At 52.7% G+C, this 91,740-nt stretch carries 91 protein-coding genes and 1 riboswitch; of the genes, 18 read left to right on the top strand and 73 right to left on the bottom strand.

Features of this window, described 5'->3' with window-relative positions; genetic code table 11:
* Positions 1–353: 353 nt before the first annotated feature.
* From FE784_RS23675 to FE784_RS23665, 3 genes are all read right to left on the bottom strand, one after another.
* Positions 354–1,130: an MBL fold metallo-hydrolase gene (locus FE784_RS23675; protein WP_139604730.1), complete on the bottom strand. Its 777-nt coding sequence runs from the start codon at positions 1,128–1,130 to the stop codon at positions 354–356.
* Positions 1,131–1,279: 149 nt separating this feature from the next.
* The gene (locus FE784_RS23670) at positions 1,280–1,876 is read right to left on the bottom strand and encodes an AAA family ATPase (protein ID WP_139604729.1); all 597 of its coding nucleotides are present in this window, start codon (positions 1,874–1,876) and stop codon (positions 1,280–1,282) included.
* Positions 1,877–1,887: 11 nt separating this feature from the next.
* Complete coding sequence (locus tag FE784_RS23665) at positions 1,888–2,253, bottom strand: VOC family protein (protein WP_139604728.1); 366 nt, start codon at positions 2,251–2,253, stop codon at positions 1,888–1,890.
* A 204-nt stretch (positions 2,254–2,457) separates the two neighbouring features.
* Between FE784_RS23665 and FE784_RS23660 the strand changes: the two genes are divergently transcribed.
* A complete protein-coding gene (locus tag FE784_RS23660) occupies positions 2,458–2,868 on the top strand; it encodes a peptidase inhibitor family I36 protein (protein WP_139604727.1) in 411 nt (136 codons plus the stop codon).
* Positions 2,869–3,027: 159 nt separating this feature from the next.
* On the opposite strand, the gene FE784_RS23655 is transcribed toward FE784_RS23660, so the two are convergent.
* The 5 genes from FE784_RS23655 to FE784_RS23635 form a co-directional block, all read right to left on the bottom strand.
* A complete protein-coding gene (locus FE784_RS23655; protein WP_139604726.1) occupies positions 3,028–4,329 on the bottom strand; it encodes an ABC transporter substrate-binding protein in 1,302 nt (433 codons plus the stop codon).
* Positions 4,330–4,655: 326 nt separating this feature from the next.
* Positions 4,656–5,636 (bottom strand): ABC transporter permease subunit, encoded by a 981-nt coding sequence (locus FE784_RS23650; protein ID WP_139604725.1) that lies wholly within the window; start codon positions 5,634–5,636, stop codon positions 4,656–4,658.
* The gene (locus FE784_RS23645; protein WP_139604724.1) at positions 5,629–6,540 is read right to left on the bottom strand and encodes an ABC transporter ATP-binding protein; all 912 of its coding nucleotides are present in this window, start codon (positions 6,538–6,540) and stop codon (positions 5,629–5,631) included. Before FE784_RS23645 ends, FE784_RS23650 begins: the two co-directional genes overlap by 8 nt.
* 12 nt (positions 6,541–6,552) lie before the next feature.
* The gene (locus tag FE784_RS23640) at positions 6,553–7,347 is read right to left on the bottom strand and encodes a GDSL-type esterase/lipase family protein (protein ID WP_139604723.1); all 795 of its coding nucleotides are present in this window, start codon (positions 7,345–7,347) and stop codon (positions 6,553–6,555) included.
* A 417-nt stretch (positions 7,348–7,764) separates the two neighbouring features.
* Positions 7,765–9,081: a D-alanyl-D-alanine carboxypeptidase family protein gene (locus tag FE784_RS23635; protein ID WP_176706463.1), complete on the bottom strand. Its 1,317-nt coding sequence runs from the start codon at positions 9,079–9,081 to the stop codon at positions 7,765–7,767.
* A 130-nt stretch (positions 9,082–9,211) separates the two neighbouring features.
* On the opposite strand from FE784_RS23635, the gene FE784_RS23630 reads away from it, so the two are divergent.
* Complete coding sequence (locus tag FE784_RS23630) at positions 9,212–9,523, top strand: hypothetical protein (protein ID WP_139604722.1); 312 nt, start codon at positions 9,212–9,214, stop codon at positions 9,521–9,523.
* A 255-nt stretch (positions 9,524–9,778) separates the two neighbouring features.
* Here the strand turns inward: FE784_RS23630 and FE784_RS23625 are convergent, their stop codons facing one another.
* From FE784_RS23625 to pdaA, 3 genes are all read right to left on the bottom strand, one after another.
* The gene (locus FE784_RS23625; RefSeq protein ID WP_139604721.1) at positions 9,779–10,279 is read right to left on the bottom strand and encodes a hypothetical protein; all 501 of its coding nucleotides are present in this window, start codon (positions 10,277–10,279) and stop codon (positions 9,779–9,781) included.
* Between the two features lie 117 nt (positions 10,280–10,396).
* On the bottom strand, positions 10,397–11,197 hold the full coding sequence (locus FE784_RS23620) for an undecaprenyl-diphosphate phosphatase (RefSeq protein WP_139604720.1): 801 nt from the start codon (positions 11,195–11,197) through the stop codon (positions 10,397–10,399).
* Positions 11,198–11,383: 186 nt separating this feature from the next.
* Entirely contained in the window at positions 11,384–12,163 is a 780-nt protein-coding gene (gene pdaA / locus FE784_RS23615) for a delta-lactam-biosynthetic de-N-acetylase (protein WP_425465562.1), read from the bottom strand.
* A gap of 154 nt (positions 12,164–12,317) precedes the next feature.
* On the opposite strand from pdaA, the gene FE784_RS23610 reads away from it, so the two are divergent.
* Complete coding sequence (locus FE784_RS23610; protein ID WP_425465561.1) at positions 12,318–13,082, top strand: divergent polysaccharide deacetylase family protein; 765 nt, start codon at positions 12,318–12,320, stop codon at positions 13,080–13,082.
* A gap of 108 nt (positions 13,083–13,190) precedes the next feature.
* On the opposite strand, the gene hisA is transcribed toward FE784_RS23610, so the two are convergent.
* The 7 genes from hisA to FE784_RS23575 all read right to left on the bottom strand — a co-directional run bounded on the left by hisA (position 13,191) and on the right by FE784_RS23575 (position 17,818).
* Positions 13,191–13,946, bottom strand: coding sequence for a phosphoribosylformimino-5-aminoimidazole carboxamide ribotide isomerase (gene hisA, locus FE784_RS23605; RefSeq protein ID WP_139604719.1), 756 nt, complete (start codon positions 13,944–13,946; stop codon positions 13,191–13,193).
* A gap of 45 nt (positions 13,947–13,991) precedes the next feature.
* Complete coding sequence (locus FE784_RS23600) at positions 13,992–14,342, bottom strand: hypothetical protein (RefSeq protein ID WP_139604718.1); 351 nt, start codon at positions 14,340–14,342, stop codon at positions 13,992–13,994.
* Positions 14,343–14,474: 132 nt separating this feature from the next.
* The gene (trxA, locus tag FE784_RS23595) at positions 14,475–14,792 is read right to left on the bottom strand and encodes a thioredoxin (protein WP_139604717.1); all 318 of its coding nucleotides are present in this window, start codon (positions 14,790–14,792) and stop codon (positions 14,475–14,477) included.
* Positions 14,793–14,845: 53 nt separating this feature from the next.
* Positions 14,846–15,238 (bottom strand): group-specific protein, encoded by a 393-nt coding sequence (locus FE784_RS23590; RefSeq protein WP_139604716.1) that lies wholly within the window; start codon positions 15,236–15,238, stop codon positions 14,846–14,848.
* A gap of 67 nt (positions 15,239–15,305) precedes the next feature.
* Positions 15,306–15,740 (bottom strand): RrF2 family transcriptional regulator, encoded by a 435-nt coding sequence (locus FE784_RS23585; protein ID WP_139604715.1) that lies wholly within the window; start codon positions 15,738–15,740, stop codon positions 15,306–15,308.
* Between the two features lie 72 nt (positions 15,741–15,812).
* Positions 15,813–16,103 (bottom strand): hypothetical protein, encoded by a 291-nt coding sequence (locus FE784_RS23580; RefSeq protein WP_139604714.1) that lies wholly within the window; start codon positions 16,101–16,103, stop codon positions 15,813–15,815.
* A 56-nt stretch (positions 16,104–16,159) separates the two neighbouring features.
* Positions 16,160–17,818, bottom strand: a complete 1,659-nt coding sequence (locus FE784_RS23575; protein ID WP_176706462.1) for an ankyrin repeat domain-containing protein — start codon at positions 17,816–17,818, stop codon at positions 16,160–16,162.
* A 261-nt stretch (positions 17,819–18,079) separates the two neighbouring features.
* Between FE784_RS23575 and FE784_RS23570 the strand changes: the two genes are divergently transcribed.
* Positions 18,080–18,310: a hypothetical protein gene (locus FE784_RS23570; protein WP_139604712.1), complete on the top strand. Its 231-nt coding sequence runs from the start codon at positions 18,080–18,082 to the stop codon at positions 18,308–18,310.
* Positions 18,311–18,418: 108 nt separating this feature from the next.
* On the opposite strand, the gene FE784_RS23565 is transcribed toward FE784_RS23570, so the two are convergent.
* The 3 genes from FE784_RS23565 to FE784_RS23555 form a co-directional block, all read right to left on the bottom strand.
* Positions 18,419–19,357, bottom strand: coding sequence for a GNAT family N-acetyltransferase (locus FE784_RS23565; protein ID WP_176706461.1), 939 nt, complete (start codon positions 19,355–19,357; stop codon positions 18,419–18,421).
* A gap of 269 nt (positions 19,358–19,626) precedes the next feature.
* Complete coding sequence (gene rpiA, locus FE784_RS23560) at positions 19,627–20,307, bottom strand: ribose-5-phosphate isomerase RpiA (RefSeq protein WP_139604710.1); 681 nt, start codon at positions 20,305–20,307, stop codon at positions 19,627–19,629.
* A gap of 130 nt (positions 20,308–20,437) precedes the next feature.
* The gene (locus tag FE784_RS23555; RefSeq protein WP_139604709.1) at positions 20,438–23,455 is read right to left on the bottom strand and encodes a heparinase II/III domain-containing protein; all 3,018 of its coding nucleotides are present in this window, start codon (positions 23,453–23,455) and stop codon (positions 20,438–20,440) included.
* Between the two features lie 748 nt (positions 23,456–24,203).
* On the opposite strand from FE784_RS23555, the gene FE784_RS23550 reads away from it, so the two are divergent.
* Positions 24,204–25,514 (top strand): ABC transporter substrate-binding protein, encoded by a 1,311-nt coding sequence (locus FE784_RS23550; RefSeq protein WP_176706460.1) that lies wholly within the window; start codon positions 24,204–24,206, stop codon positions 25,512–25,514.
* 85 nt (positions 25,515–25,599) lie between these two features.
* Here FE784_RS23550 and FE784_RS23545 read toward each other — a convergent pair whose 3' ends face one another.
* Positions 25,600–31,581, bottom strand: a complete 5,982-nt coding sequence (locus FE784_RS23545) for an OmpL47-type beta-barrel domain-containing protein (RefSeq protein ID WP_139604707.1) — start codon at positions 31,579–31,581, stop codon at positions 25,600–25,602.
* 452 nt (positions 31,582–32,033) lie between these two features.
* Between FE784_RS23545 and FE784_RS23540 the strand changes: the two genes are divergently transcribed.
* The gene (locus FE784_RS23540) at positions 32,034–33,299 is read left to right on the top strand and encodes an ATP-binding protein (protein ID WP_176706459.1); all 1,266 of its coding nucleotides are present in this window, start codon (positions 32,034–32,036) and stop codon (positions 33,297–33,299) included.
* A gap of 72 nt (positions 33,300–33,371) precedes the next feature.
* Here FE784_RS23540 and FE784_RS23535 read toward each other — a convergent pair whose 3' ends face one another.
* A complete protein-coding gene (locus FE784_RS23535) occupies positions 33,372–34,292 on the bottom strand; it encodes a DUF6612 family protein (RefSeq protein WP_139604705.1) in 921 nt (306 codons plus the stop codon).
* 251 nt (positions 34,293–34,543) lie between these two features.
* Here FE784_RS23535 and FE784_RS23530 point away from each other — a divergent pair, with 251 nt between their 5' ends.
* Positions 34,544–34,738 (top strand): hypothetical protein, encoded by a 195-nt coding sequence (locus tag FE784_RS23530; RefSeq protein ID WP_139604704.1) that lies wholly within the window; start codon positions 34,544–34,546, stop codon positions 34,736–34,738.
* Positions 34,739–34,743: 5 nt separating this feature from the next.
* Here the strand turns inward: FE784_RS23530 and FE784_RS23525 are convergent, their stop codons facing one another.
* Both FE784_RS23525 and FE784_RS23520 read right to left on the bottom strand, forming a co-directional pair.
* Positions 34,744–35,730, bottom strand: a complete 987-nt coding sequence (locus FE784_RS23525) for a ribose-phosphate diphosphokinase (protein ID WP_139604703.1) — start codon at positions 35,728–35,730, stop codon at positions 34,744–34,746.
* A gap of 112 nt (positions 35,731–35,842) precedes the next feature.
* Entirely contained in the window at positions 35,843–36,640 is a 798-nt protein-coding gene (locus FE784_RS23520; protein ID WP_176706458.1) for a YdcF family protein, read from the bottom strand.
* Between the two features lie 178 nt (positions 36,641–36,818).
* Between FE784_RS23520 and FE784_RS23515 the strand changes: the two genes are divergently transcribed.
* Positions 36,819–40,154: a DEAD/DEAH box helicase gene (locus FE784_RS23515; RefSeq protein ID WP_139604701.1), complete on the top strand. Its 3,336-nt coding sequence runs from the start codon at positions 36,819–36,821 to the stop codon at positions 40,152–40,154.
* Positions 40,155–40,205: 51 nt separating this feature from the next.
* On the opposite strand, the gene FE784_RS23510 is transcribed toward FE784_RS23515, so the two are convergent.
* Genes FE784_RS23510 through modA form a run of 4 tightly spaced genes read right to left on the bottom strand, consistent with a single transcriptional unit; the run spans position 40,206 to position 43,254 of the window.
* Positions 40,206–40,874 carry an NAD-dependent epimerase/dehydratase family protein gene (locus FE784_RS23510; RefSeq protein ID WP_139604700.1) on the bottom strand — a complete coding sequence of 223 codons (669 nt, stop codon included), beginning with the start codon at positions 40,872–40,874 and terminating at the stop codon, positions 40,206–40,208.
* Positions 40,875–40,932: 58 nt separating this feature from the next.
* Positions 40,933–41,781 carry an aldo/keto reductase gene (locus FE784_RS23505; protein ID WP_139604699.1) on the bottom strand — a complete coding sequence of 283 codons (849 nt, stop codon included), beginning with the start codon at positions 41,779–41,781 and terminating at the stop codon, positions 40,933–40,935.
* Between the two features lie 4 nt (positions 41,782–41,785).
* The gene (gene modB, locus FE784_RS23500) at positions 41,786–42,460 is read right to left on the bottom strand and encodes a molybdate ABC transporter permease subunit (protein ID WP_139604698.1); all 675 of its coding nucleotides are present in this window, start codon (positions 42,458–42,460) and stop codon (positions 41,786–41,788) included.
* The gene (gene modA / locus FE784_RS23495; protein ID WP_246132143.1) at positions 42,460–43,254 is read right to left on the bottom strand and encodes a molybdate ABC transporter substrate-binding protein; all 795 of its coding nucleotides are present in this window, start codon (positions 43,252–43,254) and stop codon (positions 42,460–42,462) included. The genes modB and modA overlap by 1 nt, the downstream gene beginning before the upstream one ends.
* A 200-nt stretch (positions 43,255–43,454) precedes the next feature.
* Here modA and FE784_RS23490 point away from each other — a divergent pair, with 200 nt between their 5' ends.
* Complete coding sequence (locus FE784_RS23490; protein ID WP_139604697.1) at positions 43,455–44,408, top strand: helix-turn-helix transcriptional regulator; 954 nt, start codon at positions 43,455–43,457, stop codon at positions 44,406–44,408.
* A gap of 186 nt (positions 44,409–44,594) precedes the next feature.
* Here FE784_RS23490 and FE784_RS23485 read toward each other — a convergent pair whose 3' ends face one another.
* The gene (locus FE784_RS23485; RefSeq protein WP_139604733.1) at positions 44,595–45,509 is read right to left on the bottom strand and encodes an NADP-dependent oxidoreductase; all 915 of its coding nucleotides are present in this window, start codon (positions 45,507–45,509) and stop codon (positions 44,595–44,597) included.
* A 135-nt stretch (positions 45,510–45,644) separates the two neighbouring features.
* Here FE784_RS23485 and FE784_RS23480 point away from each other — a divergent pair, with 135 nt between their 5' ends.
* Positions 45,645–46,529 carry a LysR family transcriptional regulator gene (locus FE784_RS23480; RefSeq protein WP_139604696.1) on the top strand — a complete coding sequence of 295 codons (885 nt, stop codon included), beginning with the start codon at positions 45,645–45,647 and terminating at the stop codon, positions 46,527–46,529.
* An 8-nt stretch (positions 46,530–46,537) separates the two neighbouring features.
* On the opposite strand, the gene FE784_RS23475 is transcribed toward FE784_RS23480, so the two are convergent.
* On the bottom strand, positions 46,538–46,831 hold the full coding sequence (locus FE784_RS23475; RefSeq protein WP_139604695.1) for a hypothetical protein: 294 nt from the start codon (positions 46,829–46,831) through the stop codon (positions 46,538–46,540).
* A gap of 28 nt (positions 46,832–46,859) precedes the next feature.
* Positions 46,860–48,092 (bottom strand): peptidase T, encoded by a 1,233-nt coding sequence (pepT, locus tag FE784_RS23470; protein WP_139604694.1) that lies wholly within the window; start codon positions 48,090–48,092, stop codon positions 46,860–46,862.
* A 163-nt stretch (positions 48,093–48,255) separates the two neighbouring features.
* On the opposite strand from pepT, the gene FE784_RS23465 reads away from it, so the two are divergent.
* Together FE784_RS23465 and FE784_RS23460 are read left to right on the top strand one after the other, a co-directional pair.
* Positions 48,256–49,020, top strand: coding sequence for a transporter substrate-binding domain-containing protein (locus tag FE784_RS23465; protein ID WP_139604693.1), 765 nt, complete (start codon positions 48,256–48,258; stop codon positions 49,018–49,020).
* Positions 49,021–49,133: 113 nt separating this feature from the next.
* Positions 49,134–49,808 carry a sensor domain-containing protein gene (locus tag FE784_RS23460; RefSeq protein ID WP_176706457.1) on the top strand — a complete coding sequence of 225 codons (675 nt, stop codon included), beginning with the start codon at positions 49,134–49,136 and terminating at the stop codon, positions 49,806–49,808.
* A gap of 55 nt (positions 49,809–49,863) precedes the next feature.
* On the opposite strand, the gene FE784_RS23455 is transcribed toward FE784_RS23460, so the two are convergent.
* The 4 genes from FE784_RS23455 to FE784_RS23440 all read right to left on the bottom strand — a co-directional run bounded on the left by FE784_RS23455 (position 49,864) and on the right by FE784_RS23440 (position 52,633).
* Positions 49,864–50,733 (bottom strand): VOC family protein, encoded by an 870-nt coding sequence (locus FE784_RS23455; protein ID WP_139604691.1) that lies wholly within the window; start codon positions 50,731–50,733, stop codon positions 49,864–49,866.
* Between the two features lie 157 nt (positions 50,734–50,890).
* On the bottom strand, positions 50,891–51,826 hold the full coding sequence (locus tag FE784_RS23450; RefSeq protein ID WP_139604690.1) for a methylenetetrahydrofolate reductase: 936 nt from the start codon (positions 51,824–51,826) through the stop codon (positions 50,891–50,893).
* Positions 51,827–51,933: 107 nt separating this feature from the next.
* Complete coding sequence (locus tag FE784_RS23445; RefSeq protein ID WP_139604689.1) at positions 51,934–52,188, bottom strand: hypothetical protein; 255 nt, start codon at positions 52,186–52,188, stop codon at positions 51,934–51,936.
* 142 nt (positions 52,189–52,330) lie between these two features.
* On the bottom strand, positions 52,331–52,633 hold the full coding sequence (locus FE784_RS23440; RefSeq protein WP_139604688.1) for a DUF6509 family protein: 303 nt from the start codon (positions 52,631–52,633) through the stop codon (positions 52,331–52,333).
* A gap of 591 nt (positions 52,634–53,224) precedes the next feature.
* Here FE784_RS23440 and FE784_RS23435 point away from each other — a divergent pair.
* Both FE784_RS23435 and FE784_RS23430 read left to right on the top strand, forming a co-directional pair.
* Positions 53,225–53,581, top strand: coding sequence for a hypothetical protein (locus FE784_RS23435; RefSeq protein ID WP_139604687.1), 357 nt, complete (start codon positions 53,225–53,227; stop codon positions 53,579–53,581).
* The gene (locus FE784_RS23430) at positions 53,568–54,035 is read left to right on the top strand and encodes a type II toxin-antitoxin system VapC family toxin (protein WP_139604686.1); all 468 of its coding nucleotides are present in this window, start codon (positions 53,568–53,570) and stop codon (positions 54,033–54,035) included. Before FE784_RS23435 ends, FE784_RS23430 begins: the two co-directional genes overlap by 14 nt.
* Positions 54,036–54,192: 157 nt before the next feature.
* On the opposite strand, the gene FE784_RS41075 is transcribed toward FE784_RS23430, so the two are convergent.
* From FE784_RS41075 to FE784_RS41070, 10 genes are all read right to left on the bottom strand, one after another.
* Positions 54,193–54,366, bottom strand: coding sequence for a hypothetical protein (locus FE784_RS41075; protein WP_176706456.1), 174 nt, complete (start codon positions 54,364–54,366; stop codon positions 54,193–54,195).
* 377 nt (positions 54,367–54,743) lie between these two features.
* Entirely contained in the window at positions 54,744–55,907 is a 1,164-nt protein-coding gene (locus FE784_RS23425) for an FAD-dependent monooxygenase (protein ID WP_139604685.1), read from the bottom strand.
* Positions 55,900–56,511, bottom strand: coding sequence for a TetR/AcrR family transcriptional regulator (locus FE784_RS23420; RefSeq protein WP_139604684.1), 612 nt, complete (start codon positions 56,509–56,511; stop codon positions 55,900–55,902). The genes FE784_RS23425 and FE784_RS23420 overlap by 8 nt, the downstream gene beginning before the upstream one ends.
* Before the next feature lie 155 nt (positions 56,512–56,666).
* The gene (locus FE784_RS23415; protein ID WP_139604683.1) at positions 56,667–57,305 is read right to left on the bottom strand and encodes a TVP38/TMEM64 family protein; all 639 of its coding nucleotides are present in this window, start codon (positions 57,303–57,305) and stop codon (positions 56,667–56,669) included.
* A 96-nt stretch (positions 57,306–57,401) separates the two neighbouring features.
* Positions 57,402–57,776 (bottom strand): DoxX family protein, encoded by a 375-nt coding sequence (locus FE784_RS23410; RefSeq protein WP_139604682.1) that lies wholly within the window; start codon positions 57,774–57,776, stop codon positions 57,402–57,404.
* A 198-nt stretch (positions 57,777–57,974) separates the two neighbouring features.
* Positions 57,975–58,850: a sugar phosphate isomerase/epimerase family protein gene (locus FE784_RS23405; protein ID WP_139604681.1), complete on the bottom strand. Its 876-nt coding sequence runs from the start codon at positions 58,848–58,850 to the stop codon at positions 57,975–57,977.
* A gap of 33 nt (positions 58,851–58,883) precedes the next feature.
* Positions 58,884–59,867, bottom strand: coding sequence for a Gfo/Idh/MocA family protein (locus FE784_RS23400; RefSeq protein WP_139604680.1), 984 nt, complete (start codon positions 59,865–59,867; stop codon positions 58,884–58,886).
* A gap of 221 nt (positions 59,868–60,088) precedes the next feature.
* Positions 60,089–60,730: a TraX family protein gene (locus tag FE784_RS23395; RefSeq protein ID WP_139604679.1), complete on the bottom strand. Its 642-nt coding sequence runs from the start codon at positions 60,728–60,730 to the stop codon at positions 60,089–60,091.
* A 23-nt stretch (positions 60,731–60,753) separates the two neighbouring features.
* The gene (locus tag FE784_RS23390; RefSeq protein WP_139604678.1) at positions 60,754–61,311 is read right to left on the bottom strand and encodes an SLOG family protein; all 558 of its coding nucleotides are present in this window, start codon (positions 61,309–61,311) and stop codon (positions 60,754–60,756) included.
* Between the two features lie 210 nt (positions 61,312–61,521).
* On the bottom strand, positions 61,522–61,689 hold the full coding sequence (locus FE784_RS41070) for a hypothetical protein (RefSeq protein WP_176706455.1): 168 nt from the start codon (positions 61,687–61,689) through the stop codon (positions 61,522–61,524).
* A 104-nt stretch (positions 61,690–61,793) separates the two neighbouring features.
* Positions 61,794–61,946, bottom strand: a riboswitch (cyclic di-AMP (ydaO/yuaA leader).
* Between the two features lie 370 nt (positions 61,947–62,316).
* On the opposite strand from FE784_RS41070, the gene FE784_RS23385 reads away from it, so the two are divergent.
* Complete coding sequence (locus tag FE784_RS23385; protein ID WP_176706454.1) at positions 62,317–63,477, top strand: serine hydrolase domain-containing protein; 1,161 nt, start codon at positions 62,317–62,319, stop codon at positions 63,475–63,477.
* A 326-nt stretch (positions 63,478–63,803) separates the two neighbouring features.
* Positions 63,804–64,022 carry a hypothetical protein gene (locus FE784_RS23375; protein WP_139604675.1) on the top strand — a complete coding sequence of 73 codons (219 nt, stop codon included), beginning with the start codon at positions 63,804–63,806 and terminating at the stop codon, positions 64,020–64,022.
* 62 nt (positions 64,023–64,084) lie between these two features.
* On the opposite strand, the gene FE784_RS23370 is transcribed toward FE784_RS23375, so the two are convergent.
* From FE784_RS23370 to FE784_RS23290, 17 genes are all read right to left on the bottom strand, one after another.
* On the bottom strand, positions 64,085–64,396 hold the full coding sequence (locus FE784_RS23370) for an ArsR/SmtB family transcription factor (protein ID WP_139604674.1): 312 nt from the start codon (positions 64,394–64,396) through the stop codon (positions 64,085–64,087).
* Between the two features lie 112 nt (positions 64,397–64,508).
* Positions 64,509–65,567: a hypothetical protein gene (locus tag FE784_RS23365; protein WP_139604673.1), complete on the bottom strand. Its 1,059-nt coding sequence runs from the start codon at positions 65,565–65,567 to the stop codon at positions 64,509–64,511.
* Positions 65,568–65,617: 50 nt separating this feature from the next.
* Positions 65,618–66,370 (bottom strand): GNAT family N-acetyltransferase, encoded by a 753-nt coding sequence (locus FE784_RS23360; RefSeq protein ID WP_176706453.1) that lies wholly within the window; start codon positions 66,368–66,370, stop codon positions 65,618–65,620.
* Between the two features lie 94 nt (positions 66,371–66,464).
* A complete protein-coding gene (locus FE784_RS23355; RefSeq protein ID WP_139604671.1) occupies positions 66,465–66,773 on the bottom strand; it encodes a Dabb family protein in 309 nt (102 codons plus the stop codon).
* Between the two features lie 35 nt (positions 66,774–66,808).
* Positions 66,809–67,744, bottom strand: a complete 936-nt coding sequence (locus tag FE784_RS23350; RefSeq protein WP_139604670.1) for an MBL fold metallo-hydrolase — start codon at positions 67,742–67,744, stop codon at positions 66,809–66,811.
* Between the two features lie 23 nt (positions 67,745–67,767).
* Positions 67,768–68,196 carry a VOC family protein gene (locus tag FE784_RS23345; protein ID WP_139604669.1) on the bottom strand — a complete coding sequence of 143 codons (429 nt, stop codon included), beginning with the start codon at positions 68,194–68,196 and terminating at the stop codon, positions 67,768–67,770.
* 71 nt (positions 68,197–68,267) lie between these two features.
* Complete coding sequence (locus tag FE784_RS23340; RefSeq protein ID WP_139604668.1) at positions 68,268–69,056, bottom strand: carbon-nitrogen hydrolase family protein; 789 nt, start codon at positions 69,054–69,056, stop codon at positions 68,268–68,270.
* 100 nt (positions 69,057–69,156) lie between these two features.
* Positions 69,157–70,155 carry a serine hydrolase domain-containing protein gene (locus FE784_RS23335; protein ID WP_139604667.1) on the bottom strand — a complete coding sequence of 333 codons (999 nt, stop codon included), beginning with the start codon at positions 70,153–70,155 and terminating at the stop codon, positions 69,157–69,159.
* 229 nt (positions 70,156–70,384) lie between these two features.
* Positions 70,385–71,287: a response regulator gene (locus tag FE784_RS23330; RefSeq protein ID WP_139604732.1), complete on the bottom strand. Its 903-nt coding sequence runs from the start codon at positions 71,285–71,287 to the stop codon at positions 70,385–70,387.
* Complete coding sequence (locus FE784_RS23325) at positions 71,268–72,554, bottom strand: ATP-binding protein (RefSeq protein ID WP_139604666.1); 1,287 nt, start codon at positions 72,552–72,554, stop codon at positions 71,268–71,270. Before FE784_RS23325 ends, FE784_RS23330 begins: the two co-directional genes overlap by 20 nt.
* 130 nt (positions 72,555–72,684) lie before the next feature.
* Entirely contained in the window at positions 72,685–73,335 is a 651-nt protein-coding gene (locus tag FE784_RS23320) for an amino acid ABC transporter permease (protein ID WP_139604665.1), read from the bottom strand.
* Between the two features lie 13 nt (positions 73,336–73,348).
* On the bottom strand, positions 73,349–74,002 hold the full coding sequence (locus tag FE784_RS23315) for an amino acid ABC transporter permease (protein WP_139604664.1): 654 nt from the start codon (positions 74,000–74,002) through the stop codon (positions 73,349–73,351).
* 65 nt (positions 74,003–74,067) lie between these two features.
* A complete protein-coding gene (locus FE784_RS23310; RefSeq protein ID WP_139604663.1) occupies positions 74,068–74,907 on the bottom strand; it encodes a glutamate ABC transporter substrate-binding protein in 840 nt (279 codons plus the stop codon).
* A gap of 37 nt (positions 74,908–74,944) precedes the next feature.
* Positions 74,945–75,673 (bottom strand): amino acid ABC transporter ATP-binding protein, encoded by a 729-nt coding sequence (locus tag FE784_RS23305; RefSeq protein ID WP_139604662.1) that lies wholly within the window; start codon positions 75,671–75,673, stop codon positions 74,945–74,947.
* A 330-nt stretch (positions 75,674–76,003) separates the two neighbouring features.
* A complete protein-coding gene (locus FE784_RS23300) occupies positions 76,004–76,480 on the bottom strand; it encodes a hypothetical protein (protein WP_139604661.1) in 477 nt (158 codons plus the stop codon).
* 220 nt (positions 76,481–76,700) lie between these two features.
* Positions 76,701–77,594 carry a hypothetical protein gene (locus FE784_RS23295; RefSeq protein WP_139604660.1) on the bottom strand — a complete coding sequence of 298 codons (894 nt, stop codon included), beginning with the start codon at positions 77,592–77,594 and terminating at the stop codon, positions 76,701–76,703.
* A gap of 131 nt (positions 77,595–77,725) precedes the next feature.
* Positions 77,726–78,019, bottom strand: a complete 294-nt coding sequence (locus FE784_RS23290; RefSeq protein WP_139604659.1) for a Dabb family protein — start codon at positions 78,017–78,019, stop codon at positions 77,726–77,728.
* A 73-nt stretch (positions 78,020–78,092) separates the two neighbouring features.
* On the opposite strand from FE784_RS23290, the gene FE784_RS23285 reads away from it, so the two are divergent.
* On the top strand, positions 78,093–78,359 hold the full coding sequence (locus tag FE784_RS23285) for a hypothetical protein (RefSeq protein ID WP_139604658.1): 267 nt from the start codon (positions 78,093–78,095) through the stop codon (positions 78,357–78,359).
* A gap of 212 nt (positions 78,360–78,571) precedes the next feature.
* Here the strand turns inward: FE784_RS23285 and FE784_RS23280 are convergent, their stop codons facing one another.
* The 3 genes from FE784_RS23280 to FE784_RS23270 are packed head-to-tail and all read right to left on the bottom strand — an operon-like array spanning position 78,572 to position 82,548.
* Positions 78,572–79,879: a neutral/alkaline non-lysosomal ceramidase N-terminal domain-containing protein gene (locus FE784_RS23280; protein ID WP_139604657.1), complete on the bottom strand. Its 1,308-nt coding sequence runs from the start codon at positions 79,877–79,879 to the stop codon at positions 78,572–78,574.
* A gap of 28 nt (positions 79,880–79,907) precedes the next feature.
* Positions 79,908–81,194, bottom strand: a complete 1,287-nt coding sequence (locus FE784_RS23275; protein ID WP_246132144.1) for a CapA family protein — start codon at positions 81,192–81,194, stop codon at positions 79,908–79,910.
* A 25-nt stretch (positions 81,195–81,219) separates the two neighbouring features.
* The gene (locus FE784_RS23270) at positions 81,220–82,548 is read right to left on the bottom strand and encodes an amidohydrolase (protein WP_139604655.1); all 1,329 of its coding nucleotides are present in this window, start codon (positions 82,546–82,548) and stop codon (positions 81,220–81,222) included.
* A 329-nt stretch (positions 82,549–82,877) separates the two neighbouring features.
* On the opposite strand from FE784_RS23270, the gene FE784_RS23265 reads away from it, so the two are divergent.
* The gene (locus FE784_RS23265) at positions 82,878–84,197 is read left to right on the top strand and encodes a hypothetical protein (RefSeq protein ID WP_139604654.1); all 1,320 of its coding nucleotides are present in this window, start codon (positions 82,878–82,880) and stop codon (positions 84,195–84,197) included.
* Positions 84,198–84,245: 48 nt separating this feature from the next.
* Here the strand turns inward: FE784_RS23265 and FE784_RS23260 are convergent, their stop codons facing one another.
* From FE784_RS23260 to FE784_RS23230, 7 genes are all read right to left on the bottom strand, one after another.
* Positions 84,246–85,436, bottom strand: a complete 1,191-nt coding sequence (locus FE784_RS23260) for a zinc metalloprotease (RefSeq protein WP_139604653.1) — start codon at positions 85,434–85,436, stop codon at positions 84,246–84,248.
* Positions 85,433–86,392 (bottom strand): ATP-grasp domain-containing protein, encoded by a 960-nt coding sequence (locus tag FE784_RS23255; protein ID WP_139604652.1) that lies wholly within the window; start codon positions 86,390–86,392, stop codon positions 85,433–85,435. Before FE784_RS23255 ends, FE784_RS23260 begins: the two co-directional genes overlap by 4 nt.
* Positions 86,393–86,560: 168 nt before the next feature.
* A complete protein-coding gene (locus FE784_RS23250; RefSeq protein WP_139604651.1) occupies positions 86,561–86,809 on the bottom strand; it encodes a hypothetical protein in 249 nt (82 codons plus the stop codon).
* Between the two features lie 288 nt (positions 86,810–87,097).
* Positions 87,098–88,210 carry an N-acetylglucosamine-6-phosphate deacetylase gene (nagA, locus tag FE784_RS23245; RefSeq protein WP_139604731.1) on the bottom strand — a complete coding sequence of 371 codons (1,113 nt, stop codon included), beginning with the start codon at positions 88,208–88,210 and terminating at the stop codon, positions 87,098–87,100.
* Between the two features lie 61 nt (positions 88,211–88,271).
* Positions 88,272–89,144: a metal-dependent hydrolase gene (locus FE784_RS23240; RefSeq protein ID WP_139604650.1), complete on the bottom strand. Its 873-nt coding sequence runs from the start codon at positions 89,142–89,144 to the stop codon at positions 88,272–88,274.
* Between the two features lie 210 nt (positions 89,145–89,354).
* The gene (locus FE784_RS23235; protein WP_139604649.1) at positions 89,355–89,993 is read right to left on the bottom strand and encodes an ABC transporter ATP-binding protein; all 639 of its coding nucleotides are present in this window, start codon (positions 89,991–89,993) and stop codon (positions 89,355–89,357) included.
* Positions 89,990–91,642, bottom strand: a complete 1,653-nt coding sequence (locus FE784_RS23230; RefSeq protein WP_139604648.1) for an ABC transporter permease — start codon at positions 91,640–91,642, stop codon at positions 89,990–89,992. Before FE784_RS23230 ends, FE784_RS23235 begins: the two co-directional genes overlap by 4 nt.
* Between the last annotated feature and the right edge of the window lie 98 nt (positions 91,643–91,740).

Raw genomic sequence — 91,740 nt, 5'->3', positions numbered from 1 at the left:
CCTCACTTGCACGCTCGTTGTTCAGTTTTCAAGGAGCAATTAAGCTCGAAGTTTTGTTCGAGCTCGTCCGCTTGTTCAGCGGCCGGAATTACAATATATCACGTTCTTGCCCAACATTGCAAGCGGAAGTTTTCCCCGCTGCATCCCTACAACATGATTGCATACTATCTACCACGTTGGCGGATTAATAATATAACATGTTGTGGATTTGAATGCAACTGGACGATTCCTCCATCTACTATTAAACGAAAAATCTTGTCGTGAAACAAAAAAATACTTTTTATTAACGTAATTTTAATTTACTGTAGGGTTAGGGGGTTAAAGACCACTAACGGCGGTTACCGTACAACCCATCAGCGATCTATATATTTCCCATGCTCGGGGATAGCAAGACGATCGAAGTCCTGAGCCAGAATGCGAAGTCCCTCTATCAGCTCCACTCCGTACATAGGTACGCCGTGACCGGTGACGGCAACAAGCGGATCGAGCGCTTCCAGCCGTTTGACCGATGCCCATGCTTCATACCATTTTACCGTAAAATACGTTGGAGGACCGTGAATTTCTTCTTTTTGCGTAATAACGGCAAGAGCGGACTCCTGTTTCACGGTAATAAATGCGTCACCGGCGATCAGCATCCGATCGGACTCTCTGAAGAAGGAAACATGACCGTCCGTATGCCCTGGAGTATGGATCCACCGCCAACCGGCCATATGCGGAACCGTCCCGTCGACTGGCAATGCTTGAACCCGATTTCCAAGATTAATTCCTTTATGAGGGTATAAAGGCGAGATTCTCGCCATGAGTCCGCCGCCGACAGTCGGGTCGGGCTCCGGGTAATCTGCTGCGCCCGTTACATAAGGCAGTTCTTTTTCATGAGCATACACGGGCACGTCCCACAGCTCCAATAAATCTTGAAGCGACCCGACATGATCGAAATGGCCGTGGGTTAGCACGATCGCCCGCGGCTTGCCGGAGCGGAAACGCTTCTTGGCGGTTTCCGCAATCGTATCGGCAAACATTCGAACTCCCGCATCCACCAATACCCAATCATCGGTATCCGGATTTCCTACAAAAACTACATTCGCGATCAATGTTCTTGCATACAAAATATCGTGTGGCAATTTGTGCATCTCGCATCCCTCCGTTTCATCGATAGGTTGTACGAAGTAGTTGGAACTATGCGACAAAGCCGACCGGAGTTTGTTCTTGATAATGCTCTCCGACACGTCGTCCCGTAAGTATTCCGCCCATACCGTCCGGCTTCTGGTTTCAAATCGGATCAGATAAAATAGCGGATATGCTTCAGTTGGGTAACGACCCGCTTTATTTTTTTGGCCAATTTGCCGCTGTTGTCCGGTGCCAGTTCAAGGCCGCACATTTGCGCAATTTGTTCGGCGACTTGTTCGACAGACAAAGTATCGGTATCCAGGCGAGGCAGGAATGCAGCGTCCGATAGCCCCTCCATGCATCGATCTATATGCTGCGCTCCCCAGGAGTTTTTAAAATCCCCCCTGCTTTTCAAACGCTTCAGCAACGTTTCCCGCGATGCCCATAGAACAAAATGACGGACCGGCAAGCCGTCATCCCTCAGCCTGCCGACAATCTCGTCAAACACACGGGGAATCACGACGGTCATGGGAACGATAATAACTCCATTGTATTCGGCAGCAATCTGCTTCAATAGAGAATAGTTGATTTGCCTCCATAAAGGGTAATCTTGAAAGTCATATTTCCGAATCTGCTTCGGAATGTTTTTGTTTAAGAAAAAACCGATACGTTCGGGATCATATACGTAGGAATCGGCAATTCTTCCGTGCAATTCGTAGGCGGCTTGCGTTTTGCCGGAGCCGAATGCTCCATTGATCCAAATGATCATTGCACGTCTCCTTACGACTTGCTTGCTTCCGAAATATGCCAACAAACGCCGGCCGGATCGATAAGATTGATTTCCCTTTTGCCCCACGGATATACGGTCGGTTCTTTCAGCTTGATCGGGTACTTCCGTTCCAGATCGAGGGATTGAAGATGCTCCCACCATTGATCCAAATCTTCAACGGCCAAATCGAGCATATAGTTGTCCTGCACCTCTCGATTATGAAAATTTTGCAGAAAAAACTCCAGCTCTCCTACCCGAAAAATGGTTAATCCGTCATCGGAATACAGCTTCGTAAAACCCAACTCCTCGAAAAACCGTTGAGCCAGCGTATAATCTTGTCCGGACGGGACGAATGGGCGAAGTTTGACGGCTTTCATGGGCGTTCCCTCCCTGTTTCGATTTAGATTTATTAGTAGTTCTCCATCTTATTACCCGTTTCCTTCCCGTCAAAGCTGCGATACTAGCAACCTGTCATATGGCGAAAGCCTTTTTTGCATTTTTAATAGGTATATCGTCTTTGCGTACAAACCATTGGATCACGAATCTCATAACATATATCAATCTCACAGGGAGGTGTTCCTATGAATAAACCGATAAGAAAACCGGCTGTCAAAAAAACGGCCGTAACGCAGCTGCTGCCGCGTTTGACGCTTTGGAGCGATGCCAATTTCTCAGGCCGGCGCTTGAGCTTTCGCGGCAATCTGGGCGTCCGCAGTCTGGTAGATTTCAATTTCAACGACGTATTGTCCAGCTTCACTATTGTCGGAGGCGCCAACATTACGCTTGTGCTTTTCTCGGACATTAACTATCAAGGCAATCGCCGCGTGTTCCGGGGACCGACCGACGTTTCATTCCTAAACGGCTTCAACGATGTGACATCTTCGTTCGTCATGTCCCGCCGCCGGTTGTCGAATGCAGAAATCAACCGGATTCAGAACCGCAACTCGGCTCCGAACAACTTTGCCGAAGTTTTGAGAAGACGGCGCAAATAGGACCGGGAATTTCCGGAAACAAAAAAAGGCAAGGAGAAAGCAAAGCCAGTTCTGCATGCAGACGGGCTTTGCTTTTTTCTACGAAAGTTCGCTTGGATATAAACAGTCCGCAAAATTCCGAATCGGGAAAAACTGCGCTTAGTCGCGCTTTAATATGCCTTATTTCAGTTCGGACAGCTTCTGAGTCGCCTGTTCCTGGATCGTCCGAATAATGGAATTGACGTCTTTGCCGGCCGCAATATCTTTCCTTGCCGCTTCCGTATAGAAGCTTACGGTACCGTCGAATTTCGTAATGACAGGCAGTCCCGGCTTCGTTTTGAACAGCGCCTGTACGTTTTTGCCTTGGAATTCGGGCAGCTTGGAGCCGTAAACTTTCTTGATCTCTTCATTTTTCAATACGCTCGGCGTGCCGAATTCGCTCATCATTTTCTGAACCTCGTCCGAGGTGATGATCTTCAGTACTTCCAACGCCGCATCTTTGTTTTTGCTGACATTGGAGACGGCCAGCAAATGGATATCCACCGAGCGGCCGCGCCCCAAGCTTTCTCTAAAGTTCGGCAAAGATACCATATCCCAGTCCATTTTGGACAGCTCCGCCTTGGAATTCACTACTTGCAGCGCCCATACCGGCAGCATCGCGACATTTTTATCCTTGAAGAAGCCGTTGGCGTTGTAGTCGTATTTGCCGTTGTTGACATATCCGGGAACTTCATACGCCGCTTTGAACATGGAGAAAATGGTGCGCCAGTTGTCGGTATCTATCAACGGCTTTACCGTTTTCACGTCCGCATAAGGCAATGACAAGCCCGATGCGACGTCGGCCACTCTGCCAGGATCGAAACCGATGTAATTGACTCCGCCGTCCGTTCGGGTCAACCGTCGTCCGAGCTCGATAACTTCCTCCCACGTCATTCCATCCTTCGGATACGGCACGGCAAATTTATCGAATATCGTCTTGTTATAAAGCATCACGCCTACGTTGGCGGAGAAGGGTACCCCGTATACCTCCCCTTTCTCGCCGAACATTTTGATCGCGTCCATGAAGATGGGGTCGATCCGGCTCAAATCCAGTCCGTGCTGCTTGATCAAGCCGTTCATGTCGTGCTGGAGCTGCAAATTCATATAAGTCGGGAAGCCGACATTGCTGCCGTAATAAAAGTCGGTAAAGTTTTTGGCGCCGACAAGATCGTCGATCGTAGAGCCTTTGTCATGTTTCACGACCTCGAACGTCACGTGCGGCAGCTTCTGCTTGAGCGGTCCGATGATGAATTGCTGCAGCCGTTCGTCCGAAATGTTGTTAAAGTGATTGTACATCGTGACCGTCACCGGCTCCGGCGGTTTCACTGCAGCTCCCTTTGCCTCCGGAACGGTTTCATTCGGTGCGGTTCCCTGACTGCCGCAACCTGCAAGAACGCCTGCCGCCATGACGGACGGCAGCAAATATTTTATGGCTGACTTCATCAAAAATGCCTCCCCTATTTTTTCGAAATGCCCATTCGGCCCTAGAAACCGTTTTCAGTGATATCATAACTTGACAGGAGGGGGAAAGCTTTATTCAAATGATCGTTTTTTTTGTTATCCGGTTTGTTAAGTTGTTCGTTTCATTTATACTTTCGTACGGATGTCTCTTCACCTCTACACGGATACAAATGACTGCGGACGTTGCTGCCGCTAGGTGAAACGGGACATAGAGCCGCTTTTTTATTTATACTTTTGCGTTTTACGGGAGTAAAAAGAAAAGAAGCACTGCCGTGGCAATGCTTCTCATCAAATATTGCATATGCGGTCTAATATACATCCCGTCTTGTAAACGAGACGAAAGAAATAACCAATGCCGCCGCACCCCAAGCCAGCAGCACCGACAGCGAGAAGCCGAACGACATCCCTTCGATAGGCGGCGCCGCATCCACCAAGTAGTCAATAAGCTTCATATTGACCATGAACAAATATTTAGCCGATTCCCATGATTCGACCATCGAGTTAAGAATCGTTCCGGCTATAAGACAGGAAAGCATAATCCCCATGACCGCCGCTGTACTGCGCACGAGGACCGACAGCATAAAAGTGATCGTGGCGACAACGGTCGATACGAACCAGGCCAAGCCTAGCCCCATCAAAATAAACTGCCATTGAGGAACCTGCCGCACGCCCGATGAGTCAAATAGCCCCTCATTGACCGAGAACCCCATCAGGACCGGCGCGGTCCACCCCCGGAAGCCGAACACCAGTCCGGAAATAACGGCCGACAGCAACCCGAACAGCGTAATGATCAACGAAACCGAAAGAAGCAGCGCCAAATATTTGCTTAGCAGTATTTTCCACCTTCTGACGGAGCGCGTCAGCAGCGCTTTCATCGTCCCGCCGCTATGCTCGGACGACACGAGATCGGCGGCAATAACCATCATCATCAAGGGCAGCAGCAGATTGATGCTGTTTTCCACAAAGCCTCTTACGAACGTCGGGGCCCCCGGCTCGGATGGATTAATGTCATAGTCCAAGTAGTATTTTTGCTGGGCAACCCGTATTTCCAGCTCTTTCCGCGATTCCTCTGTCGTTCGGCTGCTGTTGATCCGGTTCTCCCAACTTGCGATCCGCTGCTCCAGGGCAACTCGCCAATTCACGTCTCCGAACCGTTTGCGGTTTTCTTCGGCTTGCCGATACTGCGCGTAAGTAAACACGGAAATCAGGACACCGATGATGAGCGTGACGACCAGCAGTTTTCGCTTGCCGGTCAGCTTCACCATTTCGTTATAGACGAGATTAATCAATTCGGTGTCCTCCCGTCAGCTCGATGAACAGATCCTCCAGAGAGGGAAGCTTGCGACTCATCTCCGATACGGTCACTCCCGATTCCACCAACACCCGATTCCATTTGCCCATCTCTTGCTCGATATAGGGAGTCGTTACGATCTCCCCTTCCGCCTTGACCGATCCGGCAAGCCGCTGCAAAATTTGAATGCCTAACGGCTGCGGAGACAGCCGCCAGCTTACCTTCTCCTGCTCGGCCAACAGATTTTGCACGGTGCCTACTTGAACGATACGGCCTTTGGAAATAATGGCGACCCGGTCGCACATCAGCTGAATTTCGCTGAGCAGATGGCTGGACACCAGTACGCTCAAGCCTTCCTTCTCGGCCAAATACCGGATGAATTCCCGCATTTCCCGAATGCCGGACGGATCCAGTCCGTTGGTCGGTTCATCCAGAATCAGCACCTTCGGACGGCCTAGCAACGCTTGTGCGATCCCCAGCCGCTGTCGCATCCCTAGCGAATAGGTTTTGACCTTATCGTGTATCCTCGCGCTCAGTCCGACCAATTGAACGACTTCCTTAATGCGCTCCTCGTCAATTCCATCCGCCATCCGGGCAAAATATTGCAAATTGCTCCATCCGCTCAAATATTTGTACAGTTCCGGATTTTCCACGATGCAGCCCATATTCACCATCGCCTCGGGAAACTGCTTATCGATGTCGTAGCCGCAAATGCGAATTGTCCCGGCCGTAGGCTTGATCAATCCGACCAGCATTCGAATCGTGGTCGTTTTCCCCGCTCCGTTCGGGCCGAGAAAACCGAATACTTCGCCGCGTCTTAGCTCGAAGTCGATGCTTTCGATAATTTCCCGTTTTCCGATCACCTTTTTCAAGCCTTGTACCGACAACGTGATGTCACTCATGGACCTCACCTCCTACCAAGCGATTAATGAAGCAACTCTGTCTCCGATCAAACGATACCCGGCGGCATTAGGGTGGAATAAATCCCTCGCCAAATAATCCTGCACCTTCAATTGAAACAAATCGAATGTGGGAACTACGACAGTTTGCGGATATCGACCCGCCACCTCTGCCGCTTCATAGTTCCAGTCTCTGACGATTTTGCTCGTAGCCTCGCTATCCTTCAAAGCGATGAACGGGTTGTATAATCCGATCAGAAAAATTGTCGCTTCCGCATTATCTTTGCGAAGCTGCTGGAAAATCGTATCCAGCTGACGCAAATACTCGTCCCGAATGCCTTGAATATTTTTCGGATCCAGATTGTCCAACGTTTCGCCGCCCCGAAACAAATCATTCCCGCCGATACTTACGAGGATGGCGGACGCCGCTTGAACTTGACTCTTCATCTCGATTTGCTGAAGCTGCGCGGCCAATTGAGCGGATGTTTGTCCGTTGATGCCGTAATTGTCCGCGACGACCGGCTGCTTCGACTTCGTCTTCAACTGATCCGATACATAGCCGACATAGCCTTTCCCTTCCGGATCTCCGGTCCCTCTGGTCAAGGAATCCCCCAGCGCAAGCAGCCGGAAGCTTGCTTCCTCCGCCTCCGTCTGTTTGGGCGGCTCCGCCTTGGCCGTGACAGCGATTGCAGGCGGAGCCTCTGCGGCATCGCTGAAGTAATAACCCAGTGTCAAACCAAGTCCGCCTATCCAGAGCAATCCGAATACGGACGATACGATCATGAGCCACCGAATCGATCTCTCTTTCATCGCGCTCCTCCTGACTCCCTATTTCCTTATCCCCATAGCCTAGCATACGAAGCTGAAAAAAATATTAAATCATGAATAAAAGATGATTCAATCCGACCGTGGAGGGGTAATCATAAACAAGTGGGAAGTGGTGATTATACAAATCAAACAGCGGTATAGATCCTGCAAGGATCCATGATCCGAAAGGTTGATGGTAATCATGAAATCCATGATAAGGAAGAAACGCTTGAAATGGTTTCGTTTCCTGTCCGGTAAAATTCCCTAGTAATTGGAAAGCGGCATAATTGAATAAGTCCGATATAATCACGTGTTCCCACATCGAGAGCCCTGCGTTTACAACGCAGGGCTCTCACCATGATCGTATACGAAAAACCCCCGGCCATAGAGGATTGAGGTCGGGGGTCCCTCATCAGACTTTCAGCGAAAAAAATGGATGATTCCATGGAATAAATCGGCGTGGAAGTTCATAATAGCGCGGAACATCAGCCTGATCCAGCTCCCCCGGTTAACATCTTCGGCCGCTACCAGTCGGATCTGATGATCTTTCCCATTATAGGTCACCGTTAACGTTCCGAGAACGGCCCCTTGCTTGATCGGGGCAAGCCGTTTGTCCGGCTCGCTTTGCTCCGCTTTTTGCACGAATTGATCATCCGCGGTACCCTTCTTGACGACTAGGGCCAACTCCTTCTCCGTCACTACCGGTACGGTCGGCTTGACTCCTTTTCTCAAATTCGCCGTCTGCATCGCGGCAATCTCGGTCTTGCCGGCCACTACCGTCTTCAGCTCGAAATTGGCGAAGCCGTAATCCAACAGCTTTCGAGTCTCGTCGAAGCGCTCCGCTTCCGTTCGCGTTCCCATTACGACGCTAATCAGCCTCATGCCGTTACGGACCGCCGTTCCGGTGAAGCAATAACCGGCTTCGTCCGTATAACCCGTCTTCAATCCGTCCAATCCGGGGTAAGCATATTTTTTGAAATTCGCGACCGAGCTGTTCCCCTCCAGCATCCAGTTCCAGTTGATCATCGGACTTTTGTCTCTCTCCCGCAGCTTCAAGGAAGTGGTTTTGGCGAATTCGAGCACCTCGGGGTGATCGTTCACGATCCGGTAAGCCAGTGTCGCCGCGTCTCTGGCCGACATGACGGTATTTTCCGTCCCGTCATAGAAAGGAGCTCCCTCGACGTCCTTCAGATCGGTTCTGCTCAGCCCGGTTGCGGTGGCGAAATGAGCCGTCGCCATGCCCAGCTGCTTCGCCTTCTCGTTCATCAGCCTGGCGAAATCCGCCTCTGTCCCTGCCACATGTTCCGCCAACGCGACAGTCGCGTCATTGCCCGAATAAATGGACATCGCCTGAAACATTTGCCTGACTGTCAGCTTCTCGCCATTCGCCAGCAGATCGCCCGAACCGGGCACTTCGGAGGCATACTTGCTCGTCGTAACCGGATCCTCCCATTTGATTTTCCCGGATTTTATCTGCTCCATTACGATATATTCGGTCATCATTTTCGTCATGCTTGCAGGCGGCAGTGCCTGATCGGCGTTCCGCTCGAACAATATTTGACCGGATTGCGCATCCATCAGTACGGCCGATTTGACATTGAGCGTTAAATCCGCCGCTTCCTCCGCTAACGCCCGATCGGGGCTATTGATATACAGTTGAAGCAACATGACGGCGGACATCATAATGGATACGTACCGTTTTACCCGACTGAACCGTTTCAACTTCCACACTCCCATGCCTCTTGTTTTCCTGATAGATTCAACATTAAAATAATATAGTGGTTCGCACTGCTCAAAGTCAACTTTTTGCCGATGAAATAACCTTTGCAGACGAAGCGATGGTTCGAATAAATCAGGAGGTGCAAGCATGGTCGAAAAGGTCGAGGAGACGTTACGAACGGCGCTGAACAACTGGAACGCCATGTCGGGAGCGGCAGGCGATGAAGCCGAGTCGACCGCCGAAGCGTTCGAAGCTTCGTTCTACAAATTCATCGACGCCTTGCGCGAATGGGTGGAAGGGCTGCAGGATCGGCCGCAAACATTGGAGCAATACATGGAGCTGCCTCTCGTCAAAACGATTGTAGACCTCCTTCCGGCTCCGCTCTATTTGAATTTCGAGACTGAGTCCGAGCTCATACTGGATAACATAACGAGGATCGACGAGGATAAAGTCGAATAGGACGGGACGTACGGTTTCGTTACGGTCACGTTCTATACACCTCCTACATCCTCCATTTATTGAATCGGCGCTTTCATCGATATCACTTCCGTTTCACGGGTTGATTTCCGAATGAACTATGTCATATACCGCCAGCGACGTACGAAACTACGAAGATCTCACCGCATCGGGCCAATTCCGACGAGTACAGGCATAACGTATTCAGGCAACAAAAAAAGCCGCGATAGCGCGACTGTTTTGTCTGCTTCTTGCCGCTCAAACTTCCCTTCTCTTCCCGACCATCAACAACGCGCCGGCCAGCAAAATAGCGATAGCCACGATCGGTTGACCCGCCAATTGATTGAGAAATGCTCCCGCAGAAAAAATAATAAAGAACAGGACGGATAACACGATCAAAATATTGATCGGGATAAGCAGCCATTTGTTGCGGCTACCGAACCAGTAAAACTCGAACAGTCCGACCGCGACCGCCATAATGAATCCCGGCCACATGTACTGCCAACTGTCAAACAGCATGGCGATTTGGCACACGATCCCGGCCGTAAATAGTATTCCTCCGGGTATCAACAATCCGACTCCTTTACGGCCAACCATGTAGAAGTACATCCAATGAAAAAACAAACCAAGCGGGATAACGAACAAGCTCGGCCAGAAATAGGCGAATATCGAGCCCGTATCGAACGTTTCTCCCCGGTTCAAAAACAAGAACGCGCCCAAAAGCATTAGAACCGCTCCTACGATCATTCTGAGTCTCATGTTACCTTCTCCTTCGCATGGATTCGCTTCCTTCATATTACCATCGCTTATCGCCAATAGTCCTCCGGCTTGGGGTCAACCGATCACTGGACCAAGGTCCAGTATTCATAAGCTCCATCACAAATACAGCACGATAAAGAACAGAACGGCCAGCGCAAACCGGTAATAAGCGAACCACGACAGCCGCAGCCGTTTGACCAAGCCCAGAAACGTGACGATCGCGATCATGGCTACGACAAAAGCAGTCGCCAGACCGGCAACAAACAACGGAATATCGTCTATCGTCAAAAACTCCCTGCTCTTGTACAATTCATAGGCGGACGCCGCAAACATGAGCGGTACCGAGATGATGAACGTAAACTCCGCCGCCGCCTTTTGGCTCGTTCCGAGCAGCATGCCGCCCGATAGGGTGGAACCGGAGCGGGAGAAGCCCGGCCATACCGCCAAGCATTGAAAAAGCCCGATTCCCAACGCCTGCTTGTAAGTAATATCGTCCATCGTCTCCGCTTTCACCGTTCCGCCGAACCTGTCCGCTGCAATCATCAGGATACCGCCAGCCACAAGGCCGACAAGTACCGGAGTCGGGCCGAATAAATGCTCCTTCATATACCCGTAAATCGTAAATCCGGCGATCAGGAACGGGATCATGGCGATAATAACATGGAATATATTTAGACCCGTACGTTTCAAGCCGTTAGGGGGAATGGACATTACCAGACCCCAGAATCGTTTCCAATACAAAACCAATACGGCCAATATGGCGCCTAGCTGAATAACGACCTTGAACGTCGAGGCCGTGTCCCCTTCAAATTGCAATAAATGGCCGGTCAGTATCAAATGTCCCGTCGAAGAAACGGGTAAAAATTCCGTCAATCCTTCTACGATCCCCATTATGATCGCTTTGAACAAGTCTGTCAAAACAAACAACCTCCTCAACTAATCGACAATATGTATACTATAGTTCGACGAGAGCTCCGCAACCATTGAAAACCATTACAATAACGCGTCTAGAACCTTACATTGTTGTAAGCCTCAAATTGCCTGAATAAAAAAACCATGTCCGCCGAGGGACATGGTTCGCTCTATTTGGAGACAACAGTTTATTTACGACTGCCGCTGATCCAACCGCTTGAATTCGTAACCTTGCTCCTTGGCGGCATCGATTATGCTGCCCATCGCATCGGCATTATCTTTGGAAATGGAGTGAAGCAATATTATGGCTCCGGGATGCAGCTGACTGACCACTTTATCGTGAGCGTACTTCCAGCCTCGCTGCTGCTTAACATCCCAATCTACGTAAGCGATAGACCAAAATACGTTCGTATAACCAAGCTTTCGGCTGACGGCCAATGATCTGTCGCTGAATATCCCCCGGGGCGGACGCAATAGGTTCATCTCCTTTTGCTCGGTTAGCAGCGATACCTGCTCTTTTACCCGGTTTAGCTCATTTACGATCCGATCGTCGGAAATTTGGGTCATATCGGGATGGCTCCAGGAATGGTTGCCGATCAAATGCCCTTCCCGAACCATTCGCTGCATGAGTTCCGACTGAGTTTGAACGTAGTGACCCGTAACGAAGAAAACGGCCGGTACCCCTTTCTCTTTGAGAACGTCCAATATTTTGGCCGTATATCCATTCTCATAGCCGTTGTCGAAAGTCAAATACAATTCCTTTTTGGAGCTGTCCGCCATGAAGATGGCCCCGTGCTTGCTCAACACTTCCTTAAAGCCTTCTTCGTCGATTGAAGCGGGAAGCCCGTTCCTGCTTTTCTTGAAGCCGAAATGATAAGGCGAGTCGTTCGCGACAGCTGCGGCAACGGCGCTGCAACCTGCGAGCAGCGTCAAAAAGACCGTTAATTTGATAATCGCGTTCATGATTCGCATCGAGTCGACACTCCTTCTGGTATCCAGTGACCGGTATTGGTGTTTATTATTTTCGATGGATACCGATCCGTAACCCTGTCATTATTTTCCTGGAGTTGCACAGTCTCGATATGCAGAACCTGTACCTAAATGCAGCCAAAGGAGAACGATCAGCGTGGGGATAAAGAAAGTATTTTGCTGCGTATGCGCGATCATCTCATCCCTGTTGCTCTTTCCGCATGTCATATCCGCGAATGGCACTGATGAGCCGGTTGTAAGAAAAGCCGCGATCGTGATTGACGACTTCGGCAATCGGATGGCGGGCACGGAAGAAATGATGAACGTACCTTTTCAGATTACGGTAGCGGTCATGCCGTTTATGCCGTCTACCAAGCAAGATGCGGAAGCGGCTCATCGGAAAGGGCATGACGTAATCGTACATTTGCCCATGGAGCCGTTGAAAAGTCACAAAAGCTGGATGGGTCCGGGTGCGATTACTTGCGATTTGCCCGACGACGAAATACGGAAACGCGTCCATGCGGCGATCGACGACGTCCCGCACGCCATTGGGATCAATAACCATATGGGATCGAAGGCGACTGTCGACGAGCGGGTAATGCGGATCGTATTGGAGGTTTGCCGCGAACGTGGATTGTTCTTTCTGGACAGCCATACGAATTACAGAAGCATCGTCTCGAAGCTTGCCCAAAGCCTCGGGGTGCCTTGCATTGAAAACCACATATTTCTGGATGATGTCAAAAGCAAGCTGCATGTCTCGAACCAGATCAAATTGCTGCAAAAGCATTTGAAGGATCACGACAAATGCGTAGCGATCGGTCATGTCGGCGGCGGCGGAAAAATAACCGCAGAAATGCTGCGGCAGCTGCCGGCTGCAATGGACGGAGTTCAGTTAACGGGCGTTTCGAAACTTTTGCCCTAAGCTGACGGATAAAAAAAACAATAGTCTTGGATCGGGAATCCGCGCGGCCGTTCAGCACGTGTTCCTAATCCAAGCTATTGTTTGTTCGGATGACTATTGGGCCCGTAGCTACCCTTTCCATTTGACGACATCTTCGTAGGCTATCGAGCCGCCGAAAATATCGAGCGCGCTGCCGATCGTCAGGTCGATTTTGCCTCGTCCCAGTTCGTTGACCAGCTGCAAATCCGATAATCGGGATACTCCGCCCGCATACGTGGTCGGAATCGTGACCCATGCTCCGAGCTTCTCGACCAGCTTCGTCTCAATCCCCCGGCACAATCCCTCGACATCTACCGCGTGAATCAAAAATTCCGCGCAAAAGGTGGACAAATGATCCAGATTGTCCTTCGTAATCTCAAACGACGTAAACTTTTGCCAACGGTCGGTTACGACAAAGTAAGAATCTCCCTGCTTCCGACAGCTTAAATCCAATACGAGTCTTTCTTTGCCGATTCGGCTTACAAGGCCGTCCAGCCGTTCGAAATCGATTTCCCCGTCCTTGAACACATAGGAAGTTACGATGACATGACTGGCGCCTTCCTTCAAATAAGTTTCCGCATTGTCGGCATTAATACCCCCGCCCAGCTGCAATCCGCCGGGGTAGGCACGCAAAGCGGAAACCGCTGCCTCTATGTTCCCTGGTCCGAGCATAATGACATGACCGCCCGTAAGACCATCCTTGGCATACTGACGGGCAAAGTCGGCCGATGACATATCGGACTCGAAATTCGTGACCAATGCTTCCTTGCTTCCATCATGCAGACTGGAACCGACAATCTGTTTCACTTTGCCGTCGTGAAGATCAATGCAAGGTCTAAACTTCATGTTTTACATCCTCTCGATGAACGTATTCGGACTTAGAGTATACCATTATTTGTCCTCATCGCTCCAATCCGCCACTTCCCCGACGAACACCATCTCGATATCTTTTCCGTCGTTGTCCCATGGACGGCATGAACAATTGCCGCAAGCATAATGCGCGTCCTGCGTATCACCCAAAATTTCCATCTCGCATTCGGGACATCTCCATTTGTATTTCACCGGGGGCTTGATCACGATGCCCATGATTTGCCGGTACTGGTCCAGAACCTCTTCGTAAGCTTCATAGCGACCCCAAAGGCGTTGATATTCGTGTTCGGGACTGTTCAGATCCGAATCCATCTCCAGCTTAAGGGCAGACAGCTTTTGCTGAACAAATTCCAGAAACTTGTCATTCTCCACTGATATCCTCTCCTAATCCGAGAATCTCTCGCATTGCTCGTCCCATGTTCAAATCATAACACAAAAAGTCCGGAAATGATTTCCGGACTCCGAGTTTTTTCGGCAAATCTGCTCGCTCATTTGATCATCCACTCAGCTCAGGTGCTGTCTTACGGCCGCTTCCAGCTCGGCCAACGGACGAACCCCTACATAAGTAGCAACATCGACTCCGTCTTTGAAAATTTTTAACGTCGGAATGCTCATGATACCGTATTGGCCCGCCGATTCCGGATTATCGTCCACGTTCACTTTGGCAATCGTTACGGCGTCGCCGACTTTCCCGCTAAGCTCCTCGAGGATAGGCGCAATTATTTTGCACGGCCCGCACCAAGGAGCCCAAAAATCGACAAGCACCAGTCCTTCTTTGATCGTATCCTGAAATACCGCATCCGTAGTGTTGACAATAGCCATGTTTCTCCACTCCTTCACGATCTGTTTATTTACATCCGCTATATGCGAAACGTTCAGACGTCCATCGGATCTTTGGGTGCCATCCCGATTAGTCTGGAACGTACGTTGTTGGTTCCGTATTGCTTTTCGGTCGATCCGGCCGTCGTCGGGGAAAGGGTGGCAAGCTTGGCGCTCAGCTCTTCGAACCAGTCTTGATCGCGGGTCAGAAGCGACAGCTCGATCAAGCTGCGCAGCTCCTCCCCGGTCGACGGAACGGATTCCGGCAGCTTCTTCACTTTGGAGAGCACCGTTTCCACAGACGTCCCTACCGTTTGTTCCCGGTCGCACTGCGTCACCCAGACTTTCAAAACGCCGCCTTCGTGGATCGACTCGACATAACCGATAAACTTCTCATCCGTTTGGGAAACCCCGCTGATCCAATCGCCAATTCTCACAGTCGCATTCATACCGATACCCTCCTTTTTGGAAAAAGCCCTACTGTCACATTATAAATAACAGATTAATCATAAAACATCAAGTCGTCGATTGCTGCCGTGCAGCCCGTACCCGCTCAAGCACATCGTTGATCGTGATTCGCTGCAAATACATAATAAGCTGTTCCTCTGCTTCGCAGAAAATATGATCCATCACCTCCGCCATGTTGCAGGCGACCATGCAATTGTCGTCTCCGTTTCCGGAACACCACGACGGCTTGATCGAACCGATGGATGTAGCGCGGAATATTTCGGCCAACGTGATCTGCTCCGGGCTGCGGTCGAATAAATAGCCGCCGCCGATTCCTTCCTTCGTCCCAACGTAGCCTTGCTTTTTCAGACAGCTCATTACTTTCCGCACACGTGATGGATGGGTATTCACATTATGGGCGATCATCTCGCTGGTAGCCATTCGATCCGGCTGATAGGCCAAATAAGCCAAGCTGTGCACCGCAATCGTAAATTCGCTGTTCACCCGCCGCGCCTCCTCCTCCGTGTGTACTGTTATTATATTTGTAACAGTTGAAATTGTCAACTGCGGCGCATGTCATTTTAACAGCAGCAAATAGAACGGATTGCCGTCATTCAGGTATGCCGCATCGTACATCATTAATAGGAATGGATCTTCAAATTCGATATCGATTAAGTCGCAGCAAGCGAATCCGAGCCCGGTTAGCTTTCCTTTAGTCACTATGGCGCCGTTGCTCTTTTCCTTGCGGGACGATGCCGTAGTAACGATACAAGAAGTGTAATATCGGCTCGGGTCGGGAAGCGGCTTCATCAGCTCGTCTTCGATACGCTTGCTGCTTATTCCGTCAGAAGTCAGGATTAGCTTCATCGTTTCCTGCTCGAGAGGCTGCTTTATGTGCAGCCTGCTCCGGGCTTCCATTCCGGCTATAAAGACTTATTATCAAGCAGCGAGACGACGTCCGCATGCCCTTTTCGTCTCGCCCAGGCGAGCGGACGCGCCCATGTCGAATTGGCGGGCAGGCCGGGATTCGCTCCCTTTCCCAGCAGAAACCGGACCATCTCCGTTTGCCCGAACTTCGCCGCCCATCCGAGCGGGGTAGTCTCGTATTCCGTGTCGATCGCATCCAGTTTGGCCCCGTACTCCAAGAGCATCCGGGCAAACGGGATGTTGCCCAGCCAAGCCGCCCGATGCAGATACGTAACGCCTTGCCAGTTCGCATTATTCGGATCGGCTCCGGAATCCAGCAAATACTTCACCATATCCATGCCGGTGTCGACGGCGTAGCCGATATAGTTGTTCGCGTACCAGGGAGCATTTAAATCCGCTCCGTTGCGTACGAGCATTTTGACGATATCCATATGTCCGTATCCGGCTGCCATACAGAGAGCACCGTAATCGCCTCCGGCGTTAATCGAAGCGGGATCGCCTTTAATAATTTCGGCCGCCAATTCGATTCTCCCTATCCAGCATGCGGAATCGAGAGTCATCGAGGCCCCGTGCGCATACAATAGGCTCACTAATGCATCGTTGCCCTTCCTCATCGCATTGCTGACAGGGGTTCCCCCCGCCTCCACGGTGGAGTTCGGATCGGCTCCTTGCTCCAACAGCAGTTTTGCGCATTCCAAATGATTGCCGATTACCGCGGCCCAAAGCGCGCTGCCCTGCGGTGCGCCTCTCTCTTCCGCCTTCGGGTCCGCCCCGTGATCCAGCAGCAGCTTGACCGTAGCCGCATGCCCTTGCTTGGCGGCATAGCTGAGCGGTCTTTTGTCCACCGAATTTTTCATATTGGCCAATGACGCATCCGCCTGCAGCAGCAAAGCAACGTGATCGGAATCGCCAACAGCTGCGGCGGTCCAAATATCGTATGCTTCGCTGCGGGCAACCAGATAACCGGCCAGAAACCACTGGTTGCGCATCGCCAGCGGACTTAAATCCCGGTTCGCCCGAAACCAATAATCGCCGTCGATAGCCAAATGAATCGGTGTCGCCCCGTCGGCCCTCTTGGCTTGCAGGTCCGCGCCGCGGCGCAGCAATTCGTCGATCAATCCGGATTGACGGGTGAGCACCGCCCAGTGCAGCGGAGTATTGCCGCGTTCGTCGCCGCTCCGGATCAACTCCGGATCCTCCTCCAACTGTCGCAGCGCCCGTTCGTTCTGACCGGATTTGATCAACTCGGCTACCTTGCTGCCGGAAGGCGATGTTTGATAGTTTCGCGCCAGATGACGCTCCAAAATATCCGCAATTTCTGCATAGCCCCGGTCGAGAGCTTTGGTCAACGGCGTGTCCTGCCAGCCTAACGTTTTCTCCGTAGCGTCGGCTCCGTACTCCAGCAGCTTGCGGACGATCTCGACATGTCCGTACGTGACGGCGAAGTGAAGGGGCGTAAAATATCCCCACATGCTGTTGGCAAGGCCGGAATCTTTCCTCAATAATCGTTCCAGCGCTATGACGTCTCCATCGATACTGGATTTGAAAATATGCCATGCGTCGTCTCCGTGCTCAGCACGCAAACCTTCGGGCGGGATTTTCCTATCGTCGTGTTCCGATGAAGGTCCTTTGGCTCGATTCTCCAACTCGTTCATCCTTCCCTTCCGTTTTGTAATTCGCGGAATACAGGCACGATCTGCCGGATGCTGACTCCATTTTACCATACCGTTTCCGATTTATGGGATACGTATAACGGAACAGGCCGCCGAAATCGGCTGCCAGGCTTTTTACACGGCTGGATTTGGAATACGTTTTACTTTCTCGCTCGCCGATTTCGAATCGAGCCGATTCGACATAAACGCCCGGATCGATTCGAAAGCTATAGCATACCGGCAAATAGATGAGGAGCATGGAAGATGAGATTTGTCACAGAGACCAGACTTAAGCTTCTGGAGGAGTTGTTGGGAACAATGCCGGATCCGAATGACAGAAGTTATGCGCTTCATCTGCTGAATTCGATCCGTGCCGATATCGATGAAAACTATGCTGAAATCGGGAGACCGATTCGCGTAACCGGTCTTAACCGACAAGCAGACGACAAACCTTCGTCTGTAGTGATTTTGGAGAACGAGCCGTTCCGTCCATGACGGTGCGGAAAACAAACGAAGCCCGGCCGCAAGCGGCGAGGCGTCGTTTAGTCATTTCCACATTTGGCTTATTGCTCGATTTGACGGAATAGGGCAGAGTCAGCGCTTCTATTCTTTCTCCATCAACATTAAATATTGCTCGTAATTAAGCGTAAAGCCCGCTTCCTCCAAAGCGCGGATCGGTTCGGGACTCGCCATGGACAAATCCCCCGTTTTTCGGATGCAAGGCTCGTCGTAAGGGCCGTACAATTCGGACAAGAGCAGCCTGAATAAACGATCGCGGTCGCCGAAATCCGGGCTCGTCTCGCATTGGCGAAGCACGACGGACTTCAGCTTGCCGTCGGCACCGCGCACTCTGCGGAAAAGAGCATATCCGACGGCCTTGTCCTCCTTGTCATAGGCGATTAAAGACTCGCCCGACTTCATGTTGTGCCACATGCACCCCCATGCCGCTTTATCGCGATAGAACGACAAAGTCGAAACGTCAGCAGGCTTTCCGTATTCGAGCCGTATGCCTTCCGGCGCATCTCCTTCAAGGAAAGGCGAAGGAAGCGCTCCCTCTCGCGTCATCCCGATAATACGGTCCGCGATCCGGAATCCGCCTCTCTCGTATGCCGTGACAGCGGCAACGTTGGTGGCGACGACCTCCAATACCGCACGGTCCGCTTCCTGCTCCCGAATGACCCGCCCCGCCTCCTGCATCATCAGCTTGGCCAGGCCGTACCCGCGGTATTCGGGAAATACTCCGGTTCCGCCGTTCCAAGCCAGCTTCTTGCCTTCCGCCGTCTTGATCGCGATAAATACGAAGCCGACCGGCTTGTCGTCCGCATAGCCGACAATCGACAGCTCGGGTCGGATCCCTTCTGTTCCGAAGCCGTCCAACAGCCGGTCCAGCGCTCCCGGTGTCGGAGCGGCCGGAAGCGGAAAACCCGGATAATGCTTCCTCATCTCGTCATGGTATCCTTCGAATCCTCTCTGCCTTAGCTCCAATGCTTGCTCGAAGGTGCACTGGCTCAATCTTCCCAACCGGATAGCCGGCTTTTCCATTAGACCGTGACCCCTTTCCATAGTTGCATCCCATATGAATTTCACATCGATCTTGACGTCCCATACGAATAGGAACTACGGTCATTGTTACCCGATACGCTCAAAAGGTCAATACTTGATTTCCAAATCCGCGCAATTTATCCGAGATTTATCCCGGGAACCCCATGCCGTACAAATGCGGACCAGCGAATCGGGAGCACCGGAGATACCGGCTCTCAACAATTTCATGTACGGCTCGTCCTCGCCGAAGAGGGGAATTATTAAATGACTTACTTCGCTTTGCCAGAATTCAGCTCTTTCACCGTCCCGTCTTGGCAGCCGACAATTACTCGACTGGCCCTATCGATGAATAGTCCGTTATCGATTACGCCCGGTATATCGTTGATCTCTCGATGAAGCTCGCGGGGCCGGACAATCGATTCGAAGCTGCAATCGACAATAAAATTGCCGTTATCCGTCACAAACGGGTTATCGCCGGAAAGCCTCGGCTTCACAGAACATCCAAGCCCGCTTAATCTTCTCATTGTCCATTCAAATCCGAATTTGACTACCTCCACCGGCAACGGAAATTTTCCCAAATGGCGTACCAGCTTACTCTCGTCGGCGACGATAATAAGCCGCTTGCTCGCATCGGCGACAATCTTCTCCCGCAATAGTGCACCGCCGCCGCCTTTCACCAAATTCCATTCGGGATCGACCTCGTCAGCCCCGTCAATCGTTAAATCGATGGATTCGACTTTCGAGAACGGGATCAATGCAATACCGAATTCCTTGGCCAAAGATTCGGTTTGAACCGACGTAGCAACGGCTTGTATGGAAAGTCCTTGCTTGATTTTCTCGCCCAGCCTCGACAAGGTCCAGTAAACGGTTGAACCTGTACCTAGCCCGACGATCATTCCGTCCCTTACATAATCGACCGCTCGCTCCCCGGCTATTTTTTTGGACTCCATTGCCATTCCCTCCTATCCCGGTATGTGATCTATCATTATTGTGGCTCATATGTCCCCGTATATCAACAAAAAGCAAAACCGCCTCTCGGCGGTTCGCAAAGTCGACGATTCTATTATCGGCCAGAGCTTATTATCCTTTGCAATGCGTTAGCGGAATTCGGAACCTCGCCCCCGCCGCAATATCGTAAACGTACCCTTTGCCCAGATCGCTCGGGTCGGCGAATGAGCGAATGAATGTCACATCGCCGACATCCAGCCTAAAGCGATTGGCACCGATCAAGGTCGCGCCTATGATGGGATAAGCGGCATTGCGAATGCCATCGTTCTCGACAAAGGCGGTTTTACCGGCCAATTCGGATGGATCGATCCCGTGCGGCTCCAAAACGACAATCAGTTCATTATTCAAAGACAACGCCTCGGTAAAGCTCTCGATCGATCCCTCCAGGGAACCGACAGCCGGAGCTGCCGTCGCATCGATCGGGCCTAATATGGACCCGTCATGCAAGTAAGTGAACACGGGCTGTCCGTCCTTCTCCGAATAGACGCCGAAGAATCCTTTAAACATCAGCTTATCGTCTACCTTGTACTCAATTTCCGTCTCCAAAGAGTTGACAATGTAGTCTATGCGGCCGTCGGCCAGCGTTACTTTGACGGCTCTCGCTTCGTTCCCTGCGATAAGCGCTTCGCCTGCCTTAACTGCAACCTCTTCAATGGAGACGATGAATCGTTTTCCTTTATAAGGCTCGATTACCGAAGTAAATAGGCTGTCCAGATTCGTTCCTTCGCGATGCGCGATCATATACCGCAGCAATTTCGGGTTGCCCGGTTTATTTTGCGGCGGAACTCCGTCCGCCAAGGCCACCTCCGATACTTCGCCCAGCATCGTGATTCGCAAATGCGCTTCCGTATCCGAACCTGCTCCATTGCCGTATACGTTCCATGTATCCTTTACGTTCCAATCCATACTGAACGGGTCGCCAGCACACTTGTCACGCGACACGTTGATCAGATAATGGAATCCGCTGCCATTGTATGCGGGCCCTTCCGAGCCGTCGACTCGCTGCCCGTATACGACATCCGGTCCGGCATATGTTCCGGTAGGCTGCTTGACCAACCGGAGACCTTCCGTCTCAACCGTCCCCTCCGCTCCATGGAAGCTGAAATGATGATCGTTTCCGCCCTTCACCCGGAACAAGTCCACGGCATAAGAGTTCGCCTCGTCCACTCGTATCATGGCGGTAGTCCGTTTGTACAGCTCCGTCTGCGAGTACACCTTGGGCGCTTCCACGTCAATCAGCTTCACATGACGGGTATCGTCGAAATGCCGCGGCTCGGCTACCCATTGGGCCTCTTGCTTGCCCTTGTCCACGACGACCGTATTATGGCTGATCGTGTTAATAACCCAGTGGGCGCGGTGCATGTCGAATATATCGGCAAATTCGGGATAACCGAGATCCGGCGACAGATCGAACCCGAACGCATGTACGCCCAAGTTAAGCGTATCCCTATGCCCGTGCCCCGTATTGCGTCCGTAATACATCCAAAAATCGCGAAGCGTATGCTGCGATGTCACTCCGTCCCGCAGCGCCGCAAACCCGTAGCCGGTCATGTTATTGCTCTTCATATCCAAAGGCCCGTATTCCGCGATAACGCCGCCTATGCGGTCCGCTATTCGTTCCGGGTCGTAGGAGAACACGTCCAGGTGAAGATTCTCGGTCCTGTTATGATTCAAGAAATATGCGAGCTGGGCGAAGATCGGGTCGCCGAACTTGTTGAATGCCTTAACCATGTCGGACAAGCTCACCTGTATGTAAGGATTGCCGGTCGCCGCCGTATCGCCGGCATTTAAAGTAAATGTTTCGCTGAGCAGCAGCGGATAAAAGGCCGAAAACATTTTGCGAAACTTCGCGTTTTTGTACAAGTCCGATCCCGGGTATAAATCGTAGCCGTCCAAAATATCGGCGGATAGCTGGTGATGACTCAGCCATATTCCGTTGTAGCCTGGCGACGCTTCGTTGCCGCTGCCGTCCCGGTCCACATCGGACACGAGAGAATTCAGCACATTGCCTCCGGTTACCCGGAACGGGTTCCGCGCCAAACCGCCGGTCTGAAAGACAAAGTCGAGCCATTCCTTCGTATCCGGCAGCGTATCGTAGACGACGGCCGCCATTACGAGCGCGCTCTGATGCATCCCGTCATTGCCGCAAATTTGCGCGGCTTGGACGGCAGGATATATTTGCCGGATGATCCCCTTCTCGATATTTCCGCGAATGTACGCTCCGCCGCTTTTCGGATTGGCCAGGCCGTACTTCCGCGATTTTTCCTCCAAGTACTGCACGATATCCGGGTCATCCATAGCCGGGAAGAAGGCGTCAAATGAGCTTATAAATGTTTTGACCAACGAGGTCTCCCAGATCGAGCCGATAATTTTGCCGGTGTTTTTACGCCCGTCGGAGTTCAGAAACACGGACCGGTCATATGCGGAAATGTCCATGTCGGGATATAAATCGGCCACGCGATCGAGCATAGCCGTTCCCGCCCGGGCATACTTCAAATTTCCTGTGTAGAGGTAGGCGTCGCGGAATGCTGTCAATGCCCCTTCGATCAATCCGGATTTGCCGTACCACAGAAACCAATGGTTATAGTAAGCGATAAATGTGTATATATCACCCTTGTCGTCCACCCAGCCGAAGCCGTCGTCTACGCCCCATGTCGGCCCTTTCTCGGGATATTCCGTATTGACCAGCAAGCTGCGGTCGGCCAGATCTGTCCGAAATATGCCGTTCTGGTCCAAGCCGCTGCGATAATAAGTTCCGAAATCATTGGTCGGAAACGTATAGCCGCTGCTCGGATCGACAATTTTCCATGTCCGGTCAAGCGGGTCCGCCTTATAGGGGTAATTTCCGTACCGGTCGATTTCTCTGCCGGTAATCGGACTGCCCAGCACTTGATTGACGCCGTAGCTTCGGGGAAGCGTTTGCGCCGGAACCGACTCCCACAAAAAATCGAGCCCTTTGGAAAGATAGCGGTTCGCGGCCTTCTCCGCCGCTTCGCGCAGACTTTTGGCCCAATCGTACTTCAGCACGTTTTGCCTGGCTGCGTTCACTTTGTCCGTCGTATAGTATGTTGCTCGCGTTTTAAGATTCATTCTCGTTCCGGTCCCTGCGAAACGTGGCAAGGCGGCATACGCCGGTCCTTACGGTGACGTTCGGAGACCGTCACCTCCCTTTATCGATCAAAGTAACAACCAAACAACGAACGCATTTTCCGCAATGCTTTGAAAGTTTCCTGTATCAGACCTGTCACTTCAATAAGAAAACGTCTATCGACGTAATTCAAGGACGAGCGACCACGATTCAGCGGAAGTTTTTCTGCATCGTTAAAGAACGATGCCGCCTCCCCTGCAGGATGACGCTACATCTCAATATATAAGAGGAAATGGAAGAAAAAGCAACCGCTTCTGAATTACAGACAAAATATAGTCTCGAAATAACCGTTGAAACACCTTGTAAATAACTGTTAATAAAATATAATGAGAGTAATGAGTTTTAGATACAAGTATGCAACAGGAAGTATCAAAAACTACATTCCTCATAACACGACAAACCGATTTCAGGAGGTGATACTTATCCAAGGCCGTTTGTTCGATTCTTTCTAGAACGAAAATGTAAGCGCTCTTAAAGCATCGACCGACAATCGCGCTTAGGCCGACAATTTGCAAGCGATCGTTTCTGCGCCCCGGATTCATGGCATCATCTCCTTTCCTTTCGAGTAAACAAATGGGGTCGTCTTGCCGCACGTAGCGGAATTCAGAACGGAGTTCCGCGGCAAACCGAATAGGTTTGCGTAAATCTTGTTCAGCGATGAAGAGAAAAGATCCAATTGGAGGAATCGTGATGACAAAGAAAACTTTATACGGAAGCATGATCGCACTGCTAGCCTTTACTACCGTCGTAGCTACCGCTTGCTCGGGCGGCCAAACCGCCGGTACGCAAACCCAGCCGCAGACCCAGCAACAGCAGCAAAAGCCCCAAGAACCGATCGAGCTGCACTTGTACTCCTTAAGCGGCCAAAACCAGGAATGGTTCGACAATACGTACGGCAAATATTTATACGAGAAGTTCCCTCATATCAAATTCAAAGTGAATTTTCCGGCACAAGTGAGCATTACCGATTATATCGGCACCAAGGGTCCGCTCGATATCGCATTTGGCGCGTATACGAACTTCCATATCTCGCTGCTTAACCTGAATTTGCAAAATGACATAACCGATCTGATCACAAAGCATAAATTCGATCTGAACAAATTCCAGCCGACTGCGATCGAGCTCCAAAGGCAGCTGGCAAACGGAGGCATATACGGTCTGCCCGCCTTCGTCGGAACGTCCGGCTTGTACTACAACAAAGATTTGTTCGACAAGTTCGCCATCCCTTATCCGAAGGAAGGCATCACCTGGGACGAACTGTACGAATTGGCGGTCAAGCTGACCCGCAAAGACGGGGATGTGCAATATTACGGCTTCGCCAACGACAACAACAACTACTTGCAGGTCAACCAATATTCGTTGGATCTGGTAGATCCGAAAACGCATAAGGCCAGCTTCGAAACGGACGGTTGGAAAAAGATCGTGCAAACGCTTACGAGATTTATGACGATTCCGGGCTACGATGTCGCTCAAGCGACGGTCGCAAACTTCAATACGAAGGGCACGGTAGCGATGGCCACGAACTATACGGGCTGCTGCGGATTTACTCCGGGCGATGGCGTCAAAAACTGGGGTGTCGTCAAAATACCGGATTTCCCGGATATTCGCGGAGTCGGACCTCAATCGTTCCCGAACTACTGGTACATGAGCTCGATCAGCAAAAATCGTGAAGCCGCTTTCGAAGTGATGAAGTTTATCGTATCCGAAGAATTCCAAGCTTCGCTCAATGCCAGAGGCTTGGCGACTTCCTTGAACGATACGAAGCTGCAAGCGAGCTACGGCAAGGATCTCCCGAAATATACCGGACAAAACGTAACCGCCCTGTTCCCGAAACATGCCAAGATGTCCAACATTACCGAATATCAAGTCGTCGCCTCGGGACAGCTGAACGCTGCACTCACGAACATCGCCACCAAAGGCGTAGACATCAATACCGCATTGCGCGAAGCAGCAGAAGCAACGAACAAAAAAATCGAAGAAGCGAAGCAAATGAAAAAGTAAGCGGATTCAATCGTTTGCGCATCGCAAGACAAAAGGAAGGAACCTCGCCCGACAGGGCTTGGTTCCTTCCTTTTATCGCATGCATTCAGCTATTGCCGTTCCACTGCCGCTGCAGATAGTGAGCGTTCGATTGCAGAGCCAGCTTGGCCGAAGCCGAGATGCCGTTCTGCTGCTCCCCGACGTCCTGCAGAAATTTATCGAGAAAATGCAGCGCCTGATTCAACCGGCCGCCGTTCCGATGATGCTCCGCTTGCATCATCGAATTGGTCAGCTTGACCTCGATGGAGTGCTGAAGTTCATTGGATTGAGCATACCCCGCAATCAAAGACATGACGGATGCCGGGCTAGTCGCGACGTGCACCGAATACGAAGCCTCCGCGACGTTGCCGGCGTAATCCTTGACGATCGCTTTTACCGTATGATCGCCTGTTTGCCCGGTCCAGCTGAACGTAGTTCCTTCCGTATAGACGGCGCCATCTATCAGGATGGTGCGTTGTGCGACGCCCGACATCCCATCGTTTGAAGGCAGCGTAAACACTATGGACTGGCTGTCCTCCACCTCTGCGCCGGGTACGACAGGCGTCCCGTTCAAGAGCAAGGTGTACGCAGGCGCTGTCCGATCGATTTTCACGTCGGTCGTTTTCACCGATTCGGTATTGCCAGCCGCATCGATGGAGCGGAACTGCAGTGTATACTTCCCTTCGTCCAACGGAATCGGACCCGTATACGGCACGAAACCGTGACTTTGTTGCCCGTAGGTGCTGGCCGTAACGCTTAAGGCGTATTCCGTCGAAGCCGCCCCCGATTGGGCGTCATAAGTGCTCAAAACGACCGTGGAGGCGGAGGAATACCAGCCGTTCTCCCCTGTCGTTCCATTTACCTGAGCCGTCGTCGAGGGCGGCAGTCGGTCGATTTTGACCGTTGCCGATTTCGTCGGCTCGACATTCCCCGCCAAGTCGGTAGACCGATACTCCAGCGAGTGTATGCCGCTGTCACTCAGTACGATCGGCGTCGAATAAGCGGACCAGCCAATACCGCCGTTCAGACTATAGACGGTAGTGCCGACAGTACCTGCTAGTCCGTATGCTTGGAGCGTAACCGTCGCATCTCCGGTATACCAGCCCTGCTGCTGCGGACCCGTCACGCTTGCCGTCGTTTGAAGCGGAACCTTCTCCCGGGTAAGCGGGATCCGGAACGCAGCTCCGGACGCGATATCGTATACGTATCCCTTGCTGAAATCGTACGCGTCGACAAACGAACGGATCAATGTGCTGTCACCGATATCCAGCCTATACCGCCCGCCGCCGACATCTGTAGCCCCGACAATCCGGTAAGCGGCATTGCGAACGCCGTCGTTGGCCACATAAATCGTTTTGCCGGACAATTCCGCCGGATTCATGCCTGCCGCGTTCAAGTTCACGACAATCTCGTTCTGCACGGAAGGCGAGTAAGTAAAGCTGACGACCGTGCCTTGCAGCGCTCCGGGCGCCTCCACGACCGTCTCGCCAATCGGCGCGATATACGAGCCGTCGTGGACGTAGCTGTATACGTTTTGTCCGTTCTGCTCCGAGTATACGCCCATAAACCCTTTGAACTGAAGCTTGTTGTCGATCGTGTACAGCGTTTGAGGCTGCAGGGAATTGACGATATAATCGACTCTTCCGCTCGCGAGAGTCACCTTCACCGCTTTGACGACATTACCGTCCACCGCCGCTCCTCCCGACGTTACCGAAGCCGGTTCGATAGATGCGATGGTGCGGCTGTCCTTGTACGGCTCGATGACCGATGTGAACAAGCTGTCGAGATTCGTTCCGTTGCGATGGGCGACGAAGTAACGCAGCGTCTTCGGATTGCCGGGCTTGTTCTGCGGCGGAACGCCGTCGGCCAACGCCACATCGTCTATGGGACCGAGCATCGTCAACCGGAGATGGATGTCGGCCGGTGTCGACAACACTTTCCATGTGTCGACGGCTTTCCAATCGATGCTGAATTGCCCGGCCGGGTTCATATCCCTGGATACGTTTTTGAGGTAATGGAAGCCGCTGCCCATGTAGCCGGAGCCTGCTATGTCATCCACCCGTTGGCCATATTCCACATCCGGCCCTGCATACGTTCCGGTCGGCTGCTGCACCAGATTGAGACCTTCCGCGGCAGCGGTTCCTTCTGCTCCGTGGAAGCTGAAGTAATGATCGCTGCCGCCCTTCACCCGGAAAAAATCGACTGCGTACGAGTTCGCTTCGTCGATCTTGATCATGGCGGTCGTCCGCTTGTACAGCTCCGTCTGCGGATACACCTTCGGCGCTTCGACATCGATCAGCTGCACCATGCCGCCGTCGTCGAAGTGCTTCGGATCGGCCACCCACTGACCCGCTTGCTTCTTCTTATCGACTACGACCGTATTATGGCTGATCGTATTGACAACCCACTGGGCGCGATGCATATCTATGCTGTCGGCAAACTCCGGATAGCCCAAGTCCGGGGACAGATCGAGTCCGAAGGCATGCAGGCCGAGATTGAGCGTATCGCGGTGTCCATGACCGGAGTTCCTGCCGTAGTACATCCAGAAATCGCGCAGCATATTGCCTTGCGGTCCCGCATTATCTCTCATTTCGCGCGCCTGCTCGTCAAGCAAATTCAAGCTGCGGACGCCCATCTTGTAATTGCCCGCGGACGCGTTTTTGCCTATGCCCTCGAAGCGGATTTCATGGGTTCCCGCGGATAGCTGCATTTGACCGAGTACGTCGAACGTGTTCGTATTCGAGCCGTAGAAGTCCAACTCTTTGATCGGAACGCCGTCGATCGAAATGCGGTAAATCCCGTATGTCGGCGCCCGGAACGGCAGCAGGTCGATTTCATAATCGTCCGTTTTAGGCACCTGGAAGTTGAAGGCGATCATTCCGGCTGGCGCATTGGCTTCCAATTGAATCGTGCCCGACGCTTCGAACAGCTTCGCTTCCGTGTTTTGCTCGGCAATTTCCATCGCTGGGAACGCATAGGACAACCCGAAGCTGTTGAATACGTTTTTCCCGTCGCGCAATGCCGCGAAGCCGTAACCGGTCATATTCACGGTATCCAAATCGAGCGGTCCGTGCTCGGCGATCACGCTTCGGATCCTCTCCGCGATATCATTCGGATTCACCGTAAAAACGTCCAAATGGATCCCGTCCGCGCGATTGCCGTTAAGGAAATACGCGAGCTGCGCATAGATCGGATCGCCGAATTTGTCGAACGCCTTGACCATATCCGCCAATTTAAGCGATATACCCGGGTTACCGGTCGAGCCGTTGTCCCCGATATTCGCCGTATACTTCTCGCTTAAGGTGAGCGGATAAAAGGCGGAAAACATTTTCCGGAATTTGACGTTCTCGTACAAATCCGACTCCGGATACAGGTCATAGCCCTCAAGAATGTCCGCGGTGAGCTGATGATTGGACAGCCATAAGGCATTGTAACCCGGCGCGGCCTCGTTGCCGTTACCGTCGCGGTCGACGGCGCTTATGAGCGAATTCAAAATATTGCCGCCCGTCACGCCAGGAGGATTCGACGTATTGCCTCCGGTCTGGAATGTAAAGTCGAGCCACTCCTTCGTTTCCGGCAGCGAGTCGTACACGACGGCAGCCATCGCCAGAGCGCTCTGATGCATCCCGTCGTTGCCGCGGATTTGCGCCGCCTTTACTGCCGGATACACTTGCCGGATAATGCCGTCCTCGATATTTCTGCGTATGGCCGAGCCTGTCCCTTTGCTGTTCGTCAAGCGGAACTGACTGGCCTTGCCGTCCAAAAATTGCGTCAGCTGCGAATCGTCCATAACCGGGTAGAAGGCGTCATAGGCGGAAATGAACGCTTTCACCAAGGCCGTCTCCCAAATCGAACCGACAGCCTTGCCGTGGCCGGTGCCGCCATGTGAATTCAAATAAATGGTTTTATCGTGTAGCATCGTATCCATTGCGGGATATACATCCGCAATGCGGTCAAGCAGCAATGCTCCCGCTCTCGCATATTTCGCATCTCCCGTATACAGGTAAGCATCGCGCAACGCTTGAATCGAATCCTGAATCATACCTGAGCTGTACCAGACGAACCAATGCGTATAGTAGGCGACGAACGTATACCGATTGCCATTGTCATCCACCCATCCGAAACCGTCGTCTACGCCCCACGTCGGTCCTTTCTCCGGATACAGCGTATTGACCAGCAAACCGCGATCCGCCAAATCGGGTTGGAAAATGCCATGCTCGTCGAGCCCGCTGCGGTAATACGCTCCGAAATCGTTGGTCGGAAACTTGTAACCGCTGCTCGGGTCCACTATCTTCCACGGCTCGTTCAACGGCTCGGCCTTGTACGGATAATTGCCGTATTGATCGATCGCCCTGCCGGTGATCGGGCTGCCGAGCGTCTGGTTCACCCCGTAGCTTCGCGGCAAATCGGGCCCTGTCACGATATTCCATAGAAATTCGTTCCCTTTGGCCAAATATTTGTCCGCTTTGGCTACCGCTCCGTCACGCAAGCTTTGCGCCCAGTTGTATAGCTGCACGTTTTGTCTCGCGGCGGCGACCTTCTCCGGCGTATAGTAGGTTGTCCGCGTCTTCTTTCCCGCTGCGGTATCCGCACGCTCGAACCGGACTTCGTCGAAATAAGCGGTTCCCGCCTGGTCCGGCTTCATCGCAAGCTTTAATCGCGCGGTTGTCGCGCCGGCAGGCGCCATGCCGCTTGCCGTTAGCAGCCTCCATCCGTTGTAAGCGTTATCCTCATACGTTACGGAACCTACCGTCGAGCCGAACTCATTCAGAAAATCCAATTGCAAAACGGAAGCTCCTTGCTGCACATACGTATAGGTATATACGGAGGCTGCATATTCCGATCCCGGAGTAACTATAATCGGCTGGCTGAGCAAGCCTGGCGAAGCGCCGCTGCCCGTATGCGCGATTTTTACGCTATTCGCTCCGTCCCTGGCAACGTCTGTGGAGAGCTCGATCGAACCGTTCGTCTCGCTCCAGCCGACCGGCTTATTTTGTTCTTGCCTTTCGAAGCTGCCGTTGTTCAGGTTCGCCACGGGATCGGGCGGGGCCTCGAAGAACTCGGCATCGTCGAAATATGCGGTCCCGATATTCGCGCTGTGCAAATAGAATCTGACCGTAGCGTATGCCGTTCCTTCCGGCGCCACGCCTTTAATCCGAATCGGCGTCCATGCATTCAGCGTATTGTTGTTTGCCGTCAAGATCGTCGTATAGTTGTTGTTTGCATCCCAAAATTCGACATATAGCTGCGAGATGCCCTGCAAATTGTACGACCATACCGAGGCGTCATACTTCAGACCCGGCGTAACCGCGATTTTATTGCTGCGAACCGTAACGCCGGCCGTGCTGGTCGGATCGTCGATCCGGACGCTGTAGGACCCGGACCGCTTCTGCTCCGTGCTGGACTGGGCCGATGCGGGCAATGTCCAATATTTCGGCCGTCCGTTCTCGAGCTGCTCCAGGCCGCCGTTCAATAAAGTCGGCTGGGGACCGGTCAATACTTGCTCGAATGCGGCATCGTCGAAATATGCGGTCCCGATATTGGCCACATGCAAATACAGCCGCAAACTCGCATAGACGGTTCCTTCCGGCGCCACGCCGCTCACTTGGATTTGGCTCCATTGGTTCAGGCTCGAATTTCTTCCCGTATAAATTTTCGTATAATTGTTGTTCGCATCCCAGAACTCGAGATACAGCTCGGAAACGCCCTGGGTGTTGTAGGAAAATACGGTGGCATTGTACGTCTGGCCCGCCGTAACCGGCATCTTCGCGCTGCGCAGCCCGGTAGAGGAAGCTGCGCTAGTGTCGTCAAGCTTGACGCTCGAGCTTCCCGCGAGCACCTGCTCGGCTGAAGATCCTACCGTGCCGCTAATGTAAGTCCAATCTTTCGGTCGTCCGGATGCGATTTCCTCGAATCCCCCGTTAAGCAGTTGAGCTGTCTCCCCTCTGGCTACGGATTGCGGGAATATCGGAACCGCGCCGAAACAGAGCAATATCGCCATGAGCAAGGCCAAGCAGCGTATCGTTCGTTTGGAATCATACCGCTTCATTTAACCACCAGTCCTTTATTCAGTCTGATGGTTTCTCTCCGCTCCGGGTATTCTGTTTCTGTTAACGGCCTATTTTTGTATCAATCCCCTCCTTCGCGGTAAATAGTCGAATGTGTCGGTCTGGATGCGGGCTTGTCCATTCCCCGCCGGATGTAAAATCGAGTTGTAGATACAGGTTGCATACGTGGTTTGTTTCGGGGACTATTCCATTTTGGCAGATTATCCCGCTATTGGAAAGAGTTTTTTGCAGTTGTTTGTATATTTTTGTGAGCGATGGGCGACAGCCCCGATATGGCGAAGATCGTGGGGACGAATTACGGATACGACCCTTTCCGAAATCGGACCGGCGATCGGTTTCGAAACGGTTGGGGCGGTTGACATTTTCTTATTTACTCTATGGACATTCTTGCTATAATAAGCTTTGTGTATATTCGCTCTCTAGGGGGAGAAGCATGTTAGCTTATTTAAAAGATTTCCTGCTCAATCTTTTTTTCATTCTTTTCCCCATCGTGTTTTACCCGCATTTGCTGAAAATCGAAAGGAAGCCTTTCGTCTTCAATCTACTCGTATTCCTCTTGTTCTCGGTGACGCTGATCTGTACGATGTCCTTTCCTGTCGAGATCAATGGCATGATTTTCGATTTCAGAATTATTCCTTTAATCGTCGGATCCATATTGGGCGGCATATACGTCACGATCTTCTTGTTTATCGATTTAATTGTATATCGTTATTTGCAAGGAGCCCCCAACCCGTTAATGTATTCCTTCTCCGTCATTCCGTCCGTGCTTCTGCTCTTGTATTATTTGAAATATTGCAAACCGAGCACGGTCTACCAAAAAATCGTTTCCGCTGTCGGGGTTGGCTTTCTGGCGAGGCTGCTTATTCTGATCACGTACTATCTCGCGACGAACAACATTGTCTCCTTATTTACGAACAACTTTGCTTCGACTTTATTTCTGATCGTCATACAAAGCATCTGCTGCGGTCTATACATATGGGCTGCCGAATATTTCAGAGCCAACTTCTATATCCAACAGCAGCTGCAGCATAGCGAAAAAATAAAAATTATAAGCGACATTGCGGCTTCGGTCGCTCACGAAATCCGGAATCCCCTGACCTCGGTCAGAGGATTTATTCAATTACTGGGGAGCGGCGATCTGAATCAGGAGAAAAAAACTTATTACCAGAAAATTTGTCTGGAAGAGCTCGACCGTGCACAGAAAATCATCTCCGACTACTTGTCCCTCGCCAAGCCGGATCCGGAAAACAACGAAATCATCGAGCTGGAGCAAGAGCTCCAATATGCGAGCAATATTTTGAATTCCTATGCCAACTATCAAAATATCGAAATCAACATTACGATCAAGGATCGCGATCTGTTTATATACGGAGACAAGTTCAAGCTGCGCCAGGCGATCATCAATATAGGCAAAAACGCCATTGAAGCGATGACCGAGGACGGACTCCTCGAGCTCGAGCTGGTGAAGCTTAAAAAGTCGGCCGTTCTCATCGTAAAGGACAACGGGATCGGCATGAGCCTGGAGCAAATAAACCGGTTGGGTACTCCCTATTATTCGACAAAGGACAAGGGAACCGGCCTCGGCACGATGGTCTCGTTCAGCATCATTCGCAAAATGCAAGGAACGATCGAGGTGCATAGCGAGAAATGGAAGGGCACGACCTTCACCATTGCGTTTCCGCTTCACGGCGATCACTAGGCTCGTCCGGAGCGGCCACGAAAAAAGAGAGCCATGAACGAAAGTTCAATGCTCTCTTTATTTATCCAGTCCTTATATCGACCCGACGGTTTTCGCTTCCAACGCTTCCTTCGGAACCGTAATTTCTTTGATGTTGTTATAGTTCGAATAAGTGCCTTCCATATCCTGGACCATACGCATCTTTTGTCCCTGGATATCCATCTCCAAATCCATGCTTACTTTCATGCTTTTCGGATTATACGTCTTCTTGTCCACGGTATACGCGTATTCGACCGTTTTGATGGACATCGCGGACATGCTTTGGTCGAGCATGGCTCCCATTTGCGGATTGCCGCTCATGCTTTCTTTGATTTCGTTTTTGATGAAGCTGTTGAACTTTTCGCCGGTAGCCGACAGCTTGACGACATAATCCCCGCCGCTCTCGCTAACCGTAAAATCGTTCGCGAACTGCTTCAGCTTCTCCATCTGCTTCGAAGGGTCGAGCTGCTCTTCGGAAATCATGCTCATCATCTGATCCATCTGCTCTTTCGGCAGCTTCGTCCATTGACCTGTGGAGGAATCTTTCATGAAGAAGCCGTCCTTGGTGAAGTACATGTCCATCTTGACATCCTGCCCCGACATGTTCACCGTCATGATTTGCTTGAACGAGATTTGCGGCTTCATGATGAAATCCATGTCGATTTTGGACTGGATATCCATTTTTGTTCCGGCCTGCTCCATCGTCTGTTTCGAGTTCATGGCAACCGTAAAGCTTTCCAGCTTGGCGGAAGCTTCCATCGTCTTCGCGAATACGTCCGCTCCGGTCGCCGCTTTGACCGGCTCCGCAGGCTTGGGTGATTCCCCAGCCGGTTTTGTCGTCGCTTCTGTCGGGTTTGGCGAATTTGCCGCAGCAGCTCCCGGATCTTCCGGCTTCTGGCCGCAGGCCGACAGCAGCAGCATGCCCACGAGCATGGCCGCCGCTGCCGTCCGCGTTAGCTTGGTTTGTCTCTTCATATTTTTATCTCCTCCCTATCCGCTAGTGGATTCTACCATATTATGACAAGCGGGCGTAAGGAGCTTTCGACCTATATTGATTTTACAAAAAAGCACGAATAGCTTGGGCATAACAGGCAGACTAATGACTATCGTCGCATGCCGCGATAAATAGATCTCCGACCGGAGCATACTTGGCGTCCGGCTTTGCCGGTCATGCTGCGCAACAAACCCTGTCGCCGAGAGTACTAGTATGCATAGGAGGCGGTTATATGGATGGAACGGCGTTTTTGATCGCAACGTTTTGTATGGGAATGGCATTGGCATATATCTTCCTGTACAAAACCATCGGCAAAACGTTTAAGCTGAGTAAGCTGCCTGCGGCCATTTTATCCGCAATTTTGTTAAGCGGTCTCCTGTATGGCTGGCTGACTCGGTTTGCAGACCGGTTCGAGCCGATGCCTTAGTCGCTTCAATCCGTAATCAAGGAGCTTTTGATTACGCCGTCGGGCACGCGTTCGAATAATGGGCTAACCGATTCCCTTCTATGGATTCGGCTAATCGCCTCTGCGAACAGCGGAGCAACCGACACGAGCCTTATTTTGTCGGATTGCGCGATATGCGGATTTACGACGGAATCCGTTCCAAGGATCAGCTCGATCGGACTGTCCTCCAGCTTCTTGACACCCTTCTCGTTCACCAGCAAATGGGACAAACAGGCAATGATCCTTTTGGCGCCTCTCGCCTTCAACCCTTTCGACAGCTCGACGATACTTCCGCCCGTAATCGTAAAATCGTCGATGATGACGGCCGTTTTGCCGCGAACATCCCCGATAATCTCCATGATTTCAGCCTTCTCCTTGTGATCTTTCCGGGTTTTGTCGCCGATTGCGATCGGCATTCCGAGATAATCCGCATACTTTCTCGCTTGCTTGGCGAAGCCGGCGTCCGGAGAGACCACGACGGGATCGGTCAAATTCATTTGCAGAATCGCCTCCGACAAGACGGGCAGCGCGAATAAATGGTCGACGGGCTTTTTGAAAAATCCTTGGATTTGATGGCTGTGCAAATCCATCGCTACGACGCGGTCCGCTCCGGCCAGCTCGATCGATTCCGCGCACACCCGAGCCCGGATCGATACTCGGGGCTCGTCCTTCTTATCCCCTTTCGCATAGCTGAAATAGGGCATGATGACGGTTACGGAATTGGCGCTGGCCCGCTTGAAGGCATCCACCCAAAACAAAATTTCCACAAATTCATCGTTCGGCTTCAGACCGATCGACTGAACGAGATACACGTCTTTGTCCCGTACCGTTTCGCCAATCCGGACAAACGTATTTCCTTCGGAAAACGTAATCGCCTCCGACAACCCCAATTCCGCATCCAAGTACTTGCACATGCGTTCCGCGAACGACCTTCCCGAGCTTCCCGCAAATATTTTGATCCCGCCATGATTCATGCCCGCTTATCCCCTCCCGGTTTCATCCATTGCTTCTTCATTATAAGACGCTTGCACCCAAGCTCCATAGAGGAATGATGAGAATTGTTTGACAATTTTCACTTGTTAAAAATCAGCATACGGGCCTCGCCATATCTTTCCCGGCGAAAGAAGCCGTCACCCGGGAATTAGCCTGCTCGATTTCCGGCGGTATACGTACGGAAACGATATAGTTTTTGCCGTTCGGACCATACCCGCGCTCATCGTCGCGAAGACGGAGCAGTTCGCCCAGCAGCATGGAAACGAACCGACCCGGAGACCACGCCTCCAGACCGTCCGGCGTGTTGATGATCATGGCTCCGTCTACATAATCGACCACCGGTACGAATGGGGCGCAGCTGTAAAACAAAGCTTCGGTGAAAGGCGCCCAGCATTTCTGAAACGTGGCCTGAAGACGTCTCTGCATAAGCGGGTCCTGAATCAGCAATACCTTCTTCGGAACAAGACGTGCTTCCACAAGCCGCTGCCATGAAAAAAGCGCATTTTCGCCCGCATTGGAAGAACGGGCTTCCAGAAGCAGCTGCCGGTCGGGCACTCCCAGATGACGCGTCAGTATCGAGGCCATCATCTCCGCCTCGGATCGGTTCGCCGTTTCCACATCGCGGAAAAGGGGATGACTCTGAATGGCGGCTTCCAATCGGGGTGTCGCATGTCCGTTTCCTCCACTAATCAGCAGTTGCCCTTGAAAGCCGCTTCCAACCAGTTCCGCTGCCGTCAAAACGGAATGCAGCGTTTCATTGCCCGCGAGAATCGCCAGATCGATATCGACCGTCCTCCAATCCGAAGACGAAACATCCTGCTTGGCCAGAAATCGGGCGATCGCATTTAAATCCGATGCAAGCTCCGATTGATTACCATCATGCAGAACCACGTTGTCTACCTCCTCTATGGACGTACTTCCGATAATGATTATGATCGATGACTACACCTTCGACGCTTGACCTTAGGTTCCCTGTTCTTTTTCGATATTTCTGTTATCATGAGAGAAGCGTTTCGAGAATAAGCGATCGTGCGTAATGCATGACTAACGAATAGAAAGGATCTGGGAAATGAGCTTTCAACTGACCCGGCGGGTCATCAAATTGCTGTGCGGAGAACGCGCGTATGAACTGGGAGACAAAAGCTGCCAAGCCGGAGAAGTGACAATTACCCATACCGATCCCGATCACCCCCGTTACGAAGCAACCGTGCAAGGAAGCATCGGCACCCAAGTATCCGTCGAGATCGACCGGAACGGAGACGTGCATGCGACATGTACTTGTCCTTCAGCCGGTTCTCCCTCTCGTTATTGCGAGCATATTGCTGCCGCGCTGATCAAGCTCCACGGCATTCAACTGGAGGACGGATTGCAGGCAATCCGTCCGGGTGTATCCAGACTGCAAACGGAAGAAGCATTCGCAAGGAAACCCGGCCTAAGTCATCCCCGAATCGATTTTGCTTCGGCAAGACGAACAGGGAGTTCGGAAGGAGATCTCGAACTGACCAGCGGCATGCTCGGACTGTTCAGCGAGAAACCGATGCGGCCGACCGGCAGCCGGCCCTTTTTCGATAATCGGACGCCCTTACAGGTGGAGTTCGTCTGCAAGCCCGTATACTACGGCTTCGGGAAGGTTATGTTCGGCATCGAGATGAAAGTCGGCCCGAAGCGACCCTATATCGTTCAGCCTATCCAATCGTTTCTCGAACGGATCGATCGGAGACAGCCCTTCCCGTTGTCCAAGCAATTCATTTACGATCCGGAGCTGCACAGCTTTCAGGAGCGGGATGATGCCGTAATTCGGCAGCTGATCCAAATAAACCGCAACGAGAACATGTACCGCGAAGCTTCCAATCCGTATTCAATCCAAACTCGCAAGCCGAAGGGCGAGCGGCAGCTGCTGATTCCCCCATTCTCTTGGGACGCACTCCTTCCTTTGCTGGCGGCAGCGCCTTCCGTGCAACTGGTATACGAGGAAGGCACGTTCGAAGGCATCCGCGTATCCGAGGAGCCTCTTCCGCTTGATTTTGAATTCGACCAAGCGCAGGGGGAAGGTTATGTATTGAATGTCCACGGTATGGAACACATAACGGTCATGGAGTCGTACGGCATCGTCCTTTCCGAAGGCAAGCTGCTGAAGCTGCAGGCCGACGCGTGCAATCGCCTCGTCGAAATGATGCGAATGCTCGAGCCTTTGCGAAAGCACCAAATCCATATACCGCCGGAGCAAATGGAGCTTTTCATGGAGAGGGTTATCCCGGGGCTGATGAAGCTCGGGAACGTTCGGATCGCTCAAACGGTTTCAGACCGTCTTGTTCGCACGCCGCTCGAGGCCAAGCTGTATTTGGACCGGGTAAAGTCTCGGCTGTTGGCCGGCTTGGAGTTTCAATACGGCGACATCGTCTTCAATCCTTTGGAAGGAAACCGCGCCAAAGGCGGCAGCGGCCGCATTTTGATGAGGGACGGGGAGAAGGAGCGGCAAATTATCGAGCTTTTGGAGCAGGGCTCCTTCGCCCGGACGGAAAGCGGCTACTTTCTGGATGACGAGGATGCGGAATACGATTTTTTGTACACCATCGTGCCGCAGCTGGAGAAGCTGCTGAAAGTGTACGCCACTTCAGCCGTGAAGGTGCGAATCGTCACCAAGCACGCTCCACCGAAAATAACGGTGGATGTGGATGAACGGATCGAATGGCTCGAATTCCGGTTCGACATGGCAGGCATACCAGACTCCGACATTCGCGAATTGTTGATATCGCTCGAGGAGAAACGGAAATATTACCGGCTGCCGAATGGGGCGTTAATGCCGCTGGATAGCGCGGAATTCCAGGAAATCATCCGCCTTCTTAACGAAGTCGGCATTAGCAACACGGATGTAATCGGTTCGCAATTCCGGCTCCCGGTCGTCCGCGGTCTCCACTTGACCGATTCGATGCGTCAAGGGAATGCCGTGACGCTCGGCAAATCGCTGCGCCGGCTGTTGGAGAACATGCGCAATCCGGACCATTTGGATTTCCCTGTCCCCGCTGCTCTGGACACGGTACTTCGGGATTACCAAAAGTTCGGGTACCAATGGATGAAGACGGTCGCACACTACCGGTTCGGCGGCATTTTGGCGGACGATATGGGGCTTGGCAAAACGCTGCAAAGCATCGCGTTTCTCGTCTCCGCACTGCCGGAAATCCGCAGTCTGGGGATGCCGGCGCTCGTCGTTGCCCCCGCCTCCCTAACGTATAACTGGAGAAATGAGCTAACGAAGTTCGCGCCCGAAATTCGGGCCGTCATCGCTGACGGGAGCAGAGCGGACCGACGCGCCATTTTGAGGGAAATACCGAGCATGGATGTCATTATTACCTCTTACCCGCTAATTCGGAGAGACATCGATCTGTATTCGGAACAAACGTATCATACGCTATTGTTGGACGAGGCTCAGGCATTCAAAAATTATACGACCCAAACGGCTCAGGTCGTGAAACTGCTGCAAGCCCGGCATCGTTTCGCCCTGACCGGAACTCCCGTAGAAAATTCGTTGGAAGAGCTGTGGTCCATTTTTGAAGCCGTATTTCCCGGGCTGTTCCCGGGCAGAAAAGCGTTTAACGAATTATCGCGGGAAAGCGTGGCGAGACGAATTCGCCCTTTTCTGCTGCGCCGGTTGAAATCCGATGTGCTGAAGGAGCTGCCGGAGAAGATCGAGTCGCTGCAAACGTCCGAGCTGCTGCCGGATCAGAAGAAGCTGTACGCTGCTTACTTGGCCAAATTGCGTCAAGAAACGTTGCAGCACCTGAACGAGAACGGGTTCCAAAAAAACAGGATCAAAATATTGGCCGGATTGACCCGTCTCCGCCAGCTGTGCTGCCACCCCGCCCTGTTCGTCGAAGGGTACGACGGAAGCTCGGCCAAATTCGAGCAGTTGCTGGAGCTTGTGGAGGAATGCCGGAGCGCGGGAAAGCGAATGCTCGTCTTCTCGCAATTTACCGAGATGCTGGGTTTGATCGCAAGAGAGCTGGGCCGTCAGGGAGTGCCGCATTTTTACTTGGACGGCAAAACCCCCGCAGCGGAGCGCGTCGAGCTGTGCAGCCGATTTAACGACGGCGAACGGGAATTGTTCCTGATTTCCTTGAAGGCCGGCGGCACCGGTCTGAACTTGACCGGAGCGGACACGGTCATTTTGTACGATCTATGGTGGAACCCCGCCGTGGAGCAGCAAGCCGCCGACCGGGCGTACCGGATCGGGCAGAAAAACGTCGTGCAGGTCATTCGACTGGTCAGCCAAGGCACCGTGGAAGACAAAATGTACTTGCTTCAGCAAAAAAAGAAAAATTTGATCGAGGAAGTCATCCAGCCCGGTCAGGAAGCATTGTCCGCATTGACGGAAGAGGATATACGCGACATTCTCATGATCGGCTAATCTACAAAGCCTCGACCTGGTTCGTTAACCGGGTCGAGGCTTTTCTTCCTCTTATCGCCGTGCCAAAGCAACGATATCTTTTACTTCCAGCACGGACTTCTCATACCCTTTCGTGACGGAGTGGATCATGGCGATTCCTACTTCTTGCAACGTGCATACATGGTTCGGGAACAGCAACTTCCATACCGGATACAGCCAGCCTAGCGCGGAATAATAGGAATGCGCATTGTTCAGCCCCTTCGTAGGCTGCATGTAACCGGCGCGAAACATATAGGCCTTCTTGAAAGGCAGCCTCATCAGATGATTTTCCGTCTTCCCCTTCACCCTTGCCCACATCGATTTGCCTTGCTCCGTGCTGTCGGTGCCGGACCCGGATACGTAACAGAAAATCATGTCCGGATTCAATCTCGCAAAGGTATCGGCCGCGTTCAAGGTCAGCTCATAGGTCAGCCGGTCGTATTGTTGCTCCTTCATGCCTACCGATGATACGCCCAGACAAAAGAAGGCGGCATTATAGCCGGACAACCGCTCTTCGATCGAGGTCAGCTCGAAGAAGTCGCGGACAATAATCTCTCGCAGCTTCGGGTGCGAAATACCGCACGGTTTCCGACCGAGCACCAATACCTGCTCCACATCCGGATGCTTCAAGCATTCGTGAACTACCCCCTCGCCTACCATTCCGGTAGCACCCGTTACGATAGCCCTGACGGAATCGGGCATCTTTTTTCCTCCTTCGCAGACTTCGTTTCTATCCCATTCGCTATATCGAGCATAAGCGTTACTTTTTGGGAAACGTATGCTCGATCCGAACCAGATCTTCTTCCTCCAGCTCCCAGCCCAAGGCATTCAGATTATCCCGAATGTGATCGAGATTCGCGGATTTCGGTATGGTGACGATTCCCTCTTGTCTGACGATCCAGTTCAAGGCGACTTGATAAGCGTTCTTGCCGTACTTTTTGCCGATTTCGTCCAATACGGCCCGCTCCGGCGTGCCGGCTTGGGGAAATCCCGGTTTTCCGAAATGTCGGGGAGCATAGCCGAACGGCGAATAACCCATAACGGTAATCCCGTTTTCCCGGCAAAAAGGGAGCTCCGCGTCCTCGATATGCCTGTCGGCCAGATGGTACGCGATCTGATTGCACACCAGCGGATGACGGCCCAATGCCCGCTGCGCCTCCGCCAGAAGCTTCGGGGTGAAATTGCTTACCCCGACATACTTGACCAAGCCTTTGTCGATCAGCTCGGTCATCGCGGCCATCGTTTCCGCCACGGGAATTTGTTCGTTGGGCCAATGCTGTAAATAAAGATCGATATAAGTGGCGTTCAATCTGTCCAAACTGGATTCGGCCGCTTGCAGCACACCGCTGTACGAACAGTTTTTGGCCGATACTTTCGTAACGAGGAATACTTCCTTGCGAACATCCGCGATCGCTTCCCCTACGACTCGCTCGGATCCTCCCTTGGCATATTCCTCCGCGGTATCGATAAGGCTCATCCCTCGCTCCAGGCCGAAGCGCAATGCTTCGATTTCCGCCTTCGCCTTGCTCCGGTCTTCGCCAAACCTCCATGTTCCTTGTCCGATAACAGGTATCTGGACATCGGTATGGCCCAATCTGCGGTATTGCATACGTTCACTCCTCTCGATTTTTCCGGGTCACCGCCCATAACATGATAAACGAGATCGCGATAATGGCGCCGGTCCAGCACCAGGCAAGCGTCCGGTTGCCCGATTCGACTGCCGTATAGATCGCCGTGGGGAGCGTCTGCGTTTTATTCGGGATGTTCCCCGCAATCATCAGAGTAGCGCCGAATTCCCCGAGTCCGCGGGCAAAGCCGAGAATATAGGCCGTGACGATCGAGCGCCAAGAGAGCGGCAGCGTAATCAACCGCCATACTTGCCACTCGCCGGCCCCCATCGATCTGGCGGCATCCTGCAGCTCGGGGCTGACCGAAGCGAAGCCGGTTTTCATTGTCTGGTAAACCAACGGGAAAGCGACTACGACCGAAGCGATGACCGCGGCTCCCCACGTAAAAATAATCGAATGTTGAAAAATAGTGTCGGCCAGACTCCCGATCCAGCTTTTTTTACCAAGCAGCACCAACAGGATAAAGCCTACGACCGTAGGCGGGAGCACAAGCGGCAGCAATAGCGCGGTTTCCAGAAGCGTCTTTCCTCTAAAGCTTCGTCGGGACATTCCCCACGCCGATAATCCTCCTGCCAGCAGAACGAATAGACTGGAGACGACCGATACTTTCAGAGAAAGCACGATCGGCGATAAAAATTCGTTCCAATCGATCCCGTTCATCATCTCGCGACCGTGAAGCCGTATTTCACGAATATGTCCAGCGCTTCCTTCGATTGAAGATACGTATAGAAATCGCCCGCCTCCTTGCTATGCTTGGTAGCTTTTACGACACCTGCCGGATATTCGATGGGCGTATACGCGTTCGGGTCGACGCTGAAGGCGACTTTTACTTTGCTCGAGCCGAGCGCATCGGTTTTATAGACGAAACCGGCTTCAGCGTTCCCGGTCTCCACGTAGGTAAGCACTTGACGGACGTCCTTACCGTAAACGAGCTTCGTCTGGAGGGCGTCCCATAGCTTCGCATAGGTAAGCGCCTCCTTCGCGTATGTACCGGCCGGGACGGTCTGCGGTTCCCCAAGAGCGAGATGCATGACATCCTTTTGCTGCAAATCTCCTATGCTGCGTACACCCGACTTGCCATCCGCGGCTACTGCGACTACCAGCTCATTGATCAGCCATGTCTTGTTACGTGCCGGATCGATAAGCTGCTTATCGATCAAAGCTTTCATGTTTTTCGAAGCGGCCGACAAGAACAGATCGGCCGGCGCTCCCTGCTCGATTTGCTGCTGCAGCGCTCCGGACGCTCCGAAATTGAAGTTCAGCCGAATCGTTTTGTTTTGCTGCTCGTAAGTAGCTTTTACTTCGTTCAAAGCGTCGGTCAGGCTCGCGGCCGCCGAAATTGTAAGCTCTGTGCGGTCTGCGGCGGCAGTCGGCTCTTTCTTCGTACCGCAGCCCAGCAACGCAACCGACAATAAGGAAATTATAACCACTGTACTACGAAAATTGCTCGACAACAATCGGAACACTCCCCTTTGTTCATTCCCAACGGTCAATCCATACTCGATCCTGCCAATGGCCGTCCTACTAAATATCATCATTTATAACTGGATATATCTGATTATAATGATTGCGATCGATTTCGTAAATAAATGGCATTGAAATACAGGATCGACAATCGTAAGATTAGTACAATACGTACCGCCCGGAGGAAACCATGAAGTCCGACATCTCCTACACGACCGAAGAAATAGCCAAGCTTTTGAAAATATCCAAATTGACCGTATATGATCTCATCAAGAAGGGGGCGCTTCCCGCTTATCGCGTGGGGAAACAGATGCGGATTGACGCTGTCGATCTCGAAGCGTACAAAGCCCGGGCAAAAGGAAGGCAAACCGTATCGGCTCATCCCGAGACTTCCGAGCCTTCCTTCGCCACTCCCTCTTCGCTTGCAAGCAGCGCGAGCCGGTCTCTCGTCATAACCGGTCAGGACGTAAGCCTCGATCTGTTGGCCAAATATATGGAGAAGAGCTCCCCTGCGATTCGACCGCTTCGATCGTTCGTCGGAAGTCTGGACAGTCTGATCTCGCTGTACAAGGGCGAGGCCGACATCGTCAGTACGCATCTGTTGGACGGCGATACGGGACAATACAATATTCCTTTCGTTCGCAAGCTGCTGATAGGCTACTCTTGCGTCGTCGTCAATCTGCTCTCGCGTTCGGCCGGATTGTACGTGCAGCGGGGCAACCCTTGGAAAATCCGGGATTGGTCCGGACTGGGACTGCCTGGACTCCGGATCGTCAACCGTGAGAAAGGGTCGGGAGCACGGGTGCTGCTGGACGAGCAATTGCGGATGCACGGCATTTCGGGCCGCCAGCTCATCGGTTACGAGCAGGAGGAAACGAACCATATGAGCGTAGCGGGCAAAGTCGCGTCAGGTGAAGCCGACGTCGGGGTAGGCATCGAGAAAGCCGCGCTCCTCGTAGGCGGTATAGATTTTATACCGCTCGTACGGGAACGCTACGATCTTGTCATGCTGAAAAACCAAGACAATCTCCCATGGATCGAGCAGGTGATGTCCATCCTGCAATCCGAAGCGTTCCGCAGCGAGCTGCAAAACATGCAGGGATACGATACCTCTATAACGGGGCAAGTTCTTTACGAAACTTAAAGGTTGGGACGACAGCCGGTGCACATAAAAAGAGGGACGCCATCCGACAACGTCCCTCTTTCCGCATATCTTTATTTATTATTCTTCAGCTGTTTGTCGACCTCCTCGGCAAGGTCTGATAAGGCAAAAAAGCCTGCGATTATCGCAGGCTGAAGCAGCGGCCGCTATGAACCCGGCTGCCGGTCTTTAATCCATGACGATTACGACTTTGCCGAAGCCGTGTCCGGTTTCTATTTCTCTATGAGCATCCGCCGCCTTGTCCAATGGGAATGTTTGTCTAATGGCAATCCGCAGCTTCCCTTTCCTGTACAATTCGACGAGCTCCGCCAGCCTTTCGGCGGAACGTTTGCTGAAGATCGTCCGAACTCCCAGCTGTTCTGCCAAATCGAAGCCGGCAATCGTTCCGATTCGATCCCGATTTTGGCACAGCTCCACGGATACTTTAAGCGCATCGCCGCCGGCCGCATCCAATACGGCATCAATACCGCCGGGAGCAATCGCCCTCACCCTTTCGGCCAACCCGTCGCCATACGCGACCGGGATAGCGCCCAAGGAACGAACATAATCGTGGTTTCGTTCGCTGGCCGTTCCGATTACGGTAGACGCTCCCCAAGCCTTGGCCAGTTGAACCGCCGCCGAGCCGACTCCACCGGCTGCCGCGTGAATGAGGACGGTATCGCCAGAGCCGACGCGAAGCTCTTGCAGGGCTGTATGCGCCGTTTGTCCCGAAGCGGATAATGCCCCGGCTTCGTCCCAAGGCATGCTATCCGGCTTGGCCACAATCTGGTCCGCGCTTACAACGACGTATTGCGCATAACACGTCAACACTTTGTAACCGATCACCTCGCTGCCTATCGGAAACCCGGTTACTCCTTGACCGACTTGCTCGACCACTCCGGCAAATTCGTTTCCCGGAATTTGCGGAAGCCGCACCGTCACCCCGCGCGGACTTCTTCCGCCGCGTATTGCCGTATCGGCCGGCTGAACGCCCGCCGCTTTGACGCGAACCCTCACCTCGCCCGCTCCCGCTTGCGGAACATCGAATTCCATCGTTTGCAGCACCTCCGCCGAACCATACTCGGTAAATGCCGCCGCTCTCATTTTATCCGGACGATCGTTCATCCTCATTTCCCCTTTCCTTATGTCTACGATTTATTTTATAATGATTCTTAAATAAACAAAAATATATAAAATGATATCAGTTATATAACTTTGAGTATATAAGGGATGATTGACATGGAACTTCTGCAATTGCAATATTTTCGGGTTGTGGCCAGGTTGGAGCATATGACTAAAGCGGCCCAAGAGCTCCATATCGCCCAGCCGGCACTAAGCAAGACGATAGCCCGATTGGAGGAAGATGTCGGGACCCCGTTGTTCGACCGTCATGGCAGACAAATCCGGCTCAATTCATTCGGCAAAGCGTTTCTCGGCAAAGTGGAAATAGCCCTCGACGCGTTGGAAGAGGGACGGAAAGAAGTAATGGAATTGGCGGGTTTGGAGCAAGGCGCCATTCATCTGGCAACATCGACGCTGGACCGTCTGGCCGAGCCGTTGGGCGCGTTTTTGTCGCTTCATCCGCGGATCGATTATCGGATTACTCAAGCTTCCATCGAAGAGATGGCGGATTTGCTCGAGGCGGGCGAGGTCGATATTTGTTTCTCGCCGCTGCCTATCGAGCGGACGGGGTTCTGTTCGACCCCCGTTTTCCGGGAAGATGTCTTCGTCGCCGTTCCTCCGGGACACCGATTTGCCGATCGCTCCGGCATTTCTTTAAGCGAGCTGGCGAATGATCCCTTTATCGGGTACAAGGAAGGCATGCTGTTCCAGCCCATGAACGACGGCTTCCTGCGGAAAGCGGGGATCGCGCCCAAGTTCGTCTGCCGGGTCGACGAACCGTCCGCCATCGTAAGCCTCGTACGCGCCGGGCTGGGCGTGGCGCTGATCGGAGGCTGCGGCAAAGACGTCCGGTCCCGCGTCACCGTGCTGCCGATCGAACATCCGGTTTGTCAGCGTACGTTCCAGGTCACTTGGCATGAGAAGCGCTATTTGTCCATCGCCGCCCGTAAATTTCGCGATTTTATCGTCGACTATTTCGCCGTCCCCCGCAACGAAGCATAAACGGCGACCTAAGCTCCAGGATTCAGAGGGTCAAAGACAACGACGATCGGCAATCGCTTGGACTTTACCTCGAAGCCGACATTCTGGCCCTCTTGATCCCGGTATTTTACGAAATAGCTGCCGAATTGAGGGGAATATTCGATCGTTTGAAACGTTAAATCGATAGAGCGATAATTGAAAGCAATATATGTCGATGCGGTAAATCTGGCAGCCGCTCGCTGAAAGACGGAAAACTGCAAACATACGACAAGAACCAGCGTTGCTATGATCAATACCAACGAAACGTTTCTGTATTTTGCCATCGTTGCCTTCTCCTTACTTGCTAATCGGTCACGATTGCCGTTCAAACCTTTTGATGATCTCGATAATCACATTAGTCGCCTTAACCATATTATTTACCGATACGAATTCATAGCGACCGTGGTAGTTCTCGCCTCCCGTGAATATATTCGGCGTCGGCAGCCCCATGTAGGATAGCTGGGAGCCGTCGGTTCCGCCGCGGATCGGCTGAATGACAGGCTCGATGCCCAGACTCTCCATCGCTTGACGGGCCGTCTCGACGATTGCCATGACCGGCTCGATTTTCTCCCTCATATTGAAATATTGATCTTTCATTTCCAATACGATTCGCTGCTCTCCATACTTCGCCCGCAGCTCCTCCACGATACCCGTTAGCTTGGCTTTCCGCCCTTCGAACCGTTCGCGATCGAAATCCCGGATAATGTAGTGAAGCCGGGTTTCTTCCACATTCCCGTTCATGGATATCAAATGAAAGAACCCTTCGTACCCTTCCGTATACTCGGGCGCTTCGCTCGCGGGCAATCTGCCGTGGATCTCCATCGCTATTTTCGCGGAGTTGATCATCTTGCCTTTGGCCGTACCCGGATGAACGATTTTTCCGGTGCACGTGATTTTCGCGGCTGCCGCGTTGAAGCTCTCATACTGCAGCTCGCCCAGAGGCCCTCCGTCCATCGTATAGGCGAAATCCGCTTGAAAGGCGTTCACGTCGAAACGATGGGGCCCTCTTCCGATTTCTTCATCCGGCGTAAAGGCGACTCGTATTTTCCCGTGCTTGATCTCCGGATGCCCGATCAAATACGCCATCGCGGTCATGATCTCGGCGATGCCGGCTTTGTCGTCCGCCCCCAGAAGCGTCGTACCGTCCGTCGTAATAAGCGTATGACCGACGTATTTGGACAAATCCGGGAAATCCCGCGGAGACAGGACGATTTGCCGCTCCTCGTTCAGCAGCAGGTCTTTGCCGTCGTAATGCTCCACGACTTGAGGATTAACGCCTGCTCCCGTGAAATCGGTGGCCGTATCGAGATGAGCGAGAAAGCCGATCGTCGGAACCGACTTGTCCGTATTGGCGGGGAGAGTCGCCATGACATAACCGTTGGAATCCATCGTCACTTCTTCCATCCCGATCGTCTTCAATTCTTCGACCAGCATGCGGCCGAGCGCCAGCTGCCCCGGAGTGCTCGGGCAAGAGTCGCTGCCGTCATCGGACTGCGTATCCACTTGCGCATAAGAAATCAATCTTGCAATAATTTCATTGTTCACGTTTCGCTTAGCTCCTTTTGGCATCATTTTACCACATTCGCATTTTTACCGCGAAAAAACGCCCTTCGCGTACATCAAGGCCAGTTAGAGCGCTTGTATAATGTTCGGCGAACTGACAAAACCTACCTTTGTTCCATGTGCACGAAGAACAGGAGGGTTTTCGATGAAAGATGCGATAAGCAAAAGCATCGGGTATCTGCTATTGTCCGTCGCAGTATTGCTGACGGGATGCAATCAGAATAAAGTACTGAAGGTCGGCATGGAAAGCAACTTTCGTCCGTTCACTTACACGGAAGGCGGAGAGAATAAGGGCTTTGAGGTGGAGCTGTGGAAGGAGATCGCCCAAAAGGCCGGGATGCGGTACGAGCTCGTTCCGATGGAATCGAGAGAATTGTCGCCGGCTTTGAAATCGGGCAAAGTCGATCTCGTCATTGCCGGGATGACCGTCAATAAGGCGCGCAAGGACGAATTGGCTTTCTCCGACCCTTATTTCCAAACGGGACTCGTCATGCTTACCGCACAGGACAATACGGATATCCGGAACAAAGACGATCTCAAGGGGAAGACCGTCGTCACGAAGCTCGACACGACCGCTTATGCATTCGCGGGGGCTATTCCGAACCTGAAGGAAGTCAAGGGCTACCCGGACATCAATCAGGCGTATGAGGATGTTATCGCCAAAAAAGCGGACTGCGTCATATTCGACGAGCGCAATGTCAGGGAATATATGCAGAATGCCGGAAACGGCAAAGTAAAGGTAGTCGGAGAAGTGCTGAACAAGGAAAGCTACGCCATAGCCGCCAATAAAAAGAACAAATATATCGGCAGCGTAAATAGCGCCATTGCCGATGTCACGAAGAACGGCACCTACGAGAGCGTGTACATGAAATGGTTCGGCGACAAACCGAAAAAGCTTCCGGGGGAGTAAAGGGAGGGTTCGCCAACCGGACTTTAGTCGGGGAGCCGCCAAAGCCGAGGTCCGTATCCATGCGTCCGCATTTCCTTTACAATGGAAAAAAACGACCGCAAGGATGGATGATCATGAAAAGTTTGAGCCGCTACCGCAAACAAACCCTTTATATGCTATTCGTTACCCTGCCCTTCAGCATCATCGGATTCGTGCTGTCCGTGACGTTTACCGCGCTCGGACTGGCCTTGACCCCTCTCTGGATCGGATTGCCGATTCTTCATGCGACGCTGCGTGCGTCCCGCGGAATGATGAGGTTCGATCTTAGCCTGCAGCGCGGATTGCTGGCTCCGGGCGTCATAGAAACTTTGCCGCCGCCGGCCGCTCCGATCGAATTCCGATTCAGGGACATGTTCACGCAAGGCAAGCTGTATGCACCGTTGCTGTATTGGCTGTTGAAGCTTCCTACCGCCGTACTTCAGTTCGCGGCCGCCGTGGCACTTCCGCTATGCGGAGCCTGCATCGTCTTATCGCCGCTCGTGTACGTCGTGCTGTCCAGATACGGAATCGAAATATTCACCGACGATCTCGTACTCGATGTGCTGCTGCCGACCTTGACCGCGTATCAGCGTTCGTGGATCGCCTCCGGCATAGGTTTGGCCATGGTGCTTGTCGGTATCGGGGTATTGCGCGGTCTCGCAGCTTCGTCTGTCCAATGGTTGGGCGGACTATCCGCAGCCGCTCCTGTCGCATCGGACGATTCGAAGGCATGGATACCCTCTCCGGAGAGTTCTTACCCGACTGCCTGACCTATACAAAGAAAGAAAGCCTTCTCGGTCGGGAAGGCTTTCTTTCTCGTTCGCGCTACGATTTCGAAGACATCAGTTTAAGTCTGATCCCGGAAGGATCGGAGACGAATACGGCTCCGCTTTTTTCTTCTACCGGAATTCCGGCTTCCGTAAGCCGATTTATGATTTTGCCCAATTCGGCGTCATCCGGAAGATCGATCGTGAAATAGTCGAGTCCGGTACCGCTTGCCGGAACGGCCGACGCACCTTCGCCGGCCCATACGTTCAAGCCGATATGATGGTGGTAGCCTCCGGCAGAGATGAATATCGCCCCAAAACCATTCGTAGCGTCCAACATCAGGTCGAAACCGAGCAATTCGCAATAAAACCGCTTGGATTGCACCAAATCGGCAACATGGAAATGAACGTGCCCAATCGTGGTGCCCGGAGGTAAACCGGTCCACGTACCGCCCTCGGCTTCCCGGAGCAGTCCATCGTAATCGATCGGATCGCCGCCCATTACGACCTGGTCTTTGTCGTCATATTTCCACTCGTTCCTGGGACGATCGCGATATATTTCAATACCGTTCAGATCCGGATCGGTAATATACAAAGCTTCGCTGACGTCATGATCGGATTGTCCGATGCGGATACCCGACTCGATCAATCTTCGCAGCTGCAATCCCAAATCTTTGCGGGTCGGCAGCAGAATGGCGTAATGATACAGTCCCGCAGCGCTTCTGCGCGGGGTAATGACAGCGCCGGGAACTTCCTGCAGCTCCACCAGCGCGTTCTCGCCGTCGGCCGTCAGCTCGGCGGTAAGTCCTTCCCGCTTCAATACCCGAAAGCCGACCACGTCCTCGTAAAATTCGAGCGAGCGTCTCAGGTCGCTGACCTTCAACTTCACTTTACCGAGAGTCATGTCAGCATGCATCCGATAAGACATCGATCCGTCCACCGCCTTCTTCGCGAGATGAGAGCGATCGTCCGCTCCGCTAACCAACCAACTACTTACTTAATGTAAACAAGTATATTAATGTTACGAATATACGTCAAGTTTGTAAATGTCAAATAGTAAGTTAAGAGTCTTTACCGATAGTCAACTACTGCGAATGCACGACACTTTTTCCCAGTATCGTCTTGATCTCGTTCACCAGTTGAATAGAAGCCTCGATTTCCACTTTCCGGGTAGACACGCTCTCCACGCTGCAGCCGATCGGAATCCCTTTCTCCATGCCGAAATCGAATAGTTCCGCGAATATGTCGCGGGACAAGGCAAGCGACTTATCCAAAATATCATTGGAATGAATTAGCTCGTTTTCCAACCATCTCGGGATGCTGATTCCGAGCCATTTCATAAACTGCAGCGTTTTTTGCGAGCCGCACGGGGCCAGGTTAAACAAGATCGGGACCATCTCGATTTGATGATGCCGGCAGTGATAGTAATAATCGGACAAAAAGTTTTTGGATGCATCGACGTTGTAGGTTGCTTGGGAGACGAAAAATTTGCAGCCGTTATTCGCCTTGGTCACCGTTCGAAGATGCTCGTCCTTTTTGGCAATATGCCGCTCCGGTATGACGACTCCACCCATCGTGAGGTTGCCGTTCAAGCTCCGAGCAAGACGATATGCGTCGGTCAATCCCATTTGAACCTTTTGCTTGCTGGAAGAAGCACCCACGAATACGGAAAACCGGTCCTCCTCCGTATCCGAGCCGACCCACTCGGAAAACTGGGCTTCCGTATTTTTGCCGACACAGCGATAAATAATTTTCGGTAAGTCCAATTGATGTAAATAGGTTTTGCAATAATCGTTCGGATCAATCGTCTGCAAATATGGAAAAGGCCGTTCTTCCTCTACCCGGTCGGCCTCCTCTTGAACGTCGTACACGATTAAGCCGTCCAATCCGAGACCTCTTACTCTTTCGATTTGCTTTTGCGAGATTTCGGCAACTTTTTCCGATACGGTATTCAACTTGGGGGGCGTAATTCCGTAGGTGAGGATACCGGGTTGTTTATTGCTAATTTTTTGTTTAAGCATGGCTCCACGTCCTTCTTTGTCTATATAGAAGCTAAACATTTTTATCGTTCAAAAAAAAGCCCGCAGCTGCGCCCTCGAGCAGCTTTAGGCTCTTACCGTTCCAACTGCTACCCATCCAAAATCGAACATACGACCGCGACTATAAAGGAAGCGACGTAAAATCGGATGCCCCACTTCATAACGCTCCGGAGTTGATGCGGAAATTCGTTCAGTTGCTTCGGAAATTGGTGTCCTTGCACGATATCGCCGTGCTTGATCACATCGTTGAACCCGTCACGAGTCGTAATTTCGAACGGTTTATCCGGGATGGTTAGATGGAGCGTCGAATCCAGGTATGGGTTATACGGTTGCTTCGGCTTCATTGTCCCGACTCCCTTCCGATTCCGGCCTGTCGATCGAAACTGCATACGGCCAATGCTTACCAATCAGTATACCACGCGCTTTGCGACAAAAAAAGACCGCATGGGCCGGGCCGCAGCGATCTTTGAAAACAATTGCTATTCTTTAGTCCTGGTCTTCCGATTCCATATAACGCTCCTTGCAGAATGACTCGACGAAAGCCGTCTCCTCGTCATCAAGCTCGAAATCCAAATACTTGCTCGTGCTTCTCTCGATAAACTCGTACTTTACGATGCCCGTCCGTCCTTCGTCCTCCTTATAGATGACACGTAAAAACAAACCGTCCTCGGAATAAAGCTCGTCTTCCTCGGATACTTCGATCTCCAGCATAAATTCATACCGTTTCCCGGTTATGATCCCGAATTTGTCCGGAACGGATTCTACCGTATAAGCCGTAATTTCAAACATCGAACCATCCTTTGCGTTTAACATTCCCCTTATTATACAAAATGAAGCCGGAAAAGGAAAAGCCGTCGTTCCGATCAGGCAGCTCGCGGAATCTGCCGCACCAGTATATCGTTCCTTCAAGGCTGTTTTTCGCCGTTCCGAAAGCTTCTCTCTGCAGAGAGAGGAAGCGCCGGAGACAAGAGATGGGGGAATGTGCTCCACATCCGTTAAAATCGTGTTGTTTTAAGATTTTAGCGGGTACAGCACGATTGTAAAGTCAACCGCTTCGCTTTCCGCACATTTCCCCCGCCTCGCTTTGTATGACAATTCTCTCTTTTTGACTTTTTCAACCAGATAATTAAAATATATTTTAATAACTTATCGGCATAAGCAAAAAAATTCCTGGCTTATTATTTGAATTCGCTGTTTCAACCACCCACTAAGTGGGTAGAAACGGTATAGTGCCATTTTTATTGCCGACAAATAACGAGCCGCCGTCGCGTTCTTTCGACAATTTAAGCTGCGCCGCGCCCTGAAAACGACACTTTTCCCCGAAAGTTATAGGGATAATGTTCAAAACAACTGACTCTACGCAAAGCGGAAGGTGAACCTATGAGCAACTCCAAACATTTCGTACATAATCAATTCAAAAAATGGAAAGACGCCGCGACTCAGTTTATCGGACACGAAAACGACGGCGAAAACGAACCGTCCGCGGAATCGCCGGTCATCGAGCTTGAGCCCGAATATTACGAACGCTGTCGGCAGCTGGCGGAATCGCGGAATACGACCGTTGCCGCCGTCGTCCACTACCTTTTGAAGCAGCAGCTGGCGTTGAAAGGGCAGGAACGGATTTTCAAAACGAATATCGACTTGATCGAGAGCAATCCCCTTCTGGCTCTGGATGCGTTGACCGGCCGCAGACGGAGTTCACACGAACCGGAGGTCCTTCACGATGAATACGCATGAGCATACATACCCGACGCACTCTGTTTTTCTGGAACAATCCGCATGGATGGCCTTCATGAATCCGGAGGATCCGTACTACTTGCAAGCACGCTCGATGTTTTACGAGCTTCATGACCTGGACCGGCCGCTCACGACGACCAATTATGTCCTATTCGAAACGCATCAATGGCTGCGCAATCATTTCGATTATGCCGATGCGGAGATGTTCTTGAATACCGTGGACAAGGCCGTGCAGCAAAACGTACTGACCGTTATTCCCGGCGGTCCGGAGCTGGAACGGGAGGCGAGGCGGCTGTTGATCGAATATCCGGATTGCCGGTTTTCGTTGAACGAGGCCTTGACCGCCGTTATTCTGCTTCATTTCCGGATGAAGCGCATCTTCACCTTTAACCCGAACTACGGTTTCCTTTCGCGGATCGATCGGGAAATCAAAGTTCTTCCGAGTATTTGGTAGATCGGTAAGCAATAACAGGAGCGACCGCACAAAAAATGCGCTGGCAGGAGCACGGCATACTCTCTTACGGCGCACTCGATTAATCAAAAGAAAAAGAGGCCTGCCCGACGGCACACCTCCTTCATCCATCATCGGCGGACGTGACGATTTCAATCTCTTATACGCCTGTCCGTCGCTTTTGATTGTTCGGTTTTTTGTTGATTTGGCTTTTCATTTGCTGGTTCGGGCTGGGCGCATGCTTCTGCTGCTTGTTCGCCGCCGCTTGCGCTTCTTTTTTCTCCGCCAGCTTCTGTTTGATCGCATCCGCCAATGATACTTGTTGTTTTGACATATCCGCACACCTCATTCCGAATCAGATATGAACCCACTATAATGCAATACCTATTCATTTGTAAAGCGGGAGATAAAAGGCCGACCGGCAATGAAGCGGGACGCTGCAGATCAGTCCCCGTCACCCGCTTCCGATAAAGCGGCATGCATTGAAAACATTCATATTGCCGAAACAGTGAGTTAACACTCCGTTAATACTGGCAGCCTATACTGAGTCAAGATCAAAGACAAGGAGGCGCTGCCGACATGTATTACGAAGAAGATCGGATACCGTACGACGAACCGGATCAAGGAACTGAAGAAAATGCCAAAAATAAGGATAGCCAGGACAAAGAGAAGCCATTGTCAAAGTGACAGTGCTTTTTTTCATGTTAAGTCCTATCGGACGTCAAACTTCACATCGAGCAGGAAGCGCAGCTGCCGCACGTTCATCCGTGCGGGGATGGCGCGAAACAATCCGTTTCTGATGCCGCAGAGCAGCTTCGACTCGAATTGCGCAACCTTCCCGATCGTCCGGGACGTATTCACGATTTTGCGGGTACGGGCTAGCCTCAGCCTCTCAAATCGGACATACGCCTCCTCTACTGAGGAGTGGTTGGCCAAGCACTCCGCAAGAAATACCGCATCTTCCATAGCTTGACCGGCTCCCTGCCCCAAATTGGGCGTCGTAGCGTGAGCGGCGTCGCCGACCAGTACGATCGAGCCGAATGCGAATCGGTTGAACGGCTTCAGATCGTAAATATCGTTATGAAGCAACGCGTCGTCGTTCGAAGCTTCAAGCAGCTCGCGGATCGGAGAGTGGTATCCCTCGAAATGTCTAATCAGTGCAGCCTTGCGGAAATCCGCAAATTTCGGATCTCGTGCTGCCGCGTTTATGCAGGCAAACCAATACACCCGGTCACCTTGCAGCGGAACGATACCGAACCGACCCTTGCTTCCCCAAGTCTCCGTAAATGTAGTTGCCTCATAGCCTCGGGGTACGCCGGCAACGACGGACCTCCAGCACGTATAACCCGCGTACCGTGGAGTCGCTTCCGGCATGAGCTGCTGTCGGATCGCGGAGCGTATCCCGTCTGCGGCTATCAATCCATCGCCTGTCACTGTAGATCCGTCCTGAAAGCCGACAGTCACGCCGCCTCCGGAGTGCTGTGTAACCGAGACACATTTCTTATTCGTCCATATGCCGTCGCCCGGCAGCGATTCCGCGAGGATATGCAGCAAATCGGCCCGATGAATCGTAATATTGTCCGTTCCGAACAGGGAGCTGACTTTCACCGAGTCGGTCTTGGCAATTAGCCCCCCTTTCTCGTTGACGATCCTCGCCGCCTGGAGCACCTTGCCCTTCTCCAGCAGCTTGTCCCCTAGACCGAGCCGCTTCATCGCCTGCAGTGCATTGGCTCCTACGCCCAACCCGGCGCCGGATTCCTTCAATCGGGAAGCGCCCTCGAACACGTCGACATCGAAGCCTTTGTTCCTAAGCGCGATTGCGGTACATAATCCGGCAATACCGCCCCCTACGACGATAAACTTCCGACTAGCCATCGCGTCTTCCCTCCGTTTCCCATTCTCCATAACCGATCCCTTGCCAGAACATCGTCCAGATGCGCTCCAGCTTATTGGTGAAATCATGCGGCCCGACCATCATAAGTCCCATCATGTAGCCATTCACCAAAGAGTAGAACAGCGTCACCAGCTCTCCCGGATCAAAAGCCCTGATCGTCCCCCTGCCTATTCCATCCGAGAACAATGCCGCGAGCCGGGGAGCAATGAGCTGCTCCACCTCCCCTACGATTTGCACGATTCTCTCTTTCAGAAAAGCAGGCGGAAACATGATGACCCGCTTCCAAAAATCCGTTCTGTCCGCATCGAACGTAAAGTATTCGATGTAGGACGTATACATGCGGAAAAGCTGCCGTTCTGGAGAGTCTCCCTCCGACTGTTCCAAGCGGGATGCGAGAAACCGCTTATAGTCGTCGCTGATGCCGGTCAGCACGGAGAGAAACAGTTCCTCCTTGCCGGCATAATGATTGTAAATGGACGGCTTCTTGATGCCGACCTCGGATGCTATTTGCGATAAGGAAGCCCCCTCATACCCGTCGCGGGCAAAATGCTTCAGGGCTACTTGCTTTATTTTGTCATAGGACATTCAATCAACCCTCTCACACTAACTACCGGTCGTTAGTTTAACTATAGAGGAACCGTTATTTCCTGTCAAGACGATCCATACCAATCGGTAACCATAAATGCAGAAAAGCCCCCCAAGTAAATCGGGAGGCCCCTCGCTTCATTTCTCCGTTTTTCTTACATCTCGCCGGTCAGCTCCCGTTCGTCCAATTCCCTTTTGGAAGACTCCTTGGCGAACCTCGCCTCGATCTTGCGGCTTACGAATAAGGAAATCGCGATAAACAAGACGACATAAACGAGACGAACGGGATCTTCTGCGTACCGGGAAATATCGTGCCCTATATAAGAGACGATGAAAATCATGATCGCCTTGCCCCCGGCCAGGGCAAACGCGAAGGAACGGAACCGCATGCCCGCGAGCCCGGCCGCGATATTGATAACGACAAACGGACCTACGGGAAACAAGCTGAGCAGGAATACATAGCTGAACGCGTTGCGGCGTACCCATTGCATCCCTTTGCGTACTTTCGGTTTACGGGCCCACCGTTCCAAATACGGGTGCCCGGCTATTTTGCGGACCAGCAGAAACGTCAGCAAGCAGCCGCCCACCATGCCGATCCAGGAGTAGAGAAAGCCCAGCCATAACCCGTATACGGCGGCATTCACGCCAACGATGAGAAGCGTCGGCAGCGGCGGAACGAACGATTTGAGAAACGTAAGCAAAATGCCCGGCAGCGGCCCGAACGAGCGGAAACGTTCCAGCCATTCCAACAGTTGTTCTTCGGTTATCGACGTTATGAAATCCGCGATCCCCATTGCAGCGCTCACCCGATTTCCGCTTTTGTCTGATCATTCATTCTCTCCATAGTACCGGATGAGCCGAATCGTGACAAGGGCATCGGAGCAACGCGATTATTGAAATCCCGGGAAATTCGCGAGCTCGCCAAGCTGAATGAAGAATACGACGGCGCATAAAATAAACAACAGGACGATCATGAACGATTGCTTGAACGTATCGCGCGCGCGGATATGAACCCATATTCCTCCGATTGAGGTTATGCCCAGCCATAACGCTCCCGCCGCAGCCCAGCTCGGCTCCCATATGCCGATTACCAACGCCGCGGCCCCGACCAGCTCGACGAGCCCGGTTACGACCCGAAACCATTGCGGCAGACGCCACTGCTTGAAATTTTCGACATGCATGTTGGAGCCGGCGGCTTTCCCCGCTCCCGCCATCAGAAATAGGAGAGCAAGAACAATTTGAATAATAATCGACACTACCTGCATCGCGACCATCTCCTCGGTTCGTTTGACTGAGCCTTGACTAAGCACAGTAATACGCAAATAAAATGCAGCCTTCATTAACTGCAATGGTTACAGGCACATTATAAGGTCGATTCTAAAATAATGCAAGCAAGATTTTTTCAAAAAAAAGGGAGATCGCCGCAAAAAAAAGCGAGCGATCCCCTATTCCGCACTTTCCGCTTATCGATAACCTTTAATAAACTCGACTGCCTGGCGAATATTAGTCTCCGGCTGGTCCCCGGCTTCCCGCTCGATCGTCAAGTACCCCTCGTATCCAATATCCTTAAGCGCCTGAAAGTAGCGGTCGAAGTCCACGTGGCCTTCGCCGAAAGCCGTCTCCGCGTATACTTTTCGCGCGCGGACCAAGTCCCGGACTTTCCCGTTATCTCCCGGAACGAAATCGTACGAACCGTACACTTCCCGCGGATCGACGGAAAGGAAGCGGATACCGTCTTTGGCGTGAGTATGCACGATATAATCCTTGAGCGTGTACACGCCCCGGATCGGATCGTCCCCGGTTACCATCACCAAATTGGCCGGATCGTAATTGACCGCTACGCCTTTGCCTCCGAGCGTGTCGAGGAAGCTTTTCAATTGTAGTGCCGTAGTCGGACCGGTTTCGATCGCAAAATACGAATTCATGCTTTCGGCAAATCGGCACAGCTCCCGGCATGCGTTATGCATGGCCGCATAGCTCTCGCTCTCGGGATCGTACGGAATGACTCCGATATGTGTCGTAACGACATCGGTCCCCAGCTCCTTCGCCAGCTCCATAATCCGTTTCGACTTCTCGATTTTGTCCGCATTGGCCGATTTGTCCTCAAAGCCGAATCTACCCAAATCGCCGCACAATGCCGATATTTCCAGGCCCATCGATTCGATAACCTTTTTCAATTCCTTGCGTGCCGGACCGGTCAGCGCTTCGGGCTCCATCTCGCCTTTGACGGCATAAATTTGAACCCCTTCCGCTCCGACCTCCTTGGCCTTCGCCAATCCTTCGCGGACGCCGATTCGAAAGCTGTCGACGATGACACCGATTTTATTCGTGATTTTCATGATGGAATTTGCTCCTTCTCGAAACCGTTTTGTCTATGCATTCGCATATGTCAAGGGGGAATAATCGGCCGCATCATAGATCGCTTCGGTCAGCTGCAATACTTTCAATGCATAGTCTCCGGGAACGGATACTTCGCTCTCGCCCCGAATAGCGGCGATGAAGCTTCTATCAGGATCGGTAACGGCTGTAGGCAATTCCGGTTCTATCGGCGCTTCACCGTTCAGACGCAGCACGATTTTGCCGTTGTCGTAAAAAATGCCGCCATTTTCACCGAGAAAAGCGTACGTCTCGAACAATAGCTTCGATGGGGCTTTGCCCGCGATGTTCAAGCTGCCGACTTGCCCTTCGGCAAAACGGATCGTCGTAAACGTATCGATCTCCACGGGAGATTCGTGACAATGCAATTGTGTCGTTACCGATTCCGGGGTCAGTCCCGTCGTCCACAGCAGAACGTCAATAATATGGCTGCCCGAGTCCATCAGCATGCCGCCTCCCGACAGCTGCGGATTTTGCCGCCAAGTTCCTTTCTGCGCATCCTTCCAATCCTGATACAGCGTGGCGGTGACGGAAGTGAGCTTGCCGATCGTCCCTTCGGCGATCGCATCGCGAATATACATGAAGTGCGGCAGAAAATGCCGCTGGAACGAAACCTGCAGCACTTTGCCGGCCTTCTCTGCCTGAGCGATCAGCAGCTTGGCGTCGTCGGACGTGCAGGTTAGCGGCTTCTCCACCAGTACATGCTTGCCTGCCGACAGCGCATCCGACGCATGTCGATAATGAAGCGTATGCGGCGAGCAAATGATGACCGCATCGATAGTGCCGAGCTTCAGCATCTCCGAATGATCCGCGTATTCGGCCGCCTCGTCCAGTCCGAATCTTTGCCGCAGCGCCTGCCGGCTCGCTTCGCTCGGATCGGACAGCGCGACGATATGCACGTCCTGCGCCTGCTTCAATCTGTTCAAATGGGTATGGGCGATATTCCCCGTACCGATCACGCCGATGCGTACTTTACTCATTGGACTACACCCCTCGGAGCTTTTGATATTGGCTTTGCCTATTCCCAAGTATAAGGACCCGAGGAGCGCAAGTATTGAACCAAAATCGCGCAAAAATTGTGCAGAAGCCGCTCACAAGCACCGGACAATCCGAAACGTTGCCGCCGTCGGAAACGACAAAAAACAACCGATTCGTATCGGTTGTCTGGGAAAACTATCGTCTCGTATCGGTTCGCCCTCAATCAATCGGATCCGTTCACAAAGAACAGCAGTTGAATCACGGCCAATACGATAAGATGGGCAGGATAGAAGCTTCTCCATACCCATCTCTTCATTTCGACCTTGTCCAGCCATTCGTACAGGGAAGGACGGTATACCAAGAAAAGGGTCGAGATGATGCTATACATCTGTAGGACGCCGCCCGTAACCATCAAGAAGGCTAGATTGAGCAGCAAATGCGCGGCCACCCAATACCGGCTGTCCAAATATTTATAGACGAGTACGAGCAGCAGCGCATAAGCTCCATAATCGAATGGAAGCGTCTCAAGCACTACGCAGCCTGCAACCACGAGGACGGTTGACGCGATCTTGCCGCGATTCCGGTCCAATCCGATCAAGACGAGCAGAGCGATGACGAACGTCCCGATGACGTTGATGTTTACGATTTGCAAGGCGATTACATACGGGATCTCCGATATAAGGCCGAGCAACACAAGCCGCCGCAAATAATTCGTTTTGCTGTGCGTATATCGGAAGCCTTGTACAAGACAATACGCATAGATCGGCATCGCGATTCTGCCGACGATTCGCCAGCCGTCCTGCCCGGGAAAGAAAACGATTCCCATATGATCGATAAGCATGGTCAGCATTGCGACGATGTACATGCGTTCTCCTCCTCTCGTGGACGTTACTCGAACGATTCGTACATTTCATCGTTGGCGATGCTCTGGATATCCTCCGAGCTTATGCCAATGACCCGATATCCGTCCTTGGACTGCTTCTTCAACGCCTTTTCTTTATAAAACCGGGGGCTGCCTTCAGCCGCATCCTCGTCGTACAGCAGAAGAATCCCATCCGTTTTGCGCAGCAGCAAATCGTCTCTTGCCGTCAGCTGCCACACGCCGCTATACTCCTGGTTGCTCACCGAGCCGTAATAATCGACGCCCCGCAATATTTCATGATAAAAGTTCTTTTTCTCGTCCTTCCACTTTTCTTCCGGGTTTTTATATGCCGTAATGATGGACAGCTTCAAGTGGGGAAACTGTTTTTTCAGGCCGATGACGACGTCGCATGCCCATAAATCGACTCCGTACTGTCCGGGCGTTATGACCCATTCCAAGCCGTCTTCGATCAAAGGAATCAGCCTGCCGGCAATCGCCTTCTTGATATAAGAGATCCCCTTATGCTTCTCGTCGAAAATTTGCAGTTCATGGGCGCGGTAGCCCGTAACCAAAATGTTTTTCATCCGCCGCCAGCTCCCGGTTCTACGTTTCTATGGAGTATCCATTATATCATATGAAGCGGTTATCCTTCCGCTTGAAATATAGACGCTCCTTCCTTCATCGGAAGGGTTCCGTTGCGCGTAATTTTAAGCAACAACAAAAAAATCCGCCCCAATCGGCGGATCAAGTATGCTGTCGCAGCTTCTGAGAGATCGTCTCTGTTTGAAAAAACATTAGTCGGATACCACGAAATAATCTTTGCCGTAGAGCTTGGAAACCTCTTCCCTTTTCCTGCCCGCGCCATTGCGGTGAGCCAAGGATTGCATGAACTCGAAAGCTTTTTTCTGATCCTTTTCGTTCAACTGGTCGAATAAACGAAACAATTTTTCCTTTGGAGCCATTTGTACATCCTCCTCTCAGATTAACGCCTGCAGAGATGGATAGGGTTATTTGCTTTGTAAGAACACAAATAACACAAGGCTAGACCTTGTGTAAGTAAACAAAGCTATCCTCCCCACATTCGCTTACGAGGTTAGCTGACGGATTCGGGCGGTGAGAAAACGCCCTACGATATGCAATCTGCGGATTGCCTACCGATTCACCCCATATTACTTGGTTCCCCCGCTTTTCTCAAAAGAAAACTCAGCGATTAACGTTGGTTATTCGATTGAATTTAATTATAACTCGAGACGGCACAGTATGTAAAGCCCAAATTTCTTGACTGCTTCCGTACCGGGCGATATAGGCGTTTCGGACGGCTTTTTTGAACAATAAAGAAGAAAATTTTACTTCGCTAAAGCACTAAAGCGAAAGAGACTTTCTTTATAAGAAAAACTTCCGGTATTCGGGGTCCCCGAAAAGTACCCGGTGCAACCTTCGAAGAATAGCGTCACTTTTTGGGGGGAACGAGGCGGTCGCTCATCTTTGAAATACGTCGATAGACGTTTTTTTTATTAGTAGTCATTTCTTACATGGACTTCCGGCATGGTTGTGGTACCATGAATTACTACCCGAAAAGGAGCTGTCGTATGAAACTTAGACAAGGTTCGCCGGAAGAGGCTGGAATGTCTTCGCCAAAGATTAACAGGATGGAACGGTTGGTGGAAGGCTGGGCCGAACGAAACGTGTCGCAGGCGTTCGGGATCGTCGTCGCCCGAAAAGGCATCATTGTAAGCCATCGCGCATACGGAAAAGTATCTCCGGAATCGGACGCTTCCCCTCTTGCAACCGATACGTTGTTTCCCCTGGCCTCGATCACGAAACCGATCACGGCGACAGCCGCGATGATTTTGGTCGAACAAGGGCTATTATGCTTAAGCTTTCCGGTCTCGTATTATATTCCCGAGTTCGTCGGCGAAGGCAAGCATCACGTAAAGGTCCATCATCTCATGACGCACACGTCCGGCTTGCGGAACGCGGATGTCAACGATCATAGCAAAAGAAAAGAAGGGCTTGTTCAAATCCCGCCCCCGGATGCTAATCAGCATCCCGGTCTGCACGAGAAGCTGTTTCTCGGCTACGATACTCCGTTATGGAAGCCTCCCGGCACGGAATTGTCCTATTGCGGTTACGGGATCGAGCTTCTGGGGGAAATCGTAAGGAGAGTAAGCGGCCAAACGTTGGAGCAGTTTTGCCGGGAGCACATATTCATTCCGCTTGGTATGAACGATACCTATTTTGTCGTACCGGAAGCCCGTTACGGAAAAGTCATCCGAAGAGCGCAAGATTTGCCGGGAGGTCAATGGTTCCATTCGCCGGAAGCGATGTCATGGCCGTCCGCAGCGGGAGGCGCTTACTCGACCGCTATCGATATCGCCCGGTTCGGACAACTGTTTCTAAACAGAGGCAGGTACGGGGACGAACGGATTTTGAGCCCTGCATCGGTTGCGGAGATGATCCGCGATCAGGCGCCGAACGTTTCTTCCACCTATGGCGACCAATTTTTCCGGGAGGCGTCCTACGGCTATTGCTGGCCGGTCAATCATACGAAACGGGATAGCGGGGATTTGTTCTCGCCGCAGGCGATCGTTTGCGGCGGTGCCGGGGGCGTCAACATTACCGTCGATCCGCATTACGAGACCGTGCAAATCATTTTCTCGATTGAAGGCAAGCGGAATGACGGACACGGCGTTTGGTTCCCTTGTATGAATTTGTTCAACAATGCAGTCATCGCCTCGATCGAGGAATAGGGCGGAAGCCCCGTAGGCGCAGCCGGACAAAGTGTGCTCGGAGTAACCGGCATCATTTTGTCCAGTTACCGGTGAACATTTAAACTCCGGCTTCTTTATACCGGTATGTAAATCTCCATCTCGATTTCTACCGGCTCAACCACCCGTTATCTTTGTCATGTTTGTCGATCCATCCGTCGCATGCCGAAAGACCGCTATGGAACTTACGCCCTCCCATACGAAGACAGAGCGTTCCGACTGTTCCAAGACGAAACGGAGCGCCGCCCGCAACACGGTCCGATCGTCCGACGACAAAAAATAAGGTATAGTAAGGTTGAGGTGAGAGTATGTCCAAACAAAGAAACGGTCATGTCCTGAAGCTTTCGGACGGCAGCTACTTTATCGAAGAAGCGCCGTACAAGACGGATAAATTGGACGAGGCGGAAATTTATTTTAAATATTTCGATCTGATCGAAGCACAAGCGAGAGCGCAGAGAAACACCGGACTGGACGCGCAGATGCAGCGCATAACCTTCATCATCACCCTGTTGACCGAGCATGAATAGAATGGAAAACGCCTGCCGTCGATAACTGGACGGCAGGCCGTGTTCGAAAGCGCCCCTTCTTTTTACTCTTCCTCATCCAAATGGCGAACAAGCGCGTCAAGCTTGTCCGACCAGAACGGTCTATACGGCTCCAGCCAATGGGCGATCTCCGCCAACGGCTCCGCACACAGCTTGTACATATGCTTTTGCGCTACCGGACTTACTTCGACAAGACCCGCTTCCCGCAAAATGCGAAGATGCTTGGATATGCCTGGCTGGCTCAAGGAGGATTGCTCCACCAATTCTCCGACGGAACGGGGACGGGCTCGCAGCAAATCCAATATCCGTCTCCGGTTCGGCTCGGCCAATATTTCGAATACGTTTGCGCCTTCCATATAGTTAGGTATCGGATTTCATCCTCCTTTATGTCTTTATATTACTCATCAGTTATATAGCAGTCAAGGATGTTCCAAGCCTTTCATTAATCGACCCGGTCAAGCCGCAATGTTAAAAGCCTTCAAACGGATCGTCCTCCGTATCGGACGTTTCGGCGGTACTCGGAATCTGTTCCCTCTCCTCGGCTTCTTCGGCCGGCACCTCTTTCCCCAAGTCGGGAAAATCTTCGCCGATAACGGGCTGGCTCCCCAGCTCCATCTCGTTCGCCTTCACGTCATGCAGCACGAACAATTCCTTCGACCCGCGTAATAATCTAATATCGCACAAGTAAAGGGCGGACTTATGCTGATTGAGGTTCATAATGCTCTTGGTTCGCGTGTAAGCGGTTTTGTGCGGCTTCACGATTTCGAATACGAGCTGCTTCTCCGGAGTACACTCCGGATTGTAAGCAACTGAAAATCCGCCGCTTTCCTCATCCTCCATCACCTGCCAAGAGGTGTACACCAAGTGTGAGCTTGCTTGCTGTTCGGCAGGGATCACGATATCCGATTGCGTCGGATAAGAGAGATGCCAATCTTTCATTCCTATGTTTTGCGAAATCGGCTTCCCTTTCTTGAAATGGTTAACCCACGTATTTTCCGAGCTATTCTGCTTAGTCTCACCCGGGTCCTGCTTAGGGTGGGAATGCGCAATAGGGTCGTACTTGTCGTCTATGCCTTCCCAGTTTACAGCTCCGTTCGTGCCGGGTATGACGACGTACTCGTTGTTTTTGCCGGCCAGTCCCCATTCCATCAGCTGCAGACTGTCTTTATAAGTCGCGAAAGCTTCTTGGCCAATCTGTCTAAGGGCATCGCTGTCGCCGAGAGCAATCCGTGACAACAAATTTCGGGCCGCTTCGGCCGATTTGCAGTCGGGTATGATGTAGAAACGCGGCTTGCCCGAGCTTTGCTCGGAGGAAGACTGCTTCGCATCGTCGAGAGTCCGTTGCAAAGATCCATTTAATAATCGGCCGACTGCCTGATTTCCGACGGTCCGGTGCAACTGCAACACCCGCTGTACATCCGTCCGCTTCGATTGAAAGTCCATGGTAGATGTGGTGCGGCCGGACCGTCGGATTCCGTTGTCCGACCGATGGCTCTTAGGAACGAAACGAGAACTTCGCTCGGTCATCCCAATCCTCCTTCCATACGTGAGCGGCGGATTGGCCCCGCCCCGGGTGATCAGGTCCGATTCGGCTTCGCCCTGTACCAATATTTATATATCTCTATATAACCCAGCTTGTCGTACAAATGGACGGCCGCCTCGTTTTGCTGCACGACTTGCAATAAGGAATAGTGCGCCCCGATCGATTTTCCCCAATCCAAAATATTCAGTACCAGCTGCTCTCCGAAGCCTCTTCTTCGGTAGCCGGCGTCGGTTACGATATCGTACAGACATACGTATTCATCCTGAATGACGCCCAACCCGCAGGCAACCGGAATATCTTCCTCGTATAACGTGAAGAAGCCTTTCGGCAAAGTGGAGCGGCCAAGCATTTGTCTCGTGATCTTCATGTTCTTGTCGGATAGGCGATTTAATCTCGCCATATTATACAACCATTCGTCGTTAAGCGCTTCCTGCCGCTTTGCGGCCACCGCAGGCTTCGGAACATTATCCAAATGGAGAAGCCGGACACTGGATTCGTCAACGACGCGGTAACCTTTTTCATCCAAAAGACGGTCCAAATTATCGGGTACAACAAAGGGCGTCAATTTGAAGACGGTATCCAGTCCGCGCTGACGATAGCAGCTCTCGCAAACTCGAATTAGCTCCTCCACTTCATCGGCGTCGAATAAGCCAGTTCCGTAGAGCGGGCTTACCGAATTTGCTCTTTTCGTATAGCCGTCGGCATATCGGACAATCCAGCCTTTTCGCAGAACCGTTTCCAATGCCGGCCATGTATTTAAAGTCATCTCTTCCATATGCTTGTACATAGGCACCATCCTTCAGGCTGAATCGAATGGTATTAATATACAATTGCATGCATAATAATTCAATATCGATTGTGCGGCATTCTCTTTGTCGCCACTAGGTACGGCTTATCGGATAGTCGATTACTACGACATTCTCCAACATTCCGTCAAGCATTTTGACGAACTGCTGATGTACCGGATGCGGGCCGTATTGACGTAGCGCTTCCTGGTCCCGGAACGTCACGCGCAGCCCCAACGTGTACCCGTGAATGTTATCGACCTCTTCCGTCACATTGACGCCCGCCGTCAATTCGACGATCCCCGGGATCCGTTCTTTAAACGTCATCAGCATGTCCAACAAAGCTTTTTCTTTATCGGCCGTGTACGTTTCGTTAAATTTAAAAGATACGAGATGCTCGAACATGAACCTATTCCCTCCGCTCGATTGTTTACTTTCATTCATAACCGGTATATGGCTCGATCGATCTTATCGTTGTCGTAAATGAGTTCAATTTCATTTTTTGCGTTCATTCTTTCCAAGTGGGCCAGTACGACTTCCAAGAAAAATCGGATACCCTTATGAGTTTTACCTCCGGTGAATTCCAAAGCCAACGAAAATGGCGTATGTATACTGCGTTTCAACGCGTCCAATATTTTTTGATCCGTTGCCGCGAGTCTGTCAAGCGTTAGGGCGACCGCTTCGTGTATGTTATGAATTTCTTTTCCGTGACCCGGGTATACGAACCCGGCACCACAGTTCTTTATTTTTTCCATACTTTTTGTATACGAATCCAGAGATTGAATCATCGGAGGTCCATGGAGCAACAGCACGTCCCCGCCAATAAGGTAGCCGCTTTCCTCATGAAGCAACGAAATATGATCGATGCTATGACCCGGAGTTTCCATAACGGTCAGTTGTTCGCCGCCGATATCGATCTTGTCCCCTTCCCGAACCTGAGAGTCCACGCGTACCGGCTTGGCGTAAGAATAATAGGATCGGAGCGCATCATACAGCACGTCGTCGATTACTTCGTTAATATGCTGTTGCGGTATGCAGGATTTGACCCTTTCCAAGGCGTCCAGTCGGATAATCGGCTCTAGCGGACCGACTGGAGCGACTACCTTCGCGCGATCAAAATAGTCGTATTCGCAGACGATTCCTCCTACATGATCGATATGTCGGTGCGTCAACACGATTTGATCGATATCCTCCGGTTTGAGCCCCAGTTGGAGCAAGCCCGACAATAATTCGGCCTGCGAATCGGGAGAAGGGTGACCGCAATCGATAAGCGTCACTTGCTCGTTACGGAAAACGTATGCGTTTACATCCCCTTGCATCGGCTGCTTCACCGTGATTTTCGCGAGCTCCCCGCTGATTTTCTCGACTTGGCTCACATCGTTCCACCTGCCTGACCACTTTATTTCCCTGCAAATACAACATTGGTCGCCCCCAATGAGTTGCCGTCCGGATCGAAGAAGCCGAAGCCGCTTATTTCCCCCGCACTTAGCTGAACGACATCCCGATTGGTCGTTACTCCGTGCGTTTTCAGATGACGGTGGAAGGCGGGCAAATCGTCGGAATAGAAGTCGATGATGCTCTGCGTATAGCCATAATTCGTATTGTGAAATTTGAGCCGCTCCGATGAATCGGTCTGCACCAAATAAATGCCCGGGACTCCGTCCGGTCTATGCGCAAACTGCAACATGGCCTCCTTCCACGACTCTTGGAAGTCGCCGATTACTTTTAAGCCCAATACCCGGTCATACCATTCGACCGCCGCTCGCAAATCCGATACCGGAATTTCGACGCCGGCAATGCGCGAAACTAGCGGGATTTGATTCGTCATGGTTACTAATTCCTCCTTGGAACTGAGATAACTTCACGATTGCGCCAGCGTGCTATGCGTACTACAAGCATCTATCCGGGCAGCTGCGACGGATCGAATCGCGTTGCAAACAATCTCGTCGCTTTGGCGGGATCTATCTCGCTTACTAGAAGTTCTTCCTTGCCGTACGGGATATATTGCATCAGCCTGCCTTGCGGGTCAATCAGAGAGGTCGCCGAGGTCTGATAGTCCATCGTTACGTTGACGCTGGCGAAATAAACGTTATTTTCTCCGGCGCGGCAAATCATCGCCTTCTCGAAAAAGGAAGTTCCCCATTCCGTTAACGGCACGCGACCTGTATGTCTCCCCGTCCATTGCGGCTGAAACACGATCTGCGCTCCCCTCGTCGCCGCCCATCGAACGGTTTCGGGGTACCTCCACGCTTCGTGACAAATCGCGATTCCGAACGGGACCCCTTTGACCGAGAACATCATCCTGCTCCCGTCCGGCACGTAATGCTCCGACTCCCCTCCCGGCGGCAATTGATTTTTCGTTTGATAACCCAATACTTCACCGGTCCCGGAGATGACGTATGCCCGGTTGTGCAGCCCTAATTCCGTAATCCACTCCATACCTACGATTGCCATCGTAGCATAGAGCTTGCAAAAGCTTTGCAAAGAGAGCAAAGCTTGCTCCAACTCCCGTTGATCCGGCGGCGGAAGCTGCACATCGGTGCCTCTCAAGCCCGGCAAGTACGCTTCGGGAAAACAGACGATATCGACGTTTTGCTCCTGACACTTAAGCAGCATTTCCTCGATTTTTTGCAAGCCTTTCGAGATCGATTCCTGATGGCGGATCGATGCCAATCCGATCGTGATCATGTCCGCTCACTCCTTCGCATGGAGAAAGTATGCGCCATTCGCCTCAGCCGGCCGGCAAATGTCATGGTGACGGATTCGACACGCTGGCACGTTTTTCCTTTTATGCGAACCTCCTAATCGTCGAAGAAACGATATTTCCGAATTGTTGGATGTCCCGGATATAATCGAATCCCGGAGGATTCGGCCCGGTTTGATTCAACATTCTAACGGCTACGGCCTCGTACTCGGGAATAACGATCAAGGCATTTCCATATAGCCCCAAAGACTGATACGAGCCTTCGGGAAGAAGCGTTCCAAGCTCCGACGAATGGCGGGGCGTATCCTGAACCCACCAGAAAAATCCGTTCCGGGGCAAGCTGTCGTCAAGCTGAGCCGGAGTAACGATGGAAACGGCTTGTTCGAATACGGGGGCCGGGAGCAATTGTCGGCCGTCATACATGCCTTTCATCAAATGCAAATATCCCCAAAACGCCAGCTCCCGCGTACTGACGAACAGATTCGCTTCCCCGCCTCGATTCCCCGCGTAGGTTTCGCTCAGCCAAACCAGCTTGTCGCTCCGCTCCTTGGTCCAGCCTGTCTCCATAAATCCGCAAGGTGCGAAAACCGTGTTCTCCAACACTTCGGCAAGCGAATGACCATACACCTTCCGGATGAGCCTGACCAGCAGATTAACGCCCGAATTGTTATATTTCCAACCCGTGCCCGGCGGAAAAATCCGTTTATTCGAGCCTTGCAATCCGTGCGTATGCGTTAACAAATGACGTATCGACGTCCGATCCAATATATTTTCGTCCAAATCATCCAGATAGTCGCCGATCGGATCGTTCAAGCTGTTGATTTTACTTTCGTACAAGGCAAGGCTCACGGCCCAGCCCAAATACGTTTTGCGGATCGAGGCGACGTTGAATCGGGACTCCGCATCTACGGGACGACTTTCCTCCGCATGTTCGTGATGGCCGGAGTACCACTCGTTTATTACTAGACCGTTATGGATGACATAGGTCGAGGCGGCCGAGGCGGATACGGTTCGCATCGTCTCCAATACATGCCGGTTCAATTCCTCGAACGATTGCGGGTCCAAGCATTGAGGCAGCTGCATCTGCGTCTCCTTTACTTCAATAGGAATGGATGGATAATGACTCTCAAACACTATGTATAAATTTAAATTATGATCCAGTCGGCAACCGGAATCAAGAAAAAAAGAAAATGGCACACCCGGGCACGAATAAACCATCGCAACAAAAAAAGCGGCTCCGGATCGTCAATGCCTCTCGGGCAGTCGATGAATCCGGGGCCGTATTGCGGACATAGCCGTTTACGCCGGCTAATCAGCTTTGCTTCAATTCGAGAAAAAAAGATTGAAGAAACTTTTTAACGTTCGCCTTGCTGTTCGTCCCTTCCATGTCTTGCTCCAGCTCCCGCATGCGCGTACGAACTTCTTGAAATTCGAACAACCGCGAGGCGTAGTGTTCGAATATGGGGTTGGCGTAGTCGGTCAGCCCGAGCGAGGACAAATGGGTGAGCGTCTGCAGCACCATGCGGCGCATCCGCTGCTCCAAAGCCCGAACTTCCCGGTCCGTAAGCTGTCCGGGTCCATAATCTTTTTCCTTGCGCAGCACTTGAACGTATAATTCCTTAAGCGGAGGCAGCTCGCGAAGAGGTCCGCTGCGGCGCTCCTCTTCCTCGAGCCAGCGAACGAGGCCGAGCAAATCTCCAGCCCCGGCCTCCCCGGCGATGCCCAGCTGCAGCATGAGCGTACGAGCTCTTTCCTCCAGAGTAGGCTTTTGCTCGCGCTGAACGGGTCCGGACGCTGCACCGCCGCCCAGAGCGCTGAGCGAATGGCGGATCGAGTCGATCGAGCGTACGAGGCTCAGGTGATGAGCTACTCTTTTTAGCACCGACAATACTTCATACCGGTTGATCGGCTTCCGGATAAAAGTGTCGACCCCTTCCTGGTAAGCTTCCCCGACCAGTTCCTTGTGCTCGACCTGCGAGATCATGACGAACGTGCCGGCGTACCCTTCCTTCCGCAGCGCCTTGATCGTCTCGATCCCGTCCCGTCCGGGCATCAGCAAATCGATCAGCACCGTATCCGTATCGGTCAATTGGCCGGCCGTCACATGCAAGCCGTCCGCCGCCTCGCCCACGACTTCGCCCACTTCTCCATCCGATATGATACGCTCCAGCATTTTCCGTACGGCGGCATCGTCGTCAATCAGGTACAGCTTCATCTTCGTCATATTCCCCCCTTCTTATCAGCTGCCCGATCGGGAGCTGGAGCTCGAACCGGGTGCCGTGCTGCGACGGACACAAGCTGAGCGTTCCGCCCATTGACCGGGCTATGTCCCGCGCATGCGTCAAGCCGATTCCAGTGGAAAAGTAGCCCTCGGGATTGAATTTGGTCGTATATCCCGGTTCGAATACCCATTCCTTCTCCAGCTCGGAAATGCCAGGCCCGTTATCCGTTACCCGAAACAGCAGCAGTTCTGCCTCAAGCTCCGCCTCGACTGTGATTATCCCCTGATCTGCAATCGCTTCCACGGCGTTCGTCAATAAGTTGTTCAGGATGGACAGCAGCGCATAGGTTTGATTCGTGTACAACTGGACGTCGGCATGAAGTCGAAAAACGATCGGTTTGCCGATTGCCTCCGCATACTTTTCATTCGCTTGAACGGCCAAACCGCAAAGCTCGGCTATACCGAGACGGTCCCCGGCCTTCGTAGGCTTCATCAGCTTCGACAGACCGGTTACGATGCGCTGCAAATCTTTTTTCAGCTCATGCACGTTCTCCGCCACCTGCAGCGCTTCGCTATGCTCCGGCAGCCGCTGCTCCATCAGCTTCTTATACAGCCTGTAGCTTTCGCGGGTCAGCTTCTCGACGTGGGACATCACTTTGCGCATATAAAACGACTCTTCATACAGGCTGGAATTCAGCAGAATGAGCCTCTCCAGCTCCAGCTTTCGCCATTCCCCCAGCTCTCGCACTTGGCGAATGGACAGCATATTGTACAGCCCTACCACGAAGAAGCTGCGAAGCACGCCGGTTATGCCGATCAGAAGCAGACTCTGCCATGAAAACGGAGCCGATTCGAGCAGCGCGAAACGGATCACGAGCTCTGCGCTGTTCGATATGATGTCCGCCGCCGCGCCGATCAACCCGACCCTTATCGGAAATTCGGCACGACGGCGAATGTGCAGCAGCTTGACGGAAAGCGCGAATGCCAAATAAAAGCCGAAGGTCGGCACATGGTGCAGGAAGCTGGACAAAAGATTCGCTTCGCCGCCTATCGCATCCATGCCGATACGGAACAAGACTACGAACGCGCCCGTCAGCAGCCCTGTCGACAGTACCGGCACGGAAAACCAGAGCAGACCGAAAAAATAAGCTACGATTCCGAGCGAGAACCGGAACGAGTCTCCGAACGGGTTCAGCTTCACTTCTCCGAGCAATGCCGTACTCAGCAAAATAACAATCAATATACGCATTCGATCCGACATGACGATTTCGGTCCCCTCCCGAGCTTTACTATGGCGAAGCCGGCAGCGAACGCTAGACACGGATATGCCGAAATCAAAAGAGATCAACGTCTCTAGGTTGCCCAAGAAATGGAGATCTCTTTCAATCCGGTCACACGTGCTTGTTTTCCAGCTTCTTGGACAAGATGGACAACGCATAGTTAACGACGAAGTACATCAAGGCTATCATAATAAAGGTCGGAATGACATAGTTTACGTTGCGTCCGTTTATGATTTGCGCGTGATTCATCAGCTCCGGCAGCGCAATGACGACGGCAAGAGACGTATCCTTCAGCAGCGAGATGAATTGGCTTACGATCGGAGGAACCATTCGGCGCAGCCCTTGGGGCAGTATGACGAACCGCATCGTCTGCGCAGCGGACAAGCCCGAGGAACGCGCCGCTTCGATTTGACCTTTATCGATGGAGTTCAAGCCGCTGCGGACGATTTCCGCAAGCATCGCCGATTCGAAGATGACCAGCGCCACGATCGCCGCATTCATTTTGCTCATTTTAATCCCGACTTCCGGCAAGGCGAAATAGGTGAAGAAGATGATCAGCAACAGGGGCAGGTTCCGGATCGTCTCGACCATAAATCCCGTCACCTGCGATAGAACGGGTATTTTCCAATAGCGTATTATTCCGATCAATGTCCCGATAATAAAGCTGAGCACGATCGACACCAACGCTACCTCCAGCGTCACCCACAAGCCTTGCAGCAAAAATTTCAAATGAGAGGGAGCATACGCGCCGGCAAAATCCACAGGAATCCCCTCCTCAACGCGCCCGGGCCATCCGGCGCTCCAAGTAGCGGAGTCCGAAGCCGAGCGGGATAGTCAATGCCAAGTAAAACAATGCGACGAAAATGTAAACATCGAAGGTGACGAATGTCGACGCCGATATCAAATCGCCGTAATACATCAAATCAAGCCCCGCGATGACGCCCAATACGGACGAGTTTTTGATCAGATTCAAAAACTGGTTGCCGAGCGGCGGAATGACGATTTTCACGGCTTGCGGCAAAATGATGTAACGCATGACCTGTACGTAGCCGAATCCGGCCGAACGTCCCGCTTCCATTTGTCCCTTGGGGACGGACTGGATGCCGGCCCGAATCGTCTCGGCGATGAATGCGGCGGTATAAATCGTCAAGCCTACCGTCCCCGCCGTAAACGGATCCAACAAGATGCCGATCGCGGGCAGCCCTACGAACATGAAAAATACGATGACGATGAGCGGAATATTTCTTATAAATTCCACGTACACCGCTCCGACTGCATTAAGCACCTTGACCGGCGCTATGCGGAACACCGCAAAAACGGCACCCAGAAGGAAGCTGCCGATCAATGCGAGCACGCTTGCTTTGATCGTATTCGCGAATCCTTCCAAAAATTGGCCCCAATGGTCTGACAAGATGGATATATCGATCATCCCGGCTCCTCCTTTCCTGGAACAAGAACGGGATGGACGCGTTTCGCCCACCCCGCCGGCTCGAATTATTTTTTCGGTTTTTCGCCGATCCATTTCTCGTACAGCTTGTCATATTCACCGTTTTCTTTCATTTCCTTCAGCACGGAGTTGACCAGCTTGACGAGATCGTCTTCGTTTTTGCGCATGCCGATTCCATATGGCTCCTCGGTGAACGTTTCATTCACGACGCGGTAGTTCGGATCCTGCTTCGCCATGCCGTACAGAAGCGCATTATCCGTCGTCAAAGCGTCGCCTTGCCCCGCTTTCATCGCGGTGAACGCTTCCGCGTAGTTCTCGAACTCCAGCACTTGCGTACCCGGAGATTTCTCGCGAATGTTGGTTGTCGAAGTCGAGCCTTTTGCGGTTACGACCTTCGTGCCCTTGGTCAAATCGGCCAAGCCGTTAATTTTGCTATCCTTTTTGACAAGGAGCGATTGACCTGCCATGAAATAAACGTCGGAAAAGTCGATTTCCTTCTTGCGGTCCTCGGTGATCGTCATCGTTGCGACAATCATGTCGATTTCGCCGTTTTTCAGCATCGGGATGCGGGTTTTGGACGTAACTTCCTTCAGCTCGAGCTTATTCTCGTCGCCGAATATTTTTTTCGCGATCGCCTTGGTCAGATCGATATCGAACCCTTCCACTTTGCCCGAAGCCGGATCTTTCAAACCGAACAGGTTCAGGTCGTATTTCACGCCGGCGACCAGCTTGCCGCGCGCCTTGATTTGCTCGACCGAGCCGACCGCCGGCTGCGAGCCTTGCTTCGGATCCTGTCCGGCGGATTTCGTGCCTCCCGCGCAAGCGACCAAAGATACGGCCATAACCGCGGTTAGCGTCAGACCGGTCAACGTTTTCATCCTATTCATGTCAAATCTCCCCTTTTCCCGTATCGTTTTCGTAAAATCAATGATTCAGTACGCGGCTTAAAAACAATTGCGCCCTCTCCTGTTTCGGTTCGGCAAAAAATTCGGCGGGAACCGCGTCTTCTACTATCCGTCCTTGGTCCATAAATACGACGCGATCGGCCACTTCCCGGGCGAAGCCCATTTCGTGGGTGACGACGACCATCGTCATCCCTTCCAGAGCAAGCGTTTTCATCACGTCCAAAACTTCTCCGATCGTTTCCGGATCGAGCGCGGAGGTCGGTTCGTCGAACAGCATGATTTTCGGCTTCATGGCGAGTCCCCGCGCGATCGCGACGCGCTGCTGCTGACCGCCGGACAGCTGCCACGGGTAAGCGTCCGCCTTGCCCGAAATGCCCACTTTGTCAAGATAGAGCATCGCGGTCTCGCGCGCTTCCTTCTCCGACATGTTCGCCACCTTGATCGGGGCGAGCGTAATATTTTTCAACACGGACATATGCGGATACAGATTGAAATGCTGGAACACCATACCGATATTGCGCCGGATCTGGTTGATATCGGTCTTCTTGTCGTTCAAGCGGATGCCGTCCACGATCAATTCCCCGTCCGTAATCGCTTCCAGCCGGTTGATGCAACGAACGAGCGTGCTTTTGCCGGAGCCGGACGGTCCGATTACGACGACGACCTCGCCGGAATGGACGGTCAAATTAATGTCTTTGAGCACATGGAAATGCCCGTAATGTTTGTTGACCTGATGAAACCGTATCATACGATCCCCCCTTCCAACTTGAATGATAAGGCTTACACGGATTGTAACCGGCAAGTAACCGAAACCGACCGAAACCGACACAAATTTGTTATAAAACGATTAATCTTCTTTTCCATTAACCTGCCGCACGGCAAATGAATCGCTGAGATGATGTTCCCCGAGTGATCGAATACGATGCGAAGTTGCTCAACTACTATGTGGTGGAGTACAGGTACGAATGAGGAGTGTGCGAGGAAAAACGCAAATAGACCCGGGACGGCGATCCGGGTCAATATGAATGTTCGTAAAGTTTAAGTTCGCTATAGTGTTACAGCTGCGAACAGATTTAAATCATTGCACGATTGATCCCGGCTCCGTCGCGTCTTTCCGGGCGAATAATTTCGGCCAGTACTTGATTCCCAGCATAATCATCAGCGGTAAGACGCCGCTTGCCACATATACGACAGTCCAGTACGTCATTTTCCATTCCGTCACCGCGAACGGTTGACTATCCATTACAATTTCCATCTGTCTGGGGAGCATCGCCAATACCAAAATCATATAGACGATGGAAATTGTTACTCTTCTTGAAGTCGCCGTCATACAGCTCACGTAAATAGCGAAGCCCATACAGAAACAATCTCTGTAAAATCGATCGACTATAAACCACATGTCGCTTCTTTGCGGAATGATTCCACCCACCAAGTAGTTAAACGGCCCGATAAAAAACACTTTCAAAAAAACAAGCGTAAAGACAAACATCGGCAGCACGATAACCCACCTGAGCACTTTGCCCCAATCCGTTTCCCGGTTGTGCAGTCCGCCCATCTCCTCCCGTAATATATCGGCTATTGATACGCCCTACTATCGATGAAACGTTTTAACTGGCTACTCGCTTAATGTATTCGATGGCTATGCATATTTTCCCTTTTTGTAAAAGGATTGCTTGTAAAGGAAATTCGAGAAAAGCAAAAAGCCCCGCTTCCGGATGTTTCCGTAACGCGGGGCTTTTCCTATGAAATGCTGCATCCGCAAAATGTGCAGAGCGTTACGCGCGCAGTCGCTGCTGCATCAATTCGGCCAATTCATCTGCGTTTTCCCATCCTATCGGACGAAATTGCATGGACATTACGGGCAACGCATCCGTATACTCCCTTTTGACGGAGCAAATGACCGGAATCTCCATCCCTAGCGCCAAGCCGCCGGCGAAATACACTTCCGGACATTGCCCGGACAAGTCCGCGATAAACAGCTTGCTTTCCGAGATGAGCCGGATCGTGCTGTCGTCCACTTTTTTCCACTTCGACGGTTCGAATACGTGGGGAGCGTAGCCGAACCGCTCGATTGCCGGAATCACCTTCTCCGACCAGGATTCACGGATACCGGCCTGCTCGGGGATCATGACGAAGCACGGCTTGGACCGTTTTCCGTTCGATTTCTCCTTGGCTGCCGACCATCCTTTCTCCGTAAGCTTGAAGGTCGTGCCGATCCGCTCGAGAAGCTTCTCGTCCCTAAGCTTCTCGATAATGTATACCAGCTCCTGCATACTCGGAGAATAAGTCAAATTGCAATGATCGGCCAGCGGACCCAGGACGACGGGATCGAACGGCTTGTCGGATCGTCTGAATAAATATTTCAGCATCAGGCTTTCCTTCTGCTCGACCGTCGCCGGTATGCGCGGGGAATTCCGGATCGCTTCGATGTCTTCCACAGACAGGGCGACCGCCTCTTCATTATCGGTCAATTCCCTGATATACCCGGAAATGATCGGGAACATTTGCCGTTTGATTTGATAAGACAACAAGACAAAGTGCTCGTAGCTGTCTCTAAGCAGATTGTAAGAGCCTTCGGGCGCGCAGCTGCAGCCGACGTAGCAATCGTACTCGCCCTTCGGTCGTATTGGAACGACTTTGTCGCAAAACAAACACCGCTTCGAACTCATTATCGTTTCGCCCCCCTACCATGTAACTTTCGTATGCATTCTGCCGGATAAGGGGGCGCTTGCCGAAAAAGAAAGCGCTCTGCGGATTGTCCGCGAGCGCCGTCTTCCTTTTGTTGCATAAATACGCAATCCTAACTTTCAAAATCGACGACAATGCTGTCGACTCTGCCGGATTCCCGGATAAAGGCCGCGACGGCTTGATGGTGCGGATTCGGCCCGTAAGCTTCCAGCGCGGCCCGGTCCTCGAAACGTACCGACAGAGCAACCTGATACCCTTGGTTTTTGTCCGAGAAGTTAAGACCGGCCTGCAGGTCGACGATTCCGGTCAAGTGGGCTCTGAGCGCCTTGAACCGGGATACGACTTCCTCAAGCTGCTCGCGTGTCGTCGACTCTCCGAATTTGACTAGTACGATATGATCGATCATCGGGATGAATCCTCTTTTCTATGTAGGAGATATTGCCATAATACCATCAGACGTGACGGAAGCCAACCAGATAATGGCTAATATTGCCCATGGAGGAAGGCATAAAATAACACGTCTGGCAGTATGGGATATGATCCTGTGGGCATCGGCGATCCCTGCCGATCTCAAATGGAAAATATGCAGCTATTTTCTGGATGACGGCATATTTTTGTCCGATAGCTGGAAAAAGTCCAGTTATATCGTACACTTCGGCCTCGATCGACGTTATGACAATGGAATAGATGGAGGTTCTCCAGTTAATCAAAGCTGCTTACCTACGATGCCGTTTTTAGCTGTATAATTTGAAGCTGTTGCAAAAGTCTGCAAAGAGGAAGCGCCGGAGACAAGAGGTGGGGGAATGCGCTCCGCATCCGTTAAAATCGTGTTGTTTTTAAGATTCAAACGGTTACAACACGATTTTAAAGTCAACCGCTTCGCTTTCCGCACACTTCCCCCACCTTTTGTATGACAAATCTCTCTTTTTGACTTTTTCAACAGCCAAATCATTTCCATTTATTGCCCAGGAATAGAAGAAGATTCCAAAAGCCCTTGCAGCAATGCTTCTGCGCTCTTCGCCAGACGCTCCCCCGTCCCCGGGGTTATGCGGTTGAATACTTTCAATCGAGGTTCATAGCCGCCCTGCGTATAGGCTGCTTCGGTGCAGACGTAGCCGTAGATCGAGCCGTTGCACAGCGTATTGACGACCGTATGTGCGTAAGGGGAAGCGCGTTTTACCGAAAGCCCCAGTTCCACGAATATTTCACCGGGCAGACCGACGAACGCCAAATCGCCAAGTCGCATCGCCTGAACCTCCAGCTGCGCTTCTCCCCCGGCCAGCTCCGCCACTTTCATGATTTGTTCGGCGAAGAAGCGCTCCGCTCCGACGACCCTGCTGTCGGCCAGCACTTTTTGCGCCTGCTCGATCTCCCGCGGACTCGCTTCGCGCAGCCCCATCGAGATGAAGTCGCGGACGGCGCCAGCTCTCGCCTCCGTAACGGTCTCCGTCTCCTCGCGTACCCGGAGCACCTCTCCGGCCAGACGCAAGCCGATTTCCCGCGTGATGCTCCGATCCGCCGGCTTCGCCTTGCTCGTATCGGTATGGTTAATGTCCCCGCATGCTCCGAGCAGAAATACGCTGACGGCATGCTCTCCCAACGATTCCTTCAGCGTTGCCGACAGGACGGCCGGATAGTCGCCGCTGTAAGAGCTCCCCCCGACCGTATCCGTATGGCAAGCGAAGCTCGCCACAACCCCCATCGCCCGTCCGTCCAGATCGTCGATACGCAGGACGGACACCTCCGGGTCGATCGGACCGGCGGGTCGATCGATCTCCGGATTCAGAAAACCCGGATTTGTTCTCAGCTGCCCGTCCTTCATCCAGTAGCGGCGATTGAACGACACCTCCCCCACATGTCCGGTTCCCCAGCCTAGGCGCGCCGGCTTCCGTCCGTTGTAGGCGACGATCGCGGCATCGGCCGCCCTGTCGGCCATATAGGCCAAATATTCGTCGTGGCGGCTTCCGTCCAGTCCTATGCGCACCGGCGCGCCCGTGTGCGTATGCGTGGCGGACACCATCGTTCGCTCTACCGGGATGCCCGTATACGCAAGCAGCCGTTCGCGAATCCGGTCCGCCTCGCGACCCGGAATATATAGCGCATCGATCGCGATGAAAGCCAGCACCGTCTCTTCCGACTCGACGACCAACGCTTTGGCGTACAGCGGATCGCGGATTCCTTCGGATTTTCTTTCCGCCGTATATCCAGGCATGGAGCTGCCGAGTGGGGGCGTAATTTCCAGTTCGGCCATTCCGCATTTCAGCATTCGAATACCTCCGTTTCATGGAACGTAATTATGATCGGGCTCTCCAACAGGCTTGCGCTCCTTCGATAAGCAATTCGGTTCCGAGCTCCCGGCTCAAGCTCTGCAGCTTGCGCAATACGCCAGTATCGTTCGTCAGCCTCGGCCAACCTCGGCGGTATCGGGGCGTTCCATAACCGAGGGAAATCGGATGAAAGTCCATTCCCTTCAAATCGCCGCCTTCGAAGGAGAGTGACGCGACGACGGACGTCCATACGTCCGGGTTGGCGCCCAATCCGCGCGTATCGCCGGCGCTGCGGGCATCGAGCGCATCAGCCGTATGATGCGAGTGACTCAGGCCGTATTTCTCGTAATAATCGGAAGGTAAGCGTTCGACGGAATCGTTCTGGAAAATAAAATTGCCCAGGCTGTACAAGATCGGTCTGTTCTTGTACAGTTCCACCCCGCGAATAATATGCGGCCCGTGGCCGATAACGGCATGCGCCCCTTCGTCGATGCAGCCTCTGGCAAACTCCCGGAGGAAATCGGCAGGAGCGTCTTTGCGCCCATCCTTCATTTCATGGGAGTGGATACTGACGATTACGTAGTCGGCTTGCCGTCTCGCATGGCCGATTGCGCCGAGTATTCGGGACATATCGGCCGGATGCGGCTTGGTCGTCGCCCCCTCCTCCTCGCCGACGGAGAAACGATGTCCGCCGAACAGCATGACGTCCGGATCGCCGACGGCGAATCCTTCCTTGGCAAGCATATCGTGCTCGTCGTTAATGCCAGTCGAATCCGCAATCGCTTTCATTCGGGTCATTTGCTCTTCCGATATGCGATATGTGGTCACATACCGGAGCGGGTTGACCCCTGGTCTGCCGATTCCGTCCGTTCGCTGCTCTCCCGCACGCCATGATTCGTGAAAGGTCGAGGTAGCCGCGATAAGCGCCGCTCTTCCCCCTTGAAATTCCATGTATTTGATGCCGCCCGCTTCGGCCAAATTTTGCCCGACACCCGCATGCACCCAGTCGTACCGGTCCAGGTATCGTCTCGTCGCCTCGAGCCCGCCATATGAATAATCCAGTGTATGGTTGTTCGCCCAGGCAAGCGCATTGAAGCCGTATTGGCGCAAATCGTCCAGTACGGACGGGTCGGCTACGGCCCATGTGCCTCCGCTTTGTGCGGCCGGGAACCCTTCCATCCGGTGCACCGTCACTTCCAGATTCGTAAACCGGATGTCGGACCGACCGAGCAGTTCGGCCAAATCGGGACGCGTATCATCCCCGACCGGCAGACGTCTGGTAATAAAGCTGTCGCCCGTGGCGGCAATCGTCATTCGGGTCAAGCCGATTCATTCCTTTCTAATTCGTTATGCAAGGAAATTCGATTTCCGCGGGCCATTGCGGGCAGGCGAACACGAGACGAACGAGCAGTTCGGCGGCGATCCCGAGCACCCGTTCGTCGAAATCGAACGAAGGGTGGTGATGGCCTGCGGCCAGCGGGCTGCCGAACAGCATATAGACACCCCGCCCCCCCTGCTCCTGAACCTTACGCAGCATGAAGGTCGCATCCTCCGAAGCGCCGAACGGCAGCGTAGGGACGAATGTACCGACCGTTTCCATGCCGGCACATTCCTTTTCGATCAGCGGAATGAGCGAGCGGTCTCCTTCCGCGCTCGTGCCGCAGCCGACCGTCTCCCATTCGCACGATACGCCGTACAGCGCAGCCGCCGACTCCAAAATGCGGCTCGTCTCTCCGACCATATACGCGTTCAACGCCTCCGTCTCTCCGCGAAGCTCGAGCTTCATCCTTGCTTCTCCGGGTACGACATTGCGCCCGGTACCTCCCTCGAGCATCCCGACATTCACTCTGGTCGCCCCGCCTCCATGACGGCTTATGCCGTGCAGATGCAGCGCGGCCGCGCATGCTGCGAGCAGAGCGTTGCTTCCCAGCTCCGGAGACTCCCCGGCATGAGCGGCTTTGCCGCGAAACACAGCGTCGATCTTGGCTGTGGACATGAAGCCGCTGACCGATGCGACGATTTCTCCGAGCTTTTTGCTCTTGAGACCGATATGCCCGCACAGCAAATAGTTTACGCCGTCGAGCCAGCCGGCCTCCACCATCGACCTCGCGCCTCGGCAGCCTTCCTCCGCAGGTTGGAACAGAAGCCGCACTTCCCCGGCGAGCTCATTCGCGCGTTCGGCAATCTTCTCCGCCGTCCCCAGCCCGATAGCGATATGCCCGTCATGGCCGCATGCATGCATAAGATCCGGCTGAGCGGAGGAGAAGCCCAGCTTTCTCGGCAAATGCTCCGGATCGTCGCTCTCTCCGACCTCGACGCAATCCATATCGAATCGCAAGGCGACGACCGGTCCCGGCCTCGCGCCCCGAAGTACGCCGACGACGGCCGTATGGCCGTCCTTCATCCGCTCGAGCCAATCCGGATCGACGCCTTGCCTTAGAGCCTTCTCTTCATGCGCACGAATCGTTTCCGTACCGGGCAAGCCCATTCGCGCCTCCGAAGCGCAAGCGCCTTTGCCGGTCGTCACCTCGAAGCCAAGCGCGGTCAACCGTTCGGCCACGAGCGCCGCGGTCCGGTATTCAAGCCAGCCCGGCTCGGGATGGGCATGCACTTTTCTTCTGCAGGCAATCATATCGGCCAGCCATTGCTTCCGTTCGAAGCTGTCCATTTCATTCTCCGTTCCCGTTCAAAGATACGGTAACCGTGCAGGAACCGCCGCGCGGCGATGCATGCCGTTCAGCCGTGTTTAAAGCAAATAACTGAACGCAGCTATTTAAAGAATATTTCTTTATGTATTCCATATAAAGACTAACATCGCTCTCGCAAGCGTGTCAATCGCAAATTCGAAAATGCCGAAACTGCCGAAACCGGCATTAGATCGATTGGATTATACGGGGCAGATTGCTTTTTGTAGACGCTGCCCTCCATAATAGGAACGAAGAGGCATTAGCCGTCGACGCGTTATGCCGCTAAATTTACGGACTTCCGGAGGTATTCATGAATATTGTCATCGGTCTGGTCGGCCCTTCAGATACGATTGCTCTCGTGCGGCATGTCGGCCGAGAATGGGAGGATCGGGTAAGCCTTATCCCGTATGTATACGAGGACGTCGAGGAAGTTGCGGATATCGTTAAGGAGCAAAAAAGCGGCATCGACATATGGCTCTTTACCGGGCGGATCGCCTATGAGATCGGTCGTGCGCATGTTCCCGAGGCCAATGCGCTCATGATCCGATCCAGCGGTTCCGCTCTGATGAAAGCGTTATTCGAGGCTGTACGCGTGGGCGGCATACCGGAACGGTTCAGCATCGATACGCTGACGCAGGCGGAAGTCGCGGAAACGCTGGACGAGCTTCGGCTGCACGAAAGCGTCCCGGTCATCCATCCGAAGAGCGGGTACGTCCCGTCCGCCGAGCTTGCAGAGTTTCATGAAGCACTCTATCGTTCCGGACAAGTAAACATCTGCATCACCCATCGCGGACACGTTTATGAGGATTTGCTCAAGCGGGAAGTCGCCGTCTTCCGGATCGTCCCTACCGTTATGTCGATCAGGGAAACACTGCGTCTGGCAACGCAACTGGGAAAAACGAACCATTTCCGGCAATCGCAAATCGCCGCACTTCTCCTGCAAGTGCGCAACGTGTTCAAAGAAAATACGAGCGCTTACGAAACGTACCGGCTCAATCTGAAGCTGCAGGAATTGCTGCTTCAATATACCGAGCATATATCCGGGGCTCTCATCCCGTCAGGCGGTACGACATTCAGCATTTTCTCCACAAGGGGAGCGATAGAGCGGAATACGGCATTCCCCCCTTCTCTCCTGTTCGAAAAAATCCGTCTGCTCTCCGGCGGTACGGTCCATTTCGGAATCGGATACGGACTTACCGCTTTCGGCGCCGAGCAAAATGCCGTCCTGGCTCTGTCCCGCACGGAAAAGCACGAGGATGGCGGTCTCGTTATCGCCGATGAAGCCGGAGCGATTCAGGAATCATTTCCGAATCAAGAGTCGATCTCGTTTCATTACCGTTCCGACGACATGGAAGTTATCGAGCAGTTGAAGCGGGCCGGCGTCTCCGCCGCCACGTTCAACAAAATCGTCTCCGTGCAGACCCGGATGGGCAAACGTTCGGTTAGCGCAGCCGATCTGGCCTCGTGGCTGGACATGACGCAGCGCAATGCGAACCGGCTGTTGGCCGAGCTTGAGAGGAGCGGGTTGGCCCGTATCGTCGGGGAGGAAGCCCCCGCTCCGAAAGGCAGGCCCCGCAAGCTGTTCCGCATCGAAGCCGTGAAAGCGGAAACGGCCGACTCCGCTAAATAATCGAGAAGCCGGCTGGATGAACGGATTGGGAGCGACAAATCATATCGCCTAATTTAGAGCTCCCGCTTCTTCCGAACGTTGACTTGCCGTTTTTCGGGAAAACCTCCGCAGCGCGGCCGCTAATCCATATAGCTGACTAAGCACATTCAACAGCATGAGTAACGGAGCCGGATACAAGATATACCCAAGCGCCGCGTCCCACGTTTTTGACAGGAAAAATACGATCCAGAAATATAGCATATAGCCATACAACAGCCAGAGAAGCAGCAAAAACATTATTCGCAGCAGCGCATAAAGCGATAGCCAGTTGAGTCGCAACCGCTTGAGATCGTCTGCCGCATGCATCCACAGGTTAGGGGCGGAGAACAGGTCGACGAGCAGCCAGTACCCGTCGCCCGGCAATAGCGGCCATATCGCGAAGACCATGCGAAAGCCTTGCACCAGAATAAACGTCCATATCCATGGCGATAAGCCGCTGTCGAAAAGACCGATCGCCGCAGCGATTCCGCATACGAGAACATCTGTCGCGAACCCGGCCAAATCGATGCGGACTCGCTGCGGTCCCGACAGCTTCCACGCCCCGTTGCAGACAATGCTGAACACCGGCAGCGGCCCAGACCAATGTACCGATACCGATATCCCGCCCGACCGCGGCATCGCGAGCAGATGTCCGAGCTCATGTAAAATGACGGCGACCGTCAAAGCGGCTGCGATGATCCATTGATCGGAAAAACTTGCAACAAACGCCAAAGGCGCAGAGTACGTAAACCACGCCAGCAATCCGACAGCTACGCATAAGAACGACGCTACGACCCACGCAAATGAACGGCATTCCAGCCATGGAAATACGAAATTGCGTTCCGTCGTTTCACCGGACGAAGCCGACGTCTGCCTAACGGCTGCCCTCATCCCGGCATTATTCGCCGGATCGTCCCCGACTCCGACTGTATGTTCAACATCGCCTTCCAGTACAAAAGATTCATCCGTCCCGATTCCGAGAATCTGAAACAGCATCGCCAGCTCCTCGAGCTCCAGTTCGGACTCTTCGCATACGACTGCAGCGGAAGCGCCGGACGCCAGACGTTCCAGCACCGACTTCGCTTGCCCGTCGATTTGAAACAGACGGCCGTCGGGCCGTTCGATCCAAAATCTGTCGTGATGGATCGTCCCTATACGGAATACGTGCGCGGACACGTTACGAATCCCTTCCCCTTGCTCGCGATCGGCCTCTCGGTTCAACTCCGAAATTCCGTTTTGCGAACTTGGATGGCGCTATCGATCAAATAGGCGGCGAGCTGTTCCACGATCGGCACCGGGCTTACCCGGTCGAAGCCTTCGAACATCGGGCTCGGGTTGCACTCGATCAGCACGACGGAACCGTCTACCCGCAGCTTCAAATCCACCCCGCTGAATATGAGCCCCAACGTCTCGCACGCTTGTACGCACAAATCGGCGATTTCAGGCTGCAGCTCGTAAGGCTCCAGCTTCGTCTTCCCGGCACGGTAATCGATGCCCTCGCCCTCCACGAGAAAGGAGGCAACGACCCGACCGTCCAGCACGAATACGCGCAGATCGCTGCCCGCCACATATTCCTGGAAAAGCACCGGCGCCGTTGCCAGCGCCTCGAGTCTTTCCTCGCCCTTATCCTCCTCCGTAAGCAACCGGCACAAAGCCCCTCCGGCGACCGGCTTGTACACGACCTGACGATTGCGGCTGAACCGCTGCAGCAGATTCGCATCGCCGGTCACCAGCGTATCCGGGACCGGAATATGCCGCTTGCGCAAACATTCGAGCTGATATGGCTTAGCGAAATGGAGAAGCAGCGTATCTACCGGATTGACGATATGCCGGTTATGCAGAGGGGCCGTCTTCAGCCACGACAACCATGCGGCATACCGTTCGCGCTCCGCCGCATAAGCCACGTACCCCTCCTCCCGTATTTGTCCGGAGATCGGCTCCGTATCGATAGCCGGAGTAGGTAGGAACAACGCCCGCAAATAATAGATCGCGGTATCGCTTAAAGGCATTCCGCCGTAATAGCTCTCGTCCGCATGCTGGCTCAAGGGAAACGGCAGGTTGGGCGAATTGTCCAGAATGACGGGGCGGGCTCCTTGCCGCTCCAGCTCGCGGGACAAATAAACGCAATGCCGTTCGTTGGCGGCACCAATTATGCCGACCGATACTTCCTTCATCATCCGCACCTCCTAAAGTAACCCCACAAAGTGGGGTCTTTGCTCCGATGCTTTTCCAGGTGCTTTGTGGAGATCCCGAAACTTATTTATTCCATACTGTTAAAAAACGAGTGCCCGCCTCAAAGCACCGGCTCTGAAGCGCGCACAAGAATGGTCATTCCGATCGCTCAATTATTTAAGCCATCCGCCTTCTTCACCAACCGCCTGCGTCGTATAAATCGGACCGCCTTCTTCACCGACGGCTTGCGTCGTATAGATCGGTCCCCCCTCTTCCCCGACCGCTTGCGTCGTGTAGATCGGTCCGCCTTCCTCGCCTACTGCCATCGTCGTGGCCATCAAATTCGGATCGATCGGGGCAATGAACAGGGGCGAGCTGGATTGCCGGACTTCCAGCTCTTCGATGAACAAACGCTTCTTCATACAAATTCCCTCCTTGACGGTAATTTGGGAAATACAGGTTCCCACATTAATGATGGGCTATCACTGCGCCCCGTACAACCGCCACCAGGCCCATTTTGTACAAGCCGTACTGGACCCATATTGTTCCGGCATGCAGATGAAATGATCGCCCGAGTCTATATGCCGGCCCTATTTATCCGAAGGAGACGACAAAATCCCCCTCGACGCTCATGCGCTGAAGGGGATTTCAACTCGACGAGTCCGGTAGCGGGTTCCATGACCGGATGAGGGCGGCAGTCTGGAGGAGCCTTAGTTCAACTTCCCGTTAATCATCGTCCATTGCACGTCATACCGCTCATTCAATAAAACGAGATCGGCCCGACAGCCGGGAGCAATTCGTCCACTATTCGATAGTCCTAATATATCCGCAGGCGTGGTAGCAGCCATCCGCACCGCATCCGTTATCGGGATGCCGAGATCAACGGAGTATCGCAACGCTTTGTTCATCGTTACCGTACTTGAAGCGAGCGTGCCGTCGGCCAAACGGGCTACACCGTCCACCACACGGACGTCGTGCCCTCCGAAGGAATAGCTGCCGTCGCCCAGTCCCATCGCTTGCAGCGCGTCCGTAATCAACACCATTCCATGCGCACCCTTCAAACGATACATCAAGCGGACGACCGCGGGGTGAAGGTGAACATGGTCCACGATCGCCTGCAGGCTGACATGCTCCTCTTCGAACGCCGCCACGACCAATCCCGGATCCCGATGATGAATCGGTCGCATGCCGTTGAAGCAATGCGTCACATGGCTGGCCCCCTGGGCAAAAGCCATTTTGGCCTCCTCGTAGGTGGCATCCGAATGGGCGACCGCGATGACGACCTCCTTCTCCCGCAAATACGCGATCAGTTCCGTTGCGCCCGGCAACTCCGGAGCGATCGTAACCATTTTGATCAAACCGCCCGCTTCCGCGAAGATCGACTTCATCTCTTCCAGATCGGGATGGCGCAAATATTTCTCGTTCTGCATTCCTTTCCGTTTCACATTCAAATAAGGGCCTTCCAGATGAATCCCCGCTATTGACGCGCCCCGCTCCTGCCCGACGACCCGTTTCACGCTGCGGACCATATCGAGCAGATCTTCTATCGTTGAGCTTACCGACGTTGCCAGAAACGAGGTGCAGCCGCTATCCGCGCACGCCCTCGACACCTGCTGGACGCTATCCTCCGTGCCGTCCATCATATCGAACCCGTTCGCCCCGTGAATATGGACGTCGATCATGCCGGGGATTAGCAGCATACCCCGACCGTCGATTGCCGCACAATCCGACGGCAGTTCCGATGGAATGACGGTCCGTTCTTCGACGCGTTCGATCCGTCCATCCTCGATCCACACGACAGCCGGTGAAACTACCGTGTCCATGCATACGGCTCCAACATTATAAATGATCGTTCGACTCAACCCGCGTCAGCTCCTTGCTGCTTTACTTTCGATCCATGTACTCGAAAAGAAACGATTGCCCGTTCCGGTAAAATCGGGGGTCGTATAAGCCGATCCGCTCGCCGTTGTCCACAATGACGACAAATGGCGCCCACTGCATAAGCGTCGCCGCTTTCGGATTGGCCGCAAATAAGGAATCCAGATCGGCCTCCTCCTTCGATTCCAGCGTGGCGATCCTTTCGAGTCCCGTCCAGACCGATCCTTTCTGCAGCGTCACGACCGCGTCCTTTTTGCCGATAACGGTGAATACGCCGGGTACGAAGTCCGCGGATAGCGCGACCTGCTCGTACTCCCCTTTCGCCTGCTGCAAAATGGTCATCCCTTGGGCGGTCTGAATCGCAACGTGCAGCGCCATTAGCACCCAGACGGTACGGAACACCCGGTGGGAGGACCAACGCCCGCGGCCGAATTGGCTGACAAGCAAGCCTCCCCCCATCATCGCCCAGAAAACGAGGTCCACGATCGGAACGGTGCCGAAGGTTAGCCGTACGTCGGATAAAGGCTCGAAATAGCCGGTCCCCCAGGCGTTGAATATATCGCTCGTGTCGTGGATAAAGACGGCGATAAGGGCGATTTGAAACCAAAGCCATCCGCGTTGACGGAAAACGGTGCGCGCAAACAACGCAAGAAGGCCGGCCCATACGGGCACCATCAGCAGAGAGTGCGTAATGCCCCTGTGCCACATCTGGTAACGTCCCGACGTATCCCACCAAGCCGAGATGACATCGATATCTGGGATTTGCGAGCCGGCGACGGTTGTAAACAGCAGCGCCCGCTTCTGCTTCGGCGTCATGCCTGCCTTATCGACCGCCCCGTACAAGGCCAGTCCGAAAAACGTATGGGTAATCGTATCCATGCCTACCTCCGTCTGAAGAAACGATAACGTCTTCCGTTATCATACCAGAACCGATGGAACAGGTGAAACGGAGGCCGCTTACCCGATCTTCGGAACAAAGTCGATCGCGGCCGTTTGGGTTGAATCCGGCTGCAGCTTCACTTTCATGAATAGAGTAGGCTGGCACAAAAATAACCCCCTCCGGTACCGCAAGGGGGCAACAGTAGACTCTCAGCCTATTCGGACTATCCGGTCGCAAATGGCGTTGGCATCTTCTACATCGTGGGTGACGAGTATCGAAGTGATGCCCGCCGCTCGCAATATTTGCTTCAATTGTTGGCGAATGCTCTCCTTCAGATCGGCATCCAAATTGCTGAACGGCTCGTCCATAAGCAAAATGGCAGGCTCGGGCGCCAAGGCTCGCGCAAATGCGACACGCTGCTGCTGACCGCCGCTCAGCTCGTGAGGATACCGCTTCCGATAATCGTGCAGCTGCACCAGCTCCAGCATCTCGCTTACTTTTGCGGCCCGATCCTTTTTCGGAAGACGATGCAAGCCGAATGCGATGTTCTGTTCGACGGTCATATGGGGAAATAACGCGTAATCCTGAAACACCATGCCCACCCCTCGATGCTCGGGATTTACGAAACGATTGGCGTCGACCATCGTTCGCCCGTTGATCGCGATCCGTCCCGAGCGCGGCTCCTCCAGCCCTGAAATGAGCCGCAGCAGCGTGCTTTTGCCGGACCCGCTCTGACCGAGTATGCCCACGACCTCTCCCCGCTCGAGTGTAAGGGCAAAATCGCGCAGCACGCTCTCGTTCCCGCTATGATATTGAAAAGTGACGTCGGACATTTCGAAAAAAGTCATTTGGCTTGTTTCTCTCCCATCATATGATAAAACCATACCGACACGATCCCTACCCCGATTATGAATAGCGAAGGTATGGAAGCCTGATGGATTTGCTCGTCACTGGCGTACTGGTAAGCTTTCGTCGCCAACGTATCGAAATTGAAAGGCCGCAATAGCAAGGTAAGCGGCAATTCCTTGACGATTTCCATAAACGTCAGGATACATCCGGTAATCACCGCGCCTTTCACCAACGGCAAATCGACTTTAAAAAACGTTCGGGTCGTACCCATTCCGAGCAAACGCGAAGCTTCCGTGTACCGGTTGCCCGTTTTCTCGAATCCGGCCTCCACGGCATTAAACCCGACCGCGAGAAAGCGGATCACATAAGCGAATAGGAGCATTCCATACGACATGCTGAGCACGAGCTTGTTCTCTCCCCAACCGAAGCTTTCGTACATGCCGCCCAGCCGATGGTCGAGCGAAATGAATACGGCGAGCACGCCGATGGAAAGAACAGCCCCTGGTACAGAATACCCCATGGAGATCAGTTTGGAAAGAACGAGCGCAAACACCGACCGCTGCATCCGGCAAACGTTGGCGATAATAACCGCAAACAGCATAAGCAGCAAAATCGAAACGACGGAAATGGTCAATGTATGGACCAGAAGCCCGACAAATTTCGCATTCCATACATCCTTATACGTCCATCGGGCCCACACGATCAATTGCACGACCGGAACGAGAAAAGAAAACAAAAAAATGATCGCACCGAACGAAGTCGCGGCATAAGCCTGAATCCCCCGCAGCCTTCTCCGTTGAAGCGGACTGGTTTTGCCCGTGGTCGGGCTGTATTTCCTCCGCTTTCGCAGCAGCCGTTCCACGACAAACAACCCAATGATAAAACTCATCAGCAGAGCTGCCAAACGGATCGCCGAATCGACGTCACTCATGCCGAACCATGTTTTGAATATGGCGGTCGTAAACGATTGGATGCCGAAATGCTTCGTTACCCCGAAATCGTTCAGCACCTCGAAGGCGACCAGACTGACTCCTCCGACGATTGCCGCCTGAGATATCGGAAGCACGACTCGAAAAAAGATGTGCAGCGGGCCTTTCCCGAGCAGCCTTGCATTTTCGATGAACGAAGCGCTCTGTTTTTCCAGAAACGATTTCGTAATCAAATAGACGTAAGGAAACAAAAAAAGCGTAAAAATAAAAATAGCGCCCTTCATGGACATGACGTCGAACCATTTTTGTTCCGGGGTCCAACCCAGCACATTGCGCATAAAAACTTGCACGCTTCCCGTATAGCTCAACATGGAGCCGTACGTATAAGCTGCAATATAGGGCGGGATTGCGAGCGGCATTACGAACATCCATGCCAGGAACCGCCTGAACGGGAACTCGTAGGCCGCCACGAGCCAGGCCAGCGTTACCCCGATGATGACGGTAAACGTGCCCGTGCCCAGAACGAGCCATAACGATTGAAGAGCATAATCCTTCAGCATGTACTGCCGGATATGCTCCCAGTTCTCGTTCGGTTTGTGAAACAGTCCCATGAGGATATAAAGAGACGGAAGAAGGGCCAAAAAGGCCCCGATCACGCTGAGGATGACCCAGCCGCTGCTATTCCGTTTCAGCTTGCGCAGTAAAGCGGTGACGCTCATAATTATTTCCAGCCTGCCTTATTGAGAATTTCGATCGATTTTTTGTTATGGTCGCCCAGCTTGGAGAAATCCAGCTGCTGGGATTTGAACGTACCCCA

The sequence above is a fragment of the Paenibacillus hemerocallicola genome (assembly GCF_006265175.1).
GTDB lineage: Bacteria > Bacillota > Bacilli > Paenibacillales > NBRC-103111 > Paenibacillus_AB > Paenibacillus_AB hemerocallicola.
Note: the sequence above shows the minus strand (reverse complement) of the source record. Positions and strands in the feature narration are given on the sequence as shown.

Excerpts from the sequence above, each read along its gene's own strand:
- FE784_RS23675 (WP_139604730.1), bottom strand. The coding sequence starts at position 1,130 with ATGCACAAATTGCCACACGATATTTTGTATGCAAGAACATTGATCGCG.
- FE784_RS23670 (WP_139604729.1), bottom strand. The coding sequence starts at position 1,876 with ATGATCATTTGGATCAATGGAGCATTCGGCTCCGGCAAAACGCAAGCC.
- FE784_RS23665 (WP_139604728.1), bottom strand. The coding sequence starts at position 2,253 with ATGAAAGCCGTCAAACTTCGCCCATTCGTCCCGTCCGGACAAGATTAT.
- FE784_RS23660 (WP_139604727.1), top strand. The coding sequence starts at position 2,458 with ATGAATAAACCGATAAGAAAACCGGCTGTCAAAAAAACGGCCGTAACG.
- FE784_RS23655 (WP_139604726.1), bottom strand. The coding sequence starts at position 4,329 with ATGAAGTCAGCCATAAAATATTTGCTGCCGTCCGTCATGGCGGCAGGC.
- FE784_RS23645 (WP_139604724.1), bottom strand. The coding sequence starts at position 6,540 with ATGAGTGACATCACGTTGTCGGTACAAGGCTTGAAAAAGGTGATCGGA.
- FE784_RS23640 (WP_139604723.1), bottom strand. The coding sequence starts at position 7,347 with ATGAAAGAGAGATCGATTCGGTGGCTCATGATCGTATCGTCCGTATTC.
- FE784_RS23635 (WP_176706463.1), bottom strand. The coding sequence starts at position 9,081 with ATGGGAGTGTGGAAGTTGAAACGGTTCAGTCGGGTAAAACGGTACGTA.
- FE784_RS23630 (WP_139604722.1), top strand. The coding sequence starts at position 9,212 with ATGGTCGAAAAGGTCGAGGAGACGTTACGAACGGCGCTGAACAACTGG.
- FE784_RS23625 (WP_139604721.1), bottom strand. The coding sequence starts at position 10,279 with ATGAGACTCAGAATGATCGTAGGAGCGGTTCTAATGCTTTTGGGCGCG.
- pdaA (WP_425465562.1), bottom strand. The coding sequence starts at position 12,163 with ATGCGAATCATGAACGCGATTATCAAATTAACGGTCTTTTTGACGCTG.
- hisA (WP_139604719.1), bottom strand. The coding sequence starts at position 13,946 with ATGAAGTTTAGACCTTGCATTGATCTTCACGACGGCAAAGTGAAACAG.
- trxA (WP_139604717.1), bottom strand. The coding sequence starts at position 14,792 with ATGGCTATTGTCAACACTACGGATGCGGTATTTCAGGATACGATCAAA.
- FE784_RS23590 (WP_139604716.1), bottom strand. The coding sequence starts at position 15,238 with ATGAATGCGACTGTGAGAATTGGCGATTGGATCAGCGGGGTTTCCCAA.
- FE784_RS23580 (WP_139604714.1), bottom strand. The coding sequence starts at position 16,103 with ATGAAGCTAATCCTGACTTCTGACGGAATAAGCAGCAAGCGTATCGAA.
- FE784_RS23575 (WP_176706462.1), bottom strand. The coding sequence starts at position 17,818 with ATGAACGAGTTGGAGAATCGAGCCAAAGGACCTTCATCGGAACACGAC.
- FE784_RS23570 (WP_139604712.1), top strand. The coding sequence starts at position 18,080 with ATGAGATTTGTCACAGAGACCAGACTTAAGCTTCTGGAGGAGTTGTTG.
- FE784_RS23565 (WP_176706461.1), bottom strand. The coding sequence starts at position 19,357 with ATGGAAAAGCCGGCTATCCGGTTGGGAAGATTGAGCCAGTGCACCTTC.
- rpiA (WP_139604710.1), bottom strand. The coding sequence starts at position 20,307 with ATGGAGTCCAAAAAAATAGCCGGGGAGCGAGCGGTCGATTATGTAAGG.
- FE784_RS23555 (WP_139604709.1), bottom strand. The coding sequence starts at position 23,455 with ATGAATCTTAAAACGCGAGCAACATACTATACGACGGACAAAGTGAAC.
- FE784_RS23550 (WP_176706460.1), top strand. The coding sequence starts at position 24,204 with ATGACAAAGAAAACTTTATACGGAAGCATGATCGCACTGCTAGCCTTT.
- FE784_RS23545 (WP_139604707.1), bottom strand. The coding sequence starts at position 31,581 with ATGAAGCGGTATGATTCCAAACGAACGATACGCTGCTTGGCCTTGCTC.
- FE784_RS23540 (WP_176706459.1), top strand. The coding sequence starts at position 32,034 with ATGTTAGCTTATTTAAAAGATTTCCTGCTCAATCTTTTTTTCATTCTT.
- FE784_RS23535 (WP_139604705.1), bottom strand. The coding sequence starts at position 34,292 with ATGAAGAGACAAACCAAGCTAACGCGGACGGCAGCGGCGGCCATGCTC.
- FE784_RS23530 (WP_139604704.1), top strand. The coding sequence starts at position 34,544 with ATGGATGGAACGGCGTTTTTGATCGCAACGTTTTGTATGGGAATGGCA.
- FE784_RS23525 (WP_139604703.1), bottom strand. The coding sequence starts at position 35,730 with ATGAATCATGGCGGGATCAAAATATTTGCGGGAAGCTCGGGAAGGTCG.
- FE784_RS23515 (WP_139604701.1), top strand. The coding sequence starts at position 36,819 with ATGAGCTTTCAACTGACCCGGCGGGTCATCAAATTGCTGTGCGGAGAA.
- FE784_RS23510 (WP_139604700.1), bottom strand. The coding sequence starts at position 40,874 with ATGCCCGATTCCGTCAGGGCTATCGTAACGGGTGCTACCGGAATGGTA.
- FE784_RS23505 (WP_139604699.1), bottom strand. The coding sequence starts at position 41,781 with ATGCAATACCGCAGATTGGGCCATACCGATGTCCAGATACCTGTTATC.
- modB (WP_139604698.1), bottom strand. The coding sequence starts at position 42,460 with ATGAACGGGATCGATTGGAACGAATTTTTATCGCCGATCGTGCTTTCT.
- FE784_RS23490 (WP_139604697.1), top strand. The coding sequence starts at position 43,455 with ATGAAGTCCGACATCTCCTACACGACCGAAGAAATAGCCAAGCTTTTG.
- FE784_RS23485 (WP_139604733.1), bottom strand. The coding sequence starts at position 45,509 with ATGAGAGCGGCGGCATTTACCGAGTATGGTTCGGCGGAGGTGCTGCAA.
- FE784_RS23480 (WP_139604696.1), top strand. The coding sequence starts at position 45,645 with ATGGAACTTCTGCAATTGCAATATTTTCGGGTTGTGGCCAGGTTGGAG.
- FE784_RS23475 (WP_139604695.1), bottom strand. The coding sequence starts at position 46,831 with ATGGCAAAATACAGAAACGTTTCGTTGGTATTGATCATAGCAACGCTG.
- FE784_RS23465 (WP_139604693.1), top strand. The coding sequence starts at position 48,256 with ATGAAAGATGCGATAAGCAAAAGCATCGGGTATCTGCTATTGTCCGTC.
- FE784_RS23460 (WP_176706457.1), top strand. The coding sequence starts at position 49,134 with ATGAAAAGTTTGAGCCGCTACCGCAAACAAACCCTTTATATGCTATTC.
- FE784_RS23455 (WP_139604691.1), bottom strand. The coding sequence starts at position 50,733 with ATGTCTTATCGGATGCATGCTGACATGACTCTCGGTAAAGTGAAGTTG.
- FE784_RS23450 (WP_139604690.1), bottom strand. The coding sequence starts at position 51,826 with ATGCTTAAACAAAAAATTAGCAATAAACAACCCGGTATCCTCACCTAC.
- FE784_RS23445 (WP_139604689.1), bottom strand. The coding sequence starts at position 52,188 with ATGAAGCCGAAGCAACCGTATAACCCATACCTGGATTCGACGCTCCAT.
- FE784_RS23440 (WP_139604688.1), bottom strand. The coding sequence starts at position 52,633 with ATGTTTGAAATTACGGCTTATACGGTAGAATCCGTTCCGGACAAATTC.
- FE784_RS23435 (WP_139604687.1), top strand. The coding sequence starts at position 53,225 with ATGAGCAACTCCAAACATTTCGTACATAATCAATTCAAAAAATGGAAA.
- FE784_RS23430 (WP_139604686.1), top strand. The coding sequence starts at position 53,568 with ATGAATACGCATGAGCATACATACCCGACGCACTCTGTTTTTCTGGAA.
- FE784_RS41075 (WP_176706456.1), bottom strand. The coding sequence starts at position 54,366 with ATGTCAAAACAACAAGTATCATTGGCGGATGCGATCAAACAGAAGCTG.
- FE784_RS23425 (WP_139604685.1), bottom strand. The coding sequence starts at position 55,907 with ATGGCTAGTCGGAAGTTTATCGTCGTAGGGGGCGGTATTGCCGGATTA.
- FE784_RS23420 (WP_139604684.1), bottom strand. The coding sequence starts at position 56,511 with ATGTCCTATGACAAAATAAAGCAAGTAGCCCTGAAGCATTTTGCCCGC.
- FE784_RS23415 (WP_139604683.1), bottom strand. The coding sequence starts at position 57,305 with ATGGGGATCGCGGATTTCATAACGTCGATAACCGAAGAACAACTGTTG.
- FE784_RS23410 (WP_139604682.1), bottom strand. The coding sequence starts at position 57,776 with ATGCAGGTAGTGTCGATTATTATTCAAATTGTTCTTGCTCTCCTATTT.
- FE784_RS23405 (WP_139604681.1), bottom strand. The coding sequence starts at position 58,850 with ATGAAAATCACGAATAAAATCGGTGTCATCGTCGACAGCTTTCGAATC.
- FE784_RS23400 (WP_139604680.1), bottom strand. The coding sequence starts at position 59,867 with ATGAGTAAAGTACGCATCGGCGTGATCGGTACGGGGAATATCGCCCAT.
- FE784_RS23395 (WP_139604679.1), bottom strand. The coding sequence starts at position 60,730 with ATGTACATCGTCGCAATGCTGACCATGCTTATCGATCATATGGGAATC.
- FE784_RS23390 (WP_139604678.1), bottom strand. The coding sequence starts at position 61,311 with ATGAAAAACATTTTGGTTACGGGCTACCGCGCCCATGAACTGCAAATT.
- FE784_RS41070 (WP_176706455.1), bottom strand. The coding sequence starts at position 61,689 with ATGGCTCCAAAGGAAAAATTGTTTCGTTTATTCGACCAGTTGAACGAA.
- FE784_RS23385 (WP_176706454.1), top strand. The coding sequence starts at position 62,317 with ATGAAACTTAGACAAGGTTCGCCGGAAGAGGCTGGAATGTCTTCGCCA.
- FE784_RS23375 (WP_139604675.1), top strand. The coding sequence starts at position 63,804 with ATGTCCAAACAAAGAAACGGTCATGTCCTGAAGCTTTCGGACGGCAGC.
- FE784_RS23370 (WP_139604674.1), bottom strand. The coding sequence starts at position 64,396 with ATGGAAGGCGCAAACGTATTCGAAATATTGGCCGAGCCGAACCGGAGA.
- FE784_RS23365 (WP_139604673.1), bottom strand. The coding sequence starts at position 65,567 with ATGACCGAGCGAAGTTCTCGTTTCGTTCCTAAGAGCCATCGGTCGGAC.
- FE784_RS23360 (WP_176706453.1), bottom strand. The coding sequence starts at position 66,370 with ATGTACAAGCATATGGAAGAGATGACTTTAAATACATGGCCGGCATTG.
- FE784_RS23355 (WP_139604671.1), bottom strand. The coding sequence starts at position 66,773 with ATGTTCGAGCATCTCGTATCTTTTAAATTTAACGAAACGTACACGGCC.
- FE784_RS23345 (WP_139604669.1), bottom strand. The coding sequence starts at position 68,196 with ATGACGAATCAAATCCCGCTAGTTTCGCGCATTGCCGGCGTCGAAATT.
- FE784_RS23340 (WP_139604668.1), bottom strand. The coding sequence starts at position 69,056 with ATGATCACGATCGGATTGGCATCGATCCGCCATCAGGAATCGATCTCG.
- FE784_RS23335 (WP_139604667.1), bottom strand. The coding sequence starts at position 70,155 with ATGCAGCTGCCTCAATGCTTGGACCCGCAATCGTTCGAGGAATTGAAC.
- FE784_RS23330 (WP_139604732.1), bottom strand. The coding sequence starts at position 71,287 with ATGAAGCTGTACCTGATTGACGACGATGCCGCCGTACGGAAAATGCTG.
- FE784_RS23325 (WP_139604666.1), bottom strand. The coding sequence starts at position 72,554 with ATGTCGGATCGAATGCGTATATTGATTGTTATTTTGCTGAGTACGGCA.
- FE784_RS23315 (WP_139604664.1), bottom strand. The coding sequence starts at position 74,002 with ATGATCGATATATCCATCTTGTCAGACCATTGGGGCCAATTTTTGGAA.
- FE784_RS23310 (WP_139604663.1), bottom strand. The coding sequence starts at position 74,907 with ATGAATAGGATGAAAACGTTGACCGGTCTGACGCTAACCGCGGTTATG.
- FE784_RS23305 (WP_139604662.1), bottom strand. The coding sequence starts at position 75,673 with ATGATACGGTTTCATCAGGTCAACAAACATTACGGGCATTTCCATGTG.
- FE784_RS23300 (WP_139604661.1), bottom strand. The coding sequence starts at position 76,480 with ATGGGCGGACTGCACAACCGGGAAACGGATTGGGGCAAAGTGCTCAGG.
- FE784_RS23295 (WP_139604660.1), bottom strand. The coding sequence starts at position 77,594 with ATGAGTTCGAAGCGGTGTTTGTTTTGCGACAAAGTCGTTCCAATACGA.
- FE784_RS23290 (WP_139604659.1), bottom strand. The coding sequence starts at position 78,019 with ATGATCGATCATATCGTACTAGTCAAATTCGGAGAGTCGACGACACGC.
- FE784_RS23285 (WP_139604658.1), top strand. The coding sequence starts at position 78,093 with ATGGCTAATATTGCCCATGGAGGAAGGCATAAAATAACACGTCTGGCA.
- FE784_RS23280 (WP_139604657.1), bottom strand. The coding sequence starts at position 79,879 with ATGCTGAAATGCGGAATGGCCGAACTGGAAATTACGCCCCCACTCGGC.
- FE784_RS23275 (WP_246132144.1), bottom strand. The coding sequence starts at position 81,194 with ATGACGATTGCCGCCACGGGCGACAGCTTTATTACCAGACGTCTGCCG.
- FE784_RS23270 (WP_139604655.1), bottom strand. The coding sequence starts at position 82,548 with ATGGACAGCTTCGAACGGAAGCAATGGCTGGCCGATATGATTGCCTGC.
- FE784_RS23265 (WP_139604654.1), top strand. The coding sequence starts at position 82,878 with ATGAATATTGTCATCGGTCTGGTCGGCCCTTCAGATACGATTGCTCTC.
- FE784_RS23255 (WP_139604652.1), bottom strand. The coding sequence starts at position 86,392 with ATGATGAAGGAAGTATCGGTCGGCATAATTGGTGCCGCCAACGAACGG.
- FE784_RS23250 (WP_139604651.1), bottom strand. The coding sequence starts at position 86,809 with ATGAAGAAGCGTTTGTTCATCGAAGAGCTGGAAGTCCGGCAATCCAGC.
- nagA (WP_139604731.1), bottom strand. The coding sequence starts at position 88,210 with ATGGACACGGTAGTTTCACCGGCTGTCGTGTGGATCGAGGATGGACGG.
- FE784_RS23240 (WP_139604650.1), bottom strand. The coding sequence starts at position 89,144 with ATGGATACGATTACCCATACGTTTTTCGGACTGGCCTTGTACGGGGCG.
- FE784_RS23235 (WP_139604649.1), bottom strand. The coding sequence starts at position 89,993 with ATGACTTTTTTCGAAATGTCCGACGTCACTTTTCAATATCATAGCGGG.
- FE784_RS23230 (WP_139604648.1), bottom strand. The coding sequence starts at position 91,642 with ATGAGCGTCACCGCTTTACTGCGCAAGCTGAAACGGAATAGCAGCGGC.